This is a genomic window from Roseibium sp., from assembly GCF_051016195.1.
GTDB lineage: Bacteria > Pseudomonadota > Alphaproteobacteria > Rhizobiales > Stappiaceae > Roseibium.
The window spans coordinates 6,349,142-6,463,925 of the sequence record NZ_CP134616.1 but is presented as its reverse complement, the minus strand read 5'-3'; the positions used below and the strand labels follow the sequence as shown (position 1 = coordinate 6,463,925).

The following is a 114,784-nucleotide window of genomic DNA, read 5'->3' as shown; positions in this document are numbered from 1 at the left end:
CATATCCGCCAGTTGTGTCAGTCTTTCTTTCTGCATGCCTGCCTCCTCAAGTCATATTAACTCTACGTTAACGAGGCGGTTGCGGATTAAACAAAACGCGCGCCTTTTTGGGCGCGCGCTCAATTGTTTTCGAGGTGTCTTCGTTTTACTCGGCTTCGTCAGCCGGTGCGGCGTTCAGCAGGCCGTAGCGCTCTTCACCGATCTTCTCCAGAAGCTCAAGCTGGGTTTCCAGGAAGTCGATATGGCCTTCCTCGTCCGCGAGCAGTTCTTCGAAAAGTGCCATGGAAACGTAGTCGCCTTCGTCACGGCAAATGTCACGGGATGTCTTGTAGGATGTGCGCGCCTCATACTCGCCAGCAAGGTCGCTTTCCAGAACTTCCTTGATGTTCTGGCCGATGCGAAGCGGCGCGACTTTCTGCATGTTCGGATGACCTTCCAGGAAGATGATCCGATCCGTCAGCTTGTCCGCGTGTTGCATTTCCTCGATGGATTCTTCGCGCTCCTTCTTGGCAAGGCGCGCAAAGCCCCAGTCACTCAGGAGGCGGTAGTGAAGCCAGTACTGGTTGATGGCACCCAGCTCCAGAAACAGTGCTTCGTTCAGGCGTTCGATAACCTTCTCACTTCCCTTCATGGAAACCTCTCCTTGCGAGTTCGTGGAATTGTTAGTTTAGAATTATTCTAGAAAGTGTTCTGGACTATTTTACGGTGCGTGTCCAGACCCAGTTCATCGCGACGGAAATATTTTTTGTCAGGAAGGCAGGGCGGCAAAACGTTATCTGGTCCGAAGAGCCGGATCGCCGCAAATGTATCGGGAAACAACGAATAAGGCGCGGCCTCGTGAGAGACCGCGCCTTCAGCGGGTACATGATGGGGCTAAGGACGTACCCGTCTGAGCCTTAGGACTTCGGCAGGATCACGGCGTCGATGACGTGGATGACGCCGTTGGAGGTTTCGATGTCGGCGCTGACAACCTTCGCGCCGTCAACCTTTACGCCGTCTGTGGCGTCGACGGAGATCTCACTGCCCTGTACGGACGCAACTTCAGCTTTCTTGCCGGCGATATCGGAGGACATCACTTTGCCCGGAACGACATGGTAGGTCAGGATGGCAACCAGCTGATCCTTGTTTTCCGGCTTCAGCAGGTTTTCAACCGTGCCTTCAGGCAGGGCTGCGAACGCTTCATCGGTCGGCGCGAAGACGGTGAAAGGGCCTTCACCCTTGAGCGTGTCCACGAGACCGGCCGCCTGAACCGCAGCGACTAGGGTGTTAAAGGAACCTGCACCGACAGCCGTGTCGACGATATCTTTTTCGCCGGCTTTCGCGGCGGACAGCGGCAGAACAAGAAGAAGGGCGAAGACGAATTTCTGGATCAGTTTCATGACTCACTCCCGAGCTAGACACAGGCAAGGATAAGGCGTTCCGGGAAACGGTATTTTTCCCGAACGGATACAAGGGGTTGCTGTAACCTGTGTTGCGATGGAGTACGGCCGCCGGACAAATTTGGATGAGGAAAAAGTGAATGCGGATTTACACGCTTCTGCGGATGATCCAATCGGACCGTTGATACGACAGACGCGCGTTCTTGTTTATACGGTTAGTACAGGGACGCGACGCTTCATCGAAACCGGGGGCCATGGCTCCAGCATGTCAGGGACGACCGGGCTCCCCTCGTCACGGGAACGACCCTGTGGAGCATGAAACTCGCGAACACGACGGCACTTCCCTGATCCCGCGGTACGGACATGATCCGGTTCCCGAGATTGATTTCAAGCCCGCCACCTTCATATTCATTGGACGGTGAGAGTTGCGTCACGATCGTCGCCTTTCTGAACTGGGCGATCCGGCCTTCGCCGATATCCGAGTGCCAGTCGTAGTGACCCGCTTCGCCCCCGTCGTATCGGGCAACCTGCAGCCGCTCCCGGAATTCTGTGATATCGAAGTCGAATGCCTCACGGTTCGCCTGCGCGACCGCTTCCATGATGCGCTTCATCACCCAGGCCGCCGGGCCTTCATCGTCGAGCCAGCTGATTCTGGCGCGGCGAATGTCTGATTGCTGTACCCCTCCGACAAGGCCGCCGCTGTCCTGCGTTTTGCCTTGGCTCAGATGAAGGATTCCACTGCATTCGGATGACGTGAAAAGCGCGGGTAGGGCGAAGGTGAACATGGGATGGATCCGTGAGGTTGTCCCTTCACTTCAATCGCTTTCGGCGCGGGATCGCAATGCCTTTGTTGCTTTCCAGTGATTTTCCCGATCTGAGTTTGATCAAGCTCGCCGCCCGATTGTCCGCAAACGCCCGTCAGGCGCTCCCCGAAACCTGGGGATGGAGCTGTTGTCCTGTCCACCTATTCGCCGAAATCGGCAATGATCCGGTCGATCTCTGCGCGTGCGGCAAGTGCAATCTTCTTCTGCGCGGCCTTTGCGGCTGTATCCGTCTCGCTCACTTCGCCGACGACGATGATGTTTTCATCATTCGATTTGTTTGCCGGCTTTGTGTAGTTGAAGCTGCCGAAGATCGAGACCTTGTTGTCGATCGTCATCAGCTTGTGGTGCACCTTGCCGAGTTGGCCGCGCCCGCCTGCGACAGCCACGTGAATGCCGGCATCGTGAAGCGAGTGCTTGGCCGCCCATTTCTGGTTGGCCTGACGGCGGTCAAGTACGCCATTGATGGTGATCCCGTTTTTGTGCGCGGCAATCAGCGCGTCATCGATACCCGAGGACTGGGCGAATGTGAACGCTGCAAAATCGACCCGCTCCCTGGCTTTCAGGATCTGTTTCATGATCTCCATTTCCGGCGCGTGATCGGGGGCGAACAGGGGTTTCACGCGGATGCCTGACACCTTTGCTTCCTTGGGAGCGGGCCCATGTGCGACGGAGAACTTGCCGAAACGGCCCTCCCTGATTTCCTTGAATTCCTTCTTGTAGGCATTGGCGACTTCGGCGTCGTTGACCACGACGACATGGTTCAGGTTCTTCGTGACGCCGGTGGTGGTGAAGTTCGTTGAACCGGTCAGCACCCGGTTGCCGAGCACCATGAATTTCTGGTGGAAGATATTCGGGTTGAAATCGACCTTTACGTCTGCGGTCGAGCGCAGGATGGCGTTGAACAGCTCGCGGTTGATTTCGTGCTTGCCGCCCGGAGCATGCGCGCCAGCCAGGTCTTTCGGCTTCTTTGCCGCCAGCAGGTAGCTCTGCTCGACAACGAGATCGATGACCGCGCCCCGCAGCCGTGCCTGGATAATGGCATTGGCGATCGCCGGATTGTCGATCTCCTGCACCGCGATCATCAGGTTCTGCCTGCTGCCCGCGCGGCCAATGAATTCAAGGATCGGGTCAAGAAGCGAATCGGGGCCACCGTGTTCCTGGGGGCCAAGATGGATTTCAATATCACCAACTATTAAGGGCATAACGAATTCCTTCTCACTATAGCTGCAAATTCATACCATTTTTCCGCCGCGAGGGCGACGCTGGCGGCAGACCATTTGGAACACCTCTTTGCGCGTGTTTCCGACTTCTTGAAATGGCGTCTTGCTTTGCTATGCTCGGTTCGGGCACCGCCCTGAACAGCGCAGATCCGCCTTCGAAACCGGCACCGCCCGGACCCGGAGAGTGGAGCGCATCCGAACAAGAGGAAGGCCATGCCCTCCGAAACAACGAATGGAGTGAAGCTCGGCCGGATCGCGCCGATGCTGCCCGTCAGCAACATAGATGAATCCTTCCGGATCTACAGGGAGGTGTTTGGGTTCGAAAAGGTCTTCGAGAATGGAGATCCGGTCGGGTTCATGATCCTGCAAAAGGACGATGCCGAACTGCACTTGACGCTCCAGAAGACGCACAAGGCGGCCACGTTCAACGTGGCGCACATGCTTGTCTCCGATGCAGCCGAAACCTACCGGATGTGTCAGGCGCACGGACTGCGCATCATCAAAAGCCTGCAGGACAAGGATTACGGCCTGCGGGCCTTCGTTTTTACCGATCCGGATGGCAACAGGATTGATGTCGGGGAAATCATCTGAGCGCCCGGTCGCCCGTGTGCGGCCTCAGGCTAGTGCGACCGCCAATACCTTTCGCATAACCGTGGGAAGGGCTTCTTCCGCAAGGGCGTCCGCCGGTGACCACCAGGCTCCGTCGACGCTCTCTGCGGCGCTTGTCGTGGTATCGGCCTTGAACACCTGCAAGCGGAGATGAAAATGCGTGAACGTGTGCCTGACGTCACCGGTGCAGACCTGCCATGTGTCCTGAAAGGGGGCAGCTTCGAGCGCCGTCGCAACGTCGAAAGTCTCCGACCAGTCCGTGCCGGGAACTTCGGTCATGCCTCCAAGCAGTCCCCTTGGCGCGCGGCGTCTGAGCAGCACCGCCCCAGTTGACTTGTCGACGGCGACAAACGCCGCGCCGAACCGGGTCGGCTTCTCCTTCTTCGGGGCTTTTCGCGGAAGGGTCTCGGCGATGCTGGAGTTCTGAACATGGCACTCTGCCATCCAAGGGCACAGTCCGCAGGCAGGGCGCCTGGGTGTGCAGATCGTTGCGCCGAGATCCATGACGGCCTGCGCGAAATCGCCGGGACGGTCTTCCGGCGTGAGTGCCGCCATTTCCTGCCTGATTTCCGTTTTCGCCGCCGGAAGCGGCGTTTCGATCTGTCTCAGCCGGGACAGCACGCGTTCGACATTGCCGTCGACAACGGCGGCGTGCCGGTCGAAGGCGATCGTTGCAATGGCTGCCGCGGTGTAAGGACCTATGCCGGGAAGATCGAGAAGCGCGTCTTCCGTCTCCGGAAACCGGCCTTCGTGTTTGTGTGCGATGGCTTCCGCGCATTTCTTCAGGTTCCGGGCGCGCGAATAATACCCCAGACCGGCCCAGGCCTTCATGACGTCTTCTTCCTCGGCTGCAGCCAGATCCTCGACCCGCGGCCATGTCTTCGTGAATTTCTCGAAGTAATCTTTCACAGCTGCAACTGTGGTTTGTTGCAGCATCACTTCTGACAGCCATATCCTGTAGGGATCGGGAACTTCACCGAGCCTTCTGTCTTCCGGCGAAACACGCCACGGCAGGCGCCGCGCATGCCGGTCGTACCATTTGAGCAATGATTGACTGAGTGAAGCATTTGTCATGAGATAGGCGGTGTACTCGTCAGTGTAACGGAGAGTGTCCCTTTGGAAAGCCTGGGGACAACTTGGGTAGAGTTGATGGATGGCGGGCTTCGCATCAAGTATTCGTCGTCTTTTTGTCGTATTTTATTGGGACACAACACCTTAATCTGCGATCCGTGGCAAAACGGGTCCAGCCGGGCCACCGGTTGAGGAAGTAGGTCAACAGCGTGACGAAGGCAAATGCACACCGCAAGCCTCCCGAGGCGAAACAGCTTGCTGATCTTGTCGGCAAGGCGATGACCCCTGCCTGCCGCAAGCGCGGCTTTGCGTCCGTCGATATCGTTGCGGCCTGGGCAGACATCGTCGGCGAGCGCTACGGTGGCCGGGTTCAGCCAGACAAGCTTGTCTGGCCGCGTCAGCCGGAACTGACAGATCCGGAAACACCGCCGCAGCCTGCAACACTGGTGGTGCACACGGATGGGGCGACCGCGCTTTTGCTGTCGCATGAGAGCGCCCAGGTGATCGAGCGCATCAACACGTTCTATGGCTGGGCAGCCATTGGCCGTATCAAGATCCTGCAAAAGCCTGTTCCGGTGAAAACGGCGTCAGAGCGCAAACAGCTGCGGTCACTGACGGACAAGGAAGAGAAAAAACTCGATGAGCAGCTGGAAGGCGTGCACAACACCCGTTTGCGCGAGGCCCTGAAAAAGCTTGGCGCGCAGGTGATCGCCAAACACGCGGACGAAGCGGCCTGACCCTGCCGCCCGCGATGGCTCCGAAGAGCAATAACGGGACAATAACATCATCGTGAAACGCAGCTTTCTGCTGTCCTCTCTCCTGCCACATTTGATAAGCCTTGTTGACGATTGTTGCCGCAAAGGGCAAATGAAGCGATAGAACCGGCACCAAGAGGTGCTGCGCGTTTAACAAGTGACAGGACGACCCAGTGACCCAGACCCGCAGACAGTTTCTCAAGACCACTGCCCTGGCGAGCGCAGCATTTGGTGTTGCGGCAAGCTTCCCGGCCCTCGCTCAATCCGTCGACATGGATGACCTTCTCGTGCCTGGTCCGCTCGGCGACAAGATCCTGGGCGAGGAGAATGCGCCGGTCACGGTGGTGGAATATGCATCGATGACCTGCGGCCACTGTGCAAACTTCCACAAGAACACATGGAAGCCGCTCAAGGAGCAATATGTCGACACCGGCAAGGTGCGCTTTATTTTCCGCGAATTCCCGCTGGATCCGGTCTCCGCCGCAGCATTCATGCTGGCCCGCTGTGCGCCTGCAGAGAAATACTTCGAGATTGTGGATACCATGTTCGAAAACCAGCGCGCATGGGCATTTACCGACAATCCGTACAATTCGCTCCTCGACTTTTCAAAACAGATCGGATTTACACAGGAGTCCTTCGAGGAATGCTTGACAAACCAGGGTCTTCTTGACGCAGTAAATGCAGTGAGAGATCGTGCGGCGAATGAATTCGGGGTGAGTTCGACGCCGACATTCTTCATCAACGGTGCGCGGCACCCGGGAGCAATGTCGATTGACCAGATGGGAGCACTCATCGACGCTGAGCTCTGAACCGGCGGAAATTTCGCCGGGCACTGGTCTGTGGGCCGATCAATCAATTCCCTGTTCGGCACTCGCTTCGCCAAGAGGTGAGTGCCGATGAGATTCTCGAAACTCCGCGTGGTCGGCTTCAAGTCCTTCGTTGAACCGATGGAATTCATCATCGGCGATGGACTGACGGGCGTGGTCGGACCGAACGGCTGCGGCAAATCCAACCTCGTCGAGGCCCTGCGCTGGGTCATGGGCGAAAACTCCTACAAGAACATGCGTGCGTCCGGCATGGACGACGTCATCTTTTCCGGAAGCCTCAACCGCCCGGCACGCAACACGGCCGAAGTCGCGCTTTTCCTTGAAAATCCGGACCGTACGGCCCCCGCCGCGTTCAATGATGCCGACCTCCTGGAAGTCAGCCGGCGCATCGAGCGCGAGCAGGGGTCCAACTACAAGATCAACGCCAAGGACGTGCGTGCCCGGGATGTGCAGCTGCTGTTTGCCGATGCATCGACCGGTGCGCGTTCACCGGCCATGGTGCGTCAGGGACAGATCGGGGAACTGATCGCCGCAAAACCGACGGCACGGCGGCAGATCCTGGAAGAGGCGGCCGGCATCTCGGGTCTCCATTCGCGGCGTCACGAGGCGGAAATCCGCCTGAGGGCCGCAGAACAGAACCTGGAGCGGCTGGAAGATGTTCTTGTCCAGATTGACGGGCAACTGGACAACCTGAAGCGCCAGTCCCGCCAGGCGAGCAGATACCGCAATCTGTCTTCTGAAATCCGTGCGGCGGAAGCATCCATCCTCTATATCCGCTGGATCGAATCGCGCGACGCGCTGACCACCGCGGAGGTCCAGTTCTCGGAGGCCCAGAAGCAGGTCAACGAGGCAACCGCGCTGCAGGCCGAGAGTGCACGTGTGCAGGCAATCGCCGCGCACAAGCTGCCTGAGCTGCGCGATGACTCCGCTAAGGCTGCGGCGACGCTGCAAAGGCTTGTGATCGCGCGGAACGAGCTGGATGCCGAAGAGCGCCGCGTCAAGGAACGTCTGCAGGATCTGGAACGCCGACTTGTGCAACTGGCGGACGATATCCGCCGCGAACAGTCGATGGCCTCTGAAAACGATGAGGTTCTGCAGCGCCTGTCCGAAGAGCGGGCGGAGCTTGTGGAGGAAAACGAACTCGTACAGGAGCGCACGGAGACTGCCGGGGAAAAGGTCACTGAGGCCGGAGAGATCGTGCGCGACCTGGAAACGCAGCTTTCCGACCTGACCGCGGCAGAAGCCCGCGCCAGCGCCGAACGGCGCCAGCTCGAACGCGCGGTTGCCGAAAGCCGTTTGCGCGCCGACCGGCTGTTGGCACAGGTTCAGGATGCGCGATCTGCGCTTGAGGTTATCGATCTCGAGATGGCCGGCCATGACAGGATTTCCGAAAGCCGGGAAGAACTGGAGTTGGCCGAAGAAGCGTTGATGGAAGCGGAAGCCACCGTCGAGGCCGCGGAGACCGCCACACGCGAGGCGCGCGACAGGGAACAGTCTGCAAGATCACCCTTGAGCGAGGCACAGCAGCTTTTGCAGGGCCTGGAGACCGAGGCCCGGACACTGGACCAGGTGCTGAACGCGCATGCTGATCAGGATTTCACGCCCGTCGTTGAAAAGATCCAGGTGGAACAGGGTTTTGAAACCGCGCTCGGTGCCGCATTGGGCGAAGATCTCGACGCGTCCCTGAGCGAAAGTGCGCCGGTGAGATGGGGTGCGGCGCTTGCGCATGATCTGGATGCGGATCTGCCTGCGGGCGTGCGCGCACTGTCCGACGTCGTGATTGCTCCGGAAGAACTCGCCCGCCGCCTGCGTCAGATCGGCATCGTCACGCAGAACGAGGGACCGGCCCTTCGTGGCCAACTGAAACCTGGACAAAGACTGGTTTCCGTCGAAGGTGATCTCTGGCGCTGGGATGGTTTTGTCGTTGCAGCAAATGCGCCGACACCGGCCGCGCAGCGGCTTTCGCAGAAGAACCGGCTGATCGAGCTTGGCGACGAAATCGAAACGGCGCGGCGCACGTTCGAAGACAGGCAGCAGGAGCTGGAACAGGCAGCTGCCGACGTGCGCGGTCATGCCGAGACCGAGCAGGTGGCCCGGGGCAAGGTCAGGGACGCACAGCGCACGGCGGCCTCGGTCCGCGAAGCACTCGTCCTTGCAGAGCGCTCCGTTGCGCAGCTGTCAGCGAAACGGGCAGCGGCGCAGGAGCGAGCCGAGCGGCTCGGCGAAGAGGCGGAACTTGCACGTGAACAGGCCGCGTTAGGGGAAGAACAGCTTGCCGCGACGCCTGAGAGCACTGATTTCGAGGGCCGCATCGCCGATCTGCAGGCCGAGGTGGCCTCCGCGCGCGGTGCGCATGCAGAGGCACGGGCGGTTTCGGAAGGACTGGCCCGGGAACAGCAGATGCGCGACCGGCGGCTTGAAGCCATCAAGCGCGAATATGATGGCTGGAAAACGCGCGCTCAGAACGCTGCACGTCAGGTCACGGTGCTGACGGAACGCCGCGAAGAAGCCGAGGAAGAACGCGCCGAACTGGTCGAGGCACCGGACGATATTGAAATCAAGCGCCGGGATCTCTTTTCCGCCATTTCGAAGGCCGAGGAGGAAAAGAAGGCCCGGGACGACCAGCTGCAGCAGGCGGAACTCGACCTTTCCGAAGTCGACCGGGCGGCGAAAGCTGCGATGGAGGCGATGGCTGGTGCGCGCGAGCAGAAGATTCGCGCCGAAGAACGCTTCGAGGCGGCCCGGGAACGCAAGGCCGTTCTGGAGCGGCGCATCGATGAAGATCTCGAAGTCGCTGTTACCGCCCTGCCTGAGATTGCCGGCCTGAAGGAAAACGCGCCTTTGCCGGACCCGACCGGTGTCGAACGCAAGCTGGAAAGGCTCAAGGCCGAACGCGAGCGCCTTGGCGGCGTGAACCTCAGGGCAGAGGAAGAACTCAAGGAGGTCGATGAGCAGAAAACAACACTGACCTCTGAGCGGGACGATCTGATCGAGGCGATCCGGCGTTTGCGCACGGGTATCTCGAATCTCAATCGCGAAGCACGCGAGCGCCTGCTGGCGTCCTTCGAAGTGGTCAATGGCCACTTTCAGCGCCTGTTCACGCACCTGTTCGGCGGCGGAACGGCGGAGCTTCAACTGGTGGATTCCGACGATCCGCTGGATGCGGGTCTGGAAATCATTGCAAGACCGCCGGGAAAGAAGCCGCAAACCATGACGCTTCTGTCGGGGGGCGAGCAGGCGTTGACCGCCATGTCCCTGATCTTCGCGGTTTTCCTGACCAATCCCGCGCCGATTTGCGTTCTTGACGAGGTCGATGCACCGCTGGACGACGCCAATGTCGAACGTTACTGCGACTTGCTGGACGAAATGTCCGCCAGTACCGAAACCCGGTTTGTCGTGATTACACACAACCCGATCACGATGGCGCGGATGAACCGTCTTTTCGGCGTGACCATGGCAGAACGCGGCGTTTCCCAGCTCGTGTCTGTCGACCTTGAGACCGCGGAGCGATTCCGCGAAACGGGCTGACCTTGGCCCCAAGACCTGCGTCACTTCGGAGCAGGCGTACAACTTAGGTCTTGCAAATTTCTTTTGAAGTAAAAAAGCTCAGTTTTTTCAATAGGATAAATATTAATCAAGTCTCCTTGACACGGCATGAGGTGCCGACTATGGTGCGCGCGGCTTACGGGGCACTCCTGTTGATTGATCTGACATGTCGGGGCACTGGGGACAGAGGAACATGTCTTCGGAAAACGACCAAGATAAAGATCGCGACGACGATGTTTCGCAAGCGGGTCTGTCGGAACGGCGGGCTCAGCTGAACCGGAAGCTTGAGGACCAGCGCGCTGTCGAGGAAAAGGCGGCGCGGAAGTCTGAAAGCAATTCCACCGGATATGCACAGGCGATGAAACTGTCTTCGGAATTCATCGCAGGCGTTCTGGTCGGGGCCGGCATCGGTTGGGTTGCCGATCAGTGGCTGGGAACGGCGCCCTTCGGGTTGATCATTTTCCTGCTTCTGGGTTTCGCGGCGGGAGTTCTGAATGTGTTGCGGTCGGCCGGAGTGGTCGAGCAGCCGCAAGTCGGACTTCGCCGCGACAAGGACGGATCTGAATAGAATTTGTCGCGCCCGAGGGCGCAGTGGTTGTGAACGAGCGAAGAAGGCTGGCCGGTGGCGAACGATCCGATCTCACAGTTCCAGATCCAGAAGATCTTTCCGATTGAAGTCGGAGGCATGGATTTCTCATTTACCAACTCTTCCCTGTTCATGGTTTTGACCGTGGCGGCGACCTCCGCATTTCTGATATTTTCGACCAGCGGCAGAGGCCTCGTGCCCACCCGGGTGCAGTCGGTGTCGGAAATGATGTACGAGTTCATAGCCGGAACGCTGCGAGACGCGACGGGGACGGACGGGATGCGGTTCTTCCCGCTGGTGTTTTCCCTTTTCATGTTCGTTCTGGTCGCCAACCTGTTCGGGATGTTCCCGTATTTCTTCACCATAACGAGCCACATCATCGTCACCTTCGCCCTGGCGATGCTGGTGATTCTCACGGTCATCATCTACGGCTTCATGCGCAACGGCATGAGTTTCCTCAAACTGTTCATTCCAAGCGGCGTGCCGGGTGCACTCATCCCGCTGGTGACGATGATCGAGGTGATCTCGTTCCTGTCGCGTCCGATCAGTCTTTCGGTGCGTCTCTTCGCGAACATGCTCGCCGGTCACATCACCCTGAAGGTCTTCTCCGGTTTCGTCGTCAGCCTCGGCGCCATGGGCGCAGTCGGCATTGCCGGCGCGATCCTGCCCCTTGCAATGACGGTCGCCCTGACGGCGCTGGAGTTCCTGGTGGCATTCCTGCAGGCCTACGTCTTCGCCGTTCTGACCTGCATGTATCTGAACGACGCACTTCATCCTTCACACTAAGGGTTATCCAAATCACACGGCCTGAGCGCCGAAAGTGAGAAATCTGCAAACACATCTAGGAGCACGTGTCATGGAAGCAGAAGCAGCAAAATACATCGGTGCCGGTATCGCATGTCTCGGCATGGGCGGTGCAGGCATCGGCCTCGGCACCATCTTCGGTAACTACCTCGCAGGCGCTCTGCGCAACCCGTCCGCAGCTGACGGCCAGTTCGGCCGCCTGATCTTCGGCTTCGCCGTGACGGAAGCTCTGGGCATTTTCTCCCTTCTGATCGCCTTCCTCATCCTGTTCGCGTAATCGCTCACTAGCAGCGACGAAAGATGCGACTCCGGTGGCGGCGCTCTGACAGCGTCGCCAAGCCGGATTTAGGAGACAGGAAATGGCAGGCGATACGACCACTGAAAGCCAGACAGCGATCGTTGACACGGCCGCCGAACACGGCGTGGGCTTCCCGCCGTTCGACGCGACCACGTTTGCGTCCCAGCTGCTTTGGCTCGCCATCACCTTCGGCATCTTCTACTGGATCATGAAAAACGTGGCGATGCCGCGGATTGCAGGGATCCTTGAGGATCGGAAGGACCGGATTGCCGGTGATCTTTCAGAGGCAAACCGCCTTAAAGACGAAACCGACGCGGCGATCGCAGCTTACGAGCAGGCTCTTGCTGAAGCCCGGAACAAGGCACACAGCATCGCCCATGACACGCGTGCCAAGCTGAAGGCAGAACAGGAAGCTCGCCGCGAGAAGGCGGAATCGGAGCTGAACGGGAAGCTGCAGGCTGCCGAAGTGCAGATCGCAGGCATCAAGACCGAGGCCTTGTCCCAGATCGGAGACATTGCCGGAGACACCACGTCAGCGCTTGTTGAGCAGCTGATTGGCAAGGCTCCGACAAAGACCGATCTGACGAAGGCGCTGAAATCGGCGATGGACTGAGGAGACCATTATGGACGCAACATTTTGGGCCCTTATTGGTCTCATCCTCTTCTTCGCCCTGATCATCTATCTCAAGGTGCCGGGCAAGATCGGCGGGTCTCTTGACAACCGCGCCGACGGTATCCGCAAGGAACTGGAAGAAGCGCGCAAGATGCGCGAAGAAGCCCAGGCTCTCTTGTCTGATTATCAGCGTAAGCGCCACGAGGCGGAAGGCGAAGCTGAAGCGATCATCGCTGAAGCCACTGCCGAGGCCGAGCGTCTGACGGTTGAAACCAACCAGGCTCTGGAAGAAATGATTTCCCGGCGCACAAAGGCCGCCGAAGTCAAGATCGCCCAGGCGGAAACGCAGGCAATCGCCGAGGTACGCGCCAAGGCTGCCGACATCGCTGTTGCAGCGGCCGAGGAGATCCTCAGCTCGAAGGTCAAGGACAAGGTTGCCGACGATATTCTGTCCAAGAGTATCGATCAGGTGAAAGAACGTCTGAACTGATTTCAGTTCGGTTCGAGCAAGACAATCAGGAGCGGCCCCGGGGCCGCTCTTTTGTTTTTCGCCGGCTCCTTTTGTGTCAACCGCCCCGTTCGTCTTCCCGGCCAAGCGCAGCGCGAGCCGGGATGACGAAGGAGAGGCAGAAGTGGGCGGAAAGAGACCTGCCGTAGGTACCCGTTGGAACCAATATCCTTGCCGCAAATCCAGCCTCATCCTGAGGAAGCGCGTGCGCGCTGTCTCGAAGGACGGGCGGCAGGTTCAGGGATGTGCGGCCAATCCGGATACTTGCGGCCGTCATCAGGATGATGTCGTGATGAGCAAAGCGATTGCGAATTCGGCCTTCGTGTCAGTCGTCATGGCCAGACCTGATCTCGCAATCCATGCCATTGAGGCCCGGCATTGCACGGCCTTGAAACCGGGCACGCAACGGCATGGATGCCATGGTCGAGCCATGGCATGACCTAATCTGAGAACTGATTCTGTCCCTCTTCGCTATGCGGATTTGCTGTCTCCCCGCTCGTCATCCCGGCCAAGCGCAGCGCGAGCCGGGACCGGGGAGGCACTGGCTTATTTGCTGGCCCTATCAGCGGGGCCGGGCTCCCCGATCCCGGATCTCCGCTCCGCTGCGTCCGGGATGACGAACGGGGAGGCAAAAGTGGGCGGAAAGAGACTTGCGTGGGTACCCGTTGGAACCAATATCCTTGCCGCAAATCCAGCCTCATCCTGAGGAAGCGCGTACGCGCTGTCTCGAAGGACGGGCGTCAGGCTCAGGGATGTGCAGTCCATCCGGATACTTGTGGCCGTCATCAGGATGAGGCGGCGATGAGAAAAGCGTTTGCGAATTCGGCCTGCGTACCAGTCGTCATTGCCTGACCTGAGCGCTGATTCAGTTCCTCTTCACTATGCGGATTTGCTGTCTCCCCGCTCGTCATCCCGGCCAAGCGCAGCGCGAGCCGGGACCGGGGAGGCACCGGCTAATTCGCTCTTGTTTGGCCCTATCGGCGGGGCCGGGCTCCCCGATCCCGGATCTCCGCTCCGCTGCGTCCGGGATGACGAAGGAGAGGCAGATCTGGGTTCCGGACCTGTCCGCAGCTGCCGCTGCGTTTTTCCGAAAGGACGACGGAAGCGGGAGCAGGTCGAATGAAGCCGACCGGTTCGCCATCACGTTCGGGCAAGATGCACAGGCTTGAAACTCATCCGGTGATGATCGCTGGGACCAAGGTCTGCCAGGGCGGCCTGATGTTGCGGGACGCCATATCCCTTGTGCTGCGCGAAACCGTATCCGGGGACATGGTCTTCAAGGCGGACCATCATCCTGTCGCGCGTGACCTTGGCAATGATGGAAGCGGCCGCGACACACAGACACCGCTCGTCTCCTTTGACAAGCGCCTGGCCCGGCTGCTTCAGTCCGCGCGGCACATCGCGCCCGTCCACCAGAACGTAATCCGGTATGATGGCGAGACCGTTCACGGCCCGGACCATCGCGGAGAGGGTTGCCGAGCGGATGTTCAGCGCGTCGATTGTCTCTGGTGATGCGCTCGCCGCGCAGACGTGAGCGCTGGCGACGATCTTGTCGAACAGCTCTTCGCGCCTTGCTTCGCTGAGTTTTTTTGAATCGTTGAGCCTGTCGGGGACATTGTCATAGTCCAGCACGACGGCAGCGGTGACGACCGGACCTGCCCACGGGCCGCGCCCTGCCTCGTCGACACCGCACAGGGCGCCGTTGAAAGAAGCTGCATGGCGGCGCTCCAGGTCCAGGTCCGGGCTGTCCGGAAAGGGCAAATCGAAGAGGGATGGGCCGTGGCTCATCCGGAAACGCTGCCGCCGGATCAGGCGATGCGCAAGCGGGAATCTCAGAAAAGGTCGAGTTGCACACCACCTTTTTGAGGCTGCACGAAGTCTGCGGTATTCAGCTTCTTCCGGCGCAGGTTGAGACCCAGCCGTCTGGCCGCAAGCGAGAACCGCTTTGCGATCTGATCGGCATATGGACCGCGTCCACGCATGCGTTCCCCCCATCTGGCATCATAGTCCTTGCCGCCGCGCATGGACCGGATCAGGCTCATGACATGCCGGTAGCGGTCGGGACGCGCGCGCAGGAGCCAGTCCCGGAACAGTTCGGAGACCTCAAGCGGCAGGCGCAAAAGGATGAAGCTGGCCTCTTGGGCTCCGTGATCCGCTGCAGTAGCGAGCAGGGTCTCGATCTCGCTGTCGGTGAGTGCCGGAATGATCGGTGACATCATCACGGAGGTCGGTATGCCGGCGTTGGAGAGCACCCGGATTGCGTTGAGGCGTTTGTGCGGCGCAGACGCACGCGGCTCCATGGCCCGGCAGAGTTTTTTGTCGAGTGTGGTGACGGACAAGGCCACTTTGACGAGATTGCGCTCCGCCATCTTGGACAGGATATCGATATCTCGCGTCACGAGCGCCGACTTCGTGACAATCGCGACCGGATGCGAACTCCGGTCGAGCACGTCCAGGATCTCGCGCATCAATCCATAGCTCCGCTCCAGAGGCTGATAGGGATCCGTGTTGGTGCCGATGGCGATCACGCGGGGAACATAGCCGGGTTTGGAGAGCTCCCGTTCCAAAAGCGCGGCGGCATTCGGCTTGGCGAACAGCCTGGTTTCGAAATCGAGACCGGGCGACAGACCCATATAGGCGTGGGTCGGACGCGCGAAGCAGTAGATGCAACCATGCTCACAACCCCGGTAGGGATTTATGGATCGGTCGAACGAAAGATCGGGAGAGTCGTTGCGGGTGATGATGGTGCGTGCACGCTCTTCCTGAACCTCCGTTTTTAGCGGGGGCAGATCGTCCAGAGAGTCCCAGCCATCATCGAAACTTTCAAGCGACACCGGCTCATGACGACCGCTTTTGTTCAGTGCCGCGGCCCGCCCGCGACGGCGGTCTTCGGCCACTCGTGCGGTTTCCGCCTGCACGATGTCATCGGGATCAGCTTCGGATACGCGTTGAAGGACCGTGTTCATTCTTGCGATACGCTACATGGAGAGAACATATCATGAACATTAGCGAAAAAACCGGCAGATACAACCCGGATATTTCGCACTTGCGAATTTTTGATGTAAAAGACGGCCTCATGATAACTGTCATTGTACCGACAAAGAACTCAGAGACCGAACTGGTGCATTCGCTTTCGTCTCTGGTAACGGCTGCAGCGGAAGGCATCATTCGCGAAGTCATTATCGTGGATGGGGGCTCAAGCGACGCGACCGAGCGTGTCGCCGATGCCGCTGGCTGTCACTGGGTGAGCCGTGCGGACATGTCCCGAAGCGAGCGCCTCACCTTCGGAGCAGGCCTCGCAAGACGCGGCGACTGGCTTTTGTTCCTTCGGCCCGAAACGCTTCTGGAAAGCGGCTGGCATCACGAAGCACAGGCGTTTATCGAACGTGCCGGACGTGCGCCCAACGGCACAAGGACTGCGGCCAGCTTCCGGCTGAGATATGAAGCCTTCGGCATGAGCGCCCGCATCAGCGAATCCATCGCGGCCATGCGCTCGCAACTTCTCGGCATGCCTTACGGAAACCAGGGACTGCTGATTTCACGCCAGTTCTACCAGACCCTAGGCGGCCACCGGCCATTGCCCGAACTGGAGGACCTCGATATCGCCAAGCGGATCGGACGCAGCCGCATCGTGTTCCTGCGCGCGGCCGCGGTAACCTCTGGCGCATCGGAGAACGAAAGCGCCGTTGCCCGCTTCCGGCAGTCGCTTGCGCGTTTCTGCGTCGGTACCTTGAGAATTCCGGCAAGCGTTGCGGTCAAGCTGCACGGCTAGAGCGGCTTCGGTGAAAAGTCGACCAGTGGTCCAAGCGGAACGATGCCATGCGGATTGCGCACTTCGCTTGGCGAGTGATAGCCGCGCCGGTAGATATCAAGTTTGACTGTTTCGGCAACACCCGGCAGTGCGAAGAAGCGCCGGGCATAGGCCCAAAGGTTGGGATAGTCGATCAGGCGCCTGAGATTGCATTTGAACGCACTCCAATAGGCGACATCGAAGCGCGCAAGCGTCGGGAACAGGCGGATGTCGGCCTCCGTCAGACGGTCGCCCAGAAGCCACGTGTTGGTTTCAAGCGTCTTTTCGATCCTGTCCAGAGCTTCGAAGACATCCTGCACCCCTTCGTCATAGGCAGCCTGGGACCGCGCAAAACCGGCCCTGTAAACCCCGTTGTTCAGTTTGGGATAGATGTACCCGTTCCAGTCATCGATCTCGGGAAGCAGCTGTGCCGGGCTGTAGTCGGACTTGTTTTCCGCCAGGTCCTGAAAAGCGCCGTTGAACATTCGAATGATCTCGGCAGACTCGTTGCTCACCAGTTTGACGGACACCGTATCGAAGAGGACCGGGACGGTGACACGGCCCGTATAGGCCTGCGTGCCTGCCGTGTAGACTTCGTGGAGCGCCGAGGCACCGGACAGCGTGTCGATATACCCGTTTTCGGGATCGAAGACCCAGCCCGCGTCTGTTCGCCTGGGAGCAAGAACGGAAATCGGGATGTGTGCCTGCAGTCCCTTGAGTGCCCGCATCAACAGTGTGCGGTGTGCCCAGGGACAGTTCCAGGCGACATAGAGATGATATCGGTTGCTTTCCGCCTTGAACCCGGCGCTTCCGCTCGGACCGGGAGAACCATCTTTCGTCACCCAGTTCCGGATCTGCGCCTTGGAGCGTTCGAAGCGGTCGGAGGCAACGCTGTCTCCTGTGGCGTCCGTGTCCCAAATCCCGTCAACAAGCAGTCCCATGGTTCTCTCCGCCTCGATCGTCGGTTGTTTCAAAGCGATCGGGTCATGCGGACGGAGGGGAAAACCACCCCGCCCGGCAAGGTGACAGGAAAGGGCTCGACGGAGCGAAATCCGCAAGCCCGGTAAAATGCTTCGCCGTTCAGCGTCGAATAGCAGTTGAACTCGGTAACGCCCGACACGAGGGCGTCGGAGATGCAGCGCGACATGAGCGCCCGGCCGATCCCTTTTCCCGTGTGGTCCGGGTCCGTGCCGAAATGGCGGATGTTTCCGTTGTCGGGGGTTTCACCGTGTCCGGTCGGCGACTGCCTTGTCCACCCGCCGGCACCGATGATCTGGCCGGCATCATCGTCGGCCACATAGTAGCTGCCGGAAGCAAGAAGTTCCGGCCGCGCTTTGGTAATCAGCGGCAGCGCCGCGTCCAGGATGTCGGCATCATAGGCATCCCGCAAGAGGACCGCATAACTCTTTTGCAGGAGAGCTGTCACCGCGGCACTGTCTGCTTCTGTCGCTATGCGGACAAGGAATGACAAGGTTCAGACTTCCTGAAGTTTCCCGCGTTTCAGATGTTCATCGAGCCTTGGCATGATCTCGACGAAATTGCAGGGCATGTGCCGGTAGTCGAGCTGAAACTTCAAAATGCCGTCCCAGGCGTCCTTGCAGGCGCCGGGTGAACCTGGCAGCGCAAAGATGTAAGTGGCGCCGGCAACGCCCCCGGTCGCGCGGGACTGGATCGTCGACGTGCCGATCTTGTCATAGGAAATCCGGTGAAAAACTTCGGAAAAGCCATCCATGCGCTTTTCAAAGAGCGGTTCGATGGCCTCCGGCGTCACGTCCCTTCCGGTGAAACCCGTTCCGCCGGTCGATATGATTACGTCAACGCCCGCGTTGCCGATCCAGTCTCGCACGATCGCCTGGATCGCTTCGATGTCGTCTGTGACGATCTTCCTTTCGGCGAGCAAGTGCCCGGCTTTCGTCAAGCGCTCCGAAAGGGTGTTTCCCGATCGGTCGTCTTCAAGCTTCCTGGTGTCGGAGACGGTCAGAACGGCAATGTTGAGCGGGATGAACGGACGGCTTTCATCTATGCGGGACATGGACAACTCCTTTGTCCTCAAGAGATAGGGGAACGCGCGTCAAACCGCCAGTGGCAGCAGACAGGGGATCGTTCAGGTCAACCAAGAGCAATAAAATTACAAAAAATAACAAGATCGCGACACTTGCAAAATATATAGGTCAGTATTATTGACTTAAATAATCAAATGCAGACCATGTGTGAGCCGATCATGACAACCTGGGACAGTCTTTATGCCAGACGCGCGAGCCGAATGCGCGCCTCGGAGATTCGCGAACTCCTGAAACTCCTCGACCGTCCGGATGTGATCTCCTTTGCCGGAGGCATTCCGGATCCGGCTCTGTTTCCGGCGGAAGCCTTCAAGAAGGCCTATGGCGAGATCCTTGGTGGGGCGGATGCCGAACGCGCGCTCCAGTACGGCGTCAGCGAAGGCAGCCTGAGACTGCGCACCTGGATCGTGGAACACATGCGCAAACTGGGCATCGAATGCACGCCGGACAACATCCTCATCACCTCGGGATCGCAGCAGGGCCTCGACTATATCGGCAAGCTGTTCCTGTCGGAGGGAGACACGGCGCTGGTGCAGTGGCCGACCTATCTTGGCGCGGTTCAGGCGTTCAATGCCTATGAGCTGAATTTCGACCGTCTCGATCCGCGTACCAACCGGTCGGCAGCGGCATACAGTGCCCAGGCTGCAGAGAAAGGCGGTGCGATCAAGTTTGCCTATCTCTCACCCGATTTTGCCAACCCGACGGGCCTGTCGCTCAACCTCGAGGAGAGAAGACGCATCCTGGAACTTTCAGCGGAGCTATCCTGTGCAGTCATCGAAGATTCCCCTTATGAGAGCCTGCGCTATGACGGCGAGCCGGTTCCGGCGCTTCTTGCACTCGATTGCGTTCAGAACGACGGGATCGAGAACAGCCGGACGCTCTACTGCGGCAGCTTTTCCAAATCTCTGTCGCCGGGCCTGAGGCTCGGCTGGATCTGCGCCGCGAGCGAGGTAGTTTCCAGGCTCGTTTTGATCAAGCAGGCGAGCGACCTGAACACGCCGGTGCTGAATCAGGAGGCCATGGCGCGCGTTGCCGAGCGGGAGTTTGAGACGCACACCGCCAAATCCAACGCGGTTTACAAGAAGCGCCGCGATGCCATGCTCTCAGCGCTCGAGCGGCACATGCCGGAAAGTGTCCGCTGGACACGGCCGGAAGGCGGCATGTTCATCTGGGTCGAACTTCCTGCCGGCGTAAACGCGTCGGAACTTCTTGAGCAATCCGTCGAGACGGCCAAGGTCGCATTCGTTCCCGGGGGAGCTTTCCACCCCGATGGCAGCGGTACGAATACGCTGCGGCTGAGCTTTTCCTGTGCCGGCGCGGACGAGATCGAGGCCGGGATCGCAAGGCTTGGTGCCCTGATAGCCGAAACTGTCACATTCGGCCATTAAGAAAAGAAAAGGGTGAACTGAAGAAGCGTTCGAGATGGATCTCTGGGAACAGGTTGACAACTACTGCGAGCGCGTCGGGCCGGAATTCTGGTCCGAGCCGCTCAATGCCATCACCAATGGCGCTTTCGTCGTTGCAGCCGTTCTCGCCTTTGCTTTGTGGCGCCGCTGGACGCCGGATGACTGGACTGGCCTTGGCCTGATCATCGTTCTTTTTGCAATCGGTATCGGGTCGTTCCTGTTTCACACCTTTGCAACACGATGGGCCGGTCTTGCCGATGTCATTCCCATCGTGATCTTCATTCACGTCTATCTCTTCGTCGCGCTCAATCGCTATCTGGACCTGCGCTGGTGGACGGCACTCGGCATCGTTATCGCCTTCCTTGCGGCGACGGTCCTGTTTGCCGATACCCTCTTTGCGCCGCTTGTCGGCTCCTCCGCCGGATATGTTCCGGCGCTGCTCGCGATCTTTGTGGTCGGCGTCCTGTTTGCCCGCAGAAACAGCAGGCTTGGTGCCGAGGTCCTGCTGAGCGGACTTGTGTTTTTTGCGTCGCTGACCATCCGCACCCTCGATGAACCCTTGTGCGCACAGGTGACGTTCGGAATTCACTTCATGTGGCATATCCTGAACAGTGTTGTGCTGTTTTTGCTGATACGGGTTCTCATTTTGCAGCGGGCCGGGTAAACCACAGAGACACTTCGGAAAATCGCGCTCCGTGACGCGTCACACGGATGGCGTTGTTTTGCGAAAAAAGCGTTGAAAGCGCGGAAGAGGCCAGGGAGACAGAAAACGTCATGAGCGATAACAACAAGACCGAACACGATCTGTCGGAAGCCGCGCTTTTTTATCACGAAAATCCGAAACCCGGTAAACTCGAGATCCAGCCCACCAAACCGCTCGGCAACCAGCGCGACCTTGCGTTGGCGTATTCACCCGGCGTCGCCGCGCCCTGCCTGGCCATTGCCGAAGACCCGTCCAAGGCAGCCCACTATACGTCGCGCGGAAATCTCGTCGCCGTGATCTCTAATGGAACCGCCGTTCTGGGTCTTGGAAATATCGGTCCTCTCGCCTCCAAGCCCGTGATGGAAGGCAAGGCCGTACTTTTCAAGAAGTTTGCCGGGATCGACGTGTTCGACATTGAGGTCGACGAGACCAATGTCGACAAGTTCGTGGACGCGGTCTCGGTGCTGGAACCCACGTTCGGCGGCATCAACCTTGAGGATATCAAGGCCCCGGAATGCTTCATGGTAGAAGCAAAACTCCGGGAGAAGATGAACATTCCGGTGTTTCACGACGACCAGCATGGCACGGCGATCATCGTCGGCGCGGCCGTTCGAAACGGGCTGCATCTGGCCGGCAAGAAGATCGAGGACGCGAAAATCGTTGCCTCCGGTGCCGGTGCCGCGGCGCTGGCCTGCCTGAACATGCTGGTGTCTCTTGGCGCGAAGAGGGAAAACATCTGGATTACGGACATCGAGGGCGTTGTCTACGAAGGCCGCGAAAAGCTGATGGACGAGTGGAAGTCCGTCTTCGCCCAGAAGACCGACAAGCGTGCGCTCGACGAGATCATCGAAGGTGCTGACGTTTTCCTCGGCCTGTCGGTTGGCGGGGTGCTCAAGCCGCAGATGGTGGAGAAGATGGGCAAGGGGCCGCTGATCCTCGCGCTGGCCAACCCGAATCCGGAAATCATGCCCGAGGACGCGCTTGCGGTGCGCAATGACGTGGTCATGTGCACGGGCCGCTCCGACTATCCCAACCAGGTCAACAATGTCCTGTGTTTTCCGTTCATCTTCCGCGGGGCGCTTGATGTCGGCGCAACGACCATCAACGAGGAGATGAAGCGCGCGGCAGTTGAGGCCATTGCAGGCTTGGCGCAGGAAGAACCGTCCGATGTCGTCGCGCGTGCCTATGGCGGCAAGACCGAAATCTTCGGTCCGAACTACCTGATCCCGTCCCCTTTCGATCAACGTCTCATTCTGCGCATCGCTCCGGCGGTGGCGAAGGCTGCGATGGACTCCGGCGTCGCGACACGTCCGATCACTGATTTCGACGCCTATCTGGACCGTTTGAACCGCTTCGTGTTCCGCTCCGGCCTCATCATGAAGCCGATCATCCAGAATGCGGCCAAGGATCCGCAACGGATTATCTACGCGGAAGGCGAGGACGAGCGCGTCCTGCGGGCGGCACAGGTCCTGATCGAGGATCACATTGCCAAGCCGATCCTGGTTGGTCGGCCCGATGTGTTGCAGCAGCGCTGCGAACGATTTGGCCTGAAAATCCGCCCTGATGTCGATTTCGAATACGTCAATCCGCAGGAAGACCCGCGCTACCGCGATTATGTGGACGAGTATTTCGAATGCGTCGGCCGAAAGGGCCTGCCGCCCAACGCTGCCCGGACGGTCGTGCGCACCAACGCGACAGTCATTTCAGCGCTTGCTGTGCGGCGCGGTGACGCCGATGCGGTCATCTGCGGACTGGAAGGACGGTTCATCCGGCACCTGCGCGACATCAAGCAGGTGATCGGCGTGTGCGAGACAGCTCGCGATCTCTCCGCCATGTCGCTGTTGATCAACAGCCAGGGTGCGCTCTTCATGTCGGATACATTCGTGACCGAGGATCCGACTGCCGAAGAAATCTCCGAGATGGCCGTCCTCGCGGCCCAGGAAATCAGACGCTTCGGTATCGAACCGAAAATCGCGCTCCTGTCCATGTCGAATTTCGGGTCCAGGGACACGCCGTCATCGCGCAAGATGCGCGAGGCGCTCGAACTGATCTGGGAGCGTCATCCCGAACTGGAAGTGGACGGGGAAATGCATGGCGATTCCGCTCTGAGCGAGGCTCTGCGTGAACGCGTGATGCCCGGCAGCAAGCTCAAAGGCGAAGCCAACCTTCTGCTCTTCCCGAACCTCGATTCCGCAAATATCGCCCACAATCTTCTGAAGGTCGCGACCCAGGCGCTTCATGTCGGCCCGATCCTGCTTGGAGCAGCAAAGACCGCGCATATTCTTACGCCTTCGGTGACCTCGCGCGGCGTGGTGAACATGTCGGCACTCGCCAGTGTCGAGGCACAAACGCGCCTGGTTGACTGATCCGAGGCCCGGCAGCTCATGACTATTTCCAGTGAAGCGGGGGCGCTCCTGTTGCTCGCTGACGGGTCCGCAAATCCGGAAGACGAAATTGAAAACACCTGACGAGTGTCTGACAAAGCAGGACATACGCACTGAAATAGATCGGCTGGACGGCGAACTTGTGCAGCTTTTTGCCGAACGGCAGAGCTACGTGCGCCGCATGGCAGAACTCAAGCGACACCCGGACGAGGCGTTCGACGCGGCGCGGATCGAGAGCATGATTTCCGCGATCAGGGATCGCGCGGGTGTTCTGTGCCTGGATCCGGATCAGGCGGAATTGGTCTGGCGCACGCTGATCGACTGGAACATCGCTTTCGAGAAGCGGGTGATTGCAGATCGGCTTCACAATGAAGCGGCGAACCAGGACACACCGGCTGATTGACGATTTTTAATCCGGGCATGACTGTTCAGCGGCGTTGGAGTTCCTAGGTATTGGAGAGACCGACAGGATCGCCTTCTTGGTATGGAGCCCGAACAATGACGCGCAATATCCTTCTCTCCTCTGCAGCAGCACTATGCTTGGCCTTCGGCCCAGTAGGTGTCATGCCGGCTGTTGCGCAGTCCTCGGTCGCTCTTGAAACCATTGCCGACGGGCTGTCATATCCTTGGAGTGTCGCGTTTCTGCCGAGAGGCGGCTATCTGGTGACCGAGCGCGACGGGCTCTTGAAATACGTCTCCGCCGATGGCGGCCAGAGCGTCGTCGAAGGGACGCCGGAAGTATTCGCGCAAGGGCAGGGCGGGCTCCTCGACGTGGTCCTCAGCCCCGGTTTCGAGACGGACAGGACCATTTTCATGTCTTTCTCGCAAGGCTCTCCGGAAGGAGCCGGAACGTCCCTATACCGCGCGACACTGGCTGAGGATGGCGATGGTTACCGGCTGGAAGACGGAGAAACGATCTTCCGGGCGAACAATCGCGGCTACGGCGGACGGCACTTCGGTTCCCGGCTGGCGTTCGCGCCGGACGGATCCCTGTTCATGACACTCGGGGACCGGGGCGACGGTCCGAGGTCACAGGATGCATCGGATCATACCGGCTCGGTCCTGCGCCTGACACCGGACGGCAAGCCTGTCGCCGGAAACCCGTTTGAAGGTGAGGTGGATCACAAGCCAGAAATCTGGTCCATCGGACATCGGAATCCGCAGAGCGCTGCCATCAACCCGGCAACGGGCGTTCTGTGGACCGTGGAACACGGTGCGCGTGGCGGAGACGAGATCAACATCCCCGAAGCCGGGAAGAACTACGGCTGGCCGGTCATTTCCTATGGACGCCACTACTCCGGCGGCAAGATCGGTGAGGGAACGGAAAAGTCGGGCATGGAACAGCCGATCCACTACTGGGACCCGTCCATCGCTCCTTCCGGCATGGCGTTCGTGACCAGCGAGCGTTATCCGGACTGGCAAGGCGACCTCCTTGTCGGGGCCTTGCGTGGCCGGCACTTGTCCAAGCTCGATCTGGATGGCGAATCGGTCGTATCGGAGGTGCAGTTGCTGGGCGATTTGGACGAACGGATCCGGGACGTTCGCCAGGCGCCTGACGGCTACATTTACGTTTTGACCGACAGTGATGACGGTCAGTTGATCCGCCTCGTTCCCTGATGGTTCTGTCGGCTTCGTTTTGAGCCGGAGTGTTAGCAACGCTTGACATTTCGGTTCATCGAGCAGATATACCGCACTGCGATTGCTGCCGCGTGAGCAGACAGGAAGTCCGCGTGCCAGTGACAACACCGTCCCTGCGCCGATACCCGCCAATTGCAAAGATTTGGAGCCTGATGAGAGGCTCAACCAGTTCCCATGTCACGCGAGGGCCTGGCGGCCAAGAGCCGGTTTCGATTGAGCCGGCTGCCGCGCACCGACATCATGCTGCAAGGAAATGCCTTGCGGCAACAAGAGCATTTTGATGCTCGCAACAAGGAAATGATATTGACCGATTTTCAAAACCTGGGGCTCTCCGGCGGCTTGTTGAAAGCTGTTTCGGAAAACGGCTACGCATCACCGACGCCGATCCAGGAAAAAGCGATTCCGCTTATACTAAAGGGCCATGATTTGCTTGGTCTCGCACAGACCGGCACCGGCAAGACCGCTGCATTTGGTCTGCCGCTGATCGACCGCCTGCTTGCCGACCGAGACACTGCGCCGCAAGGCGGCACCCGCGCACTTATTCTGGCGCCGACCCGCGAACTGGTAAACCAGATCGCGAAAAACCTGATTTCCTACCTCAGGACGACACCGCTCAAGGTGACCTCCGTTGTCGGCGGCGTGTCGATCAACGCACAGATCAAACGTTTGTCCAGGGGGACCGATATCCTCGTGGCGACCCCCGGACGCCTGCTCGACCTCGTTGACCGCAAGGCCGTCGATCTCGGTACGGCATCCTATCTGGTGCTCGATGAAGCCGATCAGATGCTTGATCTCGGCTTCATCCATGCGCTGCGCCGGATCAGCTCACTGGTTCGCAAGGAGCGTCAGACGCTGCTCTTTTCCGCAACGATGCCGAAACAGATCGAGGATCTTGCCAGATCCTATTTGCGCGATCCCGAACGCGTTGAAGTCGCACCGACCGGACGCACGGCCGACAAGGTCACGCAATCGGTCCATTTCATGGACCAGAAGGCAAAGAGCGATTTTCTGCTCCAGCAGCTGAAAGCCAATCCTGAGGGCATGTCGCTGGTCTTCTGCCGGACGAAACACGGAGCTGAACGCCTCATGCGCAGGCTGACGCAAAAAGGCATTGCGGCCGGTTCCATACACGGCAACAAGAGCCAGAACCAGCGTGACCGCGCGATCCGCGATTTGCGCGACGGCAAGATCAATGTGCTCGTTGCAACCGATGTTGCCGCGCGGGGGATCGACATTCCGGGCGTGAGCCACGTCTATAATTTCGAACTTCCGGAAGTCGCAGAAGCCTACGTCCACAGAATCGGACGAACGGCACGTGCCGGTGCCGACGGCGATGCCATAGCGCTGTGCGCGCCCGAAGAAATTGCACTGTTCCGCCAGATCGAAAAACTCATTGGCGTCGATATTCCGGTTGCGGGCGGCGAGGTCCCACCGATGTCCGCAGCCGCGGGCCGTTCCAAGCGGGGTGGGCAGAACCGGGGCAACAAGCCGGCTTCCAAGAAGTCCGCGCGCAAGCGGTCGGCCAAGAACCACAACGACAACACGCCCGGTGCGCGCCCGCACAAGCACCGCAGGTCCGGAAACCGGAAAACCGCTGCCTAAGCAGTTTTTCGCTGTCCGTTTCGATGAGCCAAAAAAATGCACCGGGAAGTGGCCTTCCCGGTGCCAGACCTTGTGGTCGATGGGGGTCAGAACAACGCGTGCTGCCCTGACTGTTCTTTAGGAAGACATCTGACCGGTTCCGTCGCCGCCGCAGTCCGGAGGTAAGCTGCTACTTCCTGCCCACAAGGTACCCGATTGCGCTGCTGAGCAACCGAATTCCAATTTTCTGGGAAAATGCGACAGCTCACCTGTGCACGACTTGATCAGGATTTCCAAAACATGCTGGAAATCAATCATCTAAGCCCCCGTTAGAAGTAAAACTAGATTAACGAAACCAATACTGCAATCATAACTCATCACGAGGGGGGTAGTATGTGGATATCAGAAAAATATATAAATAACATATACTTAGGGTGAAATTGGTCCGAATGGTTCATTTTTTCGGATAACCCCTGATTGAAGCCGGACAAGTCCGGAGGCAAGAAGTGCTTTAGTTTCAAAGAATTGCAAAAATCATACTCTTTATCTATTGTTGTATAGAAAATTTTTATGGCCGCTGATCTGAGCAACGTCAGTCGTAAGCAGCTGAAAATAATGAGAAAAAATCACATCAATTTTCAATGTGGGTGTTGCTGATTCCCAGGAGCCGTCACTACGGGCACTGGGTCGCTGGTCGAATTGCCTTGGAAAAATTTGACCGATTGATATAAATTTTTCTGTTGGATCTAGAACAAGTGCTTGTTTGTTGAAATTAGCGGTTGACGTTTCCGTAAGGTGAAGGTAAGTCGGCCCTCGCTTCAGCACTTGTTAACCACGACAGGGAATGCCGGAGCACAACAACCAGACAAAAGATCTGGAACGGTGCACGTTGGCTCCATCTGGACCTTCGACTCCCAAAAACTGCCGTCTGCGAAGACGGCTCAGGCCTTGTGGCGCGGGCGATCGCGCAACAACAGGACGTCTGGAACGTCCGGCCTTCCAGTTTTGCGCGGTTGACAACCGCAACAGGCCGGTACCCCCACTTTAACCGGCCTGATACAACCCATCGTCCACAAGACGACAGCGCCGGGAAGCTTTGCTTCCCGGCGCTGTTTGTTTCTGAAACCGGTTTCGCGATTTCCTGGCCTTCAGACATCTCTGCGCCGTTTGAGCGCTATGACGAGGCAGGCCCGCATTGCGTCGGGGCAAACGGCGGGGAGCAGGTAGGGCTGGGCCATGCACCCTCGGCAAACGCAACGCCCGGCAAGAGACACGGAACGGCTGAAGCCGTTCCGATCCATCGACGTGTTCCGCGCAGACCCGTCAAGGCTTACATATTCGGATAGTTCGGTCCGCCCGCGCCTTCGGGAACCGTCCAGGTGATGTTGCGGTTCGGGTCCTTGATGTCGCAGGTCTTGCAGTGCACGCAGTTCTGCGAATTGATCTGGAACCGGGGCGCGTCTTCACCTTCCTCCACCCACTCGTAAACGCCCGCCGGACAGTACCGGTTTGACGGACCTGCGAACACGTCGTGCTCGGAAGATTTCTGAACGGCCTGGTCGCTGACCTTCAGATGGATCGGCTGATCTTCCTCGTGGTTCGTATTGGACAGGAACACGGAGGAAAGCTTGTCGAATGAAATGACGCCATCGGGCTTCGGATATTCGATCTTCGTGCAGTCCTTGGCCGGTTTCAGTGTTTCTGAATCGCGTTTGCCGTGCTTCATCGTGCCGAAGAAAGAAAAGCCGAACAATTCGTTCGTCCACATGTCGAGACCGCCGAGACCGATGCCCAGCCAGGTGCCGAATTTCGACCAGAGCGGCTTCGCGTTCCGCACTTTTTTCAGGTCTTCACCGATCGGGCTGTCGCGCCAGGCCGTGTCATAGTTCGCCAGCTCGGTATGCGCTTCTCCGCGTCCGATGGCCGCCATCACTTCCTCGGCAGCCAGCATGCCGGACAGCATCGCATTGTGCGAGCCCTTGATGCGCGGAACATTCACGAACCCTGCCGAGCATCCCATAAGGAGACCGCCGGGGAAGGACAGTTTCGGCACGGACTGATATCCGCCTTCGGTGATGGCGCGCGCACCATAGGAAATCCGTTTCCCGCCCTCGAACGTGTCGCGGATCGTGGGGTGGGTCTTGAAACGCTGAAATTCGTCGAAAGGTGACAGCCACGGGTTTTCGTAGTTCAGATGAACCACGAAACCGACGGCGACCTGGTTGTCCTCGAGGTGATAGAGAAACGATCCGCCGCCTGTTTTACCGTCAAGCGGCCAGCCGAACGAGTGCTGTACGAGGCCGAGCTTGTGTTTCTCGGGAGCAACCTGCCACAGTTCCTTGATGCCGATGCCGAACTTCGGCACGTCGCTGTCCTTGTCGAGCTCGAATTTCTCGATGAGTTGCTTTGCAAGGGAACCGCGCGCACCTTCACCGATGAGCGTGTACTTTCCGCGCAACTCCATGCCCCGCGTGAACATCGCGTTCGGTTTGCCGTCGCGGCCGATCCCCATGTCACCGGTCGCGACGCCGACGACCTTGCCTTCGTCATCATAGAGCAGTTCGGCGGCCGCGAAGCCAGGGTAGATCTCGACGCCGAGTGCTTCGGCCTTCTCGGCCAGCCAGCGGCAGACGTTCCCGAGCGAAACGATGTAGTTGCCGTGATTGTTCATCAGTTTCGGCATCAGCATGTTGGGAAGGCGTGCTGATCCCGCCGGTCCGAGCACCAGAAAATGGTCGTCCGTCACGGCTGTCTTGATCGGGCTGTCTTCTTCGCGCCAGTCCGGCAGCAGTTGGTCCAGTGCGATCGGATCGATCACGGCGCCAGAGAGAATGTGCGCACCGACCTCGGACCCCTTTTCCAGGACAACGATACTCAGTTCCTCGCCCTTTTCGTTGGCGATCTGCTTCAACCGTATTGCCGCGGCGAGACCGGCCGGCCCCGCGCCGACGATCACCACGTCGACATCCATGCTTTCGCGTTCACCAAGCTCGTCTTGTTCGCTCATCTTGTTCTCCCTCAAGCTGGCAAGGCTTTGTCCCAAGCGCCCTGTTTGCAATATTTCGCAGCGCAATACACGACATTTTTCAATTCCGTTAGCGAAATCCGGCCCTTATTTTGTCGAATTTCGCCCAGATAGACCAAAGCCGCGCTCGGGCGTCAAGGAAAAGAATTACGTTTACGTAAAAGTAAAGGGAGTTTCCTTCGCAAGACGAAGCGGATGCAATATCAGAAGGTTGGGGGTCTCGCCACGGTATCGGCCCACGGCGCTTGTGCGATGCGTTCAGCCGGTTAGTATCTGGATCCGGAGGCCGACACTTGCAAAATTCCCAAGACAATCTGAAAGACATCGAAAGTCTGCTTGAGTTCTACCGGGGCGCGGGCGTCGACTGTTTTCTGGGTGACGAACCGGTCGATTGGGTCGAAGCAAGCGCGCGTCAGGCAGCACAAAGGCATCAAACCCCTCCGGCAACGGCACCTGGGAACGCCGGCGCGCCGGCCCAGGCTGCAATGGTGGGTGAGACCAGGTCCCCGAGTGCTCCGCGACAGCTGGCCGCTGCGCCTTCACGGCAGCCGGCCCCGGCCCAAACGGCCGTCATGCCGGACCATGAAACCATCGCATCGGCACGGGATCTCGCTGCATCGGCAAGAACGCTGGCGGATTTGAAAGCGTGCCTGGAAACGTTCGAAGGCTGCAATCTCAAGCCGACTGCCAAAACGCTTGTGTTCGGTGACGGCAACCCCGGGGCGCGGCTGATGTTTGTCGGCGAAGCGCCGGGACGGGAGGAAGACCTGCAGGGCAAACCTTTCGTGGGCCGCTCCGGGCAATTGCTTGACCGCATGCTGTCTGCGATCGGGCTGGACCGGAAAGACGCTTACATTGCCAACGTCGTGCCCTGGCGTCCTCCCGGCAACCGCACACCGACACCGCAGGAAACCGAAATCTGCAAGCCTTTCATCAAGCGGCAGATCGAGTTGGTCAATCCGGATGTGCTGGTGTTCCTGGGCGCAGCCTCCGCCAAGAACCTGCTGGGCGTCCAGGACGGCATTCGAAAGATGCGCGGCCGTTGGATGAGTTATGCCCTTCAGGATCGCGAAATAGCGGCGATCGCAACCTATCATCCGGCGTACCTCCTGCGCAGCCCGCTCGAAAAACGCCTTTCCTGGCGCGATTTCCTGAGCATTCGGGCCCGTTTGGCTGACCACTAACCGTATCAACTTCCCATACGTTAACGTGGCTTTTAGGCTTCCGGTTGTAGGTTGGGATGCAACCGCACCGGAGGAAGACTTGAGCACCACAGGCGCCGTCAGAATTGCTGAAAACTGCGTGACGGCGCTCGTCGTGGACCTGGCCGACATGTCTTGCTTCGAAGCGTCTGCAATCGACTTGAACGACACCGGCTGCTGGATCGTTTCCGACAAGGTGGACTTGCTCAAGAAGGAAGTCGGCTTGCGCCTTGCCGGCACTGACAAGCTTGTGCGCGGCACGGTGACTGCCTACGCGGACAACGAGGCCAGGGTCAGCTTCCTCGCGGAAGATCAGGCAACCGGGGAAAAACGCCGCGAAGTCAGGCGGTCTGTCTGGATCGGCACGGTGGTGAGCGGCAAGACCAGCCCGTTCATCGTCAAGTGCCGCATCATTGATGCCAGTCGCTCCGGGTGCAGGCTTGAGGCTGACGGTCTCGACCGGCTGCCGCAGGACATCGAGATCTCCATCCCAGGCCTCGGCATGCCGATTGCCGCGAAAATCATCTGGCGCAAGAACGGGCAGGCAGGGGTTCGCCTCAATTGGCCTTTCGATCCGGCGCCGGTCCTGACACCCGAAATGGTCACCGCAATGCTGGACCGGGAACAGGAAAGGCAACCGCGCGAAGAAGAGCCGAAGAAGCCCAGAAAACGCATCAGCGCCTTCGGTTCGTGATCTGATTTGTAGGGATCTTCGAGGGTCCACCCGGATTTGCGGGGGCTTGGGTGTTTGCATGTTCCCGAACGATACATATATCGGAGAGAATAACGAACTCTCTCGGGGCCTTTCAGCGTGCTTTCCAAAATCCGCAGTATCCTTCCAAAACGTTTCCGCAATGACAAACCGATTATCCCCGTCGTCCGCCTGCAGGGCGCGATCGGGATGCAAAGCCCGATGCGCTCGGGACTGTCGCTGGCCTCGGCAGCCTTGCCGCTCGAAAAGGCTTTTTCCATCAAGAAGGCACCAGCCGTTGCCCTGATCATCAACTCGCCCGGCGGATCGCCGGTTCAATCGCGTCTGATCTTCAAGCGCATTCGTGACCTTGCCAAGGAGAACGAAAAGGAAGTTCTGGTCTTCGTGGAGGATGTCGCGGCCAGCGGCGGCTACATGATCGCCGTTGCAGGTGACGAAGTGTTCGTCGATCCGTCTTCCATCGTCGGCTCGATCGGCGTCGTTGCGGCGGGCTTCGGGTTCACCGAACTCATCAAGAAGATCGGTGTGGACCGGCGCGTCTATACCGCCGGCGAAAAGAAGGTGACACTCGATCCGTTCCAGCCCGAGGTTCCGGATGACATTGCCTATCTCAAGGGCCTGCAGCTCGAACTGCATGAGACCTTCATTGAGCTCGTGAAGTCCCGTCGCGGGGATGTGCTGAGCGAGGATCCGGATCTGTTTACAGGCAAGTTCTGGACGGGCCGCACTGCCGTTGAGCTCGGTCTGGTCGACGCAATCGGTGATCTGCGCGGCGTTTTGAAGGAGCGGTTCGGCGACAAGGTCGAACCCAAGCTGATTTCCGCGCCACGTGGTCTGTTCGGCAGGCGCGCTGCTGCCGGCATCGGATTGAAGGGCCATCGTTTGACCGAGGGGCTCGGAGAGGACTTGATCTCAGCGGTCGAAGAGCGGGCGCTGTGGATGCGCTACGGCCTTTAAAAAGGCGCAAAAGGCATGTGATGTCGGGGCGGGTTGCAGTCTCAGTGATGAGTATGTAACCCGCAAGCAAGGGGAACGATATGACGGAACTGATTGGTGTGGCGGCACTTGCGGTCGGCGGTTACTGGATTGTTCAACGTGTCAAGCGCAAGATGGCCCAGGTCGAGAACGAGATCTCGAGAGCGGCGGCCAAGGCCGATCCCAATGGCAAGGGCGCGAAGCTGGTCCTGGATCCCGAAACCGGCAAGTACCGGCCGGTCAACTAGTGTGAACCGGCGGCGCGCTGCACCGCCGGAAAACTCACCTTGGATGATTGGCGAGAAACAGGCCCCAGCGAGCGTCGCTTTTTCGAGCCGTCGAATGGAGTATGGCCGCGACGAGCAGAAGCAGCAGCCCCTCTGCAGCGGGCCCCGCGAGCCAGATTCCAACCTCACCGAAATAGAACGGCAGCAGGAACAGCAGCGGCAGGAAAAAGAAGTAGGGCTTGATCAGGCTGATCAGGGCAGCCCTCTTCGCATCGCCAAGAGCCTGGAAGTATCCCCCGATCACGAATAGCGGACCCGCCGCGAACATCAGCGCGATATTGATCGGCAGGATCCTGACAAGTTCCGAGCCGATGGCGGGATCATCCACGAACAGAAATCCGATTGGCCGGGCAAAGAGGCTCAGGATGACCTGAACAGCAAGGCTGTAGAAAAGCGCCGTCAGCAGACCGAGCCGGAGCGTGGCGTCCGTGCGTTCGAAGGCGCGGGCGCCGTAGTTGTTGCCGATCATTGCCTGCAGCGCGTGGATCAGTCCGAGCAGCGGCAGGAAAACGAAGGTCATGATCCGCGTCAGGAGGCCGAACGCGGCAACCGTGGTTTCATATCCGCTCGACCCTATCAGCTGCAATGCCGCAAAGGTAGCTGCAGAACCGATTGCGATGCCGGCGAAGTTGAGGCTCTGCGGAGCCCCCAGCGCGAAAATCGGCCGCCAGCAGGATACCCAGGAAGTCCTGAGCAGAACTGCGGGCTTCAGGTGGCTGTCTGCGCGAAGTCGAAAGCCGACAATGACGAGCAGCGACAAAAGCTGCGCCAGCGCGGTTCCGGCGGCGGTGCCCGCGACGCCGTGGTTCAGGACAACGACGAAGACGAAGTTGAGCGCAATATTGAGCAGTGACACGAACAGGCTGACGCCGGCCATCTGCATGACAAAACCTTCGCTCCGCAGCGCATCCGACTGGATCGACAGGACGAACAGAAGCGGCGATGTCCATGCGGTGATCGCCATATAGATGTAAGCCATGTGCGCGATCGCTTCGGAGCCTTCGGCGGCAAGCAGGATGAGCGGGTATCCCGCCACCGAAAACACTGCGACGGTCAGGAGCCCGATCCCGAGCGAGAGACCGTGCGCGCCGGTAAAAACCCGTTGCGCATCCGTGTATCGCCCTGCGCCGAGGTCGCGCGCCAGTATGCTGGACATCCCGCTTGTGATCAGGGTCGCCGTCGCCACGAGGATCATGTAGGCGGGAAACATGAGCGTGACTGCGCTGAGCGCGTCCGATCCGACGAAACGGCCGAGAAACAGTGCGTCGGCGACGGTCAGAAGTCCGTTCATGCTCATCACCAGAATGATTGGCAGAGCCGTCTTCAATAGGGTCGGGACCAGCGGGCCTTGCGTATAGAAATTTGTCCGGGATGTGTCGGTCGACATTCCGTTCTCCAGGTGCAGGCATTTCGCGGGGAGGGAAGTGCTCGCATTGCCACCTGAGCGAAACGCTTGTGCGGAACGAAAGGTCAAAACCAGAACTTCACCACGACCGTTGGTCTGCGAGCGGCTGGCATCTGGAGCCGCAAAGTTGGTAATTGAGGACGTTCGCCGCGTCAAGTCGGGGGACCGGGCTGGAGATCAAGCCGGTTTGCGTCCGGCCGAAAAACCAGGCCGGGCCTGTCTTGACCTTGCCTCTTCGTCGTGGCACCTCTCGCGTCGCGCGGCGGAATGGTCTGCCGTGACAGACCACATGCGGATGATTGTCATGTCGACGGACACTTTGCCGGCGCATATGCGCCCGGAAAACTCATTTCAGGGCCTGATCCTGACGCTTCAGCGTTTCTGGGCGGACCAGGGATGCGTCGTGCTTCAGCCGTATGACATGGAGGTTGGTGCCGGAACCTTTCACCCGGCAACGACGCTTCGCTCGCTCGGCCCGCGCCCCTGGCGCGCGGCATACGTGCAGCCGTCGCGCCGCCCGACCGATGGCCGCTATGGCGAAAATCCGAACAGGCTGCAGCATTACTACCAGTTCCAGGTGATCCTCAAGCCGTCACCGGCCGACCTGCAGGATCTCTATCTTCAGTCCCTCTATGCGATCGGTCTCGATCCCAAACTCCATGATATCCGCTTTGTCGAGGACGATTGGGAAAGTCCAACGCTCGGAGCCTGGGGGCTCGGCTGGGAATGCTGGTGCGACGGAATGGAAGTCTCGCAGTTTACCTATTTTCAGCAGGTTGCCGGCTTCGAGTGTTCCCCGGTTTCGGGCGAACTCACATATGGGCTCGAGCGCCTCGCCATGTATATCCAGGGCGTCGATAACGTCTACGATCTGAACTACAACGGCATGGATGGCGACGCAAAGGTAACCTATGGCGATGTCTTCCTGCAGGCCGAGCAGGAATATTCCCGTCACAATTTCGAGCATGCGGACACGGACATCCTGTTCCGCCACTTCAAGGATGCGGAAACCGAGTGCAAGGCCCTTCTGGACGCCGGCGCAAAGGCAAGAGAGGACGCCGGCGCGAGCGTTCACCAGGTGGTGCTTCCGGCCTATGACCAGTGCATCAAGGCCAGCCACGCCTTCAACCTGCTGGATGCACGCGGCGTGATTTCCGTGACCGAGCGCCAGAGCTATATCTTGCGCGTGCGTGAACTGGCCAAGGCCTGCGGAACCGCTTTCCTGGAAACGGAAGCGGGCGGCGTCGGTTATCACAATCAAGCCGCCGAATAGGATGATTGCTCCGGATTGAGAGCCGGGCGAGGGCGGAGCCGCGCCGGCCGGCGCGCAATTCCACCGTCACATGTGGGTTAACGCCGGTTTTACACGCCAGGCAGGATGACATGCCTGGCCGCAGACGGTAGCCTCCGGATCGTTCTTGAAGGAGGATCCGCACGTTGTCCTTTATTATTCTCGCGCTTTTGATCGCGCTCTCCGTCTACGCGATTGTTCTCTACAACACGCTGGTCAAGAAACGCCAGATGGTTGAGGAAGGCTGGAGCGGCATCGACGTGCAGCTCAAGCGCCGTGCCAATCTCATTCCCAATCTGGTGGAAACCGTGAAGGGCTATGCCGGTCACGAACAGGAGACACTCGACGCGGTCACCAAGCTGCGGGCATCGGTCGGGTCGGTGCCGGCCGGCGATGTCGCCGGGCGCGCCAAGGCCGAAGGTGCTCTCGGTCAGGCGCTCGGACGCCTGTTCGCCGTCGCCGAGGCCTATCCCGATCTCAAGGCCAGCGAGAACTTTTCCGATCTGCACAATTCGCTAGACGAGATCGAAAACGCGATCCAGATGGCGCGACGCTACTACAACGGTGCGGTGCGCGGACTGAACGTTGCCGTGGAAAGTTTTCCCTCCAACCTTATCGCCAACCAGTTCAAGTTCGAGAAGGCTGAATATTTCGAGATCGAGGACGAGGCCGAGCGGGCTGTTCCGAAGGTCGAATTCTAAGGGGCATCTCCATGACACTGAAGTCGGTTGCCGCCGGGTTCCTGCTGGCGCTCTTGGTTTTGGCCGGAGCCGGAACCGCCCTTGCGGAAGAACGAATCCACCGCTTTGTCTCCAACGTCGAGGTTGCGGAAAGCGGTTTGCTGACGGTGACTGAAACGATCAGCGTTCGTGCCGAAGGAAACCAGATCAAGCGGGGTATCTACCGTGACTTTCCGCTTCGGGCGGAAGGCCCGGACGGGCGCACCTATCGGGTCGGGTTCAAGGTGATCTCGGTGCTCCAGGACGGCCGGGAAGCCAGCTACCTCGAAAGAACGAGCGGCGACGGCGTGCGGATTTATATCGGTGAAGAGAATGTTTTTCTTCAACCGGGCAATTACACCTACACGATTGTGTACGAAACCGACCGCCAGATCCGCTTCTTCGAAGATCACGACGAGGTCTACTGGAACGCAACAGGCAATGAATGGATCTTTCCGATCGACGAGGTTGTTGCTCGGGTGATCCTGCCACCGGGGATCCGGGCACAGGACTGGACCGCCTATACCGGGAGCTTCGGCGAAAGGGGCCGTGACTACGAGGCGCGCGTTGGCGAGGACGGCCGCGAGGTTATCTTCGCCACCACACGGTCCCTGCGTCCCTATGAGGGGCTGACCGTGGTCGTTTCCATGCCGAAGGGAGCCGTTGCCGCGCCCACGGAGGCCGAACAGCTCGGGTATTTTCTGAACGACTACCGCCCCGAGCTCATCGGCGGCGCAGGCGTGATTCTGGTGCTTTTCTACTACCTGATGGCGTGGATGTTCGTCGGGCGGGATCCGGCCAAGGGCGTTGTTTTTCCGCGTTTCAAGGCGCCTGCCAATGTCTCCCCGGCGCTTGCAAGATACGTCTCGACGCGCGGTTTCAGCGACGGCGGATGGGTAGCGCTTGCTGCGGCCAGCCTCAATCTTGCCGTCAAGCACCGGCTTCGCTTCGACGAAAAGGATGGCGACGTGGTGCTCACACTCGATGAGGCACTGGGAACCGGCACGAGCGGCCTGCCGAAGGGGGAGGCGGCTCTGGTCTCGTTCTTGAGCGGGCGCGGTTCGCCGCTGCAGATTTACAAGGGCAACGGCAGTTCGATCAAATCGCTGGGGAGCAAATTCAGAAGCGCGATTGAAAAGGAAAGCCGGAATGTCTTCTTCAAGAACAACCGGTCTTTTCTTGTGCCAGGCGCTCTCCTGAGCGTCGCGGTGATCATCGGACTGTTCGTCTTCGGCCAGATGCCGCCTGACCAGATGGAGTTCGCGTTTCTGTTCATGGTGCTGTCGGTCTTTGCAGCCGCCTTTTCGGTGAACATCGGCAAGGCCGTGTTCCGCATTCCCAACATGCAGCTCAGGATGGCGCTGATTTTCGCCCTGTTTGTCGCCGCCATGGTGGGCACTGGGCTGCTGGCCAACAATATTTCAGGCGGCGTGGCGACCCTTCCCATCTTGCCTGTCGTGGCGGCGGCTCTCATTGCATTGAACGTGCTGTTCTTTTTCCTGCTCAGCGCACCAACCGCTCTGGGCCGGCAGGTGCTGGACGAAGTCGAGGGCTTGAAGCTCTATCTGTCCGTCGCCGAACAGGAGCGGCTCAACATGGCCGAAGTACCGGACATGAGCACCGTGCATTTCGAGGAGTTGCTTCCCTATGCGGTGGCGCTGGGTGTCGAGAAGCCCTGGTCCAATGCTTTCGAGGGCTGGCTGTCGACCGCGGCGGGAGCCGTTGCGGCAGCGAGCTATCATCCGAACTGGTACAGCGGGCGGACATTCGACGCGCACCGTGTCTCAGATTCGCTTTCCGGCACGACGAGCGCCATGGCCCAGTCGTTCAGGTCGTCCCTTCCGGTTCCGAAATCTTCGAGTTCTGGCTTTTCCGGCGGGTCTTCAGGTGGCTCCTCCGGTGGCGGTGGAGGCGGTGGTGGCGGCGGCGGCTGGTAAGCGAGGCCGCGGCTGGCGAAGCGTTTGTCAGGCCACGTTGGAATTTTCAGCGAAGGGCAGACGGCCACCATCCTGCGCCGCCAACAGGTCATCCGCATCCTGGGCCGAGACAGCCTTGGCATAGAGAAAGCCCTGGCCGTAGTGACAACCGTTTGAACTCAGCGCGGAATGTACGGCGCCGGTTTCGATGCCTTCGGCGACTGCGTCGATTTCCAGTCCCTTGGACAGGACAAGCACGGCTTCGACGATAGCGGCACACTGTTTGTCTGTCAGCATGCGCTCGGTGAACGACTTGTCGATCTTGACCTTCTTGATCGGAAAGTCCCGAAGGTAACTCAGCGAGGAATGGCCTGCGCCGAAATCATCGAGCGCAATCGTGATGCCCGTTGTCGTCAGTTCGTCCAGAATGCGCTTTGCCGCTTCCGGGTTCTTCACCAGCGACGTCTCTGTGATCTCCAGTACAAGACGCTCGGAAGGATAGCCGTAGGTTCCCAGGATCGACTTGATCTGTTCGGGCAAGGCCGGATCCTGCAGTTGGACCGGTGACAGATTGAAGGAGAGGTAGAGCTCCTCCGGCCATTTGGCCGCCGTTTCGCAGGCCTTTGCAAGCAAGTGGCGCGTAAGTTCGGAAATGATGCCACAATCTTCGGCAATCGGGATGAACTGCATCGGCGGTACATTTCCGAAGTCGCTGTCGGTCCAGCGTGCAAGCGCTTCGAACCCCGCGATCCGTCCCGTGTTCATATCCAGGATGGGCTGGTAGTGGACCTTGACGTCCTCGACTTCAATCGCGCGCCTCAGCCGTTGTTCCAGCAGCGTCCTGTGCAGGATCGAGGCGTCCATGTCGACTTCAAAGAAACGATAGGTCGACCGGCCGGAGGACTTGGCCCTGTATAGCGCAATATCCGCGCGTCTCAGAAGCTCGGTGACGGCATGTCCGTCATGCGGGTAAAGCGAGATGCCGATACCCGAGCCGATCGAGATCTGCCGTTCGCCGATTTCAAACCGGTCGCTGATGCGAGTCAGCAGGCGGCGTGCAAACCCGGAGGCTTCACTCTTGTCCGAGAAGACAGGAGAAACGATCGCGAATTCATCGCCGCCAAGACGCGCAACGATGCCGTCGTTTCCGACCGTTTCGGCGAGCCGCTCGGCGAAACTGCGCAGGAGATTGTCGCCGAAGGCATGTCCGTAGACGTCGTTGATGGGTTTGAAACCATCGAGGTCCAGCATCATGATTGCGCGGAAGCTGCCGTCTTTCACGTTCCGGCTGAGATCCGAGAAAGCCTCGAGCAGGCGCCGGCGGTTGGGAAGGCCTGTCAGTGCGTCGTGCTGGGCCAGGGCAAGGGCCTTGGAGTGTTCCGAAGACCGGGTACTGAGTTCATTGCGCAGCTTGCGGGTGACCCAGAGCCCGTAGACGAGTCCGGTCAGGGCAAAGAACAGGAACACAGCAGCAGCAGCATCGTAGATCAGATGGCTTTCGCCTTCATGACTGTCTTCCAGCAGGTGAGGAATGAAACCGAAAACCGCAAAACTGAGGATCGCCGCGACGAAAATCGCGGCAACTGAGCGTGCCAGGAGTCGGACGCCTGCGGCTTCCTGATTGATCACTATCTCATCCTGATACTTCGAACTGCTTTACCAGACGAGGAGTATTGCAGGTATTTCTTGAGGAAGAGTGAAGCAACACTATGATTTGCTATTGCTACTTTTCTCGATGGCGGCATGTCTGCCAAGTCTGGAAAAGGGGTGACAAGCGCACGTTGAGTTGCTAACGGACGCACAGCTGTTTCCGGAAGTCCCCTTCCAAACCCGAAGGCGTAACACTCCATGCCCGATCTTCTGCTTGAACTCTTCAGCGAAGAGATTCCGGCTCGCATGCAACGCAAGGCGGCCGAAGACCTGAAAACGCTTGTCACCACCGCTCTGGTGGATGCCGGTTTGCCTTATGAAGGTGCGAAGGCCTTTGCCACTCCGCGCCGTCTGGCATTGCAGGTTGCCGGTGTTCCGGCCGGGTCGGCTGCAACGCGGGAGGAACGCAAGGGACCACGCGTTGGAGCGCCGGACAAGGCTGTGGAGGGTTTTCTGCGCGGTGCCGGACTTTCGTCTGTCGAAGAAGCAAGCATTCACAGCGATCCGAAAAAGGGTGATTTTTACGTCGCGGTTATCGAGAAGCCGGGCCGGTCCGCGATTGATATCATCGCCGAGTTCATGCCGGGCATCTTGCGCGGGTTCCCGTGGCCGAAATCCATGCGCTGGGGCACGACGGCGACACGGTGGGTGCGTCCGCTGCATTCGATCGTTGCGACATTCGGCCCGGAAACCGAGGAACCCGAAGTCGTTCCATTTGAATTTGACGGCATCGTATCGGGACAGACGACGCGCGGCCACAGGTTTCTTGCCGATGAAAGCTTTGAGGTTCGGCGCTTCGACGACTATGCGGCCAGCCTGGAAAAACACAAGGTTGTCCTGGATGCGGACCGGCGCAAGGACATGATCCTGAACGATGCCAAGGACCGCGCACTGGCCCTGGGTCTGGAACTGGTCGAGGATCCGGGACTGCTGGAGGAAGTGGCCGGGCTTGTCGAATGGCCGGTCGTGCTGACCGGCAGCTTCGACGAGGATTTCCTTGACATACCCGATGAGTGCATTCAGCTCACGATCCGCGTCAATCAGAAGTGCTTCGTTCTGAAGGATCCGGCAACGGGGCGACTGGCGAACAGGTTCGTTCTGGTCTCCAATATCGTTGCTGAGGACGGCGGCAAGCTGATCGTGGCCGGGAATGAGAAAGTCATTCGTGCGCGTCTCTCAGACGCCCGGTTCTTCTGGGATACGGACCTGAAGACAAGGCTCTCGGACAATCTGCCGAAACTGGACGAGGTCAAGTTTCACGAAAAGCTCGGCAGCGTCGGCGCCCGGATCAAACGTCTGGTCGCGCTCGCATCTGATCTGGCCGCAATCGTCGGAGCCGACACGGACAAGGCCGAACGGGCTGCCGGACTGGCGAAAGCCGATCTCGTATCCAACATGGTGTTCGAGTTTCCCGAATTGCAGGGCCTGATGGGCCGCTACTATGCGGCGGCCCAGGGAGAGGACGCGTCCGTCGCGCTCGCAATCGAGGAGCACTACAAGCCGCAGGGACCGAGCGACAGCGTGCCGACCGATCCGGTCGCCGTCAGTGTTGCGCTTGCCGAAAAGCTGGACCTGCTCGCGGGGTTTTGGGCGATCGACGAAAAACCGACAGGATCCAAGGATCCCTATGCTCTGCGCCGTGCCGCTCTCGGTGTCATCCGGATCGTTCTGGAAAACGAACTTCGCATTCGTCTGGGAACCCCGATTATGAAGGCGCTCGGCCCAATCGATGTGACGGTCGAAAACCCCGATGCGCTCGTTGACAGCCTCCTTTCCTTCTTCGGCGATCGCCTGAAGGTCCACCTGAAGGACGAAGGCGCGCGCCACGACCTGATCGACGCGGTGTTTGCGCTGGATGGCCAGGACGACCTTCTCATGGTGGTCAAACGCGTCGAAGCGCTCGGCAACTTCGTCTCCTCGGACGACGGCGCCAATCTGCTGGCCGGCTACAAGCGCGCCGTCAATATCCTGAAAGCGGAAGAAAAGAAGGACGGGGCACCGGTCTCGGGACGCCCGCATTCCGATCATCTCCGCGAACAGGCGGAAATCGACCTGGCAGCGGCCATCGACACGGCGCGTGCCGATGCGGCGGATGCGGTTTCGGAAGAAAATTTCGAAGGTGCCATGGAGGCGCTGTCGAAACTCCGTGCGCCGGTGGACCGCTTCTTCGAGGACATTCTCGTCAATGCCGAGGAGCCGGCCCTGCGCACCAATCGCCTGCAGTTGCTGGCCGAAATCCGCGATGCGACACATGTGGTGGCGGACTTTTCCAGGGTTGCGGGGTGAGCCGGCAGCCAGGAAGAGTCCGGCCTGCCGGAACGCCCATGAAGGGAATGCGAATTGACCGTTGACGCGCGCCACGCCCTGCAATCAGACGCGGATCAGATGGCGGAACTGATCAATCGGATCATCGCGATTGGCGGTACCACAGCCTATCGGGCCGCGTTTGACAGCGAGAAGATCGTCAGCGAGTTCATCGGTCCGGAGCTTGCGATCTGCTGTCATGTTGCGGTCGAGGATGGTGAAATCTGCGGGTTTCAGGCGCTCTTGTGGGCCGATCCATCCTGGCCGGGCGAGGACAAGTTACCGTCCGACTGGGCGGTGATCGCCACCTATGTCGATCCGGACATGCACGGCAAGGGGATCGGGCGCACGCTCTTCACGCGCACCGCCGCGGCTGCACAAGAGGCAGGTGTTACGGCGATCGATGCCACGATCCGCAAGGAGAACACCGGCGGGTTGTCCTACTATTCGCGCATGGGGTTCGTGGACTACCGGACAGGCGCAGAGACAGTCTCCAAAATCTACAGACCCGTTTGAACCCTCCGCAGGAGCGGATCATAAGGGGAATAGTTTGCCTGTCAGATGCGGTGTAAGCGTGCACAGCAGATGCACATTCGCGTGATTTGCCCAATGATTTGTCCTCAGCGCCTGCACAAGATCATTGCATGCTTCGCTCAACAGTCTATGTAGGGAAGCGAAAGAACAAGAAGCAGGTATATGTGCGAAAAAGATGATGTCGCCGGCTCGAAGCCGAAAATCCGGGCGCCGCGTGACTGGGTGGCTATACTCGCGCGATACCGGGAGCCGAGTACACTGCGCAGTTCGTTCGAGCTCGCGGTCACGGTCGGACCCTTCTTTCTTCTATGGATTTTGGCCTGGGTGTCGTTGGACATCAGTTACTGGCTCACCGCGGCCATCTCCCTCTGCAACGCTGCTTTTCTGGTTCGGCTATTCGCCATTCAGCACGATTGCGGGCATGGGTCGTTCCTGAAGAACCGAACCGCGAGCGATTGGCTCGGCAGGGCGATTGGTGTTCTTACACTGACACCCTATGATGTCTGGCGCCGGTCTCACGCCACGCACCACAGCACCTCGGGAAACCTGGGCCAACGCGGCCTTGGCGACATTCACACGTTGACGGTCGCCGAATACAGCGCAATGGCGCCTCGAAGCCGGCTGTTGTACCGGCTATACCGGTCTCCTTTTGTCATGTTTGGCCTTGGGCCGTTCTACACGTTCTTCCTCGAAAACCGCTTGCCGTTCGGCTACATGGCCCATGCCAGGTACTGGGTCTGCGCCATGGCGACAAATCTTGCGATCTTCGGTGCCTTGGCGCTTGTTCTGGTTTTCGGCGGCTGGATGCCGATCCTGCTGATCTTTTTGCCAACGACGATTCTCGCCGCAACGCTTGGTGTCTGGCTGTTCTATGTTCAGCATCAGTTCGAGGCGACGCATTGGGACTCGGAAGAAGACTGGCAACTCCATGATGCCGCCTTGCATGGCAGCTCACACTATGTGTTGCCGCCGGTCCTGCAATGGTCGAGTGCCAATATCGGCATTCATCACGTGCATCATCTGAACAGCCGGATTCCGTTCTATCGGCTTCCGGAAGTCCTGCGCGATCACAAGGAGTTGGCGGATCGCAATCGCATGACGATCAGCCAGAGTATTGCCAGCATCCGGCTTCATCTGTGGGATGAAAACTCCAGGCGGCTATTGTCGTTTTCCGAAGCCAGGCCATTGCTGGCCTAGGTCGCTCAGCCGCGCAAGTCTTTGGTAACTCCGCACGCGAGTGTGCCTTTTGTTCACTCGGCAGGTTGCTGTGTCAGCCGTGGGACCGGGCGTTCCTGTATCGGCCAGTGGATGATCGCTGCAAGGACACCGAGCACGATGCCGCACCACCAGATCGCGTCGTAGGAACCCGTGTCGTCATAGAGCTTGCCGCCGAGCCACACACCCAGAAATGCGCCGATCTGGTGAGACAGGAAAACGAAGCCGAATAGCGTTGCCATGTAGCGCGGCCCGAACATGACCGCCACGAGCCCCGAGGTGAGCGGGATGGTCGAAAGCCAGAGCAGTCCCATCACGGCGGAAAAGATCAGAACCGTCGCGGGTGTGATCGGCAGCATGATGAAGGCCAGGATCGCAATGGATCGGCCAAGGTAGATCAGGGACAGCAGGATCGGCTTGGAATAGCGGCCGCCGCCATACCCGGATGCCAGCGAACCGACGATATTGAAGAGCCCGATAAGCGCGATCGCCCAGGCGCCCCAACTGAGATCCAGTCCCGAATCCACGATGAACGGGGGCAGGTGAACGGTGATGAAGGCGACATGAAAGCCGCAGACAAAGAACCCGATCGTGAGCAGGATGAAGCCGCGTGTACCGAAAGCCTCGGAAATTGCATCCGTGAGCTTTTGGTCACCTGACAGGGCCGTTTCGCTTGTCTGTTCCGGTTTGCCTCGCAAGGCAACGGCAAGGAGTGGAATGACCGCCACGAAACCGGCGAAGATGATCAGTGTCTGTTGCCAGCCGACATTGGCAAGCAGAGCACCGCCGAGCGGGGCGAACAGAAACTGGCCAAGGGAACCGGAGGCTGTGCCGATACCGAAGGCCAGCGAGCGCTGCTCTGCCGTGACGCTCCGCCCGAAGGCTGCAAGCACAAGGGAAAACGACGAAAAGGCGATCCCGAGCCCGATCAGAACGCCGGCGGAGATATGCAGGGCAACGGCGCTTTGTGCATCGACCATGAGCAGGAGACCGGCCGCATAGAGCAAGGAGCCGAATGTCATCGTTTTCCAGGTGCCGTAGCGGTCCGCCATCATACCTGCGAATGGCTGCCCGATCCCCCAGACGAGGTTCTGAATGGCGATCGCAAGCGCAAAAATTTCCCGGCTCCAGTCCCGGGCTTCCGTCATCGGCTGGAAAAACAGACCCATGGCGGCGCGCGGACCGAAAGAGATGAGCGCGATGACGCAACCACAGACAATGATCAGCGGGATGTTAGGGCCTTGTCTGACATGCGCGGATGGGGCGGTCATCGCAAACCTCATGTTGGAGTTGCCGACAAGATAGCTGGATAATGAGGATCGTAAAACGTGTATTTTTGATCAATGGATCAAAATACGGAATGAATTTGCAATAAAAGGGCGTTGCGCTTGTTGAACCCGGTGATTTGATGAGTTGGCTACCGAAGCGGCGGAGAAATTTTGCCCAAACCATTGAAACCAAATCGGAAAAGTGAAAAAGACAGAAAAAGTGGCGGAAAGTGATGGATTTTTGGTCACGATGGGATTATATAAACTCTGAACGAGCAAAAGGGTCTGGGCCGCAGTGCCCGTTTTCTTTTGCGACATATATGCTCAAGATGAGTATAATAATCCGTGAGCTGAAAATTCTTGTTCAGCCTGCTTACAGGAGGGGCGCCATGTCTGTTGCCCAAAAAGCCTTTACGGTTTCCGAACCGATCGCAACCGGTCTGACTGCGTTGGAGCGCTATGGACGCGTTGATCGGCCGGACCTGAGCTATACGCCTGAAATCGCGGAAGCGACCGCACCGATCTACGAAAAGGTCAAGCACATCATCCCGGCCATCGAATGGGCGGCGCTTGCACCGACGGTCCACGCGATCAACAGGCTGAAGAAAGAACGCAACGCAGTGATCCTGGCGCATAACTACATGACGCCGGACATCTTTCACGGTGTGGCCGATATCGTCGGCGACAGCCTGCAGCTTGCGATCGAGGCAACGCGCACCGACGCGGAGGTGATCGTGCAGTGCGGCGTGCACTTCATGGCCGAAACATCCAAGATCCTGAGTCCGGAAAAGACGGTTCTGATCCCGGATATGCGGGCCGGCTGTTCGCTTGCCGAATCAATCACCGGTGCCGATGTCCGCGCCCTGCGCGAGCGCAATCCGGGCATTCCGATCATCACCTATGTCAACACATCCGCGGACGTGAAGGCGGAGTGCGATATCTGCTGCACGTCTTCCAACGCGCTTCAGGTCGTCGAAAGCTTCGGCGTCGACAAGGTGTTCCTGATCCCGGACAAGTATCTGGCCGCCAACGTTGGCAACAAGACCGATGTCGAAGTGCTGGTCTGGGACGGCGCCTGCGAGGTGCACGAACGCTTTACGGCCGAGGAGCTGCGCGACTACCGCAAGATCGAACCGGAGGTAAAGATCATCGCACATCCGGAATGTCCGCCGGACGTGGTTGCGGAAGCCGATTTTGCCGGCTCGACGGCGCACATGATCAACTGGGTCAAGACCAGGCGTCCTGAAAAGGTCATGATGGTCACCGAGTGTTCCATGGCGGACAATGTTGCCAGCGAAACGCCGGGTGTAAATTACATCCGGCCGTGCAACCTGTGCCCGCACATGAAGCGCATCACGCTCGGCAAGATCCTCGACAGCCTTGTCGACATGAAGGAAGAGGTCATTGTGGACCCGGCGATCGCGGAGCGCGCGCGCACGGCAGTTGAGCGGATGATCAACTTGAAATTCTGACCCTAAGCCGTACAAAACATCTTTTCGGGCCGCCGCTTGTGTTTCGGCCCGAAAACCCTCTGGGGCAATGCCCCGTTTGTTCCGGGAAGAAACCAATGGCTGTGTCCGTTGAGGATTTTGCACCCGCCTATATCGGCGAGGATGTGGACGACGTCGTCATTCTTGGAGGCGGGCTCGCCGGTCTGTTCTGCGCGCTCAAACTCAGCCCGAGACCTGTAACTGTCATCACCAACGCACCGATCGGGCAGGGCGCTTCGTCCGCCTGGGCCCAGGGCGGCATTGCCGCCGCCATTTCGGAACAGGACTCGGTGGAGCAGCACCGGGACGACACTCTTGCCGCCGGTTGCGGTATCTGCGAGCCGAAGATTGTCGACCAGATGACCAGGGAGGGCTCGGACAGGGTCCACGATCTCCTGTCCTATGGCGTTCCGTTCGATCAGGATCTTGAAGGCCGCCTTCAGTTGTCGCGCGAAGCGGCGCATTCTGAAAGCCGTGTCGTGCGCGTGCGCGGCGACATGGCTGGTCGGGCCATCATGGACGCGCTGATCTCCGAAGTTCGCAAAACACCGTCAATCCGCGTTCTGGAAGGCTATCTCGGCGAAAGTTTCCTGGGTGAGGGAAGATACGTCACCGGCGTTCTCGTCCGCAAACGGGGCGGCATCACACGTCTGGCTTTTCCGGCAAAGGCGGTGGTCCTGGCATCCGGCGGTGTGGGGCACCTCTACGGACTGACCACCAATCCGCCGGAGGCCAACGGGCACGGTCTGGCAATGGCAGCCCGGGCCGGTGCCGTCATCGCGGATGCCGAATTCGTTCAGTTTCATCCGACCGCGCTTGACGTCGGCAGGGACCCGACCCCGCTGGCGACGGAAGCGCTTCGCGGAGAAGGGGCGTTGCTCGTCAACGGATCGGGTGAGCGCTTCATGGAGGGTGTGCATCCCGATCTGGAGCTTGCACCGCGCGATATTGTTGCACGAGCGATCTACCGGGAGATCCAGGCAGGGCATGGAGCGTTTCTCGACTGCAGGGAAACGATCGGCCCCCGGTTCAAGCAGGAATTCCCGACCGTCTACCGGGCGGCAATGGAGGCAGGCATTGACCCTGAAAAAGACCTGGTCCCCGTCGCGCCGGCAGAGCACTACCACATGGGCGGTGTCCTGACCGATGCGAATGGCCGGACCTCCCTTGACGGTCTGTGGGCGGCCGGAGAGGTCGCGTCAACCGGCGCACATGGCGCAAACAGGCTTGCCTCCAACTCGCTGCTGGAGGCTGTTGTCTTCGCAGCGCGCATTGCCGAGGACATTCAGGGACTGATGCCGACGCCGCGCAGTGCTTTCTGGAATACCATGGACGATGCACCGGGTCTGCCGAGCCAGCGAAACGTCGAGGAGCGAGAGGCAATCAGCACGCTCCGGGCGACGCTTTCCGGAAATGCCGGTGTCTTGCGTGATGCCGCCGGGCTGAAGACCGCTCTCGCCGACATTGCGGCCGCAGAAAGAATATGCGTGCGCCAGTCAATCAAGAACATGATGATTACCGGGAAGATTATCGCGGCGTCCGCCCTCAAGCGGGAAGAGAGCCGCGGCGGGCATTTCCGGAACGACTTCCCGGAAGCCGATCCGGCCATGGCCAGGAGGTCCTACACAACTTTGAAAGACGTCGACGCGATCGCTGCCGAAGCGTTGGAAACGGCGTAAGAAAGCGCAGCTTCATGACTGAAAACCGACTTCCCGAGCTGCCCCGATTGATGATCGATGACGCCGTCAAAGCGGCCCTGCTGGAAGACTGGGGACGGGCCGGCGACATTACGAGCCAGGCGACGCTGCCGTCTGACGCGCGCGCGGTCGCTTCTATCGTTTCGCGCAAGACCGGGGTTCTGGCCGGGCTGCGGTTTGCCGAGAGCGCATTCCGGGAGACCGAAGCCGCAATCTCGTTTGAAGCACTGAAGCAGGATGGAGATGATCTTGCGCCCCGGGATACGATCGCGCGAATCGAGGGACCGGCCCGTGCACTTTTGAGCGCTGAGCGCGTTGCGCTCAACTTTCTCGGACACCTGTCCGGTATTGCGACGGCGACCTCTCTTTTCGCCACCCGGATTTCCCATACGAAAGCTGAGATTGTCTGTACGCGCAAGACAACTCCGGGCCTGCGCGCGTTTGAAAAATACGCCGTCAAATGCGGCGGCGGAGCCAATCACCGGTTCGGGCTCGACGACGCGATCCTGATCAAGGACAACCACATCGCGGTCGCTGGCGGCGTTACCAGGGCCATCCAGGCGGCCAAGGCCTTCGCCGGTCATCTTGTGAAGATCGAGGTCGAAGTCGATACGCTGGAGCAACTGAAAGAAGCGCTTGATGCAGGACCTGATGTCGTCATGCTCGACAACATGAAACCCGACGCACTGCGCAAGGCCGTGGAAATCACGGACGGGCGGGCACTTCTGGAAGCATCCGGGGGCATAGAGCTTGATACGGTCAGAGCGGTTGCCGAATCCGGCGTAGATCTGATTTCATCCGGCTGGATCACGCACTCGGCTCCGGTTCTCGATCTCGGGCTCGACATAGATATCGGCTAGAAATCTCCCGGGGTCAGGACCCATTCATCTGGTTGAATTGGCGCGGCAAACGGCGATGAGCTGCAAGCAAAAGCGCGACAAGCGGGCTTGCTGCCCGGTCAAGCGGTTTGAGGGTGCGGATCGAAGCCGTTCTTGCGTTCCGGAAAGATAAGATGAATTTACCCGGCAACGCCGTTGCAAATCCTTGGAAACCGGACGGTTTCCTGCAACATTGCGCCTCGTATCCGAACAAATTCATCCCTGCCAATCCATCCAAATGAATGAGTCCTGACCCTGGATATTGATTGCCGGAGCGCCGCGATCTAGCGTGGCGGACACACTGTTGAGGCGAGAGTGCGTGGTAGGGCGATGAGCGAGCAGAAACCGGCGAAAGACAGCGCGAGCGAGTTTGACCTTGCGCACAGACTCACGCGTCTTGCGCAAGTCCCGATGCTGATCGGTCTGTCCGTAGGCATGGTGCTGTTTCTGATCACGTTCTTCGTTGATATCTACGATGCGGTATCGAGCTACGAGTTTCTGGACCGCAAGAAAACGATCCTGCTGATCCTAAATCTCCTGGACATGGTGTTCATTGCCAACCTTGTCGTCATGGTCGCGAACAACACCTACAACACTTTCCGGCTGAAATCCTCCGCCTATGGCGAGGGCTTCATCAAGGAGAGCGAACGCGCCTATCGCCGCATGAAGCACCGGATCGTGTCCACGATCGTCATTATCGCGTCGATCCACGTTTTGAGTGAGCTGCTCGAATTTTCCCACATCGACCCGCTGCAGGTCGCGGCGCTCCTGGGCTTTCACGTGGTGCTGCTGGCCACCTACGTGGTGACCAATGTCTTCAGGACGAACGACTGACCGGAAAAGGCGCTAGTTCCAGCCGCCGGCATAGGTCTTGTAGAAGATGTGCAGACCGACCTGTCCGCGTTTCGCCATCGATCTTGCCCAACGCGGGTTCACGTAGGTCGCATGGTAGTGCGTCGAGGCATCGACCATCTTGAGGTACTGCTTGCCGTCGGAAACGTCCCGCGCAAGCCGTTTGGCGGTCTTCCAGGCCCCTTTGCTTGAAATGCGGTCCTTGATTCCGTCGCAGGCAAAGGAGAACTGGCAGCGGTTACGCTTGTGCTTGTTCTGGTAGACGACGCCGCAGATGGAATTTGGATAGGACGGGTTCTTCACCCGGTTCAGAACAACCTGGGCGACGGCCACCTGGCCCTCTTCGGTTTCGCCGCGTGCCTCAAAGTAGATGGCTTCGGCGAGGCACCGCTGTTCCTTTTTGGAACCGACGGAAAGCGGCAGCGGTTTTTGCGCCCACCAGTGCGGATTGTTCGGGTCTTCAGCCGGCGGCAGTTCCTGCTCGTATTTGGCTGCACCGAACAATGCGTCGAAGGGCTCCTTGGTTTCCTTCACGCTGTCGGGTGCATAGGCGGAAACGAGGGAAAAGCTGGCGGCCGCGGCGTTGCGCGCCATCATCAGCTTTTGAAGATCCAGCGGACCTTCCTCAAGAAGTCCTTCTTTTCCGGCCTCCGCGAGGCGGCTGCTTTCCTTTGAGTCAAGGGGCTGGGGTTTGACGAACGCGACCCGTGGCAGGTCTTCGTGCTTCTTTTCGTTGGAGATCAGGCTGGACATCGCGTAGACGGTGCCGGCTGCCCGGTCGACGAGATGCCGGTCAGGTGCGACCGTGATTTTCCTGTTGCCCTTTGCGGACTTGTTCGTTGCGATTTCATCGGGAATGTCAATCGGCCGTGCGCTCGCGACGACGTCGCCCATGCCATAGAGAGGACGCGCCTCGGTTCCCTTTTCGGCCGAAGTCAGCGTAAGCACCGGCGCGCTCGTATAGTCCGGCACCGCAGGCGTTCCGAGAGCCAGCTTCGGCGTAATCCTGGTGGTGAAGTTCGCCGGTTCAAGCGCCATCATCCAGCGGGGAGACTGGTCGTGGCGCGCGTTGATCAATGCGAAGATATCCTGATCCCCGATTGAGCCGCCCAGTCCGAAAAACATCAGCGGGCTTGCGGCAAGCGCGTATTTCAGGCGGCGCAGGCGGACATGCGCCGGCGTCTTGCTCTGCGTCACTTTCAGAAAAAGTTGCATTCCAACGCGGGATCCAGGGCCAAACATACGCAGCCAACTCCAACTCGTTTCACACCGTCCCGAAGCGCCGGGAGATAAGCACTAACGCTCTGTAAACAGTGGCGCCGGAAATCAGGATGCTGGCTTAACCTTGAAAGAGCGTTAATAAGAGCCAAATTGACCGGTATTCGCGATATTTTTTCTGCGCGGCGCAGAATTATGGTTAATGTCGCAAGGTGTTAGGCTACGATCACGAACGGTTTACTACCTGAATTTCTTAAGAAGGTCTTAACGGTTGCCCAGCCTCAAGCCAGGTGCCGGACGCTCGCTCATGAGCTGATGCCTGAAGCGGAAGAGTGCCGCTGGCCGCCCTCCGGTCGCGGTTGACGTCGCTCCGGTCGGTTCGACGAGGTCTGCGTTTTCAACCAGCCGCCTGAAATTCTGCTTGTGAAGATGCCGGCCTGAGATGGCTTCCACGGATGTCTGCAGTTCCGTCAGAGTGAAGACTTCCGGCATCAGCTCGAAAATGACCGGCCGGTATTTGAGTTTGCCGCGCAGGCGCGTGATGGCCGTCGCAAGGACGCGTCTGTGATCAAACCGCATGGAGACACCGAGATAGGGCAGGTCCTTGCGATCCAGCGCCGCCGGACGACCGTCTCTCTTAGCCTCCGGGACGAGACCTGCCTCATAAAGCAGTTCATACCGCTCCAGGGCCCTTTCCTCGTCCCAATGCGAGGCCTCGAGGCCGAAAGCCAGACGCACGCGCTCCTGACGATCGAGAGGTTTGGGAGGCTCCCCTTCCGGCGGCGGTTCCTTTGCCCAGGCCTCCAGCGCAGGCAGAATGTCTGTGTCCAGCAAGGCGGGCCTGCCGGCGCGCCAGTCTTCCCAGGGAAAATAGTCGTACCAGGACCGCCAGGCGGAATTGTGCTTTGCAAGCGTGTTCTCTGAATCAGCCGTCTGGCGCGTCAGGGCCAGATACCCGACCGACACGACGTGCGGGCCCTCGTCACCGGAGACACGGTGTCGCCCGCGATCCCCGAACGTGTAGAGCTGTTCCACGTATCCCAGGCGCAGCGCTGTCTGGCTTTCCACCCAGGATCTCAGGCCGATTTCGATTGTTCTGTGACGGATCGGGTCGAAAGGTCCGTAGGGCAGGCTGTCGAGTTCGGCGTCGTTCTCGTCGTTGACGTGTACGATTTGCGGCAGTCCGTCCGAAACGGACACGACGACCGCGTTCAACCCGATCTCGATACTGGCGTGCCTGTTCGGCATGAATGCTCCCTGAATTGATCCTTTAATCGAGCGGCATGATGAACGGGGTGCCCTCGAAAGCATTGGCGCCGCGACCAATGCCGCGTATGGCGTCGATCATCCGCCCCTCCCGGCCAAGCAGTTTGTCTGCCATCGCAACCAGACGGGCGTTCGGGGTCGCCGACGCGGAACTTTCGCGCAGCAGCGTTGCAAGCCGGTACTCGTCCGCCTCGGGATTGAGCGCGCAGGCAGCCACATAGGCCCCCGCTGTCGACCGGCTTATGCCCGCCCAGCAATGAATCACCAGTGGAGCGCTCCTGTCCCAGTCCTTGACGAAGGTCAGAAGGTCTTCAATGTGCTTCTCGTTGGGCGGTGTCAGGCCAGCGATCTGCTCGACAATGTCGTTGAAGGCAAGAAACAGATGCCGTTCGGGTGCAACGCCTTCAGGGGTCGGAACATCCATTTCGGCGTTGATCAGCGTGACAACCGACTTTGCGCCGGTCGAAGCGACGGTATCGTTCAGTTTCGAAAGGGAGCACACGTGCAGCATGACGGAACCACAGTTATCGTTTCATCTTGTAAATTAGGGTCATTCGCTGGGAAGGTCACGCCTTTGCGTGTCCGCTTTTCCTGTTGTTCCCAGCTTCGCGCAGCTTTTCGATTTCATCGAACCGCTTGAGGAACATTTTTTGCGCCACGGCAACTGGCATCGGCTCCAGGCCATAGCCACGGGTTCCTTCGTTGGCCGCGTCAAAACCGGTCGGCCGGCCGAAAATCCGGGCCGCTTCCGTCTCATCGAAACCGGCCAGTTCCACAGCCTCGAAATAGGCACAGATCATGTCAGCCCGTTTCGCCAGTTTTTTGACTGTCTGGGGTATCTCGGCGGGCAAGCCGAAACGCAGATGGATGGCCGCTTGCAGGCGCGCCTCCACGGCCTTGTAGGCCTCGCCGATCACCGCCTTGAACGGGGATATCATGTCCCCGATGACATACTCAGGCGCATCGTGCAGAAGGACGGCCTGACGCCAGTCGGGCGAAAGGTCCGGCTTCAGCTTCAGTGCAATATCCTCGACAACCAGGCAGTGTTCCGCCACGGAGAAGGCATGATCGCCGTGCGTCTGTCCGTTCCAGCGCGCAACGCGGGCCAGCCCGTGCGCGATATCGGAAATCTCGACATCAAGTGGCGAGGGGTCCAGCAGATTGAGGCGACGGCCTGATAACATGCGCTGCCAGGCGCGGGGAGGCTGATCGGGACGGGCGATTGGTGTTGATCCTTGGTGCGTTCGGGCGGTTTCAGTCGGAGACATGTTTTTCTGGAAAGGAAAAGCCGGCCCAGTCAGGAATACGGACCGCAATCTCTACATCGCCGCAGTGTAACGGGCTGCCGTTGTCTTTGGCCTGGGCAACCTTGTCAAGGCGCAGCAGTGCGAGCCCGACACTTTCGCCCGTTTCCGACGTGATGGAAGAACCGATTTCACCAACGCTTTTTCCATCTGCCGTCACAGGTGTGCCCTTTTCGGGGAGCGCGCGACCGCCCTCGACGAGAACGAACCTCTTGCGTGCCGTGCCCCGGTGCTGAACCCGGGAGACCACCTCCTGTCCGACATAGCAGCCTTTCGTGAAGGAGACGCCGCCCAACTGATCGAGATCGGCGTCATGCGGAAAAATATCCGAGTAGGAATAGTCTTTCAAACCTTCCGGCACACCCGTTGCGATGCGATGGCGCTCATAGGCCTCCAGGTCCGCTTCGCTCGCGGTCGTTTGACCGGCCAATGCTGAAACGGGCGCGACGATGCGCTGGCCAAGCAGGGGGGTCCTGGGGTCGGTGGCAGCCACAAGCGCGCTTTTAATCTCCACCGGGCCGTCCCAGACGGCGAAGACACCCGAATCCGCCCCCAGCAATTCAAGATCGACCTTTGCTCTCAGCCGGTAGAAGGTCAGGCGTTTCAAGAGGTCGGCGGCGGCAGTGGACGGTGCGTCCGCGAGATAGCCGTCACTTGTCCGGTAGATCAGGAAGTCGAACAGGATCTTACCTTGCGGGGTCAGCAATGCTGTCGAGGAAGCGCCATTTGCATCTGTCTCCTCGATGTCGGCGGTGACAAGGTTTTGCAGAAAGTGATGAGCGTCTTCTCCGGCGATCCGGATCAGGGCGCGGTCAGTGAGATGGGCAATCTTGGCGGACGGCAAGAGGGGCTCCTGGAACATAAGGTGTCACAACGGATGTCTACCGGCGAAATAGTTCTTTTGAATGCGCACGACAAGGTTGGGATTTCGTCTCACGCATCTGGTTCTTTTTCTGCCGCGCGCGTATAAGCCCGGTAGAAGGACAAGCCTGAGCCAGAGACTTCCGGAGGATATTCCATGAGCGAGACCTATGACCTGATCCTGAAAGGGGCAAGCGTCGTCAATCAGGACGGGGAAGGTGTTCGCGATGTCGCCATCCGGGACGGACGGATTGCCGGCATCGGGTCGTTTGTCGCCGCACAGGCAGGCGAAGTGATCGACTGCACCGGGCTGCACGTTCTGCCGGGTGTCATGGACACCCAGGTGCATTTCCGCGAGCCGGGCCTTGACCATAAGGAAGATCTTGAAACAGGCTCACGTGCCGCAGTCATGGGCGGTGTCACGACGGTTTTCGAGATGCCGAACACAAACCCGCTGACGACCGATGAAGGCGCTCTTGCCGACAAGGTCAGGCGCGGGCACCACCGGATGCATTGCGATTTTGCCTTCTGGGTCGGCGGGACGAGGGAGAACGTGAAGGACATTCCGGAGCTCGAACGCCTTCCCGCCGCGGCCGGCATCAAGGTGTTCATGGGCTCGTCGACTGGAAACCTTCTTGTCGAAGACGATGACGGGGTACGCGACATCCTCTCCGCAACCCGCCGCCGCGCAGCGTTCCATTCGGAAGACGAGTTCCGTCTCAGGGACCGCCAGGGCGAGCGGATCGAGGGCGACCCGCGCTCGCATCCTGTCTGGCGGGACGTAACGACGGCCTTGCAGTGCACGCAGCGTCTGGTCGCAATTGCGCGTGAAACGGGTGCGAAGATCCACATTCTGCATCTGTCGACGGCAGAGGAGGTCGACTATCTGATCGATCACAAGGACGTTGCCTCTATCGAAGTGACCCCGCATCACCTGACGCTGACGGACGAGGCTTATGAGCGTCTGGGAACCCTGGTGCAGATGAACCCGCCGGTGCGCGAACCGCGTCATTCGAAGCACTTGTGGTGGGGCCTTGAACAGGGAGTTCTCGATGTCTTCGGCTCCGACCACGCGCCGCATCTTCTGGAAGAAAAGCAGAAGACCTATCCGGCGTCGCCGTCTGGCATGACAGGGGTACAGACCCTGGTTCCCATCATGCTTGATCATGTCAGCAAGGGGCGCCTCAGCCTGGCAAGGTTCGTCGACATGACAAGCGCCGGGCCGGCGCGCCTGTTCCAGACGGCGCGCAAGGGCCGCATCGCGGTCGGCTACGATGCCGACTTCACCATTGTCGACCTCAAACGCAGCGAAACCATCCGTAACGACTGGATCGCCTCCAAATGCGGCTGGACACCCTATGACGGCAAGGAAGTCACCGGCTGGCCCGTGGGAACGATGGTCCGCGGTCAAAGGATCATGTGGGACGGCGAATTGACCACGCCGTCGCAGGGCGAGGCGGTCCTGTTTCAGGACGGGCTCAAAAATTAGCAATGAAGTCTGCGCCCGGTCTCCCGGGCAAGGTGCGCAGGAGCGCGTTCGAAAACGTGCGCGTTCGCTCGCCTGTGCATGTTTGAAAACCATCCGAACAATTTGTGATGTGAATAACAGTCCTAACCTGCCTAAACTGACAAGGTGGTATTGCAAACACGGGAAGGAAACCAACGGGTAACTGTGTTTCCTAACCCGATCTAAAAGGGTTTTGAGTAGAGCTTTCAGGGAGCTTCAGGGTTCAGCGTTAGAGAGCTCAGGGATGTCGTCAAAATGTTTCAGTTTATGCGTAAAGGCAGACTTGGCGTTCTCGTCACTGCCGCGATTTTTTCAGCCGGCGCCGTTTCGACAGCCGTTGCACGTGATACAGCAGCCGATACCGCCAAGGATGCGGTCGACGAGACACCAATCCACATGCTCGTGTCGATTGACGACCAGCAGATCAAGGTCTATCGCGGCCTGGATCTGATCGAGCAATCGCCGATTTCGTCCGGAAAGCGCGGCCACAGCACGCCGACGGGTGTTTTCTCGATCCTTGAAAAGCGCCGCAAGCACTTCTCTAACCTTTATGACAATGCGCCGATGCCATTCATGCAGCGCCTGACCTGGTCGGGCATTGCACTTCATGTCGGCAAGTTGCCCGGTTATCCGGCCTCGCATGGCTGCATTCGTTTGCCGCGCTCCTTCGCCAAGTCGCTTTACAAGATGACCAACCGCGGCATGCATGTCGTCGTGACCCGAGGCTCTGCGGCACCGCAGGCGGTCCGTCATGAGGTCCTGCCGCAGCCTTTCGTTCCGGCGACGGAAGTCGCCAGCCTGTCCGGGTCCACAATCGACGCGGATCCGGCACTGCGCGGTGCGATCAGCCCGGCGACGCTCCGGGCGGCCCTTGAAGTTGCACAGCCCGAGAACCCGCATTTCGATCGCCCGCTTCGCATGATCATCACACCGCGCAAGCAGCCGAACAAGATCAAGGTGCTGCAGCGGCTGCTCAATGAAATGGGCTACAAGGCGGGTCCCGTGGACGGTGTTGTCGGCCGCAAGACCCGTGCCGCGATCGGTCTCTACCAGGAGATCACCGATCAGCCCGTGACGGAAAAGGTAAGCGACGCCCTGATCGCACGTGTTCACCTGGATGCAGGTTACGAGAAGAGCCACAACGCAACACTTCGCGTCCGCCGCAAATTCAGGGACATCTATTCCGCACCGGTTTCCATCAGGCATCTGGAACAGGAAATCGGGACGCATGTCTACACCGCGCTCGATTTCGAACAGGGTGAGGGCAACGTCGAGTGGATTGCGGTTTCCGCCGAAGGCGACCGGGGCGGGTCTTCGGATGACCTCCTGAACCGCATCGACATTCCGGAAAAGGTTGCGCGCGAACTCTCCAGAATGCTGACGCCAGGGACTTCGCTGACGATCACGGACCGGAGCTTCAAGCGCAACACCGGCCTCGGCACCGACTTTGTCGTGATCACACGCTGACCGCATCGCGGCGCTTGCGAGCCAAATTGAAAGCCCCCGCTTGCGCGGGGGTTTTTTATTATCCGGATAACCTCGGTTTTTGGCTCCAGCGTCACCAAATTGTCGTCTCACTCACGTATCGGAAGGCTGTTTATTCGCGCGGCGACCCGGGAGAAAATCATGGCGCAGAGCACGCTCACAGCATCCAAGAAACGGCTCAACAATGCGGTTCACCGCTCAGACGCCACCTCTCGCGAAGGCATTTTGGAGCGTCTCTTTACATTTGCGTTCAAGGGTTTGGTCTACCCCCAGATCTGGGAAGATCCGGATGTCGACATGAAGGCGCTGCGCCTGACGCAAGACTCCCGCATGATTGCAATCGCCTCCGGCGGCTGCAATGTCATGTCCTATCTCACGGCCAACCCAGCGGAAATCACGGCCGTTGATCTCAACCGGGCGCATGTTGCACTGGGCCGGCTGAAGCTCGCCGCTGCGAAGCACTTCCCGAATTACGAGACGTTTTACCGGTTTTTCGGTGAAGCAGATGAAAAGGCCAATGTCGCGGCCTACAATCGCTTTCTCCGGGACAATCTGGACGCGGAAACCATCGCCTACTGGGAAGGCCGCGACATCGCCAACTGGGGCCGCAAGCGCATTACGCTGTTTTCGCGCGACCTCTATCACCACGGATTGCTCGGCTACTGCATCGGTGTCGGCCATCTCGTGGCAAGGCTCTACGGCATCGATCCCAAACACATGGTCAAGACACGCTCGCTCGAAGAGCAGCGCACCTTTTTCGACAGCGCCCTGGCGCCTCTGTTCGACAAGCGGCTTGTACGTTGGGCAACCTCGAAGAAAATGTCGCTTTATGGTCTCGGCATTCCCCCCGCGCAATATGACGCCTTGGTATCGGCCAACGCCGAGGGCGACATGTCAGCTGTTCTCAAGGATCGCCTGGAAAAGCTCGCCTGCGACTTTTCCATGAAGGACAACTACTTCGCCTGGCAGGCGTTCGGGCGCGGATATGCTCCGCAGTCCGGTGAACCGTCCGGCGAGTCCGGACCTTTGCCACCCTATCTGAAACGGTCGCATTTCGAGGAAATCCGCGCCCGTGCCGGTCGTGTCCGTGTCCTCAACCGGAACTTCACGGAACATCTCCAGTCGGTGGAGAACGACAGCCTGGATGCCTATGTTCTGCTTGATGCGCAGGACTGGATGACCGATGCGCAGTTGAATGTGCTCTGGTCGGAAATCACGCGGACGGCGCGCCCTGGCGCAAGGGTCGTCTTCCGGACCGCCGCCGAACCGACCCTTCTCCCTGGGCGCGTTGCCGACGAAACGCTGGACCGCTGGACCTATGAAGAACAGGAAAGCCTTGAGTTGGGCAGACAGGACCGCTCGTCCATTTATGGCGGCTTCCATCTCTACGTCTACAACGGCTGAGCAGGGGATCGGAGCCTGACATGAGCGGTGCGGTCGAAACTGCAAGACTGATGGATGCCGTCTATCGTCATCAAAGGCATTTTTATGATGTCACGCGCAAGTACTACCTGCTGGGGCGCGATCACCTGATCAGGGAACTCAAGCCTCCGGCTGGCGGTGATGTGCTCGAATTGGGATGCGGTACGGGGCGCAATCTGATCGCGGCGGCAAAACTCTATCCGGATGCACGCTTTTACGGATTGGATATCTCCCGCCACATGCTGGAGACAGCGAAAAGAAACATTGAGAACGCGGGACTGAGCGACAGGATCACGCTGATCGAGGGGGATGCCGCAAATCCCTCCGCCACCGAAGGCTTCGGCGTGCCCGGGTTCGACCGGGTCTACTACTCCTACACGCTGTCAATGATCCCGATCTGGCGGGAAGCACTGCAGGCAGGCGCATCCCGTCTCAAGGGAGACGGACGCATTCACGTTGTCGATTTCGGACAGCAGCAGGGGCTGCCGCGCTGGTTTGCAAAGTTGCTCTTTTCCTGGCTGAAGTCGTTCCACGTCACACCGCGTGCGGGTCTTGAAGCGGAGCTAGAAGCCATGGCTTCGCAATCGGAACACGGGCTCCGGTTCCGCAGACTTTATCGGGGATATGCCGACTATGCTGAGCTGACCAGAAACTGATCCACCTGAATTGCCGGAAGAATTCGTGTCGGTGCGTGCGTGCCGGGGCAGACCGTATGTGCCTTGTATTGGCTGCCGATCCAGCGTTTGTCCCGAAATTTACTAGGTTTTTTTGCGTTTTTGGTCGTGTTACGAAGAGTAATACAAAAAATAAAACAGGGTTTTTCAACTGACTTTGAGCGTTGGGGGAGCGATATGTCAGAGACTTTTTATCTCATGGGAATGATCATGGACTTTCATTCCTCGAGCAAGGAAGACGGGTATTTTCTTTGTAGTGCGATCCTGTCAAGTGGTGCCGGTGCACCGCCCAATCGCCATATGAACGATCAGGAATCCTTCTTTGTTCAAAAAGGGCAGATCGAATTCACGGTGGGAAACGAAACCATTCTCGCAGTGCAAGGCCAGTTTGTGAAAGTACCACGCGGTGAAGTGCACTCGTTCCGCAACACGAGCGGCGAGGACGCTGAAATGCTGATACTCAACGTTCCAGGTTCGATCCACGAAAACGTCTTCCGGACTTGTGGAACAAAACTGGCGCCAGGCTCACGTGAGTGGCCCAAACCCGAACCCGAACTCGACATGGCATGGGTTGCCAGAGTATGCGCTGACGAAGGTCTGGAGATTGTCAGCTGACACGTTCGGGCTGAACCCGCGCTTTGTTTCTTGCACGCGGGTTTTCTCTCTGCCCGCAATACCGATCAGTCACCGGCGACAAAATAGTGAAGTGTTCCGTCCGGACCGATACCGACACGGTAGAAGGTCCAGGCTCCGAATTGTTCGATTTCCGCAAAGTCGCCGGCAGTGATGATGCGGTACATTTCGACTTTCTGGTCGGGTGTCAGACCTTCCAGCGGGTACCGGGCGAAATAGGGCCAGATATACATTTCCTGCGGCGTGCCCACATCGACATGGATAAAACCACTGTCGAGCGTGTCGGCGAGGATCGCGAGAATTTCAAAGCCTTCTCCATCGCCCGAGCTTTCCTTTAGAAAATCGATCGGGTCACCGATCTCCGTGAACGAAAGTGTCGGCGGAAGTTCGTTGCTCTCCAGGATCATCCGTATGCGTTGCAGGTCCCCGTATTCCGCGGCTTCCTTCAGCTGTGCGTGCATGCGGGCGACGGGCTTCGGCAGGACCGCGGTGTTGTAGAGGACTTGCGGTGGCGGGAGGTCAGCCGGTGTGTTTGTGGTGTCCGCATTGTCGGAGGAAGGGGAAGTCGCGGTCTGCGGCACCTTGAGCTGATCGTCAGGTATCGGCGCTGTCCCGGGCCCGGCGTCCGGCGCGAGCTGGATGGTCTCCGTGGTCACGTTCTTACCCATTCCCGGAGCCGGGAACAGGCAAATGGCCAGGCCTGCAATCCAAAAAACCTGCTTCATGGCAATCTCCCACGTCCAGACATGATGCCTTTCGCCCGCCCGGGACATTCCTTAAACAATTCATGCAAGACTGCAAACCTGACAAGAATGAATTTCCTGTGCTTGTCAGGAAATCGTCGGGCCGGTATCGAAGGGCCCAGTGCTTTTTTGCCAATGAGTCCTGACCCTTAGAAAAAAGGACCGGCCGTGACTGTTCTTGAATACGTGCTGATCGGCTTTTTCATCGGCATTCTCACCACCGCGCCGGTCGGACCCGTTAATGTCATGGCGATCCAGCACGCCGTCAGAAGCGGTTTCAGCCATGGCGTCTTCGTCGGACTGGGTGCCGTCGTCGCCGATACGGTTTTCGCCGCCGCTGCCATCTTCGGTGTTTCGGCCGTGACCAACTTCATTGACGGTCAACTGCGGCTTATCGAGGTGGTCGGCGGCGCGCTGCTGATCATCTTCGGGCTTAAGATCTGGCACACGCATCCCCATCTGAAGGACGACGCCAATGACGCGGAATACAGTTACCTTGGCGATTCAACAGCTGCCTTTTTCATTGCCATAACCAATCCCGGGACAATTTTCTTCTTCGCCTTCATTTTCGGCGCGCTTGGAAACTATCGTCCCGAACATGGCGACAATTTTGGCGCATTGATGATGGTTGCGGGAGTGTCCGCGGGCGCCACGACGTGGTGGGTTTTCGTCTCAGCGGTCGTGACACATTTCAAGGCAAAAATCGATGATCAATGGCTTGACCGGATCAATCACATTGCAGGGGTTGCGCTGATTGTCTTCGGAGGGTTGATCTATCTGGATCTTGCGATCAACGGTATCAGCCACGCTGCCGGTCTCTGGGGTCGCTGAGGCAGCTGCGGACACAAAAAAGGCCGGCAGTGCCGGCCTCTCGTCGTCAGGACCTTGAAGTCTATTGGAGAACACGGTTCACCGTGTAGTCGCCTTGCAGGATGCGATCCGGCAGTCCTTCGGCAAGCTTTGCGACAGCATCCTCACCATAGGCAGCCACAAGATCGGCGAGTGCGGTGAACATGGCCGCATGAGCGACGGCATCCGCATCGACACCGTTGGCAATCGCCTCAGCCCAGGCATCAGAAATGAAACCGAGCGCAGCACGCCGGATATCTTCGTCTTCGGCAAACTCGGCATCCATGGCCGCTTCAGCATAATCGTCGTTTATCATTCGTTCCCTTACCGGTCTGTCCCGAACCCGTGGAGACAACTCCCGCGTGTCCCTCTCCCGAATCTCATTACCTGATCCTAGCACGGTGATCTGTGGTGATAAGCAACCGTGAACGCAAACTTAACGCCCACCCACAAATTTGATTCAAAAGGTTAACCAACTCGTAACGTTTGAGAGATTTCGACAGGATTATCGCCCGTAACGGCTTGTCACATCGCTGATAATGGTCTCGCCTTCGCGCAAATACTGTACCATTGCGATACGCGCGGCGTCTGTACAGTCTCTGTAAGCAACTGAGAATCCACGATAACCTTGATTAAATCGTTCGATGAACCTGCGTCGTCGATTTTCGTTAACCGTTTCTGCATCTAAAAAGTCCTCCATCTGGTCGCGCCAGCTTGGAGTGTCGTTTTCGTCGCAGAGCGGCCGCAGAAAGTGAAGCGCGCCAAAGATCTCCGACAGGCGCATGAGCTGCTGTTCATAGGGCGGGGCGTCGATGCCTGGCTGCTGCGCAAGCACAACCTGAACCGGCATTGCAAGCACAAAGCCGGAGGCAATAAACGTCCGCCGGATGAACCCGGAAATCTGACCGTTTCTCATGCGCGGATCATGCGCGCCGCCGGTCAGCACTTCAAGCGCTACGGTGAAGTGATCCCAAGAATTGCCACATCGGGATGGAATGCGTGTGCGACAAAGGCGAATGTGACGTCGTGAACAAGGGGCGTTCGCTCACCGTCCACCGCCTTGAAAGCTTCAACCGATCCGATCGGGCGTCCGCGCTCCGTCTCGCGCTGATCGAGGACGGACGCCTGCTCACCGGCCCATCGAACGCTTATGTCTCCGGAAACGGCAACCGGACCGTTCGTTCGGACATGTTCGAGGGAGACTGCGAAAATATGATCAGCATCGCGCACCACGACGACACGAGCCATCGGGTTGATCGTGTCCGGCAGGTCTCCCTGGAAAAACGGGTAGGGTGCGGAGCGGCTGTCATATCCGGCGTAAGGGTTGGTTCCATAGCTGCGTGGCGAGAACGTGGGACGTGCGAGCACGGCGCCCTCCGGATGCTTTTCAAGAAAGTCTTCAAAGGCAGTGACGCGCGAAGGAATCATCTTGAGCTCGCGGCCCGTATGCGTCCCGACAATCCCTTCGCCCGTGAACTGCTGCCACCAGGTTTCGGTCTGCCGGTCATACATCACCAGATCGGAGTTCCTCAAAAGCCCCGTGGTCCCGAAGTCGAGAACCGTGCCGTCTATGCGGCGATCAAACACGACGGAAGAATTGCAAAGCGGACAATACGTCACCGATACCGGGGTATCGCCGATCCGGTCGTTGACGATTTCGTGCCAGATCAGGATTTGCAAGGGATAGGCTTTGGCGGTGTCTTCCAGCTCCAGGAAAATTACGGGTTCGTTGCTCTGCAGCCAATCGATCTCATCAGCGCGCTGAAAGCGCGGATCATCGATCGACGGTATGCCATCCTTGGGTGGCCCGCCGGAAAAGATTGTTCCCAGATCGACCGAATGGACGGAAAAGTCGGTCGAAAAGCCGGCCTGCCGCCAATGCTCCGGAGACGCCTGTGCCGGAGAAAGAAGCGTCAGAAGCGAAAACACGAGGAAACCGCTTATCGCCAGAAGAAACATCCAAATGTGCTGGATCTGCATGCACGCCTCCATTCGCCGAGCGCCGGGGCATCTTGCCCGGCGCATCCGAAGTCGGGAAATCACGGCTCCGCAAACCTCTGTGAGCGTTATGTGCGCAGGGTTCAGAGCGGGATGTGCCGGCGGATGCGGTCGGCTGTGCCCGGTGTTGTCGGACGACCATCGAGATCCTCCGGACGAACCCAGTCAATGGCACTCGCATCGTCCCCTGCGATCGCTTCTCCGGACCGGAGCGCACCGCAAAAGACGGTCAGGATGAAATGGGTCAGGACCTTGCCCTCGTCGTCGAACTGAATGGAATCAAATGTCTCGACCGGTTCGAACAGATCCGCTTCAACTCGCGTTTCTTCCCAGAGTTCCCGTCTGGCGGCCTCCAGGAGCGGTTCGCCGAGTTCGACAAGCCCGCCGGGGAGGCTCCAAAATCCCTTGAACGGGTCTTTTCCGCGTTTGATCAGCAGCACGCGGCCCTTGTCGTGACACAGGACGCTGACGCCCACACGCGGCGCATCCGGATAGAAGCGGGACATGAATGGATTTGCTTTCGGATCGGGGTCGACGGGAGATCAGGCGAAGAGGGCGTCGATTTCAGCCTGTGCCGCATCCCCTTCGTGCTGTGTGGCTTCCGGTTCAACATGACCGTGAATGACGGCTCCGGCAAGCGCAATCAGCGGCTTGATCTCGTGTGTTGCCTTGTAGGCGATGTCGCCGGCGACGGATGCCGCGTCGTCGGTCTGGCGCAGCTGTTCCTGAATTTCGCCGACAAGGTCGTTGATGCCTGAGACATGCCCTTCAAGATGCTCCCGCAGATACGCAGGTGCAGCGTAATAGGCCCTGATAGCGAGTTGCTTGTCCTTGAAGGTCGAGTTCTCGAAATGGCCTTCATAGTCTAGCGGACCCCATTCCAGAACATCGTCCGAACAGTCGGGCATATCGGGGAGCATTTCGAGAAGCATCATCACTTCGTTGAAGTGATTGAGATAATCAGTGGCAAGTCCGGTCTGCGGATTGATGTTCGCCTGCTCCAGCCGTTCGGCGGCCAGATCTCCGGCGCCCAAAACTGGATCCAAACATTCCATACCGGCCCCCTGGTTATTGACTTCAGAAATAGGCTACTTCTTTTTTGTTTCCAATTGCCTAACTTTAGCCCAGTGACCGGTCCTTAAGCAGAGAATATCGCGCTGCCCGGGCGGGACGGACAGGAGAAACGCGATGTGCGGACGCCTTGCCCTTACGACACCACCGGATGCTGTCCGGGACTTTTTCAGCTATAGGGACCAGCCGAACTTTCCGCCGCGCTACAACATCGCGCCGACTCAGCCCATCGCGACCGTTCGCTATGAATATGAGGCGCGCCGGTTCCATCTCGTTCGCTGGGGTCTCATACCCTCCTGGGTCAAGGACCCTTCCAGTTTCACTTTGTTGATCAATGCCAGGGCGGAGACTGCGGCCGAAAAACCTTCATTCCGAAACGCGATGCGCCATGGCCGCTGCCTCATTCCGGCATCGGGATTCTACGAATGGCGCCGGACCGGTGACAGCAAGCAGCCCTTTTGGATCAGGCCTGCCGACGGTGAGGTCATGGCGTTTGCCGGTCTCTGGGAAACCTGGTCCGATCCGGACGGTGGTGACATGGACACGGGCGCCATTCTCACGATCGGGTCGAACCGGATGATGTCAGGGATCCATCACCGCATGCCTGTGATTCTGAAGCCGGACCAGTTCGACACCTGGCTCGATACGGCGAATGTCGACAGGAAGGAAGCAGGCACGCTCCTAAGGCCCGTCGAAGACGATTATCTTGTGGCAACGCCGGTGTCCAACCGGGTGAACAAGGTGGCAAACGACGATCCGGATATCCAGGCCCCGGTGGTCCTGGACGAAGCTGGCGGGCATGCGCAAGAAGCCAGGAAGAGCAAACCGAAGCCGGACACCAGTCAGCTCGATCTGTTCTGACCCGCGCATCCTCATTTCCCGTGCAATGGGAATTGCGCCGGTGTAAGGCAGACCGGATGCGGAGTGACAGGCAGCTGACAGACATGAACAAGGATGATGACCAAGAGGCGAAGGCTCCGGACGATGCGGATGATGACGCGCTGGCCGACGCATACAATCGTGGCCTCGATCTTCAGAAGTCCGGCGATTTCAAGGGTGCGGCAGAGGCCTTCCGGCAAGCCCTGGCCCTGGATCCGGACGATACCGGCGGTGTGAGTATCCGGCTTGCCGCGATGGGCGCGGCCACTTCGCCGGTCAAGATGCCGGACGCCTATGTCGCGACGCTGTTCGACCAGCACGCGGATGTGTTCGATGACATCCTCGTCGACGAACTCGGCTATTGCGTCCCTTTGCTTTTGCGCGACCTGTTTGACCGTCTGGGTCTGTCGTCATTCGGCCGATTGCTTGATCTGGGTTGCGGAACCGGGTTGACCGGTATGGCGCTCCTCGATTGCACGGTGCATCGAACCGGCGTCGATCTTTCGGAAAAGATCGTCGAACTTGCCTTTGACCGGGATGTTTATGACGACCTTTATGTCGGCGAGGCGGTGGAATTTCTGCAGGAATTCGAGGATGAGGACGGAAAGAGGCCGGCCTGGGACCTGATCACGGCCACCGATGTGCTTCCCTATCTCGGCGCCGTCGAACCCTTTTTAAGTGGCGCCGTGATGCGGCTTTCGTCCGGTGGCTATCTGGCCTTCTCCACCGAAACGCTTCCCGATCCGGTCATGAGCGGTCAGCCCTACATGGTCGGGCCGAAAAACAGGTTTGCGCAGAGCGAAGGGTACATTCGAAACGCTCTCGCATCCGCGGGCTTCGACATTCTGGCAATGGAACCGATAACGGTGCGGCTTGAGGAAGGCGAACCGGTTCCGGGGCATCTTGTGGCTGCCCGGCTGCGCATCCCGCCTGACGCGCCTACTTCCTGAAGTAGAATTCGCGACGCAGGGCGGAGTTGTGCCAGGGAGACTGCGTTCCCCGCGTGGCATCGTAGACGTCTGCCTTGACCCGCTTCATCATGATCTCGATTTCGAGACCGGGGGTTTCGATGTGGGACAGAAGCGCGGTCGTGAACGGGCTGTTGTCTTCGTCTCCATCCAGCGCGACCTCGCCCGGGGCTGTCGCGAAGCCGATGAGAATGTTGCCGCCGCCGGCCTGCGGTGCGGCAAGGCCGCGTTCCACCTGCGAGCTCCTGCTCACCCCGAGGCTGCGCGAAAACCGGCGCGACAGGGGATTGTCCCTGCAGGCATCCAGCAACGCGACCGAAAGACGTCCGGGCGCGTTCATGTAGTCCAGCAGCGTGCCGAGTTCGATCGTCTCGAAATCGACCGCTGTCTGGTCCTCAAGTTTCGCATCGATCGGAATGAGATAGTTCCGGCCGCTCAGCTGCATGGCATGGCCGGCATAGAAGAACAGGGCAACATCGGCATCCTGAATGGTCCGGACATAGTCTCTGACGGTGCTTTCCATCGCCACCTTGTTCTGGTCGAGGCCGAGTATCACGGTGAAGCCCAGACGCTCGAGCGATTCCATCAGGTCCGTTGCATCGTTCTTGGGATTGGGAAGCACGGGCGCGTGCTCGTAAGCGGAATTGCCGATGACAAGCGCAACGCGTTTTCCTTCAGGAAGAGCTCCGAGATCCGGCAGGTTCGGTTTGGTCTGGCTCAACTCATCTGATGACGATGGTGGCGCGGGGGAAACGTCGCGAGGCTTGTCCGGACCGATCGTCGGGACATTTGTGGACGCGCTTTGCTGTGGCCGGGCCGCGTCGAGATACCGGCCGTAGGCCCATCCGCGCATGCCGTTGGAGAGCTCCACTTCAAACCACGCGCCCTGCTGCGCCAGCATGGTCACGCCGGTTCCCTCAAGCAGCCTGGCGATCTCCGCAAAGCGGGTACCCGCACCGGTTCGCAATGACAGGAAATTGTCTCCGGTCGCGCCCAGATCACCAACGACACCGCGTCTGGGCGGCGTTATGGATCTCTTGGCAACGGTGGCTGGTGCGACAGGCGCAGGCGCGACCGTTGCTGGGGCATAACCGGGACCGCTTGCAACGTATTTTCCATAGGCCCAGCCGGTGCGCCCGTCTGCGAGTGCGACATTGAGCCAGGCGCCGCTTCGGCCGAGAATGGTCAACGGCGTATTCATCCCCATTCTGACGATTTCGCGATACCGCGTGCTTGGTCCCGTGCGCAGGGACAGGAAATTGTCGCCTGTGGGATCAAGGCCGGTAACGTAGGCCTGCTGGGCGGACGGTGCAGGGGCGGGACGTCCCGGAGGTTGCGCGGAAATGCGGGTCGATGCGAACAGCGATTGGGATGCGCCACCAGTAACGCCTGTTGCGGACCAGATGGCAAACTGGAAGCGCTGACCGTTGTGGAAATAGCTGTCTCCGGGAATGGCACCGGAAGATATCAGGCTTGCCCTGTATCGGTTGCCGTCCGGTTGGGTCATCCATCCGAGCGAAACCGCGAACCAGCCGTTGTTCGATTGAAACACGGTTGTTTGCGGAAACCGGCTGGCAAATCCCCTGGCCGTGTTGATCGCCTCCGGGGCGCTCGGACGGCTTGCAACGACCAGCCAGCCGCCGTTTCCCCCCGGCATGACGGCCGCCCGCACGTCTTGGAGCAAAATGACCAGAAGACAGAGACCGGACAACAGCAGCAGCCCCGTGGTCGTCAGGTGCTTTGCGGCGCTTGATCCGTGGCGATGCATATCGTGTCCCCCTTGGGACAGGATATTGCAACGTGTCCTGATTGATTGCCAGCGCTATCGCGGGCCGCGCCCTTCGGTTCCTTCCGCCACGTGCTGCCGGAACCACCGCATGGCCGGGCGTCTTCAGGTCCAGTGAGCCGGGCGGACACTCGATGTGCCCACCCGGCTCTGCCTAGTCGCCAACTGCGAGGCGCATGTACGGCTCGCCGTTCGAGGTTTTCTTGACAGCAATGCCGTCCGGCTGCACGAGGCAGGTCACACGGCTGCGAAACGCGGAAAAACTCTCGAACGTGACCACGTCAACCGGCTCATCGAATTGCACGGTCACGCGGTATTGGTCCTTGGGACCCGTTTTCGAAAGCGCTCTGATTTCACCCCGGAATGGCTGCTGCATGTAGGTGCCGCTCACCCGGGTTCCAACCGAAAACGCGAAGTCACAGGGCCGGGATGCGGTTGCACAGGCCGTATTCCAGTCCCGGAAACCATGTTGCGCCGAAACGAGTTCGAGCGCCTGGCTGTGAGAGAGAACTTGGCCGTTTTCATTGAGAGCCCTTCGCAGACGCTTCGCCTGCGACTTCAGCTCCGATACACTTGGAAGTGTCATGGTTTTACCTTTCAAGAAAGGCAGGGTCAAAAGGCAATTGCCTTCCGTTGGGGCCCGCATTGCCAAGTCCTGCACGGTCTTGTGAAGGTCGAGACGTCAACGATTGTGTTTCGCTGGAAGGAATTCACCTCAGCCTACGCCTGCGGGCGGCTGGCTCCTTCAAACCGGCGCTGTAGGTAGGTTGCCTGATGCCGTCTGTCAAGCGGCAAAAAAACAAGCCGCTTTCGCGGCTTGAGGGGTGGGAGGGTTTTATTGGCAACCGGATCCTTGAACGCCGGTTGCCTTTGCGACGGCACTTTCAAGTGCCGTCGTTTACCGGTAGGGCAGGAGTGCCCTGACACCGGTCAGGTATTGATCAGGCGCTTGAGGAGTTCGACTTCCTGCGCCAGCGTGTCGTCTTTCGAGATCATGTCTTCGATCTTGCGAACCGCGTGCAGCACCGTGGTGTGGTCACGGTTTCCGAAGCGTCTGCCGATTTCAGGTAGCGACCGGCCGGTGACGACTTTCGCGATATACATCGCGATCTGTCGCGGACGCACCAGGATGCGTGCCCTGCAGGACGACAGCAGGTCCGCCTTGGTGACGCTGAAATGCTTGCACACCACCTGTTGGATTTCCTCGACCTTGATCGCGCGGGGCTCACCGATGCGGACGAGATCGTGAAGCGTCTTTTCCGCAAGATCCATCGTAACCGGCTGTTTGGTCAGTTGGTTGTGTGCGAACAGCCGGTTCAGCGCGCCTTCCAGATCGCGCGCCGATGAAATGACATACCGGGCGATGTAATCGGCAACCGGGTCCGGAACCGAAAAGGACGGATGCGTGCGCCGGGCTGCGACTATGCGTTTCCTGAGAATGTCGTGACGCAGCGCGTAGTCGGTTGCCTGGATGCAGACCACTTCGCCGGTCTGGATCCGCTGCATCACCTTGGCGCTCAGGGTCCCCAACGCGTCCGGAGCCCTGTCGGATGCCATGATGATCTGACGCGGTGCCTCCATCAGGATGTCCAGCGTTCTGCTGAACTCGTCGTGTCCCTGTTTCCCGTGCAGGAATTGAAGGTCGTCCACCAGCAGAAGATCTATGGATTTCATGGCCTGCCGCAGAACCGGAAACGCGGGTGTCCGCAGCGCTGGCACAAGATGGTACATGAAGAATTCGGCCGAAAGATAGGCAACGCTACGGCCAGCGCGTCTGGCTTCTGACGCTGCTGCCTGAAGCAGATGGGTCTTGCCGATGCCAGTGCTCGAATGCATGAAAAGCAACGGCAGCGCGCCATCATGATCCGCGGCCATCTGCCGGATCGCCGCGCAGGCAAGGCTGTTGGATGCCCCTTCCGCGAAGGACTCGAACGTCAGTTTCGGATTGAGCGCTGCCCCGCTCAGAAATTCCGCGGCAGCTTCTTCGCCCGTGTCCGCCAGGCAGGGAATATCCGCAATGCCTGCAGAAGAGCCGATTTGCGGCACGCTTTCGAACGGTGCCGGACGCCCGCTTATCCTGCGTGCGGTGATGCTCTTGGGGGGCTGGTTGACTTTGAGCTGGCGTGGTCTGAGAGCACCGCGAACCGTCAGTTCAACGCGATTGATATCGTCGATTTCGCGCTTCCAAAGACCGACAAGCTTCTTTTCGTAGTTGCTCTTTATCCAGTTTTTCAGAAAGCGCGTTGGAACGGATAAACGGACTGAATCACCAACGGTTTCTTCATGCTTTACCCTCCCGAACCAATTTGAAAAGACGTCCTCTCCGAGTTCATTTTTTAGTTCTTTTTTCACACGATCCCAATGATCCGAACTAGCTAAGTTCTGAACCTGCATTAAGGCCTCCATGTGAGAGAACGATGGGTCGATCTCTCTCGTGCACTGTCTAAGAGCCGCGAATTCCGCCTTCACCGCTCTCTTTTGCTTTCGTTAGGTCTTTCGACCGGATGGCTTATTGACGCCCATAACACATCATTAACCTTTTACTTACCACGTTTACAAATAGCTTATTCTTATGAGGTCATAGACGTTTCGTATCTTTCATTCACAAGATGTAGGTCAGGTTGTATCCAGAATTTACATGAAAAACCTGTGTCCTTATCGAGGTAAGGACTTGCCGCAAGCCCTGTGCGAGTGTTCCTCCTCTGGCTGTTTTTTCTCTGCCTTCAGGCATGCAAGCATTTTTAAGAAAAATTTAATTTTTGAGGACTTTTTCTGGAAGTTTTCAAAAGTTGATTATGAAATTCGTCAGTTTCGTCGATACAAAGTTTTCCTTCCAATTGAAAAATAAGTCATTTTTTACAAGTGTCGAATTCCGGAATCGAAAGAGGCGAGCGCTGTCGCTGCGTATTTTTTCGCGTCAGGCGCTCAATCGACAGGAATTTCCGGAGCAATTTGGGGACAAACGTTCCGCGTGAATCAACGCTGTCGTGTAAAATCGCCCCGGGCTACGCAGAATGAGCATTAGCTTAATGACAAGCCAAATCAGGAATCTGCAGGTGGTTTTGAATTCAGTTGTTTCAAAAGCAGGACGGCAGGCCGGTATTGGATTGCCACCTCAGCGGGAGAATCGCTCCCGAGTGAGACGAGACATGGCATCGCGGAGAAACACTGATCGCACCATGAGCAAAAAACGAGTACAACTCGTCCACGCTCAAGAATTGCAGAAGTATTTTGTGAGCCAGGTAGCATGGCAGTGCAACACCTAACTTCTGGATGAAACCGGCTTGCGCGCCATGGGTCCCTCCGGTCGCTGGATGTGGCCGCCTAAAGTATGCGGCCCGGGTTCAGAAGGTTCTTCGGATCGAAATCGCGTTTGATCCTGCGCATGAGGTCCAGCTCGACGTCGGATTTCACCGATTTGAGAAGCTCGCGCTTCAGACGGCCGATGCCGTGTTCGGCGGAAATGCTCCCGCCGAAGTCACCGACGATGCCGTGGACAATCTCGTTCATCTCGTCCCATTTCGAGAGGTACTCTGACTTGTCGGCTCCCACGGGCTGGCTGACGTTGAAGTGAATATTGCCGTCGCCGATATGGCCGAACGGGACGGGTCTGCACCCTGGAACGAAGCTCTGGACGGCAGCCATCGCCTTGTCGAGAAAATCCGGGACTGAGGCAACGGGTACGGAGACGTCATGTTTGATCGAGCCGCCTTCCGCCTTTTGAACTTCCGACATGCCGTGCCGGATGTGCCAGAAGTCCTTTACCTGGGCAAGGCTCTCGGCGAAGGCCGCGTCTTCGACAAGACCGTTTTCGAAAGCCTCACCGAGAATGCCTTCAAGAAGATCGCGGACAGGAAAGGCCTCCGATCCGCTGGACAGTTCCATGAGCACGTACCAGGCATGTGCTCCGGCAAGCGGATCGCGGGCGCCGTTCAGGTGCGACAGGCAGAATTCGAGCCCGACTCGCGGCATGATCTCAAATCCGGTCAGAACCGGACCGGCCTGCGCCTTGGCGGATGTGAACAGGCTGAGCGCCGCCTGCGGTGTCGCCAGCCCGACAAAGGCCGCTTCCAGTTTCTTCGGCTTCGGAAAAAGCTTGAGCGAGGCCGCCGTAATTATCCCCAGGGTGCCCTCTGCACCGATAAATAATTGTTTCAAATCATAACCGGTATTGTCTTTTCTGAGGGTTCTCAGACCATTCCAGATGTCACCCGTGGGGAGCACGACTTCGAGCCCCAGCACAAGGTCGCGCGTGTTGCCGTAGGAAAGCACCGCCGTTCCGCCGGCGTTCGTGGAGATGTTGCCGCCGATCTGACAGGACCCCTGTGCGCCAAGGGACAAGGGAAAGAGGCGATCCACATTTTCGGCCTCGTTCTGCAGCGTTTCCAGGACAACACCTGCCTCGACCGTGATGGTGAAACCCGCGGCGTCTACCTCGCGGACCCGTGTCAGCCGCGCGAGAGACAAAACGATTTCATCCCCGGTTTCCTGCGGGATTTGACCGCCGACCAGACCTGTGTTGCCACCCTGTGGCACGATCTTGAGATCATGCTCATAGGCATATTTCATGACCGCGCTCACTTCCGCCGTGTTCCCGGGCCGCAGCACGAGCGGAGTGACGCCGCGGTAAAGGTCTCGCCACTCTGTCAGGTATGGTTCCTGGTCCGCGGAGGTGGTGAGTACGTTCGCAGCGCCGATCAATTCAGCGAAACGGTCGGCATGTGCAGTCTGCACCATGGGTGGGGTCCTCGTGACGTTGAGCCGGAAATGAGCGCGCTAACATAATGACACTTGTCTTCTCCGTCGACGGTGCATTCGGTCGCTGCGAGCCTTGAAGGAACAAACCCCTTGTGCGATAGGAGGCCAGCCCGTTCGGGCGGTAGGGAATCCTATTCGGAGATAAAGATGGCGGAAGCAGCGCGCGGACTGATGAATGGCAAACGCGGCCTGATCATGGGCGTGGCAAACAACAAGTCGATTGCCTGGGGAATTGCCAAAGCACTTGCCGACGCGGGCGCTGAACTAGCGCTGACTTATCAGGGCGATGCATTGAAGAAACGGGTCGAACCGCTCGCGGACCAGTTGGGCGCGATCGTCGCCGGACATTGCGACGTTACGGAAGGCGAAACGATCGACGCCGTGTTCAATCTGCTTGAGGAAAAGTGGGGCAAGATCGACTTCGTTGTCCACGCCGTCGCGTTTTCGGACAAGGCGGAATTGACCGGGCGCTTCGTCGACACGTCCTCTGACAACTTCGCACGCACCATGGACATTTCCTGCTATTCGCTCACGGCGGTGACACAGCGCGCCGAGAAACTGATGCCGGAAGGCGGGTCCATCCTGACACTGACCTACTACGGCGCCGAAAAGGTCATGCCGCATTATAATGTCATGGGGGTCGCCAAGGCAGCCCTGGAGACGAGCGTGAAGTATCTGGCGATGGATCTGGGTCCGCAGAACATCCGCGTCAATGCGATTTCCGCCGGACCGATCAAGACGCTGGCCGCATCCGGTATTGGCGATTTCCGCTATATTCTGAAGTGGAACGAATACAATTCGCCGCTCAGGCGGACGGTAACGATCGAGGAAGTTGGAGACAGTGCCCTGTTTCTGGTCTCCGACCTCGGGCGCGGTGTCACCGGCGAGATCCAGCATGTTGACTGCGGCTACAACATTGTCGGCATGAAGGCTGTCGACGCCCCCGACATATCCGTCGTCAAGGATTGAGCAGATCAATGGCCGGGTTTCCGGCCATTTTCTTTTCCGGAGCTCTCGCCTCACGAAGGGTCAGACAGAACGGCATGACGAAAGTGTTCACTCCCGGTCCGAATATTCGCTTGCCCAGGATCCATGACCCGGAATTTCTGGTGTTCGTGCGTCATGGGCAGACCGACTGGAATCGGGAGGGCCGGATGCAGGGCCATCGCGATATACCGCTGAACGAGACCGGGCGGGGCCAGGCCGCGCAGAATGGTGAACGCCTTCGTGCCTTTCTGCAGCAGGAAGGTTTCGATCCGAGAGAGTTTGATTTCGTTTCCTCCCCGCTCGGGCGCACCAGGTCCACAATGGAGCTTGTCCGCGCGGGTCTGGACTTGCCGGCGGGCGACTATCGTCTGGATCAACGCGTTGCCGAGCTGACATTCGGAGAATGGGAAGGCTTCACGTTCGAGGATCTCGCTGACGAAGAACAGGAGCGGCTCCTGCATCGGCGTGCGGACAAGTGGCGTTTCACGCCGCCGCGCGGCGAAAGTTACGAGATGCTGGCCGATCGCGTCGGCACCTGGCTCAAGACTGTTTCTAAGCCCACGGTCGTGGTTTCGCACGGTGGCGTCTTCCGGGTCGTGCGCGGGCTGCTTGAAGGCCTCGAGAGCGTTCATGTTCCCAAGCTGGATGCACCTCAGGACAGGGTTTTCGTCTGGAGAGACGGCCGCTTCGCGGTCATTTGACTTCGCGATACACAATTTAGTGACATGGAGGTCATCACTTCCGGTGATCGGCGTTGCCATGTGCAGCGTACGCTCTGCAACTTGAGGGGGTTAAGCCGTGTCTGCCGACGAATTCTACCGTGAGCTGCCCAGCTTCTCCGACTTCAGCAATGTTGCGGATCTGGAAGACTACCGCGCTGTGCCCGATGACTGGTACGTCCTGACCGCAGACATTGTCAGCTCGGGAAAAGCCGTCGCGGAAGGACGCTACAAGGACGTCAACATGGTCGGCGCCGCCGTAATCGCAGCCGTGCTGAACAGTGTTGGGCGGGAACGCGCACCGTTCGTCTTCGGCGGTGATGGGGCCACGTTGCTGGTGCCGCAGAAGGACCTGCAGAAGGGGCGCGAAGCGTTGGCGGGCGTGGTCGGCCTTGCAAGGCAGGTGATGGAACTCGAGCTGCGCGCTGCTGCCATACCGGTTGCTGATATCCGTGCCGCGGGTGGTGACATCCGTTTGCGGAAGTACCTTCTGAGCCCGGGCAATCATCTGGCCATGATCGTGGGGGATGGCCTCGGGATATCCGACACGATCCTGAAAGACCCGGAAGCGGTGAAGCCCTACGCCATAAGATCCGAAGATGCCGAGTTGCCGCCACTGGACGGACTGTCGTGCCGGTGGGAGCCGCTGCCGGCTCTCAATGGCAATATCGTGTCGCTGATCATGAAACCGGCTGGACGCAAGTCCTTGACCGAGCTGATGGACAGGGTAGCAAACGAACTCGGCTTCAATCCGCTCCTCGACGACAATCGAACCAGGATGGCGGACGAGGCGCACTTGAAGTTCCGGTTTCCGCCAAGGGGGCTTGGGCTCGAGGTCAACCTGACATCTGCCCGCAATCTTGCGAAAGGCTGGGTAAAAACCTCTGTCGAATGTCTCTTTTTCGTCTGGAGCTATGCAACGGGTTTTCGCGTCGGCCCATTCGATCCGAAGAAGTATTTCAAGGAACTCAGCCTGAACACCGATCATCGCAAGGTAGGTGACAGTCTTCAACTCGTCTTGGATCTGTCGTCATCGCAGCTGGAGTCGCTGCGATCCTGCCTCGCCTCCGCGTTCGAAGAGGGCGATGCGATATTCGGACTGCACGTCTCCAGCGAAGCCCTGATGACCTGCTTCGTCCAGGATATCGGCAACAGCCAGCATATCCATTTCGTTGACGGTTCGAATGGGGGATTGTCACTTGCGGCGGCGGAGTTCAAGGAAAGGCAGGCGGAGCTGGGAAACGTACGGCTTCACGCGCCCTGATGGAGGCCGGTCGGCCCCTCAGCCGGCCGCGGAGCTTTTTCCGTCGATTGCGGTCAGGGGGGCGGCGAATTTGTTCCTCAGGATCATCGCACCCAATTGGGTCTCCGGCACGGCCCTTGAAACCAGAAAGCCCTGGATCACGTCGCAGCTGTGTTCTTTGAGCCACGCACGCTCGCCTTCCGTTTCGACGCCTTCCGCAAGCACGCTGATATCGAGGCTTTTGGCAAGATTGATCAGGGCGCTGGTAAACTTCTGCAGGTCAGGTTTGGCATCGACGTCGGAGACGAAACTGCGGTCGATCTTGACACGGTTGATGTTCAGGTCCCTTAGGCTGGAGATGCTGGAATGGCCCGTGCCGAAATCATCCAGTTCGATGAAGTATCCAAGATCGGACAGGCGCGCGATATTTGACTTGATCGGTGCTGCCTTGTCTTCGTCGATCATCACGGCTTCAAGAATTTCCAGACTGATCAGCGCCGGATCGAGGCCGATGCCGATGACCTGCTGGTGAAGGCTGTCGACGGCTTTCGAGTTGCTCAGGATGTCCGCGGAAATGTTGAGCCCGAAATGCACATCGCGGCGGGACGTGCCCGCGAGCGCTGCGGCAAACTCAAGTGTCTTCCGGCGGACGATGTCCTCGATCCGTTCCATGTAGCCGGCTTCCTGCGCCGCGGGCAGGAAGTAACCCGGGTTATGGACCTTGTCGTTATCCAGCCAGCGAACGAGAGCTTCGGCTCCGACCACTTCACCGGTGTTTAGATCAATCTGAGGCTGGAACCATGGCACGACGTCGCCCCGATCCAGCGCTTTCAGGAGCTGTTTGGCGATCTCTCCGTTTTCCTCAAAGGCGATCCGCATCTCGGACGTGAAGCGGGCGAATTTGCGCGGGGCCTTCTGCTTGGCCGAACGCAGAGCCAGTTCCGCATCGACGAGCAGCTGGTCTGAAACGGGATCGCCGGGCCGGTTGATGACCAGTCCCGCGTTCGATTCAAGAACCATTTTCTGGCCGTTGATCTCGCGGTCGGTCGCCAGGTCGCGGATGATCTTGGCAGGCAGGGTTTCAAAATCTGCTGTACCTGACAGATCGGGGCGCAACAGCATGAATTCCGTGCCGCCGGTTCTGCACAGAAAGTCTTCCGGTTCAGCGTACTGCACGAGCTGCGCTGCAACGTCCCGCAATATGGTGTCACCGGATTGATCACCATAAAGGTCATTGATTTTCTTGAAATGCCTGAGGTCGAGGATCACGAGCCCCAGTTGAGCGTCGGATTCACGGTCGGCCAGAGAGCGCAGCTTTTTCAGCAGCGCGCGCCGGTTCGGCAAGCCGGTCAGCGGATCGTGGAACCCGAGATTCTCGAACTCCTGCTGCGTGCGATCGGCAAGCGCTCGGCTGAGGGCAACCGCGATGGCGAACGCCGCGATGATGACAAGTCCTCCGACCAGACCTGCCAGGGCAACCGCAAAGATCGTTTCGGCGCGCGTGTGCTGCAGGTCCGTGTGAAGGTAATCAACGGTTTCCTGCCACAGGGCGAAGATCGTGCGGACGAAGTCCGGCTGCACAGAATTCAGCTGTTCGTTCTGGATGTCTGCGCCGGTTTCACCCTTGATCGTCGAAGACAGCAGTTTTGCGCCGGCTGACTGATAGACAAGGTTTGCCGACCGGTAGGCTGCAGCCTTGTCCTGCAGGGTTGCCGCGTTTGGCCCCGCGAGCCGGCTGAAATGTTGCTTAGTGGCTCTCGACGCATGATCCGCAGCCACCTTGAAACTTCCCCCCTGCACGGGCACCAGCATTTTGTCCCAGGTGTTGATCGCGTCCTTGGCCGAGAGCATCCTGCCGTTCTCCACCATCACCGACGTTTCGATGACCACTGTCAGGAGCGTGTAGCTGATCAGATGTGGCAGCTCGGAAGTTTCATAAGTTGATGCGGAACTCAGGTTCGACTGGTGCGCAATATGCGAAGCGACGGACCTTGCCTTGCGAAGCGCGGCTGGAACACTGGGTTCGTGCAGGAAGGCGGCTAATTCGGTAACAAGACTTGCCTCTTTCGGAGCGGTGTCGAACGATGCCAGCTGCCGGATGAGCATTTCCGTGGGCTGGTTGACTTCTCCGGTCAGGGCCTTCTCCTGCATGAGTGGCCCGAGCGCCTGGATCAGCTTCAGCCCCTCCAGGCTGCGATCAATCGAGCCGACGTCCTCGAATTTGCTGTGAAACCACAGGGATGCGAACAGCAGGCAGGGTGCCAGCAAGAAAACGATCAGACCTGTGAGCCAACCACGAATATGCACTTTAGTGCCCCAAAACCACGTTCCTGCGGCGAATTGATAGAGCTTGAGCCTTAAGGATTGGCAAAAATTTATAGAATAAATTTGGCTTGTGGCAGTAATGATGAAGGGAAGAATTCATTTTATTTTGATCGATTTCGAAAAAAGATCTAACATTTACTTAAAAAAAGAATCCGGAAAGCTTCACAATTGGTTGATGTTAGTCCCGTCATGCAAATCTTCCGCCAGGCGGCAATTTCGCGCCGGGGCTTGAGCTTCCCGCCGCTTTGGCTTATCGCTCGCGCCTGATGTTTTTTCGCTGCAGTTCTGGAAGTCTTCATGTCGCACAACAGTTTTGGTCACTTGTTTCGCGTCACGACCTGGGGAGAAAGCCACGGTCCGGCGATTGGCTGTGTCATCGATGGATGCCCGCCGCTTGTCCCGCTGAGCGAAGCCGACATCCAGGGCTATATGGAAAAGCGCAAGCCCGGACAGTCCCGCTTCACGACGCAACGGCGTGAGGCGGACGAAGTGAGGATCCTCTCCGGCGTGATGGTTGACGAGGATGAGGTCCAGAAAACCACGGGAACGCCGATTTCGCTGATGGTGGAGAACACCGACCAGCGCTCGAAGGACTATTCCGAGATCAAGGACCGTTTCCGGCCCGGTCATGCGGACTTCACCTACGATGCCAAATACGGAATCCGTGACTATCGCGGTGGTGGCCGTTCGTCCGCCCGGGAAACCGCGATGCGGGTTGCCGCCGGTGCTGTTGCCCGCAAGGTGCTTCAGGGGGTCACGATCCGGGCCGCGCTTGTCCAGGTCGGCGATCAGAAAATCGACCGCGGCAACTGGAATTGGGCCGAAGTCGACAACAACCCGTTCTTTTCACCTGACGCCGTTGCCGCGGCAAATTGGGCGGACTATCTCGACGGCGTGCGCAAGGCCGGATCGTCCGTCGGCGCCGTGATCGAGGTTATTGCGGAAGGGGTCCCTGCCGGCTGGGGCGCCCCGATCTATGGCAAGCTGGACACCGATCTTGCGGCAGCCATGATGTCAATAAACGCGGTGAAAGGCGTCGAGGTCGGCAACGGCTTCGAGGCCGCCAGCCTGACCGGCGAGGAAAATGCCGATGAGATCCGCGTGGACGATGTTGGCAGGCCCGTTTTCCTGACCAACAATTCGGGCGGCGTTCTGGGGGGCATTTCAAACGGGGACCCGCTGGTCGTGCGGTTTGCCGTCAAGCCGACCTCGTCCATCCTGACTGAGCGCAAGTCGATTACACGGCAGGGCGAGGAAGTCGATGTCATGACCAAGGGGCGCCACGACCCTTGCGTCGGAATTCGCGCTGTCCCCGTCGGCGAGGCCATGATGGCTTGCGTGCTCGCCGACCACTTCCTGCGTCACAGGGGCCAGGTAGGCTAGCCAAAGCCCTGCGCCACTCAAAAGGCGATGAGACGCACAAGGCCGACGCTGGCGAATGCCACGAGCAGGTACAGGCAGGCACGCCGGTAGGTCTGATCGAGACTGCGGCTGAACAATTTGCTTCCGGCAAAAACACCCGCCAGGACAAGGGGCGATAAAATTGCTCCGCGCGTGATCGCTTCTCCTTCCAGAACGCCGTACAGATACAGCGTCACGGACGACGTCAGCATTCCGAAAAACAGGTAAAGCACGAGCGAACCGCGCATTTCCCGCGCCTTCTTTGGCGACGCCAGAACATAAAGGGCGATCACCATCCCGCCCACCGCAGCCAGGCCGCTGACGATACCGGCCGCGACGCCGGTAACCGGAAGGGCGACTTTCTGCGAGGCGGGAAGGATATTGATCTTCAAGAGCTGAAGGATGGTCAACGAAAGCACGATCACGAGCGCGATCAGTTTGGACAGGTCCGCGTCGATGCTTGTGGTCAGGGCCAGCCCGAGCGGCACGCCGACGGCGCTACAGATCGCAAGAATGACTGCGGTGCCGACATCGGCGTCTCTCAGGCCTCCCCGGAACATGGCGAAGCTTGCGGTGGCTTCCAGGAGAAAGCAGACCGGAATAAGCTCGATCGGTGGAATGAAGACGACGATGCTTGCCATGAGGACCGCCGACAGACCGAAGCCCGCAAACCCGCGCACCAGCCCGGCGATGAATACCATCGCGGCACAAATGATAAGTTGCGTCGGCGGCAATCCGATCCAGACGCTCAGATCCACTAGCATGGGTACGCTTCCGATTTGTCGAGATGCCTTCTAACAGCCTGCACAAACGCAAGTAAACAATCGAAATTGCAGGCATGAGCTGCAATAATGCAGGTATGAACTGGGAAAACCTGAAATACCTCCTCGCATTCTATCGCACCGGATCCCTGTCCGCGGCAGCTGATCGATTGGGCGTCGACCCGACGACGGTATCCCGGCGCCTCGCGGTGCTGCAAAGCGAAATCGGGGCGCAGTTGCTTGAAAGGTCCGCCAGCGGATCGCTGGAACTGACCTCCGCCGGCCAGAAATCGGTCACCTACGGCGAAACACTGGAGACGTCCCTCAACACACTGACTTCGGAATTGACAGGAGCCGGACTGGCCGAGGAGGGCATGGTCCGGATTTCCTCGGTACCCGTGGTCAACTCCAAGATTCTGATGCCGCGGGTCAGCGGCTTTTGTCGACGGCATCCTGGAATCGAGTTGCACCTGGCCTCCGAAATACGGAATGTCAGCCTGACGCGCCGGGAAACCGACATGGCAATCCGCCTCGGCCGCCCTCGTGACGGCGGGCAAAACGTGACCGCGCGGCGGATTGCGGTGCTCGAACACGCCGCATACGGACCGGTTGGCGCATCCACCGAAGACCTTTCCTGGATCACGTATCACGAGAACATGAGCTTTCTGCCTCAGGCGCGCTGGATGGCCGACAATCTGAGGGCAGAGAGAGCAGGGATAGCCAAGATTCGTCCAAGTGACCTGGAGGGTGTGATTGAAGCAGTTGCAGCGGGCATCGGACGGTCCATCATTCCGAAAATGATCGCCCGGACGGATCCTCGTCTGCAGATCCTGGAAGAGCCGAGGCCCGACCTGCAGCGGGAGGTCTGGCTGATGCAGCACGCCGATCAGGCAGGCCTTGCCCGCATGCTGGCGGTCAGCCAATGGATCGAAGAGATTTTCTCCTGACCCTGCCTGCGCGGCTTGCGTGCGCACCACCCTGTTACAAACCGTTACAACAAATCCGGTTTGGTTCACTGGAACTTGGCTATTATGAGAACGGGTGTGGGACCGTTTACATATTCGCACAAATCAGGGAGCTACGTGATGAACGACATGACCCCCGTTCGCCGCATGACGGCCAAGGATTTTCCTCAGGAATTGCTCGACCTCTACGACTACTATGCGCATGGCAGGATCACAAAACGTGAATTCCTGAACGGTGCTGCAAAATTCACCGTTGCGGGTGTGACGGCAGCCATGCTCCTTGATCAGCTGTCACCCGATTACGCGCTTGCCCAGCAGGTCGATCCTGATGATGCGTCCATTGAAACCCAGCGGATCACGTATCCATCGCCGAATGGCCATGGCGAGGTGAATGCATATCTGGTGAAGCCCGCAGGTGCGACCGGAAAGCTTCCGGCGGTGCTGGTGATTCACGAGAACCGCGGCCTCAACCCCTATATCGAGGACGTCGCCCGCCGGCTCGGCAAGGCCGGGTTCATGGCGATGGCGCCGGACGGTCTGACGTCGGTCGGCGGCTATCCGGGCACAGATGACAAGGGGCGTGAATTGCAGCGCACCGTCGACAGGGAAAAGCTCCTGAACGACTTCTTCGCAGGGTTTGAGTATCTGCTCAACAGCGACGACAGCACAGGCAAGGTCGGCGCGGTCGGTTTCTGCTATGGCGGCGGTGTCGTCAACGCAATCGCGGTCGCCTATCCGGAACTGGCTGCCGGTGTGCCGTTCTACGGACGTCAGGCGGACGCTGCCGATGTTCCGAAGATCCAGGCGCCGCTCATGTTGCAGTTTGCCGAACTGGATGAGCGTATCAATGCCGGCTGGCCTGCCTACGAAGAGGCGCTCAAGGCGAACGGCAAGGATTACGTTGCGCACATGTATCCGGGCGTCAATCACGGTTTCCACAACGACACGACGCCCCGCTTCGATCCCGAGGCCGCCAAGCTCGCAGAGGAACGAACTGTCGCGTTCTTCAACGAACACCTGAAATAGAACGCCGGGCGGGTGCGGGACTTCAGATCCCGCACCTGCAACTGCGGTAGCCTAGTCACCTGAATCTGAAGTTCGACTCATTTTGCAGCGGTCTTCGAACGAACTTCAGATTCAAGAAGGTGACTGGCAAGTCTATGTTTCTAGTGCGATTTACGAATTTGAAGTTCGCTTCGGAGTCTGCTGAAGCAATGATGCGAACTTCAAATTCACCGCACTAGGTGTCGAGAATTTCGGTCTCGTCGATCTTGATGTCGAACCCTTCAAGGCCGACATAGTGCCGCTCTCGCGACGCAAGCAGGCGGATCGAACTCACGCCGAGGTCTTTCAGGATCTGCGCCCCGAGACCGACTTCCCGCCATTGTTCCTGCCGCGCCTGTGCGGACCCGTGTTCTTCCGTTTCGGCAGCCTCGAAGTCCGACCGTGCACGCCGCGACTGGCGTGCAACACCGACCGATCCCTCCCTCAGGAAAACAATGACGCCGCGCCCGCGATCGGCAAAATGCTTCATGATCTGGTCGAGAGGCCTGGCATCGCCGAACACATCGTCGAGAACCGATTCAAGCTGCAGCCGCACCGGAACGCTGCGGCCGTCCAGAATGTCGCCATAGACGATGGCAAGGTGATGCATTTGATCGTAAGGCGTTGAATAGGTCATCGCGTAGGCCGGGCCGGCAATGGTATCGACCGGTTGCTCGTTCACCCGCTCGACCATGCGTTCGGTCCGCTGGCGCCAGGCGATCAGGTCCGAGACCGACACCATCTTGAGATCGTGTTCGGACGCGAATTCGGCCACCTGCGCGCCCCGCTTGACGGTACCGTCGTCATTGACGAGTTCACTGATCACACCGACCTCTTCAAGGCCTGAGAGGCGGCACAGGTCAACGGCGGCTTCCGTGTGCCCGGATCGCATCATCACACCGCCTTCCTTGGCAACGAGCGGAAATATGTGGCCGGGACGGACAAAATCATCGGCGGCGACATTCGGGTTTGCCAGAGCATGAACGGTCGCGCACCGTTCCTCCGCCGAAATACCGGTGGTGAGCCCCTGACGGTAGTCGACGGAGATGGTGAAGGCGGTTGCGAGCGGCGCGTCGTTTTCCGCGACCATCGGATCGAGGCGCAGCCTGCGCGCATTGGCAACCGTCATGGGCGCGCAAATGATCCCGGACGTGTGGCGGACCATGAAGGCCATCTGCTCGGAGGTGATCTTGGACGCCGCGACGATCAGGTCGCCTTCGTTTTCGCGGTCGTCATCGTCGGTCACGACCACCATTTCTCCACGTTCGAACGCGCGGATTGCTTCTGCGACACGGGCCTGGGACACGGGATGCTCCTTGGTTGTGGACAGTCCGAGAAAATCGTTGGGTGTGACGGCACCATCGGTCGCGATGGCGATCTTGCGGGCCATGTCCCGCGATACCCAGACATTCGGATCGTTGCAAAGGGCCGATACAGATGCAGGCGACAAGTCGGCCCGGCGCGCGAATGCGCTCCGTCCTTCACCAGTCTGCAACAGCCATTGATCGAGTCTCATGCTCACGCATATACGCGCGATCGAATTCAGTCTCAAGAGAGACTCCGAAGAAATTTCAGTGATACTGAAAGATGTTGTCTAGCCGGTTTTGACAAACTCGGCGGCCCGCGACACGAAGGCAGGCACCATCCAGCGTTCCTCCATACCCTGGCCGGCACACAGGCCCGTCAGGTCTTCCTGAAGATAGGACGTATAGTAGGGTTCGTGGAAAAGCTGCGGGAACACCGAAAGAAGACCGTCATAATCCGGCACGTCGCCGGTCTGCAGGCTGTCGACGAACAGGAAGGACCCGCCCGGTTTCAGAACACGGGAAATCTCGGCAACGACCTGACGCCGGACCTTGGGCGGCAACTCGTGAAAGAGAAACACGCACGAAACAACATCGACCGAGGCATCGGCGAACGGCAGCTGTTCGGCCATCGCCGTGACATGGCTGGCACGGTGGGTCTTCAGGCGTTTCCGCGCCACGTTCAGGTAAGGCTCCGAAAGGTCCAGCCCGATGCCTTTCAGCCGCGGAAAGGCCTTTAGGGCAGGGCGCAGCAGTCCACCGGTTCCGCAGGCAACGTCGGCATAGACGACTTTCCGCTGGTCTTTCTGTTTCAGGATGTTCGCGAAAGGAAGCAGAGCCTTGCGCCGCATCGCGGCCGTCGCGCCTGAAAACAGAACGTCGACCTGGAAATCATAAAGCTTGGCACTGTCTTCGCTGAGCCAGCCATCCGTCTGGAAATGAAAGTTCTGGCGGTAGTATCGCGGAAGCGCTTCGGCAAACCCTGCGACCTCCTCGTTAACTTCCTGGTGCGCGCCGGTCGCCCGCCGACGGGCGACTTCAGGAACGTCCTTGAAAAACGCTCTGCTGGTGTCGAGCAATTCGCGCGGCGACAGGGTTCCGTCCGACGGCATTGGGTAAAGCCCGTCTTCAACGGCTTTCAGATCCTCGGCAAACAGTTTGAAAATGTCTGCCAGCATGCGCCTCTGGCCGGGCACGGGGCCTTCGGGAATCACTTTTGGTGCTTCCGGCAGCTCTTTCTGGATGCGCTTGTTCATCCGGCGCATGGCTTCCGAATGAAGCGTGTAGAGCGCAACGCGGCTTCCCTGGTGCAACGCATAGCGGGTGCGCCGTGCAAGGCTCATGACGGGTGGCAGGCTGCGGCCACCGTCCGACACGCGCGCTTCGTCATTTGCCTTAGCCATGGATCACTCCCTGCTCAACACACCGACCACTTCAATATGGGGCGAATAAAGGAACTGGTCCACCGGTGTGACGCTTTGAAGCGTATAGCCGCCATCCAGGAGCAGGCGGATATCCCGGGCAAAGGTTGCCGGATTGCAGGAGACCGCGACGATTGATTTCACCTTTGACTTCGCGAGATGTTCGGCCTGTGCCTGTGCCCCGGCGCGCGGCGGATCGAATACGACCGCATCGAACGGTTCCAGTTCCTCCGCGACCAGGGGTCTGCGGAACAGGTCCCGCCTTTCGAAAGTGACCTTCTTCAGTCCGCGCGGCTTGCGCAAGGTTTTGTCGAAGGCGGCAACGGCCGCTGCATCACCCTCGACGGCGTGCACATTTGCCGTCCGCGCAAGGCGCAGCGCGAAGGTGCCCACGCCGGAAAAGAGATCCGCAACCGTACGGGCCTTGCCGACGCCGTCAAGCACGAGGTTTGACAGCTCAATCTCGGCGGCAAGTGTCGCCTGGGTGAAACCGCCCGGCGCGGCAGCAACACCGATACCGTCCATGTCCAGCATCGGCGGCCGGACTTCGAGCAGGACTTCCCCGTTGATCGACAGCCGGGCAAGGTCCAGCTCGATTGTCTTTTGCGACAGGGCAGGGATCTTGCGTTCATACTCCTTGTCCGCGTTGTCGATCGCGACATCCAGTCCAGCCGTCGTGTTCACCACCGTGAGCCGGACTTCACCTTTCCGTGGCAGAACCTCCGACACCAGCGGCTTCAGACCGTTCAAAGCGCTGGCGATGGCGGGGTCGAGGATCGGGCATTCCTTGATGTCGACCAGCCTGTGGCTTGATTTTTCATGATAACCGAGCAGCGTGTGCCGTCCTGCGCGCGTTGCCGCAAACACGGCGCGCCGACGTCCGCCGGCCGTTGCAGCAACGGTGTCGGACACCGCTGCCTCGATACCGCGGTCGCGCAGCGCCTTTTCAACGAGTGTGCGTTTCCAGGCGAGATAGGGCGCAGGCGCAAGGTGTTGTACGGTGCAGCCTCCGCACGCCTCGAAATGCCTGCAGACCGGTGTGATCCTGTCCGGCGACAATGACTTGAACACAGGGTTGCTGGCGCGGCCGTTTGCGACCGATGCCGTGACGACTTCGCCCGGCAGAGCGCCTGCAACATAAACCGCGCCCGCATCCGTGTGCACGATACCGTCACCACGGTGGCCGAGTTCGGTAATTGTCAGTTCTCTCTCACTCATGTGCGAGCGATACCGCCAACGCTCCCCGGGAGCAAGCATTTGAAACGGCACCGCCCGGAAAAGGCGGCAAGATGACCGCCACGCGCTTCGCCGAAGCACGAAAGCAGGGATTTCGGGAAGAACGGGCCTGCGACACCTCTTCTCAGGCATGGACCTCAGCTTGCAGCGTGTTTCCGTCCATAAAGCAACCATTCGGCATTGCCGTCCCCGCCCTTGACCGGCGAAGGGATCAGAGCGCCTGCGTCCCAGCCGGGAACGGTTGACAGCCATGTCTGCAGCCTGCGTGCGGTCTCTTCGGCGACATCCGGATCCACGAGACCGCCTTTGCCGATCCTGTCCTTGCCGGCCTCGAACTGTGGTTTGACCAGAAAAAGGCCTTCAGCGCCTTCTGCCGCCAACGCGAGCGCCGGAGGAAGGGCGAGCTTCAGCGAAATGAAGCTCACGTCGGATACGATGAGATCCGGAGCGTCGCCATTCAGGTGCGCCCTTGTCAGATCACGCGCATTGAGACCCTCTTGCGCGATCACCCCTGGATGCGACGCGAGGCTTTCATGTAACTGACCTTGGCCGACATCGATTGAATGTACCTTCGCAGCCCCATTTTGCAGAAGCACCTGTGTGAAGCCGCCGGTCGAGGCACCGATGTCGAGGCAGATCCGGCCTTCGGGCGCAACCTTGAACCGCTCGAGCGCTTCGATGAGCTTGAGCGCGGCGCGGGACACGTAGCCCGAAGCCGGATCGTCGACGTTGATCGACACGCCCGGGCCCACTTTCTGCGCCGGTTTCCTGCAGACGGACCCGTCGAGCAGGACCGTGCCGCGAAGGATGGCGTCCCGTGCCCGCGCCCTGCTTGCAAACACACCCGTGTCGACAAGATGCTGGTCGAGGCGCTTGGATGACATGGCGGCCTTTGCGAAACGGTCGAAAAGAATGCTAGCCGAAACAGCTCGCAATTGCCGATAGCAGCCGGTCCGCATAGACCCTTTCGCCTGCATAAAGCCAAAGAACCGCCGACAGTGCGACAAGGCCTGTCGCACCGGCGGTCAATCCTATGTAAAGCGGCTTATGCATCAGAAAGTGTCTACGTCCCAGGTGTCTCAGCTGGAGGCCGGCGCATTCGCGATCAGCCGGCGCAACTTCTGCAAGGCGGTTTCCTCAGCCTCCGCATAAGCGATGGTTCCGACAAACTTGTTGTCCGAATTCATCAGATAAACGGCAGCCGAATGGTCCATCGTATAGTCGCCGTCGTCAAGCGGAACCTTCTTGGCATAAACGCGATAGGCCTTGATGACCGCATCGATCTGTTCGCGCGAACCGGTCAGAGGGGCAATGCGCTTGTCGAACGCCCAGACATAATCCCGCATCACGTCGGGTGTGTCCCGCTCCGGATCCACCGTGACAAAGGCATAGTTCAGCCTGTCGGCGTCAGGCCCGAGCGCTTCGATCCAGCCCTGCAGTTCAGAGAGGGTCGTCGGGCAGACATCCGGGCAATAGGTAAAACCGAAAAACAGAACCAGCGGCTTGCCTGCGAAGGTCGCATCGGTGACCGTTTCTCCGTTGCCGTCGACAAGTTCGAACGGGCCGCCGATGGCGGCCAGGGGTTCGATCAGTGAGCCGGAATTCTCGTTGCCTGCGGTTTGCTGGTAGACAAGAAAACCGGACGCCGCAGCAAGGACGGCAACTGCCGCCCAGGCCACGTAGCGGAAGACTTTTAAACCGGACATGGTGTGTCCTCTTCTGGCAAAATCAGTTTTTGCTGTGGTTCTTGTGGTCGTGGCTGCCGTGATCGTGTTTCATCGATTTCGCACCCATTTTCGCAACATCGAGCTCGATTTCGACATCACCGGCCTTTTCGAAGGTCAGCACGACAGGGACAGTCGTTCCTTCCTCGAACGGTTGGTTCAGTCCCATGAACATGATGTGCAGGCCGCCCGGCTTCAAGGTGACGGTCTCGCCGGCCGGTATCTCGATGCCGTCTTCCATTTCGCGCATCTTCATCACGCCGTCTGTGACGGCCATTTCATGCAGCTCGACTTTCTTGGCGACGTCCGAGGAAGCCGAGACCAGGCGGTCGTCTTGCGAGCCGGAGTTGACGATCTCAACGAAACCGCCGCCCACCCTGGCTTTTGGTGGTGTCGCGCGTGTCCAGGTCTTGGACAGCGAGAGGTCGCCGGCAGTGTAGTCCGCAGCGGTTGCCGAAATGGAAGCAAGTGTAAGCGCCGTCGCTGCGGCGATGGTTGTCCAGAGTTTCATGACATTTCCTTGGTATCTGAAGTGTTGTTTTCGGGTCAGATCAAGGAATGTGGCGGTGCCCGGATCGCGGTGACGCGGCCTGAAAGCGCGGTTCGCGTCTCGCGGCCCGCCTCGAGAAAGGTTCCGCTCGCTGCAAGGTCGTTCGCTGACAGCACGGACAAGCCGGTCGGCGCAGCAGGAGCAATCGAGCATCCGTGGACGCAGGCCGGTCCACACTGGCAGACTGCCGGGTCATGGAACGCGAGTGACTGCTGTTGGCCAGAGGATTGACAGAGCTTTGTCAGCCCGGTCGCCGCAGCAAACTCCGGAGCGAGCGCGCTTGCCAGGATAACAAGGCACAGGCGCAGCGTGAACGCGAGCGTTGCCAGCGCCACCAGAGGGTGACGTTCACGCCGGATCAACTGCAGATTTTCACCACGCAAGGCCATAGCACGGCTATAGGGCCGTTCCGTCTGCGTGTCGAGGGGCGAAACCGCGCAGGTGTAACCGAGCCCTCGATCAGGATTTTGTTTCGGGTGTTTTCGAAGCGGCGTCAGCATCTGCGTCTTCAGCATCAGTTTCGGGCGTGTCCTTGCCGACACCCGACACCTCGGCCGGCGCCGCATCCGCGTCCGCTTTTGTTTCGCCGGTGTCTTCGCTCTCATCGGAGCCCGTATCGAAGTTGTAGATGTCGTCTTCGTAGGCAGGGAATTCTTCCGGTGGAATGACGTATTCTTCAGCCTCCACGTCGAGCGGCTCCGGAGAAATGACCGAACCGACCTGGGCAGTGGCTGCATACTCGAAATCCGTCTTTTCGTCGTCGGAAAGCGCCTGGCGCGTGAGCACGCGGGTGAGAACGAAGGCAGCCATGACAAGGCTGACCACGGCGATCATCACGTAAAGGCCGGACGGGCCGATCTGTCCCATGACCAGCGAGGCGGCCAGCGGTCCGATGATTGATCCAATCCCGAACGAGAGCAGCATGCCGGAGGAGGTTTCGACGAAGTCTTCCGGGGCGGCATGGTCGAAGGCGTGGGCGACGGCGATCGCGTAGAGCGGCTGCGTGAACATCCCGACCAGAACGGCAGTCATCGCGGCGATTGCAAAGGCAGTCGGTGAAAAGAAGACGATGGCAAGCGACGCAGCCGCCGTTGCAACACCGAGACCAACGAGAACAAGACGGCGATCCATGCGATCGGACAGACGCCCCACCGGCCATTGCGCGATCATGCCGCCGCCGATGATGGCTGCGGCGTAATAGGCGGATTGGTTTGTCGAGAGGCCGATCTGCGATCCGTAAAGAGGCGACAGGGTGAAAATCGCGCCCTGGCAGATGCCGATGAGAAGAATCCCGACGAATGCGGCGGGAGAGGTCTGGTAGAGCCGTATCGGTCTGAAGCGCACCAGCGTGATTGGCGCAGGTTGCGTCGCTGTGGTCAGTGAAATCGGCATCACGGCGAGGCTCAGCGCGACCGATGCGACCGCAAAAGGGACGAACGATGCAATGCTCATGCTCGCGATGGAAACCTGCCCAAGGATCAGGGACCCGAAAACGATCACGATGTAGATGGACATGATCGTCCCGCGATTCTCGTTGGTCGCGCTTTCGTTCAGCCAGCTTTCGACGATCATGTAGAACCCGGCAAGGCTGAAGCCGGAGACGACGCGGATGATGAACCAGGCGTAGGGATCTATGATGACCGGGTGCAGGATGGCGGCTCCGGACATAAGCGAAACGAGCGCTGCAAAGGCGCGGATATGACCGGCGCGCATGATCAAGAGAGGAGCGGCGAGGCAGCCAAGCACCAGTCCGACGAAGTAGGCGGATGAAATTGCGCCGATTTCAAAGTCGGTGAAGTAGTAGCGGTCTGCAGCGAGCGGCAGGAGGGTCGTCTGCAGGCCGTGCCCAAAAATGAGCAGCGCAACCGACAACAACAGTGCGGACACGGAAAGGAGCGTCTGAGCCATGGTCGACCCCTGAAGATGGTGAAAGACAAAAGCGCCGGTCAGAGCCGACGCGATTGGTCCTGGTCACCAGCCTTTCCAGTAATGACGGCTCGTGTCAATCACGATTTGAGGCATGCCGCATTTGCAGCCTGAAGCGTCGAATTTATCGGATCCGGAGGGCGCTCAGGCGCGCTGGGGAGCGCTGAGCATCTCGGTGCCTAGCGCCGTGAAAACCGACTTCAAGATACCGTCGCAATTCAGGCCGGCCCGGTCATACATGGCGTCCGGTTTGTCCTGGTCGATATACGCATCCGGGAGCGCCAGCGTGCGGATCTTCAGCCCGTTATCCAGCAAACCTTCTTCGGCTAGCCGGCTAAGAACATGGCTGCCGAAACCGCCAGCGGAGCCTTCTTCGATCGTCACCAGAACTTCGTGCTCGCGGGCGAGTCGCCGGATCAGATCCATGTCCAGGGGTTTTGCGAACCGGGCGTCGGCGACCGTGGTCGACAGGCCGGCGGCATCGAGTTCGTCAGCGGCTTTCAGGCACTCGTTCATACGCCCGCCAAAGCTCAACAGCGCCACCTTCGTGCCTTCGCGCCGGATCACGCCCTTGCCGATCTCAAGCACGCTGCCGCGTTCCGGCATCTCCAGTCCGACGCCTTCGCCGCGTGGATAGCGGAAGGATATCGGACCCTCGTCATAGGCGGCTGCGGTCGCCACCATGTGGCGCAGTTCCACTTCGTCGGCGGCTGCCATCACGACAAATCCGGGCAGGCACGACAGGAACGCGGTGTCGAATGCGCCTGCGTGGGTCGGCCCGTCTGCACCGACAAGTCCGGCCCGATCGATCGGGAACCGCACCGGCAAACTCTGGATTGCCACATCGTGAATGACCTGGTCATACGCTCTTTGCAGGAACGTCGAGTAGATCGCGGCAAAGGGTTTGTAGCCCTCTGTCGCAAGCCCGGCCGCAAACGTGACCGCGTGCTGCTCTGCGATGCCGACATCGAAAGTGCGTTTCGGAAACGCTTCGCCGAAAAGGTTCAGTCCGGTGCCGTCGGGCATCGCCGCCGTGATCGCGACAACCTTGTCGTCGTGTTCGGCCTCCTTGATCAACGATGTGGCGAACACGTTGGTGTAGCTCGGCGCATTCGCTTTCGGCTTGGATTGCTTGCCCGTGATGACGTCGAACTTGGCGACGCCATGATACTTGTCTCTTGCACCTTCCGCCGGCCCGTAGCCCTTGCCCTTCTGGGTCACGGCATGAATGAGGACCGGTCCGTGATGGGTGTCGCGAACGTTTTTGAGAACCGGAAGCAAATGCTCCAGATTGTGCCCGTCGACGGGGCCGACATAGTAGAATCCGAGCTCTTCGAACATGGTTCCGCCGGTCCAGAAACCTCGGGCATATTCTTCGGCGCGTGCTGCCTTTTCGAACATCGGTTTGGGCAGGTTCTTGGCTATGTTCTTGGCCGCGTCGCGCAGCGTTTGATAGGTCGGGCCGGAAACCAGCTTCGCGAGATAGGCCGACATCGCCCCGACCGGCGGTGCGATGGACATATCGTTGTCATTGAGAATGACGATCAGGCGCGAGCCCAGATGCCCGGCGTTGTTCATCGCCTCGTAGGCCATGCCTGCGGACATCGCACCGTCACCGATGACGGCGATCACATTGTTGTCGCCGCCGTCAAGGTCGCGGGCGGCTGCCATGCCGAGCCCTGCGGAAATCGACGTCGAGGAATGCGCCGCGCCGAAGGGGTCGTATCGGCTTTCAGCGCGCTTGGTGAAGCCTGACAGACCGTTGCCCTGCCTGAGCGTACGAATCCGGTCGCGCCGCTCGGTCAGGATCTTGTGCGGATAGCACTGGTGGCCGACGTCCCAGATGATCTTGTCATCCGGCGTGTTGAAAACGTAATGCAGCGCAACCGTCAGCTCGACGACGCCAAGCCCGGCACCAAGATGTCCGCCGGTGATCGACACCGCGTCGATGGTCTCTGATCTGAGTTCGTCAGCAAGCTGATTCAGATCGCTTTCATCCAGCGCGCGCAATTCCTCCGGGGAATTTACTGTGTCGAGAAGAGGGGTATCGGGCTTTGAAGACACTCTGCTGAAGGCTCCACGAATTTAAATCTGGCGGGCAGGCATACACCAATGGACTATAGGGCGCAAATGCTGCGGCAGTAATGCGCCAAATTGTTACGGCATCTCAACAAGAGATCTGAACCGGTACATGTCTCATTATTTTTCAGTTTGCATGCAGATCACGTGCAATTTTGACTGTGTTGATTGTTTTTGAATTTCAGTCACCCGTTTGGGTGATGCATCTGCCGTGGATCTGGCCTAATGAAATGGTGTGGTCGATGGGGCCACGTGCACAGTGATCAACTTGGGGTCGCACTCCGCGGCCCCTTTTTGTTGCCGGCACGCATGTGTGCTTCTTTCAGCCGCCATCAGTGGTTACCGTGCAAAAAACACCTCAAATCAATTTCGAATTTCAGAATAGGCTCGAGATACCGTGAACGAGCCTTGCGAGCTGGAGTTGCGTATTCACGCCGGTCTTTTCGAATATGCGCCGCAAATGGGTCTTTGCCGTGTTTCTGGTAATCCCGAGCTCCTGGACTGTATCGTTCATCGACCCACTCATTGTCAGGTGACGCGCAAGGTGGGCCTCGGAATGCGACAGCTCAAAGCGTTCCTGCAGGACAGTCTCCACAGTTTCCGGGACGTTTGATGCTTCGTAAATCTTGAGCACGATCCACAATGCGCTCCCACTGTCTTCACTGACGCCCGTGGCCGGAACGGCATTGATCGTGATGCGCTTCAATCTTCCGTTGCCGTCTTCCAGAAAAACGGAATGGTCGATCCCCGGGGGGCTTTTTGCCGACTCGCTCCGTTCGCGGGAGGAAGCGAAGGTGTCGGCGTTTCGAAACGCGTCCAGAACGTCTTGTAACCCGGCTTCCAATTTCTTGTTCTTGAACTCGAAACGCGGTGCATTGAACCTCACGCTTCCCGTTGCCAGAAGTTTCTCGAAACCTGAAGCCGCCTGGCCGAGCAGGATCTTGTCTTCTGACATCAGGACCGACGGACAGGCCGTCGCCATAAGAAGCACGTCCTGGATCCGGTTCTTCGTCTTCTGATGTTCGGTCTTGAAGTATGCGTCAATACCTGGCGTCAGGAGGCGCGTGAGTGTTCGAAAGGTCTCGTGCGCAACTTCGACATCAATGGTTTCTGTCGTGTGCTCCTTGAAAAGGCAGCCAAACAGGATTGTCGATCTGTCGCCTCGCATCAGGGGCGAGATCAAACCCGCGGTTTCTGCCGGTTCGGCATCAGTGTCTATGAGACCGGAGGCATCCGTTTTTCTGGTGAAGTCGTGTCGGCCATTGGTTCCTGGCTCGGAGTGTCCGACGGGATTGTTGCCGCCGAAGTCGCCTTTTCGCAGCGTTGTCTTGCAATAAGGGTAGCGAAGTTCTGCTTCGGTGAGAAGAAACCTGAAGGCCTCGTCGGCGTGTTGCACTGGCTCCGAGAACAACATGTCCCTCAATTTGCCCGACGACCGGCCGCCATCGAACGTCCTGGTCGGGGCTCCGTCCTTTTCGAATTCGCATAGGAAGGAAATGCAGTTCAGCTTTAAGTCAATCGAGTCCAGTATCGACGCCCATCCATTGGATTGTATTGCGCATTCCAGTACTCGTAAAAGTAGATCTGCTTCATCTGTTTTGCTTAGTCGTGGCATTGTCCAAAAGCGTCAACTAAATATTACATAAAGATTTATTATACTTGTAAATATTACTACCAATTTCGGTGAAAAATGGCAATAGAAGCGCCTTTTGCACGCGCGGCATGGCGCGAGAGGCTTCATTTATGGGTCCTGCCCCCAGTCACCTGAATCTGAAGTTCGACTCATTTTGCAGCGGTCTTCGAACGAACTTCAAATTCACCGCACTAGGGTCAGGACCCATTCATTTGGCTGAATTGGCGCAGCAAACGGCGATGAGATGCAAGGAAAAGCGCGACAAGCGGGCTTTTCGCCCGGTCAAGCGCGGTGACGCAGCGAGATACAGTCATTCCTGCCGCCAAGTCGGCTTCATTTGTGGGGCTGTACCCTGGTGTTACTGCGGGTCCAGCTCGGTCGTGCCGCGTGCGTTGCCGTCCTGTCCGAGCTGTATTTTCTCGACCTTTGCTTCGGCGGATTTCAGCAAGGTATCGCATCGTTTGCGCAATGCGTCTCCGCGTTCATACATCTCGATGCTGCGTTCAAGCGGTACGTTGCCTTGTTCGAGCTCGCGCACAATCGTTTCCAGTTGCTTGAGCGCATCTTCGAAAGTCAATTCGGAAATGTCTTTTGAAGCGTCACTCATCGGTGCGGTTCCTCTTGAAGCAGGTCGGTATCTGGAAGGTTGCGGCACTGAGTGCAAAGGTCAAGCCGGGAATGTGTCATTGCCCCCCATGATCCCCGTCGATTTTTTTTGGGTCTCGGCTGTCAGCCTGTCATCAGGGTCATGACATGGGCCGCTGTCGAGCGCGCCAGCCCCTCAAGATCGTAACCGCCTTCGAGAACCGAGATGACGTGTCCGTTGCTGTGCTTGTCGGCAATATCCATGAGCACGCGCGTTGCCCAGGCGAAGTCCGCCTCAACCAGGTTGAGGCCTCCGAGCGGATCGCGTGCATGGGCATCGAATCCGGCCGATATGATGACCAGTTCCGGGGCGAAGTCGTCGAGACGCGGCAAAACGGCAACTTCGAAAGCCTCTTTGAATGCAGGACCGTCTTCACCGGGTGCGAGGGGAACATTCACGATCGTATTCTTCTCACCCGTCTCGGACGCGGCCCCGGAACCGGGATAAAGCGGCATCTGGTGTGTCGAGCAGTACATCACGCTGCCGTCGTCCCAGAAAATGTCCTGAGTACCATTGCCGTGATGGACGTCGAAATCGACGATCGCGACGCGGTCGATCCCGTGTTTCTCCTGGGCGTATCTGGCCGCGATCGCAACGTTGTTGAAAAAACAGAAGCCCATGGCCCGTTCTTTTTCCGCGTGGTGTCCGGGAGGCCGCGATGCTGAAAAGGCGTTGCTGACTTTCTTGGAAAGCACCTCGTCGACAGCGCGGCACGCGCCTCCAACCCCTCTGAGCGCCGCTTCCCAGGTTCCCGGTGACATGGTCGTGTCCGCGTCCACGCGCGCAACACCCTCATCCGGAGCCAGGCGATGCAGTTGGTCGACATATCCCATCGGATGGGCGCGCGCGATATCCTCAACCGTGCCCATGGGCGCGATATCTCGCTCAACCGCCTGAAACTTCTCGTGTTCCAGTATCCTGTCGATCGCTCTGATCCGGTCGGGCCTTTCGGGGTGTCCGAGCGGGGTAAGGTGATCGAGATAACAGGGATGGTTCAAGAGGAGCGTAGACAAAGGAGCGTTTCCGGAAAGTATTGTTTTTGGATTGATCTAGGGCCCTGACTCTAGGGTCCGTACCCTAAACCCATCAGAAAGGTCCCGAACGGTGCTGTCAATTGATGATAGGTCGCATGAAGCAAGTGACGCTTGGGTGGCAAAGCCGGGAAGGGGGAAACAAAAAAGAAGGCCGGCTACTTTGCCGGCCTGTTCAAAGGTGCGAGCACCGCAATGCCCGAGGGGAGGTCCGCTGCATCTCAATTGTGAAAACAAGGTTACGTGATTCTCGTAAGGGAATGCGAGTTTTTTTACCGTAATCGGCGAAGGGCCGGTGTTGATAACTGTCGAAACAGCCAGCTGGACTCGTAAATTCCCGGCTTCATTTCTTGCGTGTATTGCGGTTGTAAACCTGATCTTCGTTTATCTGCTATATTGGAAACTTGTCTGCGTCCGGCCTTGTCTTTGAGGCCGCCGCATTCAACTTGTGGTCCTGATCACAGCCGGGAAGCGCAGGAAATATATGCCTTTTTTTGATGCAGCTGAAAATTGCATCACGCCCCGCCGGGGAACAGACGCGCCGCTCGCTGGAACCACGTTTGGTTATCGATATCATGGACGAGGTGCAGCAGCCCGCTTCAGCCGGTCGTTGATTGCCTCGCCGAGCCCAAAGCTGGGGATAAACTGCGCTCTGATGATGCCGGCACCACTCGCATCGAGTGTGCGCAGTCCCTGAAACAGACTGGCCGCTGCTTCGGCCAGGTCGCCATCCGGGCTCAGGTTGAATTCCGCTTGGGCGTGTTCTGCGCCGGGGATCGGTTCGGGGCCGAACGAAAGCAGGGCGTCTTCCGGTCCGACCTCCTGCGCATTCAGCGTCAGGGATGCGTTCGGGGCGTAATGGGAGGCAAACATGCCCGGAGCAGCAGGGGCATCGGGGCGCATGTCGGGTGAAGCTGCCAGCAGTTTCGTGCCCAGGACATCTTCTATGTCCTCCCGCGAAATGCCTCCGGGACGCAGGAGCCTGGGGGTTCCGTCCACGATCCCGACGATGGTCGATTCGATCCCGACAGTGCACGGGCCGGCATCAACAACGAAGCTCAGGGCGGCCCCAAGATCATCAATCACGTCCTTTGCGAGAGTTGGGCTGATCTTTCCGGACAGGTTGGCGCTGGGGGCAGCAAGGGGCCTGCCCGTTCTTTCGGCAAGAAACCGCATCACGGGACCGGCGGGCACGCGCAGGGCCACCGTCGTGAGCCCCGCTGTCGCCATATCCGAAATCGGCGAGGCTTCGTTCTTCGGCACGACGAGGGTCAGCGGTCCTGGCCAGAACGCTTCGGCCAGTCGCAGCGCAAGCGCGTCGAACCGGCCGTGCACACGCGCCTCTTCCAGGCTTGGAACGTGTGAGATCAGCGGGTTGAATTGCGGTCGGCCCTTTGCTTCGAAAATCTTCGCACAGGCCTTGCCATTGGTGGCGTCGGCAGCCAGCCCGTAGACCGTCTCTGTCGGAACGGCGACGAGCCCGCCCGCACTCAGCGCAGCGCAGACGCCAGGCGCTTCCGGAGCATTCTGCCAGTCAGGCGTGTTCAAATTGACGGTCCAGAGCTGCATTCAGTTCAACTTGCCCGTTTGAGCGGCCCGGTGTGCGGAATGTGCTGGACCTGCCGTAGCGACACGGGTTGACGTTAACGTCAACTGGTCTATTGTCCAGTCCCGAGATGTTTCATGCGCCTTTTGCGGATAAGCACTGCATCCGTCAAGCGTCGAACGAAGAAAACACAGACCGCCTTGCGTCAAAAAAAGCCGGATGGTTCTGGGGAGGACCTGAATGTATCGCGCACCCGTCGATGAGATTTCCTTTACACTGAAGAACGTGTGTGGTCTTCGCGACCTGCAGCAAAACCCGCGGCATGCCGAACTGGGAGACGATCTGGTCGACGCGATCGTCAACGAAGCCGGCCGTTTTGCAGCTGAAGAGATTGCGCCTCTGAATGCGGTCGCGGACAAGCACGGCACACCCTTGACGGACGGCAAAGTCAGCACACCTCCCGGTTGGCGCGAGGCTTACCACGCCTGGATCGAGGGTGGCTGGAACGGCCTGTCCGCAGATGTGGAGTCCGGTGGCCAGGGTCTGCCACAGATGCTTTCTGCGGCTGCAATGGAGATGTGGAATTCCGGGTCGATGGCCTTTGCCATCGGGCCCACGCTGACAATCGGCGCGGTCGAGGCGATGGAAAAACATGCATCGGATGATCTGAAGACCAGATATCTGGAGAAGCTTGTTTCGGGCGAGTGGATGGGAACCATGAACCTGACCGAACCGCAGGCGGGGTCGGACCTCAATGCGCTCCGGGCCAAAGCGGAGCGAAACGACGACGGCACTTACAGGATTTTCGGCCAGAAGATCTACATCACCTACGGCGATCACGACCTGACCGACAACATCATTCACATGGTACTGGCGCGCTTGCCGGACGCACCTGAGGGCACGCGTGGCATTTCCATGTTCCTCGTGCCCAAGTTCCTGGTCAATGAAGACGGCTCTCTTGGAAAGCGCAACGATGTCCGGGTTGCCGGTGTGGAACACAAACTCGGCATTCACGGATCGCCGACCTGCACGATGGTCTATGGCGACGAGGGCGGCGCGAAGGGCTGGCTCGTGGGCGAGGAGAACAAGGGTCTCGCCTGCATGTTCACGATGATGAACAATGCCCGCCTTGCCGTTGGCATTCAGGGCCTGGGTGTCGCGGAAAGAGCTTACCAGCAGGCGCTGCTCTATGCGCTTGAGAGAAAACAGGGCAAGGCTCCGGGTGACAGCGGCGAGGGCATGAGCCCGATTGCGCGCCACCCGGACATCAAGCGCATGTTGCTGACGATGAAGTCCAAAACGCAGGTCGCCCGCGCGATCTGTTATGCCTGTGCACACGCCATCGACATGGGCAATGTCAGCGAGAGCGAGGACGGCAGGACGTTCTGGAACGACCGTGCCAGCCTGCTGACACCGATCGCAAAGGCGCTGTCGACCGACTTCGGCGTCGAGGTCGCCTCGCTCGGTGTCCAGATCCACGGCGGTATGGGATATATCGAGGAAACCGGTGCGGCACAGCATCTGCGCGATGCCCGCATTGCGCCGATCTACGAAGGCACCAATGGGATTCAGTCCATTGACCTGGTGATTCGGAAATTGCCGCTTGCGGGCGGCGAGCATATCAAGGGGTTCATTGCCGAACTGAAAGCGGTCGCGGGCGACGTTGCCGCCTCCAACCGGCCGGAATTCGGGGCAACCGCAGCACGATTGGGCGAGAGCGTTCAGGACCTTGAGGAGGCGACGGGCTACATGCTTGCGGCCCTCGCCGATGGACGCATGGCGGATGCGCTTGCCGGCGCAACGCCCTATCTGCGGGCCGCCGGTCTCACCCTGGGTGGAGCCCTGCTTGCCAGAGGTGCGCTCAGGTCCAACGATGATACAGCGGAACGGCAGGCGGAGCGGACTTTGCTCGCGCGCAGTTTCTGCGAAACGGTCCTCGGCGAGACCAGTGGACTGAAATCGGACATCACTCTGTCCGCGGACGCCATCAATGCCTTCGACCCCGAAGCGCTTGCATCCTGAGAACGGAGATTGACGAATGATCCGCAAAAGCCTGGACGAAGGTGTTCAGATCCTGCGCCTTGATCGGCCGGAAAAAAAGAATGCCCTGACGGGCGCCATGTACACGGATTTCGCCGACGCCCTGGAAGCGGGAAACGAAAACTCCAACATCCGTTGCCATCTGATTTGCGGGCAGCCAGAGGTGTTCACAGCAGGCAATGACATTGGCGATTTCCTTCAATATGCCGGCAAGGTGGCGATCTCCGAAACACCGGTGGTCCGGTTCCTTCGAGCACTGGTTCGAACGGAAAAGCCATTGGTTGCGTCGATCGATGGACTCGCCATCGGTGTCGGCACGACCCTGCTGATGCATTGCGACATGGTCTTCGCCAGTCCGCGCGCGTTTATCCGCTCCCCGTTCGTCGACCTGGGGCTCGTGCCCGAGGCCGGTTCGAGTTTGCTCGGCCCGCAGTTGATGGGACACGCCCGCGCTTTCGAACTTCTCTGTCTGGGCAATCCGCTGTCTGCGGAAAAGGCGGAGCGGCTGGGACTGGTGAACGAGATTGTCGAGGAGAATGTCGATGACGCCGCGCTTGCCTGCGCCAGGCAGATCGCGGCAAAACCGCCTGAGGCCATGGCCCTGTCAAGAAAACTTCTGAAGGGGGACACCGGCGCATTGTCGGAGCGTGTGGAGGAAGAGATCAGCATCTTCGCCGGCCGCCTGACCGCGCCTGAGACCATCGCGGCATTCCAGGCATTCATGACCAAGAAGAAGGCCTGAGCGGGCGCTCGCGCACCGACCACGTTCACAACGGCAGATTTCCGGAGGAAACAAGCATGTCCCTGAAGGGCAAAACACTGTTCGTCACGGGTGCCTCACGCGGCATCGGCAAGGCAATCGCGCTCAGAGCGGCAAGGGATGGTGCCAACATCGCCATCGCCGCGAAGACGGCGGAACCGCATCCCAAGCTCGAGGGAACCATCTTTTCGGCTGCTGAAGAAATCGAGGCGGCCGGTGGACGTGCCCTGCCGCTGGTTCTGGACGTGCGCGACGATGAAGCGGTGAAAGCTGCGATTGACAAGACGGCAGACCATTTCGGCGGACTGGACATCCTGGTGAACAATGCCAGCGCGATCCAGCTGACACCGGTTCAGCAAACCGATATGAAGCGCTTCGACCTGATGCACCAGATCAACACGCGCGGCACGCTGGCCTGCTGCAAACACGCGATCGAACATCTGAAGCAGGCAGAGAACCCGCATATTCTCATGTTGTCGCCACCGCTCGATATGCAGGAAAAGTGGTTCGCGCCATTCACACCCTACGCGATAGCGAAATACGGCATGAGCCTGGTTGTTCTCGGCCTTGCCGGCGAGTTGCGGTCCAAGGGGATCGCTGTGAATGCGCTTTGGCCGAGAACAACCATCGCGACCGCCGCGATCAAGAACATCATCGGCGGTGACAAGATGATGCAGCAAAGCCGGACACCCGACATTCTGGCAGACGCGGCCCATGAGATTTTTACGTCTCCCTCGAAGGAATTTACCGGGCAGTTCCTGATCGATGACACTTTCCTCGCAAGCCGGGGCGTCACCGATTTCGACACTTACCGGGTCGACCCGAGCCTGTCGCTTGCACCGGATTTCTTTGTCCCCGATGACGTTCCGGCCCCGGCAGACCTCGGGCCGGCAAAGTCCTGACACTCATCCGCGTGTGGCGGAACGGGCTTGCAATTCCGAGCCCGTTCAGGCAGCCTTTCTGGGCCGATGAGGGCGGCAGCCGGATCCGCGGAAAGCGAAAGCACCCTGACACCCAACGCACATAGCCGGTTTTTCACCTGCGCCCGAAAAAAGCGGATCACCCGGGCAGCTTGAACAGGAGAAAAGCCATGACGGACGGCGTTCCCCAGGACCTGGAAGCTCAAAAGAAGGCTGCGCGCAGACTCCGAAAGAGACATGCGGCAGGCGATGCGGACGCGATCGCGCGCGTGTCCGCTCACGTGAGCGGCGACAGGCAGCTCCGCCACGCGGACTTTCTGCATGTGATCGCCCGTGAGGCCGGGCAGGACAGTTGGCCGAAACTGAAATTTGCCATCGAGAGCCGGGCAATGAGCAGGGAAGAGAAGGCCGAGCGGCTGAAGGTTGCTCTCTATTTCGGTCAGCACTGGGTGACGGAGCGGCTGCTGAGTGAGGACCCTGATCTGAAAGACGACAATCTGGGTCTGCAAGCCGCGCTTTACGATCTGGACGGCGTCCGGCGCGCAATCGAGGCGGACCCGGCATCGGCGACGCGCAAGGTCGGCATCAGGTCACCGATGCTGCACCTTGCCTACTCCCAGGAGATCCATCGCAGTCCTGAAAAGTCGGGCGAAATGCTCGCAATCGCGGACCTTCTCAAATCGGGCGGCGCCGATGTGGACGACGGCTATTCGCCCGAACCCGAAGGAGACTACAAATTGTCCGCGCTTTATGGGGCCATGTGCCATGCGGACAATTTCGAACTGGGCAAATGGCTTCTGGAACACGGCGCCAATCCGAATGATGACGAAAGCCTCTATCACAGCACCGAACTCGGACACACGCGGGCCCTGGCTCTTCTCCTGAAACACGGGGCCAAGCCGGACGGAACGAACGCACTTCCAAGAGCGCTCGATTTCGACGATCTGAAGAAGGTGCGGATGCTCCTTGAGGCGGGAGCGGATCCGAACCTGACGGTACCGGATCATCCGAGCGGGCAGCCGATGAACACGATCCCGTCTTTGCACCAGGCGGCGCGGCGTGGCGGTTCCGTTGAAGTGGTCGAGTTGCTTCTGACATTCGGCGCGGACCCGAACGCGGTGTGGGACGGTCACACCGCCCATGCAATGGCCTGCATTTACGGCAACGTTGCGGTCGCGGATCATCTGGCAGGGAAGGGGCTTGCGCGTGCACTTGACCGGAACGAAGCAATCCTGTCGGCATGCGCCTCCGGCGCGGATGTGCCCGGATTGCTGGATCTTAACGGTCTGAGCGAGGAGGACAGGGGCCTCCTGACCCGCCTCGCCTTCATCCCGGGCAAGCTCGATCACATGAAGCGGCTTGTGACGGCGGGCCTTGATCCGGACGTGCCCGACAGCATGGGCCTGCCACCGCTTCACGTGGCCGGCTGGAACGGACTTGTTGAAGAAGTGCGTTATTTTCTCACACTGCGGCCGGATCTGACACACAAGAACGACTATGGCGGTGACGCCCTCGATACGGTCATTCACGGGTCTGAATTCGCACCCAGGCGTCCGGAAGCCGACCACATATCCTGTGCGCGCCTGTTGCTGGAAGCAGGCAGTGTGCTTTACCCCGATTTCATTTCCGGTTGCGGGAATGAGGACATGGTGCAGTTCCTCGAGGACTGGCGCGACACTCACGCTTAGCAAAAAACCAGACGCCCGTACCAATCTGTGGTCGAAGGCCTGATTGTTTTGACGCGTTCACAATTCTGGAGTTTAGTCGGAGCAGTTTGGTCGGGTTGTATTCAATAAGGGGGATCGCATGGAAAGTGCAATGGATCAGGTTGGGGCCTACGGGCCGCTGATAATCAATGCGGTGAAAGCAGTCGTTGTTCTGATCATCGGCTGGATCGTGGCGGGCATGGTCTCGAGACTGGTGCGGCGCAGGATCGTCAGTCATCCGCAGATTGATGACACGATCGGCGGCTTCGCCGCGTCCATCGTCCGTTGGCTGATCCTGCTGGTTACGCTGATCGCGATCCTCCAGCTCTTCGGCATCGAAGCGACCAGTCTGGTTGCAGTTCTCGGTGCGGGCACATTGGCCATCGGTCTCGCGCTTCAGGGAACGCTCAGTGACGTGGCTGCCGGGGTGATGCTGGTCATTTTCCGGCCCTACAAGATCGGCCAGTTTGTCGACATCGGCGGAACCTCGGGCACGGTCAAGGACCTCAATATCTTCGTGACGGAACTGGTGACGCCGGACAATGTCCAGATCATCATGCCAAACGGCCAGGCTTGGGGGGCGGTCGTGACCAACTATTCGGCGCATGATACGCGCCGTCTCGATCTGACATTCGGCATCGACTACGGTGACGATGCCGACAAGGCCATTCAGATCATCCTGGATGTCGCCAACGCGGACGAAAGGGTTCACAAGGACCCGGAGCCCTGGGTGCGCGTGACAAACCTGGGAGACAGTTCCGTTGATCTCGGCGTTCGCCTCTGGTGCGAGGCCGGAGACTACTGGGAACTGAAATTCCACATGCTCAAGGCAGTCAAGGAAGCCTTCGATGCGGGCGGTGTCTCCATTCCCTACCCGCATTCGGTCGAGATACAGAAGGCCGGATAAGCAGCTTCAGTCTGAAACCGGGAGACCGCTTCAGCCCGAGGCGGTCTCTTTTTTTGTGTTTTTGTCCGATGCGGTTGGAAGCTCGTCGGTTGGTTCCGGCCCCTGCTTGGCGTCTGTTCGCTCCAGGTCCCGCGAGACAGTGATCGTTTCGGTCACCTTGATTTCCTCGGTGACTTCGACCTTGACCGTCTCTTCGTCGGGTTCTTCATGGTCTGCGGGTTCTTCGGCTGATGCGGACAGGGCTTCTTCCCCGTTGTTCGCTTCATCCGCCTCATCCAGGGTCCGCACAGGATCCTCGGAGGCGAATTGCGGCACCACCGGGTCTTCTATCTCATGCTCGGCCTTGTCTGTGTTCATCAATTGCCTCATCTCGGCGAGCGCAACAACATGTTCGCGGAGGTCGGGATGCTGATCCATCAGGGACTTGAAATCATGCGCGCCGAGGCTGAGCAACTGACAGTATCCGAGCGCAACGACATCGGCACTGCGCCGTCCCCCCGTCATCAGCGCAATCTCTCCGAAGACGTCTCCGCGTCCGAGACGCACGGTGTGGCTTGGAGCCTGCACTTCGACGGCACCGGATGCGATGAAATAGGCCGCGTCGCCCCTGTCGCCGCGGCGGATAAGCCGTTCCCGTGGCGTGGCGAATTGCGGCCGCATCATCCGGCGTATCGCCTTTTGCTGCTTGCCCGGAAGATCCTTGAACAGCGGATGCGCACTAACCAGATCGCGTGTTTTCAGACCGAGGTCCAATGTCGGCCGCGTGTGACTGGTACGCCTGGAGCTTTCCACGTCGCGCAGGAGATCCCGGTGCAGTTCCGTACCGATCAGCATTTGCTCCTTGGCGTCGTCGTAAGCGGTTTCCTCCAGCCGCACACCCGCCTTGAGCAGAAACAGGCGTTCCAGTGAATCCGCGTAATCCGGGTACTGGAGGCGCAATGCGTCAATCGCCTGGATCGTTTCGTCCTGCCGCAGGCACAGCATGTCGTGGAGAATGTCACCGACGCGCTCTCCAAGCAGCGGCCGGATGCGCCGGTTGTTGAAGTCGATCAGTTCGTCGGCGAGGATCCGGTAGATCAACAGAAATTCGAACCGGTCGGCGAGTTGATTGGCCAGCGGCCGGGCGATCCTGAGACGCCTTTGCAGCGTTTGCGCAAACCGGAAGCTGAAACCGAATTTGAGAGGCTGGCGGGTGGCTTTGTTGTAACCCGCCCGGCCGTCGCTTCGGGTCAGGTCGCCGATCTGACCTGTCAGCGTCAGGAAGCGCGACACCGCCCGTCCAGAGATTGTCTTTTCGTGAAAGTGCTCGAGAACAAGCTGCTGCTCCCGGTCGGCGAGCGCGATCAGACCGATGCGGACGCGGTCCCAGTCCGAGAGTTCTTCAAGTTTGTTCGTTTCCGATGCTGCCACCGCTGCGCGGTCCTCGTAGCCCTTCAGGACGCCCGAGGCGACCCGTTCGTCGATGTGATAGCTTTGCGCAGCGGTCTCGAGCTCCGAGCGTACATCCAGCATGGCGAGCGAAAGGAACTGGGTTCTGAGAGCCTCATCCCTCGCATTCAGGCGGTCCAGCCCAAGCAGGCGGATCAGGGGCTTCAGACTGGTTCCGTAGACGAGCAGCGTGAACAGAACGAAGCCGGTCGCAAGTTTGGTGATGAACCCGGACACTTCCTCGTTGAGAACCGCATGCTCCGATACGCTGAGCGCCAGGATCAGCGTAACGGCCCCGCGCATGCCGCCCCACAGGATCACCGTCTTGTACTTGTTGCTGACGGATTGGCCCGCGCCGAAAAGGCTCATCATCGGCAAGAGCCCGAAAATCACGAGCGCGCGCGCGGCAAGCGCGGCGACAATCACGACGGCAAGCAGCAGGATGTCGATGGGCGCGAACCCGCCCACCAGCTTTGGGATAAGGATGGCGGACAGAAGAAAGATCAGCGAGGCGGCCCAGAATGAAAGCTGTTCCCAGACCGAATGCAGGAACTGCCAGTTCGACGGCTGAATGCGCGACAGCCCGTAGAGATTGAAGATCGTGCCCGCGCACACGACGGCGACAACGGCCGAGACATCCGCGAACTGATCGCTCAGGACGTAAGTGCCATAGGGCAGCGCAAGACTTAGGGTGACCTGCGCCAAGGGCAGATCGCGCATCAGGCTCAAAAGGCTGACCGCGACACGCGCCAGGATCGCGCCCACGATCAACCCGCCGATGAAGGACCTGCCAAACGCAATGGCCGCTTCGCCGAGCGTGATCGTCTCGTGCTGGGTCAGGACGCCGAGCAGAATGACGAAGATCACGATTGCGGCAGCATCGTTCAGAAGGCTCTCTCCTTCGACGATCCGGCCGAGCCGTGCGGGTGCTCCGATGTCGCGGAAGATGGCGACGACCGCGACAGGATCGGTCGTTGCCACGATTGCGCCAAGCAGGAGGCAAACGATCAGCGTTATCTCCGGTGACAGGAAAACCGATGCCAGCGGATAGAGCGCAAATCCTATGAAACCCGTGGCGACGAACACGGCCAGCACGGCCATCACCAGGATCGGCACAAGATCTTCGAGTATTCTGCGGATATCGAGCGTGATCGTTGTCTGAAACAGCAGCAACGGCAGAAACATGTAAAGGATCATCTCTGAGTTCAGAGGCGGATCGGCAAAAATCTCGGCGAAATCGTCGAAGCGGTTGGTATGGTTCGTGTAGAAAAGATATGTCGCCGAGATCCCAATCAGGGTCCCGACAATCGCAAGAAGCACGCTGGGTGCGAGTCCGAGACGCCGGGCCAACGGTTGCAGCAATGAGATTGTTATCAATAAAAGCGCGAACGCGCCTGTAATCAATGGTGTTTCCATAATCCCAATGTGCCTTGTGATTGCGGCGATATCAAATTCACTGAAATTTTGTTTCGCGCTTAAAGTCAGGCTGTGCGCTCGGCCTTGCGCTCGGAAAGCCAGATCCCGCCCAGCACCAGAACAAGGGCAACGCCATGGTGCCATTTGAACGGCTCGCTCAGGATCGAGACCGCGAGCACGGCCGCAAAAATCGGAACGAGATTGACGAACACGCCAGCACGTGCCGGGCCGATGAGGTCGACACCGCGCATGAAGAAGATCTGCGAAAGGCAGGACGGGAAAACGGCGATATAAAGAACCACAAGCCAGCCGTCGACGGTTGGCCACTGCGCCGTTCCGGTGGAGACCTCAAAGATCAGGCCGGGGATGGACGCGACGACAGATATGGCCGAAAGGGCCGCAAAGAAGGTCAGGCCGGAGATCTTCGGGCGATTTCTCAGCGCCAGTGCGTAGCTTGAGTAAAGCAGGCATGACAACAGCATGTACCCGTCGCCCGGGTTGACCGCCAGCGACATCAGAACCTCAAGGCTCCCCTGCGCGGCAATCATCGTTACGCCAACAAGAGTAAGAAGAATGCCGAACACCTGCAGGATCCGGACTTTCGTTCCGAAAAAGATCACCGAACCGATCAGCACGATAATCGGCATCGAGCCCTGGATAATTCCCAGGTTCACTGCCGATGTCTGCGTCGCCGCGACATAAAACAGTGAGTTGAAGCCGACGAACCCGAACCCGGCCATCAGGATCATGCGCGGCAGGTAGGGGCGCATGATGTGCCAGTCTGCCCGGATCCTGGACCAGCACAACGGAACGAGAATGCCTGCGACCAGAACCCAGCGCAAAAACACGACCATCATTGGCGATACCTCACCCACGGCAAGACGCCCGGCAACCGTGTTGCCGCCCCAGAAAAGGGTGGTGAGCGTCAGCATGACAAAGGCATTGCCATATGTCATGTCGCCGAATCTTCGAGCAATCGCGAACATGAAGGGCCTGGAAAGCGGAACAGCCTGGAGAAGACACCGGTATAGGATCAGCCGTTGCACGGAAAGCCAAATCTTCGCACCAGACGGGTAATTTCAGATATAATAATGTTTATTTTTTCCATTTTGGAAAAAGTCATGAGTTCGCTTGAGCAATTGACGAATGGCTGCGAACGCCCCAAAACACTGTCCAAATGACGACCCTCAAGCCATGCGCCTGGAGAAACGAATGACCGCCCGAACAAATGCCCACGGATTGCAAGTTGCTGACGTTCTTTATGACTTTGTGAACAGTCAGGCATTGCCGGGAACGGGAATAGACCAGGATCATTTCTGGAGCAGCCTGTCATCCCTCGTTCATGATCTGGCACCGCGGAACAAGGCACTTCTGCAAAAGCGCGATGCGCTCCAGGAAAAGATCGACGCGTGGCACAAGGCCAATCCGGGAACGCCCGATATGGCCACCTACAAGGCCTTCCTGAGCGACATCGGCTATCTCGTACCGCAGGGCGACGACTTCGGGGTCGGCACGGACAAGGTCGATCCGGAGATCGGTTCGGTCGCCGGCCCGCAGCTCGTGGTTCCGGTCATGAATGCGCGCTACGCACTCAACGCTGCGAACGCGCGCTGGGGTTCTCTCTACGATGCGCTCTACGGCACCGACGCCATGGGGTCGAAGCCCGCACCCGGAGGGTTCGATCCGGCCCGTGGGGCAGAGGTGATCGCTTATGCACGCAAGGTTCTCGATGAGGCAGCGCCGCTTGCGGCGGGAAGCTGGACCGACGCAACCGGCTTTTCCGTCAGCGATGAAGCATTGTCTGTAAAGACAGCAGGTGGCGACGTCGCTCTGGCTGACCCGGCGCAATTCGCCGGCTATTCCGGCGACACCGATGGGCCCTACAAGATCCTTCTGGTCAAGAACGGCCTGCACCTGGAAATCAACATCGATGCACAGCATCCCATTGGCAAGACGGACGCGGCACACATCTCCGACGTGGTCCTGGAATCGGCCATGTCCACGATCATGGACTGCGAGGACTCCGTCGCCGCTGTCGACGCTGAGGACAAGGTCGTTGTTTACGGCAACTGGCTCGGCCTGATGAAGGGCGATCTCGAAGACACTTTCGAAAAGGGCGGCAAGCCTGTCACGCGCCGGTTGAACGGCGACCGGAACTACACTGCGCCCGACGGCTCCGCCCTGACGCTCCACGGCCGTTCGCTGCTTCTGGTGCGCAATGTAGGTCACCTGATGACCATCGACGCCGTTCTGGACAAGGACGGCAACGAAGTGCCCGAAGGCCTGCTCGACGGCATGATCACCTCGCTGATCGCGCTCCATGACATTGGCCCGAACGGCGGCAACATCAACAGCCGGGCAGGGTCGGTCTATATCGTGAAGCCGAAGATGCACGGTCCGGAGGAAGTCGCGTTCGCGTCCGAGACTTTCGACCGCGTCGAAGATGCGCTGGGCCTTGAGCGCAACACGCTCAAGATGGGCATCATGGACGAGGAGCGCCGCACGACGATCAACCTGAAAGAATGCATCCGGCAGGCAAAGGACCGCGTGTTCTTCATCAACACCGGTTTCCTTGACCGCACGGGTGACGAGATGCACACGTCCATGGAAGCAGGCCCGATGATCCGCAAGGGCGACATGAAAACCTCGACCTGGATCGGCGCTTACGAGAACAACAATGTCGACGTCGGTCTTGCCTGCGGCCTTCCGGGGCATGCGCAGATCGGCAAGGGCATGTGGGCGATGCCGGACCTGATGCAGGCGATGCTGGAACAGAAGATCGGGCATCCGATGTCTGGTGCCAACACCGCCTGGGTGCCGTCCCCGACAGCCGCGACCCTGCACGCGCTTCACTATTACAAGGTCTCGGTTGCGAGCCGCCAGGCAGAGCTCAAGTCGCGTGATGCGGCCAGGGTCGAGGATATCCTTTCCATCCCCGTTGCCGAACGTCCGAACTGGGCGCCGGCTGACATTCAGGCTGAACTCGACAACAACGCACAGGGCATTCTCGGATATGTCGTGCGCTGGGTCGAACAGGGCATCGGCTGCTCCAAGGTGCCGGACATCAACAATGTCGGCCTGATGGAGGATCGCGCGACACTGCGGATCTCGTCCCAGCATATAGCCAACTGGCTGCATCATGGCGTGGCGACGAAAGAGCAGGTCATGGAAACCATGAAACGCATGGCCTCCGTTGTTGACGAGCAGAATGCCGGCGACCCGCTCTACCGGCCGATGGCTGCCGACTTCGATAACTCGGTCGCGTTCCAGGCCGCCTGCGAACTTGTCATCGAGGGCACCAGCCAGCCGAACGGCTATACCGAACCGGTCCTTCATCGCCGGCGGATCGAGTTCAAGGCCAAGGCGGCCTGATCTCCCGGCGCGTCACGCGAAACAGCTGCTTCGGTTGAGTTACAGCATTAGATTACGGCGGTTGCCTGTCTCGGCGACCGCCTTTTTTTGGTTTTCAGGATCGTGAACCGGCCGCCTTGCTGTTTCTGGCATCAGCTTAACTGGCGATGCGCAAGGGTATGGCCGACTGGACTTCCTTGGCGATTTCACTGATCAGTGCGTCGACTGCCGGGCTGCGCGCACCGTTGCGAACCCGCGCGATGTAGGTGATGTCGGGCGGCGTGGGAAACGCGTTTTCGATCCTGGCGATGTCCGGTGTGACATGGAGCCCGTTCAAGAGGGCGACGCCGAGGCCCGACCTGACCGCCGACTGGATGCCTGCAGCACTCGGACATTCCAGAACGTTTTCGAGCCGGTGTCCTGCGGACTGTCCTTCGGCGAACGCCCAGACCTTGTAGAAGCAGTTGCTGTCAAAGGACAGAAACGGAATGTGATCGCTCAAATCGAGAACCAGATCCGGTGAGCGGACCCAGTGAAGCGTATCTTCGAACAGGATCAGATCTCCGGGCTGGACGTCCTTCTTGAAGATCTGCATCACGGCAAGGTCGAGTTCGCCGGACTGCAGCCAGTCCTGCACGCACAGGCTCTGGCTTGCGCGCGTGTGAACCGTGATCTCCGGGAAGAGGCGCGTGAACCGGCCGAGGATCCGGGCAACGCCACTTGTCGTCGTGTCTTCGGTCATCCCCAGCCTTATCGTGCCTGAAACCGGCCGCTTTCGAAGCGAGGCGAGGGCCTCGTCATGCAGATCGACAATCCGGCTTGCGTAGGTTTTGAGACGTTCGCCGTCTTCAGTCAGCAGCGGTGCTCCCGTGCGCCTGGTCAACAGCTCACAATCGAGGTTCTGCTCCAGCCGGCGGATCTTGTGGCTGACCGCCGACTGGGACACGCAAAGATGTTCGGCAGCCCTTGTGACGCCGCCTTGCTGCACGATCGTCAGCAGCGCGCGAAGAGCATCGATTTCCAAGCGTTCCGGCATGCAGATCTCCGATGACAAATTTAAATCAGATTATGACATACATTCATTTGCGTCATAGAATATATATGCGCTACGGATTTGGAAAGACCTCATTCCACGGAGCGGCACTCATGCATCTCGTCAATGACCACGCGCTGATCGATAACACCCGCATTGCCCACGGCGTCCACGGAAACGGCGAGCCCGTCATCCTGATCCACGGCACACCGTCTTCGTCCCACATCTGGCGCAACATTGTCCCGCCGTTGGTTGCAGCGGGTCACAAGGTGCATGTTTACGATCTCCTCGGTTTCGGGTTGTCGGAACGTCCCTGGAACCCCGAGGTCGATACCTCCGTCACAGGCCAGGTTCCGATACTGGAAGGTCTGCTGCGTCACTGGAAACTGGATGAGTTCCACCTGATCGCCCATGATATCGGCGGCGGCGTCGCACAGCGTTTTGGGGTTCAGTCTCCTGGCCGCCTGCGGTCCCTCACGATGATCGACACCGTGTCTTTTGATTCATGGCCGTCGAGCCGCACCAAACAGCAGATGCAGAACGGGCTGGAGCGCCTCATCAAGGCAGGCGACGACGAACATCGAAAGCATTTTCGCGATTGGCTGCTCAGCACGGTGCATTCACCAGATGGACTGGATGAAACGGCACTGGGCATCTACCTGGACTTCATATCGGGTCCGATTGGCCAGGGCAGTCTTTTCCAGCACCAGGTCCGCCACTATGAGCCGCGTCACACCCAGGACGTTGCAGAAAGCCTGCACGAACTGGGCAGGCTCCCGGTTCAGCTGATCTGGGGTGCCGACGATGCCTGGCAGGTTGTCGACTGGGCGCACAGGCTTCACGAAGCGATCCCGGGATCGGAACTGCATGTGCTTGAAAAGTGCGGACATTTTGCAATGGAAGATCAACCCGAACAGATCTCTGGCCTGCTGGTCGATTTCCTGAACCGGCAAAAGTGATGCGCCGGATCATCGTCACATATTCAAAAGAACGGAAAAACCCATGAAGCTCACCGATTTCAAGGCTCTCACGTTTGACGTCTACGGCACGCTTATCGACTGGGAAAGCGGCATGGTCACCGCGCTCAGACCGCTGACAGACAAGGTCAGCCGCCACCTGAGCCGGGACGATATTCTGGAAGCGCATGCGCATCACGAATCCACCAGCCAGCGCTGGACGCCGGCAAAGAAATACTCCGATCTATTGGGCGTGGTCTATCGGCGTCTTGCCGAAGAATGGGGCGTCGAAGTGACCTGGGAGGAATGCGCGGCCTATGGCCTGTCCGTGCGCCAGTGGCCCGCTTTCGACGACAGCAGGGAAGCGCTCGCCCATCTGAAACAGCACTTCAAGCTGGTCGTTCTGACAAACACCGACAATCTGAGCTTTTCGGGTTCGAACGGCCGTCTCGGTGTCCATTTCGACGGTGTCTACACTGCCGAGGATGTCGGCAGCTACAAGCCGGCTGATCGCAATTTCGAATACATGCTCCAAACGCTCGCCCGCAATGGCATCGCCAAGCACGAAATTCTGCACACCGCCGAGAGCATGTTTCATGATCATGGGCCTGCCAACAAACACGGCCTTGCGAACTGCTGGATCTATCGCCGACACGACAAGGAAGGGTTCGGTGCGACCATGAACCCGGGCGAAATGCCGAGTTACGACTTCCGCTTCGACAGCATGGCGGACTTGGTCGAGGCGCATAAGCAGGAACTGGCCGCCCGATGATCTGCTGGCCCGGGTTTCAGGACGCAGTCAGCGCCAGCGATTGCGCCTCAGGCGTTCATCGATGGGGATGCGCGCGCAGGCGGTGCTCTCCAGGCCTTCGAAAGCGGCGCAATTCTTCAGGTAAATGTCGCCGAAGCGATCACTGCCGATCGGACCGATTTTCAGGAGCGTCACGGCGGGTCCTGCCGCATCAATCGCTTCATGGCCGCTGTCCGGAACGGCGCGTTCGGTCCGCCATAACCGGCATATTTGCCCGTCCGTTGGACGATTTCGAAGAAGAACCCGCCTGCCACCGGCTTGCTGTACATCTGGTAGAAGGCCCCTTGATCATCTTCGTCATAGAGCATGGCGGATTGCTTCAGGTCCTGAAGCTCCGCGTCGTCAAATCCAAATCTGGCGGCAAGGTCATCGTAGTAATTGTCCGGCATCTCCAGCGCACGGAAGCCCGTCGTTTTGAGAGCGGCTGCGGTTTCGAATATGTCGGCGCATGAAAAGGCGATGTGCTGCACGGCGGAGGTGGCGCGGCCCGCGATGAATTGCCCGGCAAGCGTGTCCTTGGACTCTGCACCGTTCAGCGTCAGGCGAAAGCCTCCGTCGGATGCCTCTATCACCTGGCTGCGGACGATGCCGCCGGGGTCGACCACATCGAAGACGGGACGCTTGGTCAGGTCGAACTGAGCCGTATAGAAGAGCGACCAGCTCAGCATCTCTGCATAGTCCATCGTTTGTGCGATATGATCGACCGTCTGAAGCAGTCCGGCGTCCGCGCCGCTTTCAACCGGCTCGAATTCAACATTCCAGATGTCTGCAAGTCCGCTTGGTTCATCGAGGAGATGCATAATCGAACCGCTTGGGGCATGGATCGCCGGCACCGCCATTTCCCTGTCGTTGAGCGGCTGGTGAAAAGGCTCCGCGCCGAGGCGGGTGGCGCGGTCCATGGCCGATGCCGCACTGTCGACGCGCAGGCCTATGTCGCAGACGCCGAGGCCCTGTTTCTCAAAACTTTCGCGCGCGAATCCGCTTTCCTCCTTGTTGATGACAATCCGGATGTCGCCTTGTTGCCAGACGGCAACCGCCTTGTTGATGTGCTGCGCCGCAAGGCGAAACCCCAGCGATGCGAGAAGCTGTTCAAGTTGGCCAGCAGTGGTCTCGTCCGCTGTAAACTCGATGAACTCCACCCTTTCGACGCGGGGGCGTTCGGGCATCGGCTGAACGCCAATCCGGGAATGCGGAGCCTGCCTTTCAACGTCATCGGCCAGCGCCATCAGCGATCGAAACCCGTCACGTGCGATCAATTCGGGACTGCCGCTCCGGAACTGATCGTTGAAAATTTCCAGGGAAACCGGACCGTCATACCCCGTTGCGGCGACGGCCTTCAGAAATCCGGCGACGTCGAGATCGCCTTCTCCGGGCATATTGCGGAAGTGGCGGGACCAGTAAAGAAGATCCATGTCGATCTGGGGAGCGTCGGCGAGCTGAACGAAGAAGATCCGGTCGCCGGGGATCGACT

The 114,784-nt window shown here is 59.1% G+C and carries 105 protein-coding genes (2 of these 105 cut by a window edge); 52 read left to right on the top strand and 53 right to left on the bottom strand.

The window, feature by feature from the left end; genetic code table 11:
* From RDA78_RS29310 to RDA78_RS29290, 5 genes are all read right to left on the bottom strand, one after another.
* Positions 1–36: the 5' end (the start) of a hypothetical protein gene (locus RDA78_RS29310; protein WP_434053267.1), read on the bottom strand. Its footprint begins 108 nt before the window's first position; the window shows 36 of its 144 coding nt (coding positions 1–36); the start codon lies at positions 34–36; the stop codon falls past the left edge of the window.
* A 109-nt stretch (positions 37–145) separates the two neighbouring features.
* On the bottom strand, positions 146–631 hold the full coding sequence (gene bfr / locus RDA78_RS29305) for a bacterioferritin (protein WP_306140961.1): 486 nt from the start codon (positions 629–631) through the stop codon (positions 146–148).
* Between the two features lie 265 nt (positions 632–896).
* Complete coding sequence (locus RDA78_RS29300; protein ID WP_434053266.1) at positions 897–1,379, bottom strand: fasciclin domain-containing protein; 483 nt, start codon at positions 1,377–1,379, stop codon at positions 897–899.
* 236 nt (positions 1,380–1,615) lie between these two features.
* Positions 1,616–2,164: a 2OG-Fe(II) oxygenase gene (locus RDA78_RS29295; RefSeq protein ID WP_434053265.1), complete on the bottom strand. Its 549-nt coding sequence runs from the start codon at positions 2,162–2,164 to the stop codon at positions 1,616–1,618.
* A 179-nt stretch (positions 2,165–2,343) separates the two neighbouring features.
* The gene (locus RDA78_RS29290; RefSeq protein ID WP_434053264.1) at positions 2,344–3,405 is read right to left on the bottom strand and encodes a phospholipase D-like domain-containing protein; all 1,062 of its coding nucleotides are present in this window, start codon (positions 3,403–3,405) and stop codon (positions 2,344–2,346) included.
* Positions 3,406–3,636: 231 nt separating this feature from the next.
* On the opposite strand from RDA78_RS29290, the gene RDA78_RS29285 reads away from it, so the two are divergent.
* Positions 3,637–4,014 carry a VOC family protein gene (locus RDA78_RS29285; RefSeq protein ID WP_434053263.1) on the top strand — a complete coding sequence of 126 codons (378 nt, stop codon included), beginning with the start codon at positions 3,637–3,639 and terminating at the stop codon, positions 4,012–4,014.
* A gap of 24 nt (positions 4,015–4,038) precedes the next feature.
* Here the strand turns inward: RDA78_RS29285 and mutY are convergent, their stop codons facing one another.
* Positions 4,039–5,106: an A/G-specific adenine glycosylase gene (gene mutY / locus RDA78_RS29280; RefSeq protein ID WP_434053262.1), complete on the bottom strand. Its 1,068-nt coding sequence runs from the start codon at positions 5,104–5,106 to the stop codon at positions 4,039–4,041.
* Positions 5,107–5,312: 206 nt separating this feature from the next.
* On the opposite strand from mutY, the gene RDA78_RS29275 reads away from it, so the two are divergent.
* From RDA78_RS29275 to RDA78_RS29240, 8 genes are all read left to right on the top strand, one after another.
* A complete protein-coding gene (locus tag RDA78_RS29275; protein ID WP_434053261.1) occupies positions 5,313–5,840 on the top strand; it encodes a DUF721 domain-containing protein in 528 nt (175 codons plus the stop codon).
* A 191-nt stretch (positions 5,841–6,031) separates the two neighbouring features.
* Positions 6,032–6,667, top strand: coding sequence for a thioredoxin domain-containing protein (locus RDA78_RS29270; RefSeq protein WP_434053260.1), 636 nt, complete (start codon positions 6,032–6,034; stop codon positions 6,665–6,667).
* An 87-nt stretch (positions 6,668–6,754) separates the two neighbouring features.
* A complete protein-coding gene (smc, locus tag RDA78_RS29265) occupies positions 6,755–10,213 on the top strand; it encodes a chromosome segregation protein SMC (protein WP_434053259.1) in 3,459 nt (1,152 codons plus the stop codon).
* 211 nt (positions 10,214–10,424) lie between these two features.
* On the top strand, positions 10,425–10,799 hold the full coding sequence (locus tag RDA78_RS29260; protein ID WP_434053258.1) for an AtpZ/AtpI family protein: 375 nt from the start codon (positions 10,425–10,427) through the stop codon (positions 10,797–10,799).
* A gap of 54 nt (positions 10,800–10,853) precedes the next feature.
* Positions 10,854–11,603 carry a F0F1 ATP synthase subunit A gene (locus tag RDA78_RS29255; RefSeq protein WP_434053257.1) on the top strand — a complete coding sequence of 250 codons (750 nt, stop codon included), beginning with the start codon at positions 10,854–10,856 and terminating at the stop codon, positions 11,601–11,603.
* A gap of 70 nt (positions 11,604–11,673) precedes the next feature.
* The gene (locus tag RDA78_RS29250) at positions 11,674–11,898 is read left to right on the top strand and encodes a F0F1 ATP synthase subunit C (RefSeq protein ID WP_055111220.1); all 225 of its coding nucleotides are present in this window, start codon (positions 11,674–11,676) and stop codon (positions 11,896–11,898) included.
* An 82-nt stretch (positions 11,899–11,980) separates the two neighbouring features.
* Positions 11,981–12,532: a F0F1 ATP synthase subunit B gene (locus RDA78_RS29245; RefSeq protein WP_434053256.1), complete on the top strand. Its 552-nt coding sequence runs from the start codon at positions 11,981–11,983 to the stop codon at positions 12,530–12,532.
* Between the two features lie 10 nt (positions 12,533–12,542).
* Positions 12,543–13,022, top strand: a complete 480-nt coding sequence (locus RDA78_RS29240) for a F0F1 ATP synthase subunit B (protein WP_434053255.1) — start codon at positions 12,543–12,545, stop codon at positions 13,020–13,022.
* Positions 13,023–13,098: 76 nt separating this feature from the next.
* On the opposite strand, the gene RDA78_RS29235 is transcribed toward RDA78_RS29240, so the two are convergent.
* The 3 genes from RDA78_RS29235 to RDA78_RS29225 form a co-directional block, all read right to left on the bottom strand.
* Positions 13,099–13,317, bottom strand: coding sequence for a hypothetical protein (locus tag RDA78_RS29235; RefSeq protein ID WP_434053254.1), 219 nt, complete (start codon positions 13,315–13,317; stop codon positions 13,099–13,101).
* 863 nt (positions 13,318–14,180) lie between these two features.
* On the bottom strand, positions 14,181–14,828 hold the full coding sequence (locus RDA78_RS29230) for a ribonuclease HII (protein WP_434053253.1): 648 nt from the start codon (positions 14,826–14,828) through the stop codon (positions 14,181–14,183).
* A gap of 44 nt (positions 14,829–14,872) precedes the next feature.
* Positions 14,873–16,006, bottom strand: coding sequence for a PA0069 family radical SAM protein (locus RDA78_RS29225; RefSeq protein ID WP_434053252.1), 1,134 nt, complete (start codon positions 16,004–16,006; stop codon positions 14,873–14,875).
* 110 nt (positions 16,007–16,116) lie between these two features.
* Between RDA78_RS29225 and RDA78_RS29220 the strand changes: the two genes are divergently transcribed.
* Positions 16,117–16,812, top strand: coding sequence for a glycosyltransferase (locus tag RDA78_RS29220; protein WP_434053251.1), 696 nt, complete (start codon positions 16,117–16,119; stop codon positions 16,810–16,812).
* On the opposite strand, the gene RDA78_RS29215 is transcribed toward RDA78_RS29220, so the two are convergent.
* The 3 genes from RDA78_RS29215 to moaB are packed head-to-tail and all read right to left on the bottom strand — an operon-like array spanning position 16,809 to position 18,862.
* Positions 16,809–17,771: a glutathione S-transferase family protein gene (locus RDA78_RS29215; protein WP_434053250.1), complete on the bottom strand. Its 963-nt coding sequence runs from the start codon at positions 17,769–17,771 to the stop codon at positions 16,809–16,811. The two genes, RDA78_RS29220 and RDA78_RS29215, sit on opposite strands and share 4 nt — an antisense overlap.
* Positions 17,772–17,800: 29 nt before the next feature.
* Entirely contained in the window at positions 17,801–18,301 is a 501-nt protein-coding gene (locus tag RDA78_RS29210) for a GNAT family N-acetyltransferase (protein WP_434053249.1), read from the bottom strand.
* Positions 18,302–18,304: 3 nt separating this feature from the next.
* Entirely contained in the window at positions 18,305–18,862 is a 558-nt protein-coding gene (gene moaB, locus RDA78_RS29205) for a molybdenum cofactor biosynthesis protein B (protein WP_434053248.1), read from the bottom strand.
* A gap of 189 nt (positions 18,863–19,051) precedes the next feature.
* On the opposite strand from moaB, the gene RDA78_RS29200 reads away from it, so the two are divergent.
* From RDA78_RS29200 to RDA78_RS29175, 6 genes are all read left to right on the top strand, one after another.
* Entirely contained in the window at positions 19,052–20,278 is a 1,227-nt protein-coding gene (locus tag RDA78_RS29200; protein WP_434053247.1) for a PLP-dependent aminotransferase family protein, read from the top strand.
* 34 nt (positions 20,279–20,312) lie between these two features.
* Positions 20,313–20,960 carry a ceramidase domain-containing protein gene (locus RDA78_RS29195; RefSeq protein WP_434053246.1) on the top strand — a complete coding sequence of 216 codons (648 nt, stop codon included), beginning with the start codon at positions 20,313–20,315 and terminating at the stop codon, positions 20,958–20,960.
* 110 nt (positions 20,961–21,070) lie between these two features.
* Positions 21,071–23,365, top strand: a complete 2,295-nt coding sequence (locus RDA78_RS29190) for an NADP-dependent malic enzyme (RefSeq protein WP_434053245.1) — start codon at positions 21,071–21,073, stop codon at positions 23,363–23,365.
* Positions 23,366–23,453: 88 nt separating this feature from the next.
* Complete coding sequence (locus RDA78_RS29185; protein WP_434053244.1) at positions 23,454–23,786, top strand: chorismate mutase; 333 nt, start codon at positions 23,454–23,456, stop codon at positions 23,784–23,786.
* A 95-nt stretch (positions 23,787–23,881) separates the two neighbouring features.
* Positions 23,882–25,000 (top strand): PQQ-dependent sugar dehydrogenase, encoded by a 1,119-nt coding sequence (locus RDA78_RS29180; protein ID WP_434053243.1) that lies wholly within the window; start codon positions 23,882–23,884, stop codon positions 24,998–25,000.
* A gap of 324 nt (positions 25,001–25,324) precedes the next feature.
* The gene (locus tag RDA78_RS29175) at positions 25,325–26,623 is read left to right on the top strand and encodes a DEAD/DEAH box helicase (RefSeq protein ID WP_434053242.1); all 1,299 of its coding nucleotides are present in this window, start codon (positions 25,325–25,327) and stop codon (positions 26,621–26,623) included.
* A gap of 1,309 nt (positions 26,624–27,932) precedes the next feature.
* On the opposite strand, the gene RDA78_RS29170 is transcribed toward RDA78_RS29175, so the two are convergent.
* Positions 27,933–29,609, bottom strand: coding sequence for an electron transfer flavoprotein-ubiquinone oxidoreductase (locus tag RDA78_RS29170; RefSeq protein WP_434053241.1), 1,677 nt, complete (start codon positions 29,607–29,609; stop codon positions 27,933–27,935).
* A 311-nt stretch (positions 29,610–29,920) separates the two neighbouring features.
* On the opposite strand from RDA78_RS29170, the gene RDA78_RS29165 reads away from it, so the two are divergent.
* The 4 genes from RDA78_RS29165 (at position 29,921) to RDA78_RS29150 (ending at position 32,764) form a co-directional block, all read left to right on the top strand.
* Complete coding sequence (locus RDA78_RS29165; protein ID WP_434053240.1) at positions 29,921–30,811, top strand: uracil-DNA glycosylase family protein; 891 nt, start codon at positions 29,921–29,923, stop codon at positions 30,809–30,811.
* Positions 30,812–30,890: 79 nt separating this feature from the next.
* A complete protein-coding gene (locus tag RDA78_RS29160) occupies positions 30,891–31,523 on the top strand; it encodes a PilZ domain-containing protein (protein ID WP_434053239.1) in 633 nt (210 codons plus the stop codon).
* Positions 31,524–31,640: 117 nt separating this feature from the next.
* The gene (locus RDA78_RS29155; RefSeq protein ID WP_434053238.1) at positions 31,641–32,498 is read left to right on the top strand and encodes a S49 family peptidase; all 858 of its coding nucleotides are present in this window, start codon (positions 31,641–31,643) and stop codon (positions 32,496–32,498) included.
* A gap of 80 nt (positions 32,499–32,578) precedes the next feature.
* Positions 32,579–32,764, top strand: coding sequence for a hypothetical protein (locus RDA78_RS29150; RefSeq protein ID WP_319386119.1), 186 nt, complete (start codon positions 32,579–32,581; stop codon positions 32,762–32,764).
* 34 nt (positions 32,765–32,798) lie between these two features.
* Here the strand turns inward: RDA78_RS29150 and RDA78_RS29145 are convergent, their stop codons facing one another.
* Positions 32,799–34,190 carry an MATE family efflux transporter gene (locus tag RDA78_RS29145; protein ID WP_434053237.1) on the bottom strand — a complete coding sequence of 464 codons (1,392 nt, stop codon included), beginning with the start codon at positions 34,188–34,190 and terminating at the stop codon, positions 32,799–32,801.
* A 349-nt stretch (positions 34,191–34,539) separates the two neighbouring features.
* Between RDA78_RS29145 and RDA78_RS29140 the strand changes: the two genes are divergently transcribed.
* The 3 genes from RDA78_RS29140 (at position 34,540) to RDA78_RS29130 (ending at position 38,155) form a co-directional block, all read left to right on the top strand.
* Positions 34,540–35,481, top strand: coding sequence for a glycine--tRNA ligase subunit alpha (locus RDA78_RS29140; protein ID WP_434056231.1), 942 nt, complete (start codon positions 34,540–34,542; stop codon positions 35,479–35,481).
* Positions 35,482–35,645: 164 nt separating this feature from the next.
* On the top strand, positions 35,646–36,200 hold the full coding sequence (locus RDA78_RS29135; RefSeq protein ID WP_434053236.1) for a LemA family protein: 555 nt from the start codon (positions 35,646–35,648) through the stop codon (positions 36,198–36,200).
* Between the two features lie 11 nt (positions 36,201–36,211).
* Positions 36,212–38,155: a DUF2207 domain-containing protein gene (locus RDA78_RS29130; RefSeq protein ID WP_434053235.1), complete on the top strand. Its 1,944-nt coding sequence runs from the start codon at positions 36,212–36,214 to the stop codon at positions 38,153–38,155.
* A 27-nt stretch (positions 38,156–38,182) separates the two neighbouring features.
* Here RDA78_RS29130 and RDA78_RS29125 read toward each other — a convergent pair whose 3' ends face one another.
* Positions 38,183–39,763: a putative bifunctional diguanylate cyclase/phosphodiesterase gene (locus RDA78_RS29125; protein ID WP_434053234.1), complete on the bottom strand. Its 1,581-nt coding sequence runs from the start codon at positions 39,761–39,763 to the stop codon at positions 38,183–38,185.
* A 219-nt stretch (positions 39,764–39,982) separates the two neighbouring features.
* Between RDA78_RS29125 and glyS the strand changes: the two genes are divergently transcribed.
* From glyS to RDA78_RS29110, 3 genes are all read left to right on the top strand, one after another.
* Positions 39,983–42,070 carry a glycine--tRNA ligase subunit beta gene (glyS, locus tag RDA78_RS29120; protein ID WP_434053233.1) on the top strand — a complete coding sequence of 696 codons (2,088 nt, stop codon included), beginning with the start codon at positions 39,983–39,985 and terminating at the stop codon, positions 42,068–42,070.
* A gap of 54 nt (positions 42,071–42,124) precedes the next feature.
* Positions 42,125–42,604 (top strand): N-acetyltransferase family protein, encoded by a 480-nt coding sequence (locus tag RDA78_RS29115; protein ID WP_434053232.1) that lies wholly within the window; start codon positions 42,125–42,127, stop codon positions 42,602–42,604.
* Between the two features lie 180 nt (positions 42,605–42,784).
* Positions 42,785–43,819 carry a fatty acid desaturase gene (locus RDA78_RS29110; protein WP_434053231.1) on the top strand — a complete coding sequence of 345 codons (1,035 nt, stop codon included), beginning with the start codon at positions 42,785–42,787 and terminating at the stop codon, positions 43,817–43,819.
* Between the two features lie 53 nt (positions 43,820–43,872).
* Here the strand turns inward: RDA78_RS29110 and RDA78_RS29105 are convergent, their stop codons facing one another.
* Positions 43,873–45,108, bottom strand: coding sequence for an MFS transporter (locus tag RDA78_RS29105; RefSeq protein ID WP_434053230.1), 1,236 nt, complete (start codon positions 45,106–45,108; stop codon positions 43,873–43,875).
* A 69-nt stretch (positions 45,109–45,177) separates the two neighbouring features.
* Positions 45,178–45,423, bottom strand: a complete 246-nt coding sequence (locus RDA78_RS29100; RefSeq protein WP_434053229.1) for a hypothetical protein — start codon at positions 45,421–45,423, stop codon at positions 45,178–45,180.
* Between the two features lie 71 nt (positions 45,424–45,494).
* On the opposite strand from RDA78_RS29100, the gene nadA reads away from it, so the two are divergent.
* The 4 genes from nadA (at position 45,495) to RDA78_RS29080 (ending at position 50,004) form a co-directional block, all read left to right on the top strand.
* The gene (gene nadA, locus RDA78_RS29095) at positions 45,495–46,577 is read left to right on the top strand and encodes a quinolinate synthase NadA (protein WP_434053228.1); all 1,083 of its coding nucleotides are present in this window, start codon (positions 45,495–45,497) and stop codon (positions 46,575–46,577) included.
* 95 nt (positions 46,578–46,672) lie between these two features.
* On the top strand, positions 46,673–48,274 hold the full coding sequence (locus RDA78_RS29090; protein ID WP_434053227.1) for an L-aspartate oxidase: 1,602 nt from the start codon (positions 46,673–46,675) through the stop codon (positions 48,272–48,274).
* Between the two features lie 14 nt (positions 48,275–48,288).
* The gene (gene nadC, locus RDA78_RS29085) at positions 48,289–49,152 is read left to right on the top strand and encodes a carboxylating nicotinate-nucleotide diphosphorylase (RefSeq protein WP_434053226.1); all 864 of its coding nucleotides are present in this window, start codon (positions 48,289–48,291) and stop codon (positions 49,150–49,152) included.
* A gap of 348 nt (positions 49,153–49,500) precedes the next feature.
* Positions 49,501–50,004, top strand: coding sequence for a YqhA family protein (locus tag RDA78_RS29080; RefSeq protein ID WP_434053225.1), 504 nt, complete (start codon positions 49,501–49,503; stop codon positions 50,002–50,004).
* Positions 50,005–50,016: 12 nt separating this feature from the next.
* Here the strand turns inward: RDA78_RS29080 and RDA78_RS29075 are convergent, their stop codons facing one another.
* The 5 genes from RDA78_RS29075 to RDA78_RS29055 all read right to left on the bottom strand — a co-directional run bounded on the left by RDA78_RS29075 (position 50,017) and on the right by RDA78_RS29055 (position 54,654).
* Positions 50,017–51,237: a cell wall hydrolase gene (locus tag RDA78_RS29075; protein WP_434053224.1), complete on the bottom strand. Its 1,221-nt coding sequence runs from the start codon at positions 51,235–51,237 to the stop codon at positions 50,017–50,019.
* A 267-nt stretch (positions 51,238–51,504) separates the two neighbouring features.
* Positions 51,505–52,488, bottom strand: a complete 984-nt coding sequence (locus RDA78_RS29070) for an NUDIX hydrolase (protein WP_434053223.1) — start codon at positions 52,486–52,488, stop codon at positions 51,505–51,507.
* Between the two features lie 22 nt (positions 52,489–52,510).
* Positions 52,511–53,017: a tyrosine phosphatase family protein gene (locus tag RDA78_RS29065; RefSeq protein ID WP_434053222.1), complete on the bottom strand. Its 507-nt coding sequence runs from the start codon at positions 53,015–53,017 to the stop codon at positions 52,511–52,513.
* Positions 53,018–53,072: 55 nt separating this feature from the next.
* Entirely contained in the window at positions 53,073–53,690 is a 618-nt protein-coding gene (locus RDA78_RS29060; protein ID WP_434053221.1) for a YfbR-like 5'-deoxynucleotidase, read from the bottom strand.
* 70 nt (positions 53,691–53,760) lie between these two features.
* A complete protein-coding gene (locus RDA78_RS29055; protein ID WP_434053220.1) occupies positions 53,761–54,654 on the bottom strand; it encodes a YgfZ/GcvT domain-containing protein in 894 nt (297 codons plus the stop codon).
* 174 nt (positions 54,655–54,828) lie between these two features.
* On the opposite strand from RDA78_RS29055, the gene RDA78_RS29050 reads away from it, so the two are divergent.
* The 5 genes from RDA78_RS29050 to RDA78_RS29030 all read left to right on the top strand — a co-directional run bounded on the left by RDA78_RS29050 (position 54,829) and on the right by RDA78_RS29030 (position 60,374).
* Entirely contained in the window at positions 54,829–56,160 is a 1,332-nt protein-coding gene (locus RDA78_RS29050; protein ID WP_434053219.1) for a dihydroorotase, read from the top strand.
* 273 nt (positions 56,161–56,433) lie between these two features.
* Positions 56,434–57,645 (top strand): L,D-transpeptidase, encoded by a 1,212-nt coding sequence (locus RDA78_RS29045; RefSeq protein WP_434053218.1) that lies wholly within the window; start codon positions 56,434–56,436, stop codon positions 57,643–57,645.
* Between the two features lie 159 nt (positions 57,646–57,804).
* On the top strand, positions 57,805–59,067 hold the full coding sequence (locus tag RDA78_RS29040) for a DUF3419 family protein (protein WP_434053217.1): 1,263 nt from the start codon (positions 57,805–57,807) through the stop codon (positions 59,065–59,067).
* A gap of 20 nt (positions 59,068–59,087) precedes the next feature.
* Positions 59,088–59,741, top strand: coding sequence for a class I SAM-dependent methyltransferase (locus RDA78_RS29035; RefSeq protein WP_434053216.1), 654 nt, complete (start codon positions 59,088–59,090; stop codon positions 59,739–59,741).
* 195 nt (positions 59,742–59,936) lie between these two features.
* Positions 59,937–60,374, top strand: a complete 438-nt coding sequence (locus tag RDA78_RS29030; protein WP_434053215.1) for a cupin domain-containing protein — start codon at positions 59,937–59,939, stop codon at positions 60,372–60,374.
* 65 nt (positions 60,375–60,439) lie between these two features.
* On the opposite strand, the gene RDA78_RS29025 is transcribed toward RDA78_RS29030, so the two are convergent.
* Complete coding sequence (locus RDA78_RS29025) at positions 60,440–61,117, bottom strand: hypothetical protein (protein WP_434053214.1); 678 nt, start codon at positions 61,115–61,117, stop codon at positions 60,440–60,442.
* A 186-nt stretch (positions 61,118–61,303) separates the two neighbouring features.
* Here RDA78_RS29025 and RDA78_RS29020 point away from each other — a divergent pair, with 186 nt between their 5' ends.
* On the top strand, positions 61,304–61,966 hold the full coding sequence (locus RDA78_RS29020) for a LysE family translocator (protein ID WP_434053213.1): 663 nt from the start codon (positions 61,304–61,306) through the stop codon (positions 61,964–61,966).
* A gap of 61 nt (positions 61,967–62,027) precedes the next feature.
* Here RDA78_RS29020 and RDA78_RS29015 read toward each other — a convergent pair whose 3' ends face one another.
* The 5 genes from RDA78_RS29015 to RDA78_RS28995 all read right to left on the bottom strand — a co-directional run bounded on the left by RDA78_RS29015 (position 62,028) and on the right by RDA78_RS28995 (position 65,037).
* The gene (locus RDA78_RS29015; protein WP_029063820.1) at positions 62,028–62,300 is read right to left on the bottom strand and encodes a hypothetical protein; all 273 of its coding nucleotides are present in this window, start codon (positions 62,298–62,300) and stop codon (positions 62,028–62,030) included.
* Positions 62,301–62,489: 189 nt separating this feature from the next.
* On the bottom strand, positions 62,490–62,900 hold the full coding sequence (locus tag RDA78_RS29010) for a TIGR02301 family protein (protein WP_434053212.1): 411 nt from the start codon (positions 62,898–62,900) through the stop codon (positions 62,490–62,492).
* Positions 62,901–62,938: 38 nt separating this feature from the next.
* Positions 62,939–63,964 (bottom strand): DUF3179 domain-containing protein, encoded by a 1,026-nt coding sequence (locus RDA78_RS29005; protein ID WP_434053211.1) that lies wholly within the window; start codon positions 63,962–63,964, stop codon positions 62,939–62,941.
* A gap of 101 nt (positions 63,965–64,065) precedes the next feature.
* Positions 64,066–64,488 carry an NUDIX hydrolase gene (locus RDA78_RS29000; RefSeq protein WP_434053210.1) on the bottom strand — a complete coding sequence of 141 codons (423 nt, stop codon included), beginning with the start codon at positions 64,486–64,488 and terminating at the stop codon, positions 64,066–64,068.
* A 36-nt stretch (positions 64,489–64,524) separates the two neighbouring features.
* Complete coding sequence (locus tag RDA78_RS28995) at positions 64,525–65,037, bottom strand: hypothetical protein (RefSeq protein WP_434053209.1); 513 nt, start codon at positions 65,035–65,037, stop codon at positions 64,525–64,527.
* 133 nt (positions 65,038–65,170) lie between these two features.
* Between RDA78_RS28995 and RDA78_RS28990 the strand changes: the two genes are divergently transcribed.
* Both RDA78_RS28990 and RDA78_RS28985 read left to right on the top strand, forming a co-directional pair.
* Positions 65,171–65,914, top strand: a complete 744-nt coding sequence (locus RDA78_RS28990; RefSeq protein ID WP_434053208.1) for an SOS response-associated peptidase — start codon at positions 65,171–65,173, stop codon at positions 65,912–65,914.
* Between the two features lie 83 nt (positions 65,915–65,997).
* The gene (locus RDA78_RS28985) at positions 65,998–66,882 is read left to right on the top strand and encodes a methyltransferase (RefSeq protein ID WP_434053207.1); all 885 of its coding nucleotides are present in this window, start codon (positions 65,998–66,000) and stop codon (positions 66,880–66,882) included.
* Here the strand turns inward: RDA78_RS28985 and RDA78_RS28980 are convergent.
* The 4 genes from RDA78_RS28980 to RDA78_RS28965 form a co-directional block, all read right to left on the bottom strand.
* Positions 66,872–68,668, bottom strand: a complete 1,797-nt coding sequence (locus RDA78_RS28980; RefSeq protein WP_434053206.1) for a caspase family protein — start codon at positions 68,666–68,668, stop codon at positions 66,872–66,874. The two genes, RDA78_RS28985 and RDA78_RS28980, sit on opposite strands and share 11 nt — an antisense overlap.
* Before the next feature lie 172 nt (positions 68,669–68,840).
* Positions 68,841–69,272: a glyoxalase superfamily protein gene (locus RDA78_RS28975; RefSeq protein WP_434053205.1), complete on the bottom strand. Its 432-nt coding sequence runs from the start codon at positions 69,270–69,272 to the stop codon at positions 68,841–68,843.
* A 344-nt stretch (positions 69,273–69,616) separates the two neighbouring features.
* Entirely contained in the window at positions 69,617–71,080 is a 1,464-nt protein-coding gene (dnaA, locus tag RDA78_RS28970; protein WP_434053204.1) for a chromosomal replication initiator protein DnaA, read from the bottom strand.
* Positions 71,081–72,010: 930 nt separating this feature from the next.
* Positions 72,011–73,423: an FAD-binding oxidoreductase gene (locus RDA78_RS28965; RefSeq protein ID WP_434053203.1), complete on the bottom strand. Its 1,413-nt coding sequence runs from the start codon at positions 73,421–73,423 to the stop codon at positions 72,011–72,013.
* Positions 73,424–73,591: 168 nt separating this feature from the next.
* Here RDA78_RS28965 and fabI point away from each other — a divergent pair, with 168 nt between their 5' ends.
* The 3 genes from fabI to RDA78_RS28950 all read left to right on the top strand — a co-directional run bounded on the left by fabI (position 73,592) and on the right by RDA78_RS28950 (position 76,414).
* A complete protein-coding gene (gene fabI, locus RDA78_RS28960) occupies positions 73,592–74,413 on the top strand; it encodes an enoyl-ACP reductase FabI (protein ID WP_434053202.1) in 822 nt (273 codons plus the stop codon).
* Between the two features lie 8 nt (positions 74,414–74,421).
* Positions 74,422–75,132 (top strand): histidine phosphatase family protein, encoded by a 711-nt coding sequence (locus RDA78_RS28955; protein ID WP_434053201.1) that lies wholly within the window; start codon positions 74,422–74,424, stop codon positions 75,130–75,132.
* Positions 75,133–75,229: 97 nt separating this feature from the next.
* Positions 75,230–76,414, top strand: a complete 1,185-nt coding sequence (locus RDA78_RS28950; protein WP_434053200.1) for a DUF3095 family protein — start codon at positions 75,230–75,232, stop codon at positions 76,412–76,414.
* 18 nt (positions 76,415–76,432) lie between these two features.
* Here the strand turns inward: RDA78_RS28950 and RDA78_RS28945 are convergent, their stop codons facing one another.
* Positions 76,433–78,700 (bottom strand): putative bifunctional diguanylate cyclase/phosphodiesterase, encoded by a 2,268-nt coding sequence (locus RDA78_RS28945; RefSeq protein ID WP_434053199.1) that lies wholly within the window; start codon positions 78,698–78,700, stop codon positions 76,433–76,435.
* A 315-nt stretch (positions 78,701–79,015) separates the two neighbouring features.
* On the opposite strand from RDA78_RS28945, the gene aroC reads away from it, so the two are divergent.
* Positions 79,016–80,101, top strand: coding sequence for a chorismate synthase (gene aroC, locus RDA78_RS28940; RefSeq protein WP_434053198.1), 1,086 nt, complete (start codon positions 79,016–79,018; stop codon positions 80,099–80,101).
* Between the two features lie 17 nt (positions 80,102–80,118).
* Here aroC and RDA78_RS28935 read toward each other — a convergent pair whose 3' ends face one another.
* Entirely contained in the window at positions 80,119–80,883 is a 765-nt protein-coding gene (locus RDA78_RS28935; RefSeq protein ID WP_434053197.1) for a TSUP family transporter, read from the bottom strand.
* Between the two features lie 95 nt (positions 80,884–80,978).
* On the opposite strand from RDA78_RS28935, the gene RDA78_RS28930 reads away from it, so the two are divergent.
* Positions 80,979–81,827, top strand: a complete 849-nt coding sequence (locus RDA78_RS28930; RefSeq protein ID WP_434053196.1) for a LysR family transcriptional regulator — start codon at positions 80,979–80,981, stop codon at positions 81,825–81,827.
* A gap of 138 nt (positions 81,828–81,965) precedes the next feature.
* The gene (gene yghX / locus RDA78_RS28925) at positions 81,966–82,871 is read left to right on the top strand and encodes a YghX family hydrolase (protein ID WP_434053195.1); all 906 of its coding nucleotides are present in this window, start codon (positions 81,966–81,968) and stop codon (positions 82,869–82,871) included.
* Between the two features lie 214 nt (positions 82,872–83,085).
* On the opposite strand, the gene ribB is transcribed toward yghX, so the two are convergent.
* The 14 genes from ribB to RDA78_RS28855 form a co-directional block, all read right to left on the bottom strand.
* The gene (ribB, locus tag RDA78_RS28920; protein WP_434053194.1) at positions 83,086–84,405 is read right to left on the bottom strand and encodes a 3,4-dihydroxy-2-butanone-4-phosphate synthase; all 1,320 of its coding nucleotides are present in this window, start codon (positions 84,403–84,405) and stop codon (positions 83,086–83,088) included.
* A 78-nt stretch (positions 84,406–84,483) separates the two neighbouring features.
* Positions 84,484–85,596: a class I SAM-dependent methyltransferase gene (locus tag RDA78_RS28915; RefSeq protein WP_434053193.1), complete on the bottom strand. Its 1,113-nt coding sequence runs from the start codon at positions 85,594–85,596 to the stop codon at positions 84,484–84,486.
* 3 nt (positions 85,597–85,599) lie between these two features.
* Positions 85,600–86,832 (bottom strand): class I SAM-dependent RNA methyltransferase, encoded by a 1,233-nt coding sequence (locus RDA78_RS28910; RefSeq protein WP_434053192.1) that lies wholly within the window; start codon positions 86,830–86,832, stop codon positions 85,600–85,602.
* A 155-nt stretch (positions 86,833–86,987) separates the two neighbouring features.
* Positions 86,988–87,734, bottom strand: coding sequence for a TlyA family RNA methyltransferase (locus tag RDA78_RS28905; RefSeq protein WP_434053191.1), 747 nt, complete (start codon positions 87,732–87,734; stop codon positions 86,988–86,990).
* A 31-nt stretch (positions 87,735–87,765) separates the two neighbouring features.
* Entirely contained in the window at positions 87,766–87,903 is a 138-nt protein-coding gene (locus RDA78_RS28900) for a hypothetical protein (RefSeq protein WP_434053190.1), read from the bottom strand.
* Between the two features lie 26 nt (positions 87,904–87,929).
* Positions 87,930–88,556, bottom strand: a complete 627-nt coding sequence (locus RDA78_RS28895; RefSeq protein ID WP_434053189.1) for an SCO family protein — start codon at positions 88,554–88,556, stop codon at positions 87,930–87,932.
* 22 nt (positions 88,557–88,578) lie between these two features.
* Entirely contained in the window at positions 88,579–89,085 is a 507-nt protein-coding gene (locus RDA78_RS28890) for a copper chaperone PCu(A)C (protein WP_434053188.1), read from the bottom strand.
* 35 nt (positions 89,086–89,120) lie between these two features.
* A complete protein-coding gene (locus RDA78_RS28885) occupies positions 89,121–89,624 on the bottom strand; it encodes a hypothetical protein (protein ID WP_434053187.1) in 504 nt (167 codons plus the stop codon).
* Positions 89,584–91,032: an MFS transporter gene (locus tag RDA78_RS28880; RefSeq protein ID WP_434053186.1), complete on the bottom strand. Its 1,449-nt coding sequence runs from the start codon at positions 91,030–91,032 to the stop codon at positions 89,584–89,586. Before RDA78_RS28880 ends, RDA78_RS28885 begins: the two co-directional genes overlap by 41 nt.
* A 162-nt stretch (positions 91,033–91,194) precedes the next feature.
* Positions 91,195–93,114 carry a 1-deoxy-D-xylulose-5-phosphate synthase gene (dxs, locus tag RDA78_RS28875; RefSeq protein ID WP_434053185.1) on the bottom strand — a complete coding sequence of 640 codons (1,920 nt, stop codon included), beginning with the start codon at positions 93,112–93,114 and terminating at the stop codon, positions 91,195–91,197.
* 391 nt (positions 93,115–93,505) lie between these two features.
* Positions 93,506–94,525 carry a helix-turn-helix transcriptional regulator gene (locus tag RDA78_RS28870; protein ID WP_434053184.1) on the bottom strand — a complete coding sequence of 340 codons (1,020 nt, stop codon included), beginning with the start codon at positions 94,523–94,525 and terminating at the stop codon, positions 93,506–93,508.
* A gap of 595 nt (positions 94,526–95,120) precedes the next feature.
* Positions 95,121–95,369: an exodeoxyribonuclease VII small subunit gene (locus tag RDA78_RS28865; RefSeq protein ID WP_434053183.1), complete on the bottom strand. Its 249-nt coding sequence runs from the start codon at positions 95,367–95,369 to the stop codon at positions 95,121–95,123.
* A gap of 122 nt (positions 95,370–95,491) precedes the next feature.
* A complete protein-coding gene (locus RDA78_RS28860; RefSeq protein ID WP_434053182.1) occupies positions 95,492–96,421 on the bottom strand; it encodes a histone deacetylase family protein in 930 nt (309 codons plus the stop codon).
* 591 nt (positions 96,422–97,012) lie between these two features.
* Positions 97,013–98,008 (bottom strand): L-threonylcarbamoyladenylate synthase, encoded by a 996-nt coding sequence (locus RDA78_RS28855; RefSeq protein ID WP_434053181.1) that lies wholly within the window; start codon positions 98,006–98,008, stop codon positions 97,013–97,015.
* Between the two features lie 217 nt (positions 98,009–98,225).
* On the opposite strand from RDA78_RS28855, the gene RDA78_RS28850 reads away from it, so the two are divergent.
* From RDA78_RS28850 to RDA78_RS28830, 5 genes are all read left to right on the top strand, one after another.
* Positions 98,226–100,007: an acyl-CoA dehydrogenase gene (locus RDA78_RS28850; protein WP_434053180.1), complete on the top strand. Its 1,782-nt coding sequence runs from the start codon at positions 98,226–98,228 to the stop codon at positions 100,005–100,007.
* A 16-nt stretch (positions 100,008–100,023) separates the two neighbouring features.
* Positions 100,024–100,767: a crotonase/enoyl-CoA hydratase family protein gene (locus RDA78_RS28845; protein ID WP_434053179.1), complete on the top strand. Its 744-nt coding sequence runs from the start codon at positions 100,024–100,026 to the stop codon at positions 100,765–100,767.
* Positions 100,768–100,823: 56 nt separating this feature from the next.
* A complete protein-coding gene (locus tag RDA78_RS28840) occupies positions 100,824–101,687 on the top strand; it encodes an SDR family oxidoreductase (protein WP_434053178.1) in 864 nt (287 codons plus the stop codon).
* Positions 101,688–101,875: 188 nt separating this feature from the next.
* Entirely contained in the window at positions 101,876–103,393 is a 1,518-nt protein-coding gene (locus RDA78_RS28835) for an ankyrin repeat domain-containing protein (RefSeq protein WP_434053177.1), read from the top strand.
* A 130-nt stretch (positions 103,394–103,523) separates the two neighbouring features.
* Complete coding sequence (locus RDA78_RS28830; protein ID WP_434053176.1) at positions 103,524–104,318, top strand: mechanosensitive ion channel family protein; 795 nt, start codon at positions 103,524–103,526, stop codon at positions 104,316–104,318.
* Between the two features lie 30 nt (positions 104,319–104,348).
* Here the strand turns inward: RDA78_RS28830 and RDA78_RS28825 are convergent, their stop codons facing one another.
* Positions 104,349–107,108, bottom strand: a complete 2,760-nt coding sequence (locus RDA78_RS28825; RefSeq protein WP_434053175.1) for a cation:proton antiporter — start codon at positions 107,106–107,108, stop codon at positions 104,349–104,351.
* Positions 107,109–107,227: 119 nt separating this feature from the next.
* Positions 107,228–108,118, bottom strand: a complete 891-nt coding sequence (locus tag RDA78_RS28820) for a DMT family transporter (protein WP_434053174.1) — start codon at positions 108,116–108,118, stop codon at positions 107,228–107,230.
* A 256-nt stretch (positions 108,119–108,374) separates the two neighbouring features.
* Here RDA78_RS28820 and RDA78_RS28815 point away from each other — a divergent pair, with 256 nt between their 5' ends.
* Positions 108,375–110,534, top strand: a complete 2,160-nt coding sequence (locus tag RDA78_RS28815; RefSeq protein WP_434053173.1) for a malate synthase G — start codon at positions 108,375–108,377, stop codon at positions 110,532–110,534.
* A 136-nt stretch (positions 110,535–110,670) separates the two neighbouring features.
* On the opposite strand, the gene RDA78_RS28810 is transcribed toward RDA78_RS28815, so the two are convergent.
* Positions 110,671–111,549 carry a LysR family transcriptional regulator gene (locus RDA78_RS28810; RefSeq protein WP_434053172.1) on the bottom strand — a complete coding sequence of 293 codons (879 nt, stop codon included), beginning with the start codon at positions 111,547–111,549 and terminating at the stop codon, positions 110,671–110,673.
* Positions 111,550–111,659: 110 nt separating this feature from the next.
* Between RDA78_RS28810 and RDA78_RS28805 the strand changes: the two genes are divergently transcribed.
* Together RDA78_RS28805 and RDA78_RS28800 are read left to right on the top strand one after the other, a co-directional pair.
* Positions 111,660–112,505 carry an alpha/beta fold hydrolase gene (locus tag RDA78_RS28805; RefSeq protein ID WP_434053171.1) on the top strand — a complete coding sequence of 282 codons (846 nt, stop codon included), beginning with the start codon at positions 111,660–111,662 and terminating at the stop codon, positions 112,503–112,505.
* Between the two features lie 43 nt (positions 112,506–112,548).
* Positions 112,549–113,274 carry a haloacid dehalogenase type II gene (locus RDA78_RS28800; protein ID WP_434053170.1) on the top strand — a complete coding sequence of 242 codons (726 nt, stop codon included), beginning with the start codon at positions 112,549–112,551 and terminating at the stop codon, positions 113,272–113,274.
* 27 nt (positions 113,275–113,301) lie between these two features.
* On the opposite strand, the gene RDA78_RS28795 is transcribed toward RDA78_RS28800, so the two are convergent.
* Together RDA78_RS28795 and RDA78_RS28790 are read right to left on the bottom strand one after the other, a co-directional pair.
* Positions 113,302–113,448, bottom strand: coding sequence for a hypothetical protein (locus RDA78_RS28795; RefSeq protein ID WP_434053169.1), 147 nt, complete (start codon positions 113,446–113,448; stop codon positions 113,302–113,304).
* On the bottom strand, positions 113,445–114,784 hold the 3' portion of the coding sequence (locus RDA78_RS28790; protein ID WP_434053168.1) for a bifunctional sugar phosphate isomerase/epimerase/4-hydroxyphenylpyruvate dioxygenase family protein. 538 nt of this gene lie beyond the right edge of the window; the window shows 1,340 of its 1,878 coding nt (coding positions 539–1,878); its start codon lies off the right edge, out of view; it ends in the stop codon at positions 113,445–113,447. Before RDA78_RS28790 ends, RDA78_RS28795 begins: the two co-directional genes overlap by 4 nt.

Excerpts from the sequence above, each read along its gene's own strand:
- bfr (WP_306140961.1), bottom strand. The coding sequence starts at position 631 with ATGAAGGGAAGTGAGAAGGTTATCGAACGCCTGAACGAAGCACTGTTT.
- RDA78_RS29300 (WP_434053266.1), bottom strand. The coding sequence starts at position 1,379 with ATGAAACTGATCCAGAAATTCGTCTTCGCCCTTCTTCTTGTTCTGCCG.
- RDA78_RS29295 (WP_434053265.1), bottom strand. The coding sequence starts at position 2,164 with ATGTTCACCTTCGCCCTACCCGCGCTTTTCACGTCATCCGAATGCAGT.
- RDA78_RS29290 (WP_434053264.1), bottom strand. The coding sequence starts at position 3,405 with ATGCCCTTAATAGTTGGTGATATTGAAATCCATCTTGGCCCCCAGGAA.
- RDA78_RS29285 (WP_434053263.1), top strand. The coding sequence starts at position 3,637 with ATGCCCTCCGAAACAACGAATGGAGTGAAGCTCGGCCGGATCGCGCCG.
- mutY (WP_434053262.1), bottom strand. The coding sequence starts at position 5,106 with ATGACAAATGCTTCACTCAGTCAATCATTGCTCAAATGGTACGACCGG.
- smc (WP_434053259.1), top strand. The coding sequence starts at position 6,755 with ATGAGATTCTCGAAACTCCGCGTGGTCGGCTTCAAGTCCTTCGTTGAA.
- RDA78_RS29260 (WP_434053258.1), top strand. The coding sequence starts at position 10,425 with ATGTCTTCGGAAAACGACCAAGATAAAGATCGCGACGACGATGTTTCG.
- RDA78_RS29250 (WP_055111220.1), top strand. The coding sequence starts at position 11,674 with ATGGAAGCAGAAGCAGCAAAATACATCGGTGCCGGTATCGCATGTCTC.
- RDA78_RS29245 (WP_434053256.1), top strand. The coding sequence starts at position 11,981 with ATGGCAGGCGATACGACCACTGAAAGCCAGACAGCGATCGTTGACACG.
- RDA78_RS29240 (WP_434053255.1), top strand. The coding sequence starts at position 12,543 with ATGGACGCAACATTTTGGGCCCTTATTGGTCTCATCCTCTTCTTCGCC.
- RDA78_RS29235 (WP_434053254.1), bottom strand. The coding sequence starts at position 13,317 with ATGACGGCCGCAAGTATCCGGATTGGCCGCACATCCCTGAACCTGCCG.
- RDA78_RS29230 (WP_434053253.1), bottom strand. The coding sequence starts at position 14,828 with ATGAGCCACGGCCCATCCCTCTTCGATTTGCCCTTTCCGGACAGCCCG.
- RDA78_RS29225 (WP_434053252.1), bottom strand. The coding sequence starts at position 16,006 with ATGAACACGGTCCTTCAACGCGTATCCGAAGCTGATCCCGATGACATC.
- RDA78_RS29220 (WP_434053251.1), top strand. The coding sequence starts at position 16,117 with ATGATAACTGTCATTGTACCGACAAAGAACTCAGAGACCGAACTGGTG.
- RDA78_RS29215 (WP_434053250.1), bottom strand. The coding sequence starts at position 17,771 with ATGGGACTGCTTGTTGACGGGATTTGGGACACGGACGCCACAGGAGAC.
- moaB (WP_434053248.1), bottom strand. The coding sequence starts at position 18,862 with ATGTCCCGCATAGATGAAAGCCGTCCGTTCATCCCGCTCAACATTGCC.
- RDA78_RS29200 (WP_434053247.1), top strand. The coding sequence starts at position 19,052 with ATGACAACCTGGGACAGTCTTTATGCCAGACGCGCGAGCCGAATGCGC.
- RDA78_RS29195 (WP_434053246.1), top strand. The coding sequence starts at position 20,313 with ATGGATCTCTGGGAACAGGTTGACAACTACTGCGAGCGCGTCGGGCCG.
- RDA78_RS29190 (WP_434053245.1), top strand. The coding sequence starts at position 21,071 with ATGAGCGATAACAACAAGACCGAACACGATCTGTCGGAAGCCGCGCTT.
- RDA78_RS29180 (WP_434053243.1), top strand. The coding sequence starts at position 23,882 with ATGACGCGCAATATCCTTCTCTCCTCTGCAGCAGCACTATGCTTGGCC.
- RDA78_RS29170 (WP_434053241.1), bottom strand. The coding sequence starts at position 29,609 with ATGAGCGAACAAGACGAGCTTGGTGAACGCGAAAGCATGGATGTCGAC.
- RDA78_RS29150 (WP_319386119.1), top strand. The coding sequence starts at position 32,579 with ATGACGGAACTGATTGGTGTGGCGGCACTTGCGGTCGGCGGTTACTGG.
- RDA78_RS29145 (WP_434053237.1), bottom strand. The coding sequence starts at position 34,190 with ATGTCGACCGACACATCCCGGACAAATTTCTATACGCAAGGCCCGCTG.
- RDA78_RS29140 (WP_434056231.1), top strand. The coding sequence starts at position 34,540 with ATGCGCCCGGAAAACTCATTTCAGGGCCTGATCCTGACGCTTCAGCGT.
- RDA78_RS29130 (WP_434053235.1), top strand. The coding sequence starts at position 36,212 with ATGACACTGAAGTCGGTTGCCGCCGGGTTCCTGCTGGCGCTCTTGGTT.
- glyS (WP_434053233.1), top strand. The coding sequence starts at position 39,983 with ATGCCCGATCTTCTGCTTGAACTCTTCAGCGAAGAGATTCCGGCTCGC.
- RDA78_RS29110 (WP_434053231.1), top strand. The coding sequence starts at position 42,785 with ATGTGCGAAAAAGATGATGTCGCCGGCTCGAAGCCGAAAATCCGGGCG.
- RDA78_RS29105 (WP_434053230.1), bottom strand. The coding sequence starts at position 45,108 with ATGACCGCCCCATCCGCGCATGTCAGACAAGGCCCTAACATCCCGCTG.
- RDA78_RS29100 (WP_434053229.1), bottom strand. The coding sequence starts at position 45,423 with ATGTCGCAAAAGAAAACGGGCACTGCGGCCCAGACCCTTTTGCTCGTT.
- nadA (WP_434053228.1), top strand. The coding sequence starts at position 45,495 with ATGTCTGTTGCCCAAAAAGCCTTTACGGTTTCCGAACCGATCGCAACC.
- RDA78_RS29090 (WP_434053227.1), top strand. The coding sequence starts at position 46,673 with ATGGCTGTGTCCGTTGAGGATTTTGCACCCGCCTATATCGGCGAGGAT.
- nadC (WP_434053226.1), top strand. The coding sequence starts at position 48,289 with ATGACTGAAAACCGACTTCCCGAGCTGCCCCGATTGATGATCGATGAC.
- RDA78_RS29080 (WP_434053225.1), top strand. The coding sequence starts at position 49,501 with ATGAGCGAGCAGAAACCGGCGAAAGACAGCGCGAGCGAGTTTGACCTT.
- RDA78_RS29075 (WP_434053224.1), bottom strand. The coding sequence starts at position 51,237 with ATGCAACTTTTTCTGAAAGTGACGCAGAGCAAGACGCCGGCGCATGTC.
- RDA78_RS29070 (WP_434053223.1), bottom strand. The coding sequence starts at position 52,488 with ATGCCGAACAGGCACGCCAGTATCGAGATCGGGTTGAACGCGGTCGTC.
- RDA78_RS29065 (WP_434053222.1), bottom strand. The coding sequence starts at position 53,017 with ATGCTGCACGTGTGCTCCCTTTCGAAACTGAACGATACCGTCGCTTCG.
- RDA78_RS29060 (WP_434053221.1), bottom strand. The coding sequence starts at position 53,690 with ATGTTATCAGGCCGTCGCCTCAATCTGCTGGACCCCTCGCCACTTGAT.
- RDA78_RS29050 (WP_434053219.1), top strand. The coding sequence starts at position 54,829 with ATGAGCGAGACCTATGACCTGATCCTGAAAGGGGCAAGCGTCGTCAAT.
- RDA78_RS29045 (WP_434053218.1), top strand. The coding sequence starts at position 56,434 with ATGTTTCAGTTTATGCGTAAAGGCAGACTTGGCGTTCTCGTCACTGCC.
- RDA78_RS29040 (WP_434053217.1), top strand. The coding sequence starts at position 57,805 with ATGGCGCAGAGCACGCTCACAGCATCCAAGAAACGGCTCAACAATGCG.
- RDA78_RS29035 (WP_434053216.1), top strand. The coding sequence starts at position 59,088 with ATGAGCGGTGCGGTCGAAACTGCAAGACTGATGGATGCCGTCTATCGT.
- RDA78_RS29030 (WP_434053215.1), top strand. The coding sequence starts at position 59,937 with ATGTCAGAGACTTTTTATCTCATGGGAATGATCATGGACTTTCATTCC.
- RDA78_RS29025 (WP_434053214.1), bottom strand. The coding sequence starts at position 61,117 with ATGAAGCAGGTTTTTTGGATTGCAGGCCTGGCCATTTGCCTGTTCCCG.
- RDA78_RS29015 (WP_029063820.1), bottom strand. The coding sequence starts at position 62,300 with ATGATAAACGACGATTATGCTGAAGCGGCCATGGATGCCGAGTTTGCC.
- RDA78_RS29010 (WP_434053212.1), bottom strand. The coding sequence starts at position 62,900 with ATGAGAAACGGTCAGATTTCCGGGTTCATCCGGCGGACGTTTATTGCC.
- RDA78_RS29005 (WP_434053211.1), bottom strand. The coding sequence starts at position 63,964 with ATGCAGATCCAGCACATTTGGATGTTTCTTCTGGCGATAAGCGGTTTC.
- RDA78_RS29000 (WP_434053210.1), bottom strand. The coding sequence starts at position 64,488 with ATGTCCCGCTTCTATCCGGATGCGCCGCGTGTGGGCGTCAGCGTCCTG.
- RDA78_RS28995 (WP_434053209.1), bottom strand. The coding sequence starts at position 65,037 with ATGGAATGTTTGGATCCAGTTTTGGGCGCCGGAGATCTGGCCGCCGAA.
- RDA78_RS28990 (WP_434053208.1), top strand. The coding sequence starts at position 65,171 with ATGTGCGGACGCCTTGCCCTTACGACACCACCGGATGCTGTCCGGGAC.
- RDA78_RS28985 (WP_434053207.1), top strand. The coding sequence starts at position 65,998 with ATGAACAAGGATGATGACCAAGAGGCGAAGGCTCCGGACGATGCGGAT.
- RDA78_RS28980 (WP_434053206.1), bottom strand. The coding sequence starts at position 68,668 with ATGCATCGCCACGGATCAAGCGCCGCAAAGCACCTGACGACCACGGGG.
- RDA78_RS28975 (WP_434053205.1), bottom strand. The coding sequence starts at position 69,272 with ATGACACTTCCAAGTGTATCGGAGCTGAAGTCGCAGGCGAAGCGTCTG.
- dnaA (WP_434053204.1), bottom strand. The coding sequence starts at position 71,080 with ATGCAGGTTCAGAACTTAGCTAGTTCGGATCATTGGGATCGTGTGAAA.
- RDA78_RS28965 (WP_434053203.1), bottom strand. The coding sequence starts at position 73,423 with ATGGTGCAGACTGCACATGCCGACCGTTTCGCTGAATTGATCGGCGCT.
- fabI (WP_434053202.1), top strand. The coding sequence starts at position 73,592 with ATGGCGGAAGCAGCGCGCGGACTGATGAATGGCAAACGCGGCCTGATC.
- RDA78_RS28955 (WP_434053201.1), top strand. The coding sequence starts at position 74,422 with ATGGCCGGGTTTCCGGCCATTTTCTTTTCCGGAGCTCTCGCCTCACGA.
- aroC (WP_434053198.1), top strand. The coding sequence starts at position 79,016 with ATGTCGCACAACAGTTTTGGTCACTTGTTTCGCGTCACGACCTGGGGA.
- RDA78_RS28935 (WP_434053197.1), bottom strand. The coding sequence starts at position 80,883 with ATGCTAGTGGATCTGAGCGTCTGGATCGGATTGCCGCCGACGCAACTT.
- RDA78_RS28930 (WP_434053196.1), top strand. The coding sequence starts at position 80,979 with ATGAACTGGGAAAACCTGAAATACCTCCTCGCATTCTATCGCACCGGA.
- yghX (WP_434053195.1), top strand. The coding sequence starts at position 81,966 with ATGAACGACATGACCCCCGTTCGCCGCATGACGGCCAAGGATTTTCCT.
- ribB (WP_434053194.1), bottom strand. The coding sequence starts at position 84,405 with ATGAGACTCGATCAATGGCTGTTGCAGACTGGTGAAGGACGGAGCGCA.
- RDA78_RS28915 (WP_434053193.1), bottom strand. The coding sequence starts at position 85,596 with ATGGCTAAGGCAAATGACGAAGCGCGCGTGTCGGACGGTGGCCGCAGC.
- RDA78_RS28910 (WP_434053192.1), bottom strand. The coding sequence starts at position 86,832 with ATGAGTGAGAGAGAACTGACAATTACCGAACTCGGCCACCGTGGTGAC.
- RDA78_RS28905 (WP_434053191.1), bottom strand. The coding sequence starts at position 87,734 with ATGTCATCCAAGCGCCTCGACCAGCATCTTGTCGACACGGGTGTGTTT.
- RDA78_RS28900 (WP_434053190.1), bottom strand. The coding sequence starts at position 87,903 with ATGCATAAGCCGCTTTACATAGGATTGACCGCCGGTGCGACAGGCCTT.
- RDA78_RS28895 (WP_434053189.1), bottom strand. The coding sequence starts at position 88,556 with ATGTCCGGTTTAAAAGTCTTCCGCTACGTGGCCTGGGCGGCAGTTGCC.
- RDA78_RS28890 (WP_434053188.1), bottom strand. The coding sequence starts at position 89,085 with ATGAAACTCTGGACAACCATCGCCGCAGCGACGGCGCTTACACTTGCT.
- RDA78_RS28885 (WP_434053187.1), bottom strand. The coding sequence starts at position 89,624 with ATGCTGACGCCGCTTCGAAAACACCCGAAACAAAATCCTGATCGAGGG.
- RDA78_RS28880 (WP_434053186.1), bottom strand. The coding sequence starts at position 91,032 with ATGGCTCAGACGCTCCTTTCCGTGTCCGCACTGTTGTTGTCGGTTGCG.
- RDA78_RS28865 (WP_434053183.1), bottom strand. The coding sequence starts at position 95,369 with ATGAGTGACGCTTCAAAAGACATTTCCGAATTGACTTTCGAAGATGCG.
- RDA78_RS28855 (WP_434053181.1), bottom strand. The coding sequence starts at position 98,008 with ATGCAGCTCTGGACCGTCAATTTGAACACGCCTGACTGGCAGAATGCT.
- RDA78_RS28850 (WP_434053180.1), top strand. The coding sequence starts at position 98,226 with ATGTATCGCGCACCCGTCGATGAGATTTCCTTTACACTGAAGAACGTG.
- RDA78_RS28845 (WP_434053179.1), top strand. The coding sequence starts at position 100,024 with ATGATCCGCAAAAGCCTGGACGAAGGTGTTCAGATCCTGCGCCTTGAT.
- RDA78_RS28840 (WP_434053178.1), top strand. The coding sequence starts at position 100,824 with ATGTCCCTGAAGGGCAAAACACTGTTCGTCACGGGTGCCTCACGCGGC.
- RDA78_RS28835 (WP_434053177.1), top strand. The coding sequence starts at position 101,876 with ATGACGGACGGCGTTCCCCAGGACCTGGAAGCTCAAAAGAAGGCTGCG.
- RDA78_RS28830 (WP_434053176.1), top strand. The coding sequence starts at position 103,524 with ATGGATCAGGTTGGGGCCTACGGGCCGCTGATAATCAATGCGGTGAAA.
- RDA78_RS28820 (WP_434053174.1), bottom strand. The coding sequence starts at position 108,118 with ATGACATATGGCAATGCCTTTGTCATGCTGACGCTCACCACCCTTTTC.
- RDA78_RS28815 (WP_434053173.1), top strand. The coding sequence starts at position 108,375 with ATGACCGCCCGAACAAATGCCCACGGATTGCAAGTTGCTGACGTTCTT.
- RDA78_RS28810 (WP_434053172.1), bottom strand. The coding sequence starts at position 111,549 with ATGCCGGAACGCTTGGAAATCGATGCTCTTCGCGCGCTGCTGACGATC.
- RDA78_RS28805 (WP_434053171.1), top strand. The coding sequence starts at position 111,660 with ATGCATCTCGTCAATGACCACGCGCTGATCGATAACACCCGCATTGCC.
- RDA78_RS28800 (WP_434053170.1), top strand. The coding sequence starts at position 112,549 with ATGAAGCTCACCGATTTCAAGGCTCTCACGTTTGACGTCTACGGCACG.